The following is a 111,320-nucleotide window of genomic DNA, read 5'->3' as shown; positions in this document are numbered from 1 at the left end:
GTGCTGAATGCCGCCACGCTAGACAACCGCCGGGCGCTGGCGGCCGCCGGAAACCTGTCCGCGACCACCCGCGGAGCGCTGGACAACGGCGGCGGCGCCGTCATGCAAGCCGGGGGCGCGCTGGCGCTGCGCAGCGGCGCAGCGCTGGACATTGCCATCGGTGCCACGCTGCGGGCCGCAACGGTGACGCTCCATGCCACGCAAGGCCTCGCCAACGCCGGCTTCATCACCGCAACCGGCGGCGACACCACCGTGCGTGCGGATGGCCGCATCGACAACAGCGGAAAGATCCACGCCGCCGGCGCGCTGGACATGGCCGACGCCAATGGCGGCGCGCTCGAAGCGCTGGACAACAGCGGCCAGCTGATTGCCGACGGCACGCTTGCGCTGCAGGCGGGCAGCGTGCGCAACCTGGCCGGCGGCTGGGTCCAGGCCGCGAGCGGCAGCTTCATCGATGCCGCCAGTCTCGACAACCAGGGCGCATGGCTGCTGTCCACCCAAGCCGGCGGCGCGGCCAGCCAGGTGCGCGTGGCGGGCGCGCTGCGCAACAGCGGCGTGCTGCAGGCGCAGCAGGACGCCGTGCTTCGCGCCGGCAGCATCGACAACCAGCTCGACGCGGCCCTGCGCGCCGGCGGCAACCTGAGCGCCACGGTCAGCGCCGCCAACGGCTTTCGCAACGCCGGTACGGTGCTGGCCGGCGGCACGCTGGGCATCGCCGCCACGGCCGCCGCGCTGGACAACCTGGCCACAGGCAAGCTGCTGGGCGACCGCCTGGACATCCACGCGGCGAGCCTGAACAACGCAGGCATCGTGCAGGGCGGCAGCGCCGTCGACAGCCAGGTGGCGCTGAGCGGCACGCTCGACAACGCCGGCAGCGGCGTGGTGACGCTGGGCACAGCTGCGGGCACCACGCCGGCCGGCGGCGGCACGCTGTCGGCCACGGCGATCGCCAATGCCGGCGTGCTGCAGTCGCAGGGTGCGCTGACGCTGGCGCTGGGCAGCGGCGGCTTGCGCGGCGCCGGCGAGATCCTGGCGGGCGGCGACCTGAGCCTCGCGGCACGCGGCCCGGACCGCTACGCCGCAGACATCGGCGGCACGCTGCAAAGCGGCGGCGCGCTCCGCGTGAAGGACGCCTCGTCCCTGATCCTCGCCGAAGGCCAAAGCGCCAGCGGCGCCACGGTGGACATCGAGGCCGGCGACCTGGCGCTGCGAAAGAACGCGGTACTGGCCTCCAGCGGCGCCATGACCGTGCATGCCGCCACCTTGGCCATGGCCGGCGACGGCAGCGGCACCGCACGCGTGCTGGCTGCGCAGGATGGCGGCCGCGCCAGCCTGACGGTGGACAGCGCATTGGCCAACAACGGCCTGATCTTCTCGGGCGGCGACCTGGACCTGCTGGCGCCCAGCATCGTCAACGGCACGACGGGCGGCATTGCCGCACTGGGCACCATGACCGCCACCGCATCCGCCGGCGATTTCAGCAATTCCGGCGCGCTCTATGGCGGCACGGCGCTGGTGGCCAACGCGCTGCAGGGAACGCTCACCAACGTGGGCACGCGCACCGCGTACCTGGGCTCGATCGATTCCGACGGTGCGATCACGCTCAACGCCAAGACCTTCGTCAACCAGAGCGGCGTCAATGCCGGCGGCAACCTGAGCATCAACGCCACCGATATCCGCAACGTCGTTGCCGGCGGCGACGACCGGGTCTGGGTGACCAGTCCGCGAAGCACCGTGCAAAACGACTACCAGAAGTGGGACGGCCACAACGGCTATCGCGAACGCTGGAACTACACCGACAGCTGGCAGCAATACCAGCAGTACGCCGGCGGCGTCGCACCGGGCGTGAAGCCCCTGCTGTCGGCCAACGGCATGCTGCGCGCGAGCTTCTCGAACGCCTTCGACAACATCGGCGGCGTCGTCTCGGGCAACGTCGTCGAGCTGGTCGGCACGGGCGCAGGCGCGAGCTTGCGCAACGACGACCTGGCCCTCAATCGCAAGTACTTCCAGAGCCAGTACTTCCACTACATCCACTGGCAGGCGCTGGTGGGCGCCTCGGACACCTACAACGACAGCGGCTGGTACGAAGGCCACTGCGCCAGCGGCGACGATTGCTACACCGGCAACGACACCGTGCGCTCGCAAGCGGACGCGATCGCGCGGGGCAGCTCCCAGGTCGGCGCCGACGTCATGTCCTCGGTCGGCGCGGGCATCTTCGCCCAGACGCTGAAGGCTTCGGGCTTCGCGCTCTACAACAACGGCTCGACCGCGGTGGCGGCCGACGACACCACGATCCAGGCCGCACGCGTGGCCGATGCGCAGCCGGTCCATGTCACGAGGGCCGAGGGTGGCGACGCGCCCGACGCGCAAGGCATCGGCGCGGGCGTCGGCGGCGGTGCGGCGCTGGGCGTCGCCAGCTTCACCGGCGCCGGCTCGGCGACGCCGGCACCGCCGCGCGCCTTCCTGGACGCCAACGCGGCCAACGGCGTCAAGGGCACCTCCTTCGGCGGCATCGACATCACGCTGCCGGGCAACCCCAACGGCTACTTCGTCACCTTGCGAGCGCCGGGCGCCAGGTACCTGGTGGAAAGCAACCCGCTGTACATGGCGGGCAGCGCCTCGGTCGGCTCCGACTACCTGGCCAAGCTCCTGGGCTACAACCCGGACCAGCTGTCGATGCGCCTGGGCGACGCCAGCTACGAGGCCTGGCTGGTCAAGCAGCAGCTCATCAAGCAGACCGGCAACGCGGTGCTGGCGAGCTACGCCAACGCCCCCACGCAGATGCAGGGCCTGATGGAAAGCGCCGCCACGGAAAGCAGCGCGCTCGGCCTGCAATACGGCAAGGCGCTCACACCGGCGCAGCAGGCCGCGCTCAAGCAGGACATCGTCTGGATGGTGCAGACCGAGATCGAGGGCCAGGCGGTGCTGGCGCCGGTGGTCTACCTGTCGCAGAAGACCAAGGCCAACATCACCACCGGCGCAGTGATCTCGGCGCAGGACGCCAAGCTGAGCCTGACATCGCTGACCAATACCGGTGGCACGATCGTCGGGGGCAAGTCGCTGGTGGTCGCGTCGGCCGGCGACATCACGAACCTGTCGGGCCTGATCAAGGGCGGCAACGTGAGCCTGACGTCGGCCGAAGGCAGCATCGTCAACAAGACCGTGAGCAGCGGCAGCGGCAACGACCAGTTCTACAACACGGTGATCGGCAAGACCGCCGGCATCCAGTCGACCGGCACGCTGGCGCTGGACGCCGGCAAGGACATCGCGAACCTCGGCGCCACCATGACGGCCGGCACCGACGCCAGCCTCAAGGCGGGCGGCAACGTCACCTTCGACACGATCGAGAAGAAGACCACCCGCACCACGACGGCCGACTACAAGGTCGACCACGGCAGCGGCGGCACCACGACCACGAAAACCACCGTGGAGCAGATGAAGTCGGGCCTGACCGTCGGCGGCAACCTGGCGATGCAGGCCGGCAACGACATCACGCTGGCCGGCACCGACGCGAAGGTTGGCGGCAATGCCGTGCTCGACGCCGGCAACGATCTCAACATCGTCGCGCGCGAGAACAGCACCGTCACCCACAGCGAGAGCAAGGCCAGCGGCTTCGGCATGAACAACTCGGCGTACGGCACGACGAAGACGACCACCGACAGCACCTCGATCCGCAATGTCGGCAGCAGCCTCTCGGTCGGCGGAGACGCCAGCTTCAGCGCCAGCAACGACATGACGGTGCAAGGCTCGAACCTGGACGTCAAGGGCAGCGGCACGATTGCCGCCACCAACCTCAACGTGCTGGCCGGCCGCAACTACGACGAGACGCGCACCACCACCAAGAACACCGGCGTGCTGCAGGTGGGCGCTGCGCGCAAGGGCGCGTCGGATGCGGACGCGGCCGCCGGCGCCACGTCGGGCCGAGGCCGTGCTTCGGCCGGCGCCGAGGCGTCGGCCGGTGCCTCCGGCCAGGCCAGCGCAGGCCTCGCTTTCAGCTCGACCACCACCACCAGCACCGAAACCACCGACCTGAAGCACGTGGGTTCGCAACTGAGCTTCGGCAAGGACCTGGCGGTGAACGCGTCGAAGGACGTGACCCTGCACGGCTCGAAGATCGATGCCGGCGGCAATGCGACGGTGAACGCGCAGAACGTGCTGCTGCTGGCCGCCCAGGACAAGTCCACCTCCAGCACCACGACCACCACGACCAAGGTCGGCCTGATGGCCAGCACCGACAGCAAGGCCGGCGCCGGTGCCAACGCCAATGCGCAGGCGGCCGGCGGCAAGGGCACGCCGAGCGCCGGCGCGCAGGTCGGCGCGCAAGCCTCGGCCACCAGCGAAAACCACATCGACCTGGTCCAGCGCAGCAAGACCACCACCGACACCCTGGACATCACGCACCAGGGCTCGGCCATCGGCTCGGGCGGCAACCTGACGGTGAACGCCAAGGACAAGCTCGCGCTGGAAGGCTCGAGCATGAAGGCGGGCGGCGACATGCAACTGAGCGCCACCGACATGAGCTTCACTGCCGTCAACGATGTGCACGAGGTGCGCAAGTCGAGCGACACCACCACTGCCGGCCTCTACGTCACGGCCAGCGCCAGCGCGACCGGCAAGGCCAATGCCGACGTGGCACTGGGCGCGCAGGCCGGCGCTTCGGCCGAGGCCTCGGCCGGGGTCGAAGTGGGCCTGTACGGCGCCAACACCAAGACCCAATCCGTCGAGGGCTCGACCACGGCGATCACCTCCGCCTTGCAGTCGGGCGGCAACATCACGCGCACCGCCAGCAACAACATCAGCGACCAGGGCACGCGGATCTCCGGCGGCGGCAGCCTGATCCAGTCGGCCAAGACGATCGACAGCCTGGCGGCGGCGAACACCACCTACAGTTCGTCGGACAGCAGCACGCATACCGCCAAGGTGGGCGGCTACGCGCAGGCCGGGGTGGCCGCCAGCGCGCAAGCGACCGTGGGCCCGGGTGCCAGCCAGCCCACGCGCAAGTCCGGTGGCACCGGCGCCGGGGTGCGCGCCAGCTACGAGTACGGCAATGAGACGGCGAACTCTGCCAGCAGCACTGCGGTGGTCTCGACCATCCACATGGGCGGCAGCGTGAGCAGCACGTCCAGTGGCAAGACCACGATGGAAGGCACGCAGATCGCCGCCGGCAAGGACGTGAGCCTGGCCGCCGCCTCGCTCGACTACAAGGCGGCAGCCAACACCACCCGCGAGAAGAGCTCGAAGACCGACGCCGGCGGCTCGGTCAGCGTGGACATCCTGAACAAGGAGGCCAGTGCCGGTGTCGACTACAGCGGGTCGAAGAGCGAGAGCAGCACAAGCAGCGCCGTCGTTGGCGGCATTGCAGCCGGCGGCAACTTCTCGGTGAAGACCGCCGGCGATGCCCGCTTCGAAGGCACCCACATCGCGGCCGGCGGCGCCGCCAGCGTGGATGCGGGTGGCAATGTGGCGTTCGCGGCGGCCAAGAACACGGCGGATGCGAAAAGCCAGGATGTGGGCGTCGAGGCCGGCGTCACCGTCGGCAAGAAGGGCGGCGGCGGCTCGGCGCAGGTCGGCTACGCGCAATCGAAGAGCAAGCTCGATGAGGACGTGGCCGGCAGCATCGTCAGCGGCAGCGGACCCTTGAGCATCAGGAGCGGGGGCGACGCCACCTTCACCGGAACCACCATTGCCAGCCAGAGCGACGTATCGATCGCGGCCGGCGGCAACGTCGCCTTCGATGCCGCGCGCAAGGTGGAAGAAAGTTCCTCGCTGTCGGTCGGCGTGACCGGCGCCGGCGGCAGCGACACCAAGAAGGTCGGCCGCACGCTGGACGCCGGCACCGGCAAGAAGACCGGTGGCACCCAAGTGCGGCGCAACAATGGCCAGGCCTCGCTGGACGTGGCGTCGACCCATTCCGAAAGCAATACCGCAACCGGCGGCAGCATCACCAGTGGCGGCGGCGCGATCCATATCGCCTCGGGCGGCAACACCACGCTGGAGGGAACGCAGGTGAAGGCCGCCCAGGGCATCGCGGCGGACGTGGGCGGCAGCTTCGTGCAAAAGGATGCGGTGAGCACCTTCAAGTCGACCACCGTGGGCGTTTCGGCGGCCGGCGCTGGCTCCAGCCAGACGCCGGTCAAGAAGCCGGGCGGCGGCACCACGACGCCAACGACGCCGACGACGCCGACGACGGGAACTCCGCCCGCCACCACCCCGGCCACGCCGACAACGCCACCACCACCACCACCACCGGCTGGCCCGCCGAGCACGCCGCCGCCGCCGACGCCCGGCAGCAGCAAGCCGCCGGGAACGCCGCCACCGGCCACGCCGACCACCGGCGCCAGCAAGCCGCCGGCCACGCCGCCGCCGGTCACGCCAACGTCGCCGCCCGGGACCATCGTCACCAAGGACGACGTGCTCAAGCTTGCCAACGGCCAGGGCGGCGCCGGCGTCGGCACCACCAGCGGAACCCAGGGCGCGCACAAGAACGCGCTGACGCAGCAAAAGGGCAGCGGCATCGTCGATGTCTACGTCGACAAGCAGAACAAGACGACCACGCAGTCCACCAAGCTCGACGGCGGCGCGGGCGGCATCGTCATCAACCAGGGCAAGGCGGGCGGCCAGGCGCAGACCATCCAGGCCTCGGTGCCGATCGCGTCGATGCCGGCCGGCGCCAAGCCGCAGGCCAGGACGGCCGACGGCAAGGCCCTGCCGGCCTGGCTCAAGTTCGATGCGGCCACCGGCAAGTTCGAAGGCAAGCCGCCAGCCGACTTCAAGGGCGAACTCAAGGTCAACGTCAGCGTGCCGCAGGCCGACGGAACGACCAGAACGGTGCCCATGAGTTTCACGGGCAAGCAGTGACAATGGCTTTCATGAAGACAGCGAGGCCGTTTCCGTGCAAGACATCCTGATCGTGGATGACGACGCGGCAGTGCGCCAGCGCCTGTCGCGCGTCACGGCCCTGGTGGCGCCGCACGCGCGCAGCGCCACGGCATGCTCGCTGGCCGAGGCGCGCGCCCTGCTGCTGCAGCGCCGCTTCGACCTGGCCCTGCTCGACGTCGGCCTGCCCGACGGCAGCGGCCTCGACCTGCTGCCTTGGATGCAGGTGTATGTCCCCTCGGTGGAAGCCGTGGTGATCTCCAGCCTGGGCGACGACGCCACCGTGCTGCAGGCACTGCGCGGCGGCGCGGTGGGCTACCTGTTGAAGAACGGCAGCGACATCGAACTGCAGTTGTCGCTGGCCAGCCTGCAGCGCGGCGGTGCGCCGATCGACCCGGTGATTGCGCGCCGCATTCTGGCGCTGATGGCGCCGGCGCCCGCGCCGCAAGCCCCGCTTGCCACTAAGATCGGCGCGCCGCCCTTGCAGGCGGCCACCGCCGAACTCAGCGAACGCGAGATGGACGTGCTCCAGCTGGTTGCGCAAGGTCTCAGCAACCGCGAAATCGCCACCAGCCTCAGCCTGTCGATCAATACCGTCGAATGCCACGCCAAGAACATCTACCGCAAGCTGGCGGTGCGCTCGCGCGCCGCAGCGGTCTACAGCGCGCGCACGCAGGGCTTGCTGCCCTGATCCTGCTGCTGGCCGGGCTGCTTCTGTTCGGCGCGCCGGCCAGGGCAAGCGCGCCAGCCCCGGTCTTCGACAGCATCGAGGCGGTGCGCGCCGACTGGCACGCCCAACGCGCGCCGGCCGAAGGCTGGACGCCGGTGCAACTGCCCGACGGCTGGGCGTCCCGGCGCTGGCCCGGCTACGACGGCGTGGTGTGGTATCGCCTGCGCTGGCGGGAACCCGACGACGCAGCCGCCGTCGCGCCGCGCGCCCTGCGCATCACCGACCTCAACATGGCCGGCGCCGTCTACGTCAACGGCGGCGAGATCGCGCGCGACGCGCATCGGGTGGAGCCGCTGTCGCGCAGCTGGAACTTGCCGCGCTACTGGCTGCTGGACAAGCCGCTGCTGCGCCCCGGCGTCAACGAGCTGCTGGTGCGCGTTTCCGGCTTCGCCGACTACCAGCCGGGGCTGGGCCGAGTGCAGCTCGGCGAGCCCGCCGCCCTGCAGGCAGCACACGACAGCGACACACTGGTGCTGCGCTCGCTGCAATGGATGGCGCTGGGCCTGACGCTGGTGATGGGCGTGCTCTACGGCATGTTGTGGCTGTTGCGCCGCAGCGAGGTGAGCTACGGCTGGTTCAGCCTGTTCTCGCTGCTTTGGGTGCCGTATTCCTACAACTACGTCGCGCTCGAAGCCTGGCCCTTTGCCAGCACAGCGGCCTTCCAGCGTGCCAACCACATCGCGATGTTCGCCAGCCTGGTGTGCTTCTTCCTGTTTGCGCTGGCCTTCTGCAATGTCCGGCAGCGCTGGCCGCGCCGGGCTGCGGGCGCCGTGGCCTTGCTGTTCATCGCGCTGGCCTTTGTGCCGCAGCCGATGGTCGCCGGCGCGCGCAATGTCACCGTGATGGCCGCGCTGGCTGTTTACGTCGCGGGCTGCGCCGTCATCGTCTGGCATGCCATCCGCTCGCGCCGGCTCGAGGCCGCGGTGCTCGCGCTGTGCCTGATGATGCCTTTCGCGGCCGGCCTGCACGACACGCTGGTCTTCCTGCAGGTGCTGCCGGGCAGCCGCTACTACTCGACCCTGGCCTCCAGCGCCACGCTGCTGGGCATCTCCTTCGCGCTGACCTGGCGCCTGGTGAAGGGCATGCAGCTCATCGAGAACTTCAATGCCGAACTGCGCCAGCGCGTCGACGACGCCACCCGGCGCCTGGCCGAAGGCCTGCGCCAGCAGCATGCGGCCGAGCTGGTGCAGACGCGCCTGACCGAGCGCCTGAGCCTGGTGCGCGACCTGCACGACGGCCTGGGCCTCACGCTCAGCAGCCACATCAACACCTTGCGCGAGCAGGCGCAGGGCGAGCGCGCCACCGCGCTGTGGGCGCTGGAGGAGGTCAACGACGACCTGCGCCTGATCATCGAAGGCTCTTCCTTCGACGACACCGACGAGATCGCCGAGCGCCTGGTGCCGCTGCGCCACCGCATGACGCGCGTGCTGGAAGCCGGCGACATCGAATGCACCTGGCGGCTGGAAGGGCTGGCCGGCAGCCGCCTGGGCGGACGGCGCAGCCTGGACTTCCTGCGCGTGCTGCAGGAGGCCATGGCCAATGTGCTCAAGCACAGCGGGGCGACCCGGGTCGAGGTGCAGGTCGTGGCCGTGCGGGGCGAGTTGGCCCTGATCGTGCGCGACAACGGGCGGGGCTTTGCGGCGCTATCTGCCCCGGCCGGCGGCATGGGGCTGCCGAGCATGCGGGCGCGCGCCGCCCGGCTCGGCGGCACGCTCGCAATACGCTCCGGCGAGTCCGGCACCACGCTGGAACTGCGCTGCCCGGTGAGCGCCGAGGCGGCGCACGCCTGAAAGGACGTGCACCGCCTTCGCGCGCCGCCTTACTTCTTGCCCTTCTTTGGCGCCTTGGCCTTGACGGCCGCCGAACCGGCCGCGCCCTTGCCACCGCCTTCCTTCTTGAAGACCTCGTAGTACTCGGCCGCCATCTCGCGCAGCGCGCGGCCGATGTTGGCGTAGTCGTATTCGTTGAGGTTGGCCAGCGAGACGCGGCCGGACGCATGATCGGTGCCGAAGCCCTTGCCCGGCAGCAGCACCACGCCGCTGGCCTGGGCGATGCGAAACAGTCCCTCGTTGGGCTTCAGGCGCTTGACCAGCCACTTGCCGAACGCCGCGCCATACATCTGCGTGGCAATGTCCTGCGTGTCCAGCAGGTGGTAGTAGCTCACCGAGTTCGGATCCTGCGGCACCGGCAGCGCCAGCTCGCGGTACAGCGCCGCCTTGCGCCGGTGCACGATGCGCTTCATCGACTGCTTGTAGGCCTCGCGCTCATCCATCAGGCTGAACAGCGAGAACATCACCATCTGCGCCTGCACAGGCGTCGACAAGCCCGCTGTGTGGTTGAGCGCCACGGTGCGGCTGTCGGCCACCAGCCGGTCGATGAACTTGAGTTCGCGCGGCGTGGTGGTGATGGAGCCATAGCGCTCGTCCAGCTGCTTCTTCAGGGGCTCGGGCAGGAAGGAGATCTTCTCGTCCAGCACGTTCTTCTCGTGCGTGGCCACCACGCCCATGCGCCAGCCGGTGGCGCCGAAGTACTTGGAGTACGAATACACCAGGATGGTGTTGTAGGGGCAGATGGCAAAGAGCGACACGAAGTCGTCCGCGAAGGTGCCGTACACGTCATCGGTCAGGATGATGAGGTCGGGGCGCTTTTTCACGATGGCGGCAATCTGCGCCAGCACCTCGTCGCTGAGCTTCACCGAAGGCGGGTTGCTCGGGTTGCACAGGAAGAAGGCCTTCACCTTGGGGTCCAGCAGCTTGTCGAGCTCCTTCTTGCTGAACTGCCAGTTGTTTTCCATCGGCGCGTCGACCTCGACTTCCACCAGCTCGTAGTCGTTCAGGTGCGGGATCTCGATGTAGGGCGTGAAGATCGGCATGCCCAGGGCGATGGTGTCGCCCTTCTTGATGATGTGGTTCTCGCGCAGGCTGTTGAACAGGTAGGTCATGGCGGCGGTGCCGCCTTCCACCGCGTACATGTCGAACTTGCCGGCAAAGGGGTGCTTGCCGATCATTTCCTGGTGGATGTACTTGCCCACGATGATTTCCGACAGGCGCAGCATGCGGTCGGGCACCGGGTAGTTGCAGCCCAGGATGGCCTCGCACATCTCGTAGATGAAGTCGCCGGCCGACAGGCCCAACTGGTCGCGCACATAGGACACGGCCGCGTCGATGAATCGCACGCCCTGCACGCCCTTGTTGCGCGCCACGAAGATCTCGAAGCGCGCCTCGATGCCTTCGCGCTGCGGGAAGCCGCCCACGTCGTCCATGTAGGCAAAGGAGCGCTCGGCCTCGGTCATGGCAAACAGGCCGAACTGGAAGAAGCCGTAGCGCGGCGTCGTGGCCAGGAAGTTCGGGTTGCCGCGGCCGGCGTTGAGCATCGAGCGGTCGCTTTCCTTGGCCACCTGGATCAGCGCGTCCTTCAGTTCGAAGGGGCTCAGGGCCGCCAGTTTTTCGACGTCACGAAAGTCCATGAGAAATCTCCTTTTGCGAAGGGTTGAGCAGGTTCAAGCCAGGGCCACGATCAGCGGGCCGAGCAAGGTCAGCAGCACGTTCGCCAATGCATAGGTGATGGCAAAGGGCACGGTGGGAATCGCGTTCTCCGCCTTGTCCAGCACCTCGCCGAAGGCCGGGTTGGCGCTGCGCGAGCCCGACAGGGCGCCGGCAAAGATGGCCGTGTTCTCGTAGCGCAGCACATAGCGCCCGATCAGCATGGTGATGATCATCGGCACGATGGTCACGACCACGCCCACGCCGAAGATCGTGATGCCATGTTCCTTGATGGTGGTCACCGCCTGCAGGCCCGACTGCAGGCCGACCACCGCGACAAAACCGGCCAGGCCCAGGTCCTTCAGGATCTGCACCGCGCCGGGCGGCATCTCGCCGAAGGTCTGGCGCTTGGCGCGGTACCAGCCGAAGAGGAGGCCTGCCAGCAGCGCGCCGCCGCCCGATCCCAGTGTGAGCGGAATGCCGCCGACCTTCACCACCAGAAGGCCGATCAGAAGGCCCACCACCAGGCCCGCGCCGAGGTAGACGAAGTCGGTCTTGCTGCTCGGGATGATCACCTCGCCGACCGCGCTGGCGACGCGCCGCACGTCATGCTCGGCGCCGTACAGGGTCACCGTGTCGCCGGCCTGCACCACCAGGTCGGGCGTCATCGAAAGCGGCTTGCCCATGCGCTTGAGCTGCACCACGTAGACGCCGTGGCGCACGCCGCCGGCGGTGGCGCCGCGGATCTGCGCCACCGTCTGGCCATCGAGTTCCTTGCGGGTGATGACGACGTCGCGCTTTTGCATGGTGAGCGCCATGCCGTCGACGCCATAGACCTCCTTGCCCAGCAGCGCGGCGCTGGCCACCACCGCGGCGCGGCGCCCCACCACCAGCACGATGTCGTCGGCCTGCAGCGTCAGTTGCGGCGAGACCTCGATGAACTTGCCACCGCGCTTCACGCGCTCGATGGTGACGGGCGGATCGGCCGCTTCCTCGATCTGCGCAACGCTGCGCGCCTTGCCCGCTGCCACGACGTACAGGCGGCCGATCAGGTCGGGTGCCGCGGCCTGCTGGCCTTCGGCCAGCACCTGCACGCCGGCCTGCTGCTTCGCTTCGGCGGCAATGGCGTCGTCACGGATGCTGCGGCCCATCAGCTTGGGCAGGATGTTGACGCACACGATGATGGCGCCGAAGGAGCCGAACACGTAGGTCACGGCATAGCCGATCGCCACGTTGGCCTGCAGGCGCTGCGTCTCGTCGGCGGCCAGGCCCAGCTTGGCGATGGCGTCGCCCGCGGTGCCGATGATGGCGGACTGCGTGAGCCCGCCCGCCGCCACGCCGGCGGCCAGGCCCTTGTCCAGCCCGAACAGCTTGGCCATCACCACCACCGTGGCCAGGCCGCTGGCGGCCATCACCACGGCCAGCAGGATCTCCTTGATCGACTGTTTGCCCAGCGCGTTGAAGAAGCCCGGCCCGCTCTCGTAGCCCACCGCGTAGATGAAGAGGGCGAACAACACGGCCTTCACGCCCGAATCGATCTCGACGCCCACCTGGCTGACGATCACCGCCACCAGCAGCGAACCGGCCACGCCGCCCAATTGGAACTTGCCGAACTTGATCTTGCCGATCAGGTAGCCGAGGGCCAGCGAGAGAAACAGCGCGATCTCGGGCGAGTGCTTGAAGATTCCGTGCAGCCAATCCATGTGTCCTTTCCTTTCTTCGTGCGATTGACGCCGCGGCTCACTGGCTCTGCACGAGGCCGGCGAGCGCGACGATGACGGGCCCCATCAGGGGCAGGATGACGTTGGAGATTGCGTAGGTGATCGTGTAGCCGAGCAGCGGCGTGGTGTTGCCCGCCGCGCTCTGGATGGCGCTGAGCGCCGGCGTGCTGCACTGCTGGCCGGCGATGGCGCCCAGCAGCACCGGGGCTTCGAACTTCAGCAGGAAGTGGCCCACCATCAGCGAGCAGAAGGCCGGCAGCACGGCAATGGCCACGCCCATCAGCGGCAGCGAGACGCCGTACTTGCGCACCAGGTCGAGCGCCTGCGGCCCCGAGGCCAGGCCGACGCAGGCAATGAAGGTGGCCAGGCCAATGTCCTTGAGCAAGGACAGCGCATCGTCGGGCACGCTCAGGCGGCTGGGGTGCCTGGCCTGATACCAGCCGAACACCAGGCCGGTGAGCAGCGCGCCGCCGCCGGTTCCCAGCGACAGCGCGATGCCGCCGAGCTTGACGCTGAACATGCCGATCCACACGCCCAGCACGATGCCGATGGCGGCGAAGGCGATATTGCTCTTGACTGATTTGAGTACCGGCTCGCCCAGAAGTGGCACCGCGGCGGCCAGTTCCGCGGCGGTGCCGAAGAGCTTGAGCTTGTCGCCCAGTTGCAGCTGCAGGTCCGGCAGCAGCGGCATCCGCTGGGCGCCCCGTTCCACGCTGGCCACCAGGACGCTCCCGCCCACCAGCGGCTTGCCGCCGTTGCCGGCCTGCGGCAAGGAGAGCTCGCGAAGCGTCAGGCCCTGAGCCGCTTTGTTGCGCACGACCAGCTCGGCACTTTCCAGCACCAGGCCGAAGGCGCTGGCATCCGCCGATTCGCGCCCCAGGCCGGCGGCCGCCTGCGCCAGCTCGACCAGCGCATGGCGGTGGCCGATGATCAGCAACCGGTCGCCGGTCTGCAGTTGCGTGTCGGGCGCGAAGGCGATCTTCTGGCCGCCGCGGATCAGCCCCTGCACGCTGCCGCTGCCGTGCAGCCGCGCGTCCACGCGCGCCACCATGCCGCCGGCGCGGGCCGTCACTTCATAGACGCGGCCCACCAGCTCGGGCACGGCCGCGGTGGCGCTGGCATCTTCCTCGCGCCCGCCCATGGACTTCCACAGCTTCTCGGCCTCGTCGCGCAGGTTCACCCGCAGGATCAGCGGGAATACCTGGCTGGTGACCACCACGATGGTGATGAGCCCGAAGATGTAGGTGATGGAGTAGGCCGTGACCACGTTGGCCTGCAGCTGCTTGATCTCTTCGGCCGGCAGCGCCAGCTTGGAGATCGCGTCGGTGGCGGTGCCCACCACGGCAGATTCGGTCGCGGCCCCGGCCATGAGGCCCGCGGCCGTGCCCTGGTCCAGCTTCATGAAGTGGGTGGCGGCCAGCACCAGGGCCAGCACCACCACCACCTCGATCAGGCACAAGAGGCCGATGCGCAGGCCCTTGGCATTCAGGTTGGCAAAGAACTGCGGCCCGCCGGCATAGCCCAGGGCAAAGATGAAGAGCATGAAGAACACGTTCTTCACGCTGGGCTCCAGCGTCACGCCGAGTTGGCCGATGAAGAGCGCGGCAATCAGGGTGCCGCAGATGCCGCCCAGCTGGATGGGGCCGAACCTGATTTGTCCGATCGCGTAGCCGATGCACAAGGCCAGGAACAAAGCGATCTCGGGATGTGAACGAAGCACATCCGCAACCCCACTCAGCAGCGTCATATTCTTCGTGTGGCGCTTGAGGCGTCACGTCTTGTTGACAACTGCGGCGCAGTGTAGCTTCGAAGAATTCAGCTTCCGAGAAGTATTTCGCGATCGGCCCTGTGCATCAGCGTGCGAGGGTTGACTTGCCGAACAGGCTTTCGATCAGTTCCACCGCCACCTCGGCAGTCGTGTTGCGCACGTCGAGCGCGGGGTTGAGCTCGACCACGTCGAGCGAACCCAGGCGGCCGGTGTCCGCAATCATTTCCATGCACAGCTGCATCTCGCGGTAGGTGGGCCCGCCGCGCACGCCGGTGCCCACCCCGGGCGCATCGGCCGGGTCCAGGCAGTCGAGGTCGAAGCTCACATGAAGGTGCGTGTTGTCGTCGATGTCGCCCAGCACCTCGGTCATGGTGACGCGCATGCCGTTCTCGTCGATGTGGCGCATGTCGAAGACCTGCAGGCCGAGCTTGCGGATGGCGAGCTTCTCTTGCGCGTCGACGCTGCGGATGCCGATGAAGCGCAGCGCCTTGGCATCCAGCGCGGCCGGCTCGCCGCTCCAGCCGCGCAGCGCCGCCGGGCCATGGCCGAGCAGGCAGGCCACCGGCATGCCGTGCAGGTTGCCGCTGGGGCTGGTGGCCTCGGTGTTGACGTCGGAGTGGGCATCGAGCCAGATCACGCGCAGCTTCTGGCCGCGTGCGCGCGCGTGTCGCGCCACCGCGCTGATCGAGCCGACGGCCAGGCAATGGTCGCCGCCCATCAGCAGCGGCACATGGCCGGCGGCCAGGGCGCCATCGACCGCACCGTACACCGCGCGGTTCCAGGCCACCACTTCATCCAGATGCCGCAAGCCGTTGCTCGGCGGCGCCCAGGGCGTGGCAGGACCCGACAGGTTGCCCGCGTCCACCACGCCGAAGCCGTGCCGCGCCAGGATGGCGGGCAGGTCGGCCACGCGCAGCGCGTCCGGCCCCATGCCGGCGCCGCGAACACTGGCGCCGATGTCGGTGGGGGCGCCGATCAGGTGGATGGTGGGCGTGCTCATGACCATGATTGTGGAACGCGTTCACGGCGAGCGCCACCGTCACGCGCCCTTGGCCTCGCCCACCAGGAAATCGATCAAGAGGGTCTTGACGGGGCTGTCGTCGCCGCTGCGGTACAGGAGGCCCAGCGGCTCGATCGGCGCATCCAGCTGCGCCAGCTTGAGCTCCACCACGGCGCTGCGGTCGACCCGGTCCAGCAGCGTCCGGGGCACCGGCATCACCACGTCCGGCTGGGCCAGCAGGCTGCGCAGCACGTGCGGCGACAAGGTCTGCACGCTGTGCTCGCGTGGCGCCTTCTTCTCGCGAGCCCAGGCGGCGTCGAGCGCCTGGCGCACCGCGAAATGCGGCGGCGGCAGGATCCAGCGCGAATCGACCAGGTCGGACAGGCGCAGGCGCTTGCGCCGCGCCGCCGGATGCCCGGCGCTGGCAATCACCACCATTCGATCGCTGCGCAGGGCAATGAAGCGCTGCCCCGGCTCCAGGTGCGCCGGCTTGCGCAGCAGCACGATGTCGAAGGCGCCGCCCGTCAAGCCGGTGCGCAGGCGCTCGCTGCTGCCTTCCTCGATCACCAGGCGCAGGGCCGGGTGTTGCGCCAGCAGGCGCGGCAGGGCGGGCTGCAGCACGCTGGCCAGGGCGGCATCGAGCGCGCCGATGCGCAGCGGCCGGGCCTCCTGCGCGGCCAGCGCCGCCAGGCCGTCGGTGGCGACGCGCAAGGCGTCGATGGCCATGCGCGCATGGGCGGCCAGCAGGCGCCCGGCCTCGGTGATGCGCATGCCGCGTGCGTGGCGCTCGAACAGGGGCACATCGAGCAGCGCCTCCAGTTCGCGCAGCATCTGGGTGGCTGCCGGCTGGCTCATGTGCACCGCCTCGGCCGCGCGCCGCAAGTTTGCATGCGTGGCCAGGGCGTCCACCAGCCGCAGGTGGCGAAGGCGCAAGCGCGCGAGCAGGCGCTCGTGCAGCGAGAAGGACGAAGAAGGCGGGGCGGGCGCGGCGGAAGAAGCCATCGATAAGGACAGATTATCGGCCGATGGAAATTCGATTGGATCGAAATCGGAGGGATGCCTAAGCTCGACGGCTCCTTTCCTTCCTCGGTTCAACAATGCCCAAGCTTCGCCGCCCCCGCCCCCGCCTGCGCCCAACTGCCTGCCTGCCCGCCGTTCTCGCCCTTTGTGCGCTGGCTGCCAGCGCCCAGGACAAGGCCCCGCCAGTGCCCGCGCCGGTCCAGGCGCAGGCGATGTACCCGCTGATCGCAGAGCGCATCAAGGCGGTCGAGCCCAAGGTGATCGCCTGGCGCCGCGACATCCACCAGCATCCGGAACTCGGCAATCAGGAAAAGCGCACCGCGGCCCTGGTGGCGGCGCACCTGAAGGCGCTCGGCTACGAGGTGCGCGAGGGCGTGGCCGTGACGGGCGTGGTGGCCACGCTCAAGGGCGGCAAGCCCGGCCCGGTGGTGGCCTTGCGCGCCGACATGGACGCGCTGCCGGTGAAGGAGCAGCTGGATCTGCCCTTTGCGTCGAAGGCGCGCGCCACCTGGGCCGGCAAGGAGGTCGACGTGATGCATGCCTGCGGCCATGACGGCCACGTGGCGATCCTGATGGGCGTGGCCGAGGTGCTGGCCTCGATGAAGGACCAGTTGCCGGGCACCGTGAAGCTCATGTTCCAGCCGGCCGAGGAGAAGCTGCCCAACGCCGAGATCGGCGGCGCGCGCCGCATGCTGGCCGAAGGCGCCTTCGACGCACCCAAGCCCGACGTGGTGTTCGGCCTGCATCTGGCCTCGGGCCTGAACACGGGTGAGATCGGCTACAAGGCCGGCCCCATCACCGCCAGTTCCGACACCTTCAAGGTCAGCGTGAAGGGCCGCCAAACGCATGGCTCGATGCCCTGGAGCGGCGTGGACCCGATCGTGCTGGGCTCGCAGATCGTGCTGGGCTTGCAGACCATCGCGAGCCGCCAGGTCAACGTGACCAAGGAACCGTCGGTTCTGAGCGTGGGCACCTTCAACGCCGGCACCCGCTACAACATCATTCCCGACAACGCCGAGATGAGCGGCACCTTGCGCACCTACGACGAGGGCATGCGCGCGTTCATCATGAAGCGCATGGGCGAGACGGCCGAGCACATCGCCCAAAGCGGCGGTGGCACGGCGCACGTGCACTTCGAGGCCGACGGCTATGCGCCGACCATCAACGATGCCAAGCTGACCGAGCAGATGACGCCCAGCCTCAGCCGCATTCCGGGCGCCAAGGCGATGGTGATCCCGAAGGGCACCGGCGGCGAGGACTTCTCCTTCTTCGCGCAGAAGGCGCCGGGGCTGTTCGTGATGATCGGTGCCACGCCCGTGGGGCAGGATGCCCAGAAGGCAGAGCCGAATCATTCGCCGCGTTTCTTTGTGGACGAGGCGAGCCTGGCGGTGGGGGTGCGGACGCTGACGCAGCTCAGCGTGGATTACATGGCGATGGCGTCTTCGTCGAAGTGATTCACGCCGGGTCTTGTGTTGAGAGTCGCAGTACTTGAAGGCCGCGATCCAATGCAATAAAGCGCTTGCACAACAACCATGACGATGGGCTGATTCACCGTGCTCAAGAATTCTGCATCGCTCGCATACATGGGTCAGAAAGTTGTTGCTCAACTGGAGGGCCGCTTCGGAGAAAGCTGTACAGCCGGTTCGGGCCCGATTGCGACGGTTGGGCATCGCGACTTAAGGACCGCGTGTCGTCGGCATACACAACCTTCGATGGCGCACGTTTCGCCATTTTGGCGCGCGTGGCTGCCGTAGATGCCGCCCTTGGCTGTACCGGCGCGCATCAACCAGTCGCCCTTGTAGAAGGACTGGTCACCGAAGGAGGACCCGATCTTCCAGCCGTTCACGTCTTTCAGCCCGCTGGCGAACCACTTGTCCACCTTCTCGTCGCCGTCCTTCATACCGAGCAGAACCGCCGCCTTGTGTTCGAGCGAAAGGTCTTTGAACTCGAAGGTCTTGCCCGCGCCAATCCCTATCCGGGCCATGCGGGCGCGCACCTCCCTGTTTTCGGCGTTCACCGGCACGTACTGAAGCGCAGCGTCCAGGTACTCATAGAAGCTCGTCTTGATGCCGGTGGTGGCGGGCAAGAAATTAATCGTTGGGGCGAGCGGCGGCGCAGGCTTGCCGAGGAAGGCGGACAGGGGCTGGCCCTTGTAGCCCGACTGGACTTGTGCTGCGGATGCCGCTCAAGCCGACCACATCGCTCATGGTTTGAACGCCAGGTGAGAAATCACACCACCCATCGGCAGCCATGGCCACAGCGAAAGCGGCCAGTTGCCGGTGACGACATGTCCCTCATGGAGCGTGGCGCCATCCACTTCGACCTTGATAGGAAACGAACGGTGGGCTCCCACTAACTCAGGACCACGCGACCCTACGAATGCAAGCGCCCCACATCGCCCGCATCCGGCTCTGCGCACCGGTTCAGGATCTCCGCGCGCACGGCGTCGCGCAGCCGGATCGACGCTGACCAGTCGTCACCATCCGGTCGGATCGGGGCACTGACCATCACGTCGATCGGCACGCGGCGTGGGAACCACTGACCGTCGCGCAGCACGGAGCGCGTGCCGCGAATCGTCACCGGCACCACGGGCACTCCGGCCTGCGCTGCCGCAGAGAACGCGCCCGCATGGAACGGTAGCAAGCCTGGGACGCGCCGGAACGTGCCTTCCGGAAAGAACAACATGGCTGTGCCGGCGCAAACGCCGCGCGTCACCCGCGCGACGTCCTCCGCCCCGCGCTGCGAGTCGTCGCGGTCTACAAAAATGGCGCCGAGACCTCGCAAGTACACCCGTGGGATGAACTGTTCCTGGAGCGCTCGCTTGGCGACAAAGCGGAAATGGCGCGGCAGTGCGGCGACCAGGGTGATTCCATCCAGATAACTCGCGTGGTTTGCCACGACCACGCAGGTCGCCTCACGCGGCAAATTTTCGAGTCCCTCAACCGCAAACGGGAGCCCGGACAGACGAAAGAAGAGCCGGGCCGCATGGCGACTCAGCGCCCAGCTCCAGGACGCCTTGGGCAGCACGGCGGCCAGCGCCCACGTGATGGGCGCGAGCAGCCAGAACACCAGCCAGACATACCCAGCGTAAGCCACCGTCGCGCCAAAGCGCCAGGCACGTCGTAGTTGCGGCAGCATCGCCTGCCCAGCAAACCGCGCGATCTGCCGCCACGGCGCCAGCTGCACGGGCGAAGCGCCACCGTTCTCGTACAGTTCGCGGCTGGCCGCGCGACGGATCTTGCCGCTGGATGTCTTCAAGACCGTGTGCGGCGGCACCAGGACCACGTCGTCCGGCGGCGCACCGAGGACACTGACCACGGCGGTGTTGATCTGGCGGCGCAGTTGCGCCTGCACCTCGGGGGACATATTGCGGGTTTCCGCCATGACAACGACCCGTTCACTGCGCGTGCGGGGGTCCGGGCTGCCGAACACGGCAACGCAGCCCGTGCGGATGGAGGGAATCGCGCCGACGACCTCCTCCAGGTCATATGGATACACCTGACGGCCGCCCCGAATGATCACGTCCTTCGCGCGGCCGGTGATATAGACGTCGCCTTGTGCCATGTAGGCGTAGTCGCCCGAGTCCAGCCATTCGCCATCGAACAGTCGATGCGTCTCTTTCGAGTTGCGGAAGTAGCCGCTGGTCGCCGACGGCCCCTTGAATAGCAGACGCCCTTCCTGGCGTTCCGCCACCTCACGTCCCGTCGAGTCGACCAGGCGGACTTCATGGCCCGGCAGCGGCTGGCCGCATGCCACGACCAGCTGCACATCAGACGCGCCGGTCGCCGCGGACAGTGCGCGGCCCGAGCGCGAGAACGCCTGCCGGTCGATGCGGTCCACGATCAGCCCCCGCCCTGGCGGCGGGAAGGTCAGGCCCAGCGCAGTCTCCGCCAGTCCGTACACGGGTGCCAGGGCTTGCGGCCGCAGCCCGTAGCGGACGAAGCGTTGCTGAAATTCCAGCATGGTCGTCGCGCTGACTGGTTCGGCGCCGTTGAATGCAAATCGCCAACTGGAAAGGTCGAGCCCGTCCAGCGTGGCCTCGTCCAGCCTGCGCAGGCACAACTCGTAGGCGAAGTTGGGCCCGCCCGATAGCGTGCCGGAGTGCCGGTGCACGGCCCACAGCCAGCGTTCGGGTCGCGCGAGAAACCTCAGCGGCGACATCGCCACTAGCGGATACGCGTAGTACAGGCTGCCGAGCCACGCCCCGATCAGCCCCATGTCGTGGTACAGCGGCAGCCACGAGACAAAGACGTCTTCGGAACTGACTTGCAGGACCTTCCCCATGGCCCGCAGGTTGGCGAGCAGGTTGGCGTGCGTCAGGACCACTCCCTTGGGACTGCTGGTACTGCCGGAGGTGTACTGCAGCAAAGCGATGTCGCTTGCATGGGCAGTGAAGCGCTCCAAGGAGGCAGTACACGAGGACAGCTCTTCAACGGTACAGACAACGCGCAGCGACGGCACCTGCGACTTGAGCAGCGTCGCCAGCGCCTTGGCCTGCGGTACGGTGATCAGCACCGTGGCCAGCGCGTTGGTGAGGATGCCGACGTGACGCCGCAGATGCTCCTCGATCTGCGCCGCGCCCGCCGGCGGGTAGATCGGTACCGGGATGCCGCCGGCGAGCAGAATGCCGGCGAAGCTGACAAAGTACTCAAGGCTGGTCGGCAGCATGAGCGCCACCGGCTGCCCCGGCTGAAAGCCGCGATCCAGCAGCCCCGCGGCGACGCAAGCGGCGCCCTGCTGCAACTCGGCATACCGTAGGCGCGTCAGTCCGTCGTCGCCGTTGTCGATCACAACGTGCTCGCGCTGCGGATGAGCCCGCACGTGCCAGTCGAGCACCTCCTGCAGGGTCGCCGCCGCGTGCGGCGCTTGCGAGACGCGTTCGGGCACCGGGAGCCGCTGTGCCTGCAGCACCTGCGTTTGGTGTGGGCCACGTGCGGCCAGCAGCGCACGCAGCAGGTCCCGAGGCGCTTCGGCCGTGCTCAGCATCTGCTCCGGCGGGCGCACGCCGAACGCGCGCTCGAGACGCGTCAGCAGCTCCACGCGCGCCAGGCTGTCCAGGCCAAGGTCTTCCTCGAGCGCGCTGTCCAGCGTCACCGGGCCCGTGTCCGCGCGACCTGGGTGGAGTTCGGTCAAGACTTCCCGCACGATCCGCAGTACAGCCTCGTCCGACACTGCGCAAGAAGGCGGGTCTGCGTTCATTGGCTGATTACCTACCGTTGCTGCGTTGGGGGCCCTCGGGTCGAGGCGCCATCAAGGATCTTTTCGCCGGCGAGATCATCCTGCGCCGTTCTCGATGGCCCGGCAAGAAGGAACAGGATGACGGGTTTGAAGGAGGGGTGATCGTCCGCGCGGGTCACTTACGTTGATGTTGACCAGATCTCAAAGCTCAAAGGATTTGATCGGTGGTTCGTTTGCACGGCGCTACCGGACCGCGCTTTGACCGGCGGTACGCACTGGTCGCAAACCTGCGACTGCTGCTCTGTAGCGGGAGCGGTCGTAGACGTCGGCCTCGCGATGGGCTGGACCCGGCCATTTTTGCGATCATTGAGCCCGCACAATGGGATTTGCCAACTCGCGTGACTCTACGTCCGTACTCCCTGCGAAGCTGTCAGGCGACACGACAAACTGGCCCCCCCATATTGCCGCACCATTGGATGCGCTGATGCGGTAGGGACGGAGATCGCTCCCCCACCTTCGCGCAGATCCGCAATGCGGCACCACTGCATACGGCATCTGCTTGGGTGTCACGACGCGTGAAGCGCTGATTCGTATACGAATGGCGGCCGCTGGCGCGCGCCACGGCCTTCCGATTGCGGCCCAGGCATCATGCTGACAACAAAGTCGATGAACGCTCTGACCTTGGCCGGAACGTGGTTCCGACTGGGGTAATAGACGTAAAGAGGGAACGATTCGTCGGGCCAGTCCGTCAGAATCGGCTCCAGCGTGCCCGCACGCAGGTGCGTGTCGATTCCCAAGTCGATCACTTGGGCGATCCCGTAGCCTGCAAGGCAAGCCCCAATCTTGGTCCCTGCATCCGTGACTGTCAGGTTCCCGCTGACGGCAACCTTCACCTTCTCATTGCCGCGCCAGAACTCCCATTCGAAGGGCCTATCGGTAGCCGGGTCGATGGCCTGGATGCATTCATGGCCGTCATCGACCAGATCCTGCGGCGACTTCGGTCGACCGCGTTGCGCCAGGTAAGACGGTGCGGCCACAGTCAGGATCCGCGGACTGTAGAGCCTGCGACAGACCAGGCTTGAAACAGACGGCGGTCCAAACCGTATCGCGAGATCGAATCCGTCGCTCACCAGGTCCGGGAGGTCGTTCCTGGTTTCCAGCTTCAATTGAAGAGCAGGGTGGTCCCTCAGGAACTGGGCCAACTCCGGTGCCAGCACAAGGCGGGCGAACACGGCATCGCACGCCACGCGGAGTGTTCCGTTGACCACCGAGGTCTGGTCCGAGGCGCCGACAGCCGCCTCTTCGATCCCCTGAAGCAACGGCAGCACCTTGGATAGCAGCTCGTGCCCAGCCTCCGTCACTTCAACGTGCCGGCTGGTGCGATGCACGAGCTTCGCGCGCAGACGGTCCTCCAATCGCTGGATAGCGCGACTCACCGCTGGCTGAGTCTTGCCCAGACGCGATGCAGCGCGACCAAAGCTCTTGGATTCGGCTACAGCTGCAAGGGCAAGCAAGCCGCTCACGAGTCCTCCATCGAGGTCTTCCATGATCTATGTGTTCCTGTAATGGCAGCGATAACCGGTTCGCAGTTGCCGAGGGCGGGGGGAGCTTTCACTATACGAGTCCTTCGACTATTCAAGAAAGAAGCAATGACCCAGACCCAAGCCGTCCTCGCCTTGATCGATGACTATTTCAATTTGGCATATGAGCCGAAGAGCCGTGACTTCAACAAGGTCTTCCACCCGAACAGTCTTGTCCAGTGGGTTCAGGAAGGCCAGCTGAACACCCTGTCGTCGCCGGACTATGCCGCGCTCATCAACGGAAGGCCGAGTCCTCAATCGACTGGCGCACTAAGGGACGAGGCGATTCTCTCCATGGAGAACATTTCGGACGTCCTTTCAACGGCAACCGTGAGAGTGCGGATTGGAAAGAAGCTTTTCAACGATCACTTCGTCATGCACAAGGTGGAGGGAGGCTGGCTGATAGCAACCAAGGCGTCCTTCGAAGTGCGCATGTTTGACTGAAGAGCAGAACTGCAGATGCGCAGAGCCAAGGATTTCAAAATTGACGCCAAGAAAACGCCGTCGGCGAGTGGGGACGACGTTGCCGGAAATGCCGGCAGGCCTCAGCGTGCCGGAGCGGGAGAGAACTTCGTCAAGTTCGTCCTCGGAAAGACGACGGTCATCGGCCTTAAGGACGGCTACCTGAACATGGCCACCACGCGCCTTCGGAAGCCTGACGGGCAGCCGTTCGGAAGAGATCTACCGCCATCGATTCCGCTGCCGCACGGCCCGCGCAACATTGGCGCGGCGCGGCGCGGCGCGGCGCGGCTACTGCACCTGCGGCCGCACCATCCTGCACTCCGTCCCCTGCGCCAGCTCATTGCCGGTGTACACCGCATCGGTACGGAACCCATAGTCGGTGCCGTCCCAGCCGACCTTGACCGTCTTCCCATCCACCGGCGCAATCGTGTTCACCACCTGCGGCAACAGCAACTGGTGGTCTTCGCCGCGCATGCGCACCGGCCCCACGACCGAGTCGTACTGCAGGTTCTCCAAAGCAAAGGCCACCTTCACCGTGTCGGTGCTGCCGGCCTTGGTGATGGCGGCGGCCAGAAGGCGCGGCGTCATCTCGATGCGCGGCGCCAGGAAGTCCTTGCCGGTGCGGGTCTTGTAGGCCTTGGCCAATGCGTCGGCCTTGGGCGTGTCAGCCTGGCCCGGATGCCATTCGGCCACCCAAGTGAGCTGCCCCACCTTGGCCTGCGACACTGCCAGCACCGTGCCCGGCACCGAGCCGGCGCTGTGGTTGAAGTAGCGCAGGTTGTAGCCGGCGTCGCCCGCGGCCTTGAGCAGCAGCGTCATGTCCTGGCCCCAGTTGCCGGTGATCACCGAGTCGGCGCCCGACTGCTTGATGTTGGCCACGTAGGGTGCGAAGTCTTTCACCCGCCCGATGGGGTGCAGGGCCTCGCCGACGAACTGGATGTCGGGCCGCGCCAGGCCCACCAGCTGGCGGCCGTACGAGGCCCACTGCTTGCCGTGCGCGTAGTCCTGATTGAGCAGGTAGACCTTCTTGACGTCCGGCGTCTTCTTGATGGTGTTGGCGATCGCCTTCATCTTCATCGCCGTGTTTGCCTCGGTCTGGAAGTGCCAGAAGCTGCAGCTCTTGCCCGTCATGTCGGGGTCGATCGAGGAGTGGTTCAGCACCAGCAGCTCCTTGCCCGGGTTGCGCTGGTTCCAGCGCGACACCGCCTGCACCAGCGCCGCCACCACCGATGAGCCCGAGCCACCGGTGACGATCACGCGCGCGCCCTGGTCGATGGCCGCCTGCAGCGCGCTCTGGCTCTCTTGCGCCGAGAGCTTGCTGTCGAACTGCAGCAGCTGCATCTTCTTGCCGCCCGGCAGGCCGCCGCGCGCATTGATGTCGTCCACCGCGTACTGCGTGTGCAAAAGCATCAACTCGCCCACGTTGGCAAAGGGCCCCGACAGCGGATCGATGTAGGCGATCTTGTAGGTCTCTTGGGCCTGGACGGCGGACACGGCCGTCAGGCCGGCGACGATGGCGAGGGCGAGCGGACGCAGGCGAGCGGACTTCTTCATGGGATGTCTCCAGGCAGGGATGGAAGGGAAGAGAGGAAAGAGCAGGGCCAGAGACTTCAGGCCCCGGCCTCGCGCAGGCCGATCACGCGCCAGGCCAGCACGCACAGCTTGGCAACCAGCTCGTCCTCGGAATAGCGGCCCTCGGGCCGGTACCAGGTATAGAGAAAGCCGGGCAGGCTGCAGGCCGCCAGTGCGGTGATCTTGGTGTCGTCGAAGTCGAGGTCGCCATCGCGGCGCGCCTCTTCCAGCAGGGGGCAGAGCCGGTCGTAGAAGTGGTGCGCCAGCTGCTTCTGCGCCGCCAGGTACTCGGGCCGGTACACCTGCGGCTCGCGGTACGAGAAGAAGGCGCATGGCTGGTTGGCGATGGTGGCGCGGATCAGCCGCTCCATGCCGTCGAGCACCTTGTCGCGCGCGCAGCGCGTGTCCTCGGGTGGAAAGTCCAGCGTGGTGAAACATTCGACCGCGGGCTTCCAGGACAGCGTCTCGAAGATCTCCTGCTTGTCGCGGAAGTAGTAGTAGACGAAAGGCTTGGTCACGCCGAGCGCGCGCACGATCTGCGCCATCGTCGTGTTGGCATAGCCCTGGTCGGCGAACAGCCGGGCTGCGGCTTGCAGGATGCGTTCGCGCTGCACGTCGGTGCCCTGGGTGGCGGTGCGCTGGCGGCCGGTGCCTGCAGGCAAGTGGGCGCGTCGGTCCACGCCGGTGCTGCCTGCTTCGGCTTCGGCAGCCGAAGAGGGTTTGTGCCGTGTCGCGAAAGTTATACCCATGGGTAGGATTGTTGTTGCAACATCCGTCCGTTGGCAAGCCAGCCACCTGCGCGAGCCGCTATCGATAACCCTGAGAGAGTGACGCCATGGAGACACTGAAGAGCCTTCCTGACCGCCCGCAGCAGCCGCTGCACGCGTACCTGCGCGCGCACGCAAGCGAGCGTGGCGCGCACGCGGCCTGCATCTGGTACGGCAGCACGATGAGCTACGCCGAGCTGGACCGCGTCAGCGATGCCTTCGCGGCGCGGCTTCAGGCGATCGGCGTGAAGAAAGGCGACCCGGTGGTGCTCTTTCTCAACAACTGCCCCCAATACCTGGTGGCGCACTACGGCATCCAGAAGATCGGCGCCATCGTCTGCCCCAGCGGCCCGCTCAACAAGGAACACGAGCTGGCCTACCAGGTAGGCGACCTGCAGGCCCGCGTGATCGTGGCCGCATCGCCGCTGCTTCCGGTGGTGGACAAGGTGCGCGAGCAGGTGGCCTCGCTCTCGCATGTGTTCGTCGTGCACTACGCCGACCTGCTGCCCGCATCGCAGGAGAAGCTCAGCATCGATCTTCCGGCCGAATTGCGCGCCGCGCAGCAGGAGCCGCGCATCGTGCCGCCGGGCTGCGAAGACTTCCTTGCCGTGATGCGTGCCGACGCCAAGCCCGCGCCGGTCGCCATCGACATGGACGACGTGGCGCTGATGACCTACACCTCGGGCACCACCGGCCTGCCCAAGGGCGCCATGCTGAGCTTCGGCAATGCGCTGTTCAAGACGCGCGCCGCGGCCGACTGCAATGGCGTCACGCAGAACGACGTGCTCTTGTCCATTGCGCCGCTTTATCACATTGCCGGCATGCTGATGGGCGTCAACGTGCCGGTGCTCGCCGGCGCCACCAGCGTGCTGCTGCATCGCTTCGATCCGCATGCGGTGCCGCAGGCCATTGCCCGCTACGGCGTCACTTGGTGGTACAGCATCGCGCCGATGAACGTGGCGGTGATGCAGCTGCCCGACATCGCCAGTTTCGACCTGTCGAGCCTGCGCCGCAATCCGGTCACCAGCTTCGGCATTGCCTTTACCGAGCCGCTGGCCAAGCAGTGGCAGGGCTTCGCCAGCCACTGCGCGTCCTTCGAGGCGGCCTACGGCCTGTCGGAAACCCATACCTGCGACACCTACACGCCGCATCACGCGCCGCGCTGGGGAACGCAGGGCGTGCCGGTGCCGGGCGTGACCATTCGCATCGTCAACCCCGACACGCAGGCAGAGCTGCCGGTGGGCGAAGTGGGCGAGATCATCCTGAAGAGCGAAGGCTCCTTCAAGGGCTACTGGAACAAGCCCGAGGCCACCGCCGCCACCTTGCGCGACGGCGGCTGGGTGCACACCGGCGACATGGGGAAGGTCGACGCCGACGGCTACCTCAGCTTCATCGGCCGCTTCAAGGAAATGATCAAGGTGTCGGGCTACAGCGTGTTTCCCGAAGAGGTCGAAACCATCCTCATCAAGCATCCTGCGGTGGCGCAGGCCGCGGTCATCGCCCAGCCCGATGCGGAAAAGGGCGAGGTGGTGAAGGCCTTCATCGTGAGAAAGCCCGGCGCGCAGGTCGATGAGCAGGCGCTCATCGCCTGGTCGCGCGAAAACATGGCGCCCTACAAGACACCGCGCGCGGTTCGCTTCATCGACGCGCTGCCCACCACCGGCGCAGGCAAGGTGCTGCGCCGGCTGCTGAAAGACAAGGAATGATGTTCAAGAAGATCCTGATCGCCAACCGCGGCGAGATCGCGGTACGGCTGGCGCGCGCCATGCGCGACTTGGGGCTGGCCAGCGTGGCGGTGCATGCGCGCGACGATGCGGCGGCCCTGCACGTTCAACTGGCCGACGTGGTCGTAGCGCTTGATGCCACCGGTCCCTCGGCCTACCTCGACATCCCCCGCCTGATCGAGATTGCCCGCGCGCAGGGCTGCGACGCGGTGCATCCGGGCTATGGCTTCCTGAGCGAGCGGGCCGATTTCGCGCAGGCCTGCGCCGACGCGGGCCTGGTCTTCATCGGCCCCACGGCCGAACAACTGGCGCTCTTCGGCGACAAGGCGCGCGCCCGCGCGCTGGCCCAGCAATGCGATGTGCCGGTCATGCCGGGCAGCAGCGGCGCCGTGACGCTGGCCGAGGCGCAGGATTTTTTTGCACAGCAGACGGCAGGCGGCGAGCAGGCTGGCGTGATGGTCAAGGCGATTGGCGGTGGTGGCGGGCGCGGCATGCGCGCGGTGCTGCGCGCCGAAGACTTGGCCGAGGCGCACGCGCGCTGCACTTCAGAGGCCAAGGCGGCCTTCGGTGTCGCCGGCGTCTATGTGGAGCGCCTGATGCGCAACGCGCGCCACATCGAGATCCAGGTGCTGGGCGATGGCCAGGCCGTGGCCAGCCTCGGCGAGCGCGAATGCACCTTGCAGCGGCGCTTCCAGAAGCTGGTGGAGATCGCGCCCAGCCCGATGCTGGGCCCCGAATTGAAAGAGCGCATCACCCAGGCGGCACTGCGCATGGCCCAGGCGGTGGGCTACCGCGGCCTGGGCACCTTCGAATTCCTGGTGGACGAAGCATCGCGCAGCCTGCCTTTCGTCTTCATCGAGGCCAACCCGCGCCTGCAGGTCGAGCACACCGTGACCGAGGCGGTGACGGGCCTGGACCTGGTGCAGCTGCAGATTGGTGTGGCAGCGGGCCAGTCGCTGGCGCAATTGGGCATCGAGGCCAACAGGACGGCGGCGCAGCGCGGCTTTGCCATCCAGTGGCGCATCAACGCGGAGACGCTGGATGCCCAAGGCAACGCCCGGCCGGCCAGCGGCGCGTTGTCGCGCTTCGACCTTCCTGCCGGGCCTGGCGTGCGCGTCGACACCCATGGCTATGCCGGCCTGGCGCCTTCGCCGCACTACGACACCCTGTTGGCCAAGCTGATCGTGCACAGCGCCTCGCCGCACTTTGCGGATGCGCTGCGCCGCTCGGCGCGCGCGCTGGAGGAATGCCGAGTCGAAGGCATCGCCAGCAACCTGGCGCTGCTGCGCGCCATCGGCGAGCGGCCCGAGTTTGCGCGCCAGGCGGTGCATACGCGCTTCGTGGAAGAGCATCTCGCGGACCTGCTGGCCGTTGCGCAGAAGTTCGTGCCCAAGCCGGGCCAGCCACCGATCCATGCCCCTGCGACGCTGGCTTCTGCGCAGGAGCAGGACGAAGATCCGAACGCCCCCGTGATCAAGGCGCCCATGGCCGCCAAGCTGGTGCAGTTCGAAGTGGCGGTGGGCGATGTGCTGCCGGCCGGTGCGCAGATCGGGGTGCTCGAGGCCATGAAGATGGAACACCTGCTGCACGCCCCGCTGGCCGGCCGCGTGCTGGCTTTGCTGGCTGCGCCCGGCGACTACCTGGTGGAAGGCCAGTCGCTGGTCAAGCTGGAGCCGGTGGAGGCGCAGGTGGTGCACACGCAAGCCGAGCAGGCGCAAGACCCCGATGCCATTCGCGCCGACCTGCAGCGCGTGATCGACCGCCACGCGCCCACGCTGGACCAGAACCGCCAGGCCGCGGTCGCCAAGCGCCAGGCCCAGGGCGGGCGCACCGCACGCGCCAACGTGGCCGACCTGTGCGACCTGCATGAAGACCCGAACAACTTCAACGAGTACGGGGCCTTGGCCATTGCCGCCCAGACGCGCCGCCGTTCGCTCGAAGACCTGATCGCCAACACACCGGCCGACGGCATGATCACCGGCGTGGGCAACATCAATGGCAAGCAGTTCGGCCCCGAGAAATCGCGTTGCGTGGTCATGGCGTATGACTACACCGTGCTGGCCGGAACGCAGGGCATGCGCAACCACCAGAAGACCGACCGCATGCTGCGCGTGGCGCATCAGCTCGGCTTGCCGGTGGTGCTGTTTGCCGAGGGCGGCGGCGGGCGGCCGGGCGATACCGATATGCCCATCGTGGCGGGGCTGAACAACCATACCTTCAGCCAGTTCGCGGCGCTGTCGGGCAAGGTGCCGGTGGTGGGCATCGTGCATGGGCGCTGCTTTGCCGGCAATGCGGCCCTGCTGGGCTGCGCCGATGTGATCATCGCCACCGAGGCCAGCAATATCGGCATGAGCGGGCCGGCCATGATCGAAGGCGGGGGGCTCGGCAGCTTCGCGCCCGAGCAGATCGGGCCGAGCAGCGTGCAGTCGAAGAACGGTGTGATCGACATCCTGGTGAAGGACGAGCGCGAGGCCGTGGCCACGGCCAAGCAGTACCTCTCGTATTTCCAGGGCGCGGTGAGCGACTGGCAATGCGCCGACCAGCGCCTGTTGCGCCATGCGGTTCCCGAAAACCGCCTGCGCGTGTACGACGTGCGCGCCGCCATGCGCGGCCTGGCGGACAGCGGCTCGGTGCTGGAACTGCGCGCGGGATTCGGCGCCGGCATCATCACCGCGCTGGCGCGCATCGAGGGCAGGCCGGTGGGCATCCTGGCCAACAACCCGCACCACCTGGGTGGCGCCATCGACGTGGCGGCGGCCGACAAGGCGGCGCGCTTCATGCAGCTGTGCAATGCGCACGGCCTGCCCATCGTGTCGCTGTGCGACACGCCGGGCTTCATGGTCGGCCCCGAGATCGAGGCGCAGGCTCAGGTGCGCCACGTGTGCCGCATGTTCATGGTGGCTTCGCATCTGCGCGTGCCCTTCTTCGCGGTGGTGCTGCGCAAGGGCTATGGCCTGGGCGCGCAGGCCATGACGGCCGGCGGCTTCGACGCGCCGGTGTTCACCGTGGCCTGGCCCACCGGCGAATTCGGCGCCATGGGCCTGGAAGGCGCGGTGCGCCTGGGCTACCGCAAGGAACTCGAGGCCGCCAAGGAAGGCGCGGAGCGGGACGCGTTGTTCAAGCAGCTGGTCGCGCAGCAATACGCGGACGGCGAGGCGATCCACATGGCGCAGACGCTCGAGATCGACGCGGTGATCGACCCAGCGCAGACGCGCGCCTGGCTGGTGCGCGGCCTGGCTTCGGCCGCTGGCATGCATGAGGCGGCGACGCCCTATGTCGACACCTGGTGAGTCGCCAGCACGCAACGGCGCATCTTTCAAGTGCGGCGCGCCAACGAAGCCGCCACCAATCTGCACAAGACTTCGCCTGCGCTTTGCGATGCCTTTACACAGGCGCCTCAGCATGAAGGCTCCTATCAACAAAGGAGCTCGTCATGAAACGAATCGCTTTTGCAACGGTTGCCGGCGCCCTGGTCTCGCTGGCCGCACTGGGCGGCGCTGCAGCCGCCAATGCGCAGACCTTCGGACACGTCTCCGTCAACATCGGGCTGCCGACCCCGCCGATCGCCGTGATGCGCCCCGCACCGGTGGTGGTGGCGCCGCATCCGCAGCGCGTCTGGGGCCCGCCGCCGCAGGCCCATGGCCACTACGGGCATCAGGGGCGCTACGGCCACGACCGTGGCGACTACTACCGCCATGGCCGCGGCGATGGCTACTACCGCGACGGCCGCGGCTACTACGCCACCCGCTGGGACCGCGATGGCGACGGCGTGCCGAACCGCCACGACCGGCGCCCGCACAACCCGTACCGCAACTGATTGCCTAGAACAGGCGAAACACCAGGGGCATGAGCAGGGCGGCCAACACCACCTGCAGCCCCAGCGCCAGGCCGGCATAGGCGCCGGCCTGCGCATCCACCTGCAGGGCGCGCGCGGCGCCGATGCCGTGCGAGGCGGTACCCAGCGCAAAGCCGCGCGCCGCGAAGCCTTCAGGGTTGGTCGCCAGCCGCATGGCATCGAACAGGTACTTGCCCGACAGCGCGCCGATCATCCCCGTCAGGACCGCGAACACGGCCGACAGTGCCGGGATGCCGCCGATTTTTTCGGAAATGCCCATGGCCACCGGCGCCGTCACCGACTTGGGCGCCAGCGACAGCACCACGTCATGCGGCAAGCCCACCAGCCAACCGAGCAGCAATGCCGATCCGCTGGCCGCGGCGCCACCCAGCAGCGCGGCCAGCACGATGCGGCCGAAGCGCTCGCGCAGTTCCACCCGGCGTTGCCACAACGGCCAGGCCAGCGCCACCACGGCGGGGCCCAGCAGGAAGTGAATGAACTGCGCGCCGGCGAAGTAGCTGGGGTAATCCACCCCGGTGGCCAGCAGCCCGCTGGCCAGCACCACCACCGACCACAGCACCGGGTTGGCCCAGGGCGCGCCGCCCAGGCGTGCCGAAGTCGCCTGCGCCAGCAGGTAGACCACCAGCGTGGCCGTCAGGCCGAACAGCGGCGAGGCCGAGAGGTAGATCCACAGTTCGACAAAGCGCGGCATGGCGTCAGCCCTTCTTTTTTCCGGTGCCGGCGGGCCGCGGCCACCACAGCACCGCCGCCGTGACCGCGAGGCCGATCCAGGTCGACAGCACGATCACCAGCAGCATGCGGCCACCGTATTGCGCGAGAAGCGCCAGGTGCGTCATCACGCCCACGCCGACCGGAATGAAGAGCAGCGACAGGTGCGCCAGCAGGAAGTTGGCACATTCACCCACCGGCTCGCGCACCAGCGGCCAGCGCAACGCAATCAGGAGAAGAATGAGCCCGAGCACCGGTCCGGGCAACGGCAGGGAGAAGGCGCGCGAAAGCACCTCGCCGATCGACTGGAACACCAGCAGCCAGGCCAGCCCGCGCAAGCCCTGCATCTAGGGCCTGCTCACGCCATTTACGGAGATCGCGTTGGCCCCAATGCGGGCCAACCCGGAGGGAAGGCATGCCAAAGCGGCCAACTCCGCGTTGCACGCCTTGCGTGTGCCGACGCACATGCGGCGTCGTGCGCCTTGATTTGTCTGCTTTGGCATGCCTTCGCGACTCCGTAAATGGCGTGAGCAGGCCCTAAAAACGCGGAAGATCCGGGTGCGGCAGCACGCCGCCGCGCACCAGCTGCTTGCCGTATTCGGCGCAGCGCTGCAGGGTCGGAATCACCTTGCCCGGGTTGAGCATGCCCGCCGGATCGAAGGCGCGCTTGATGCCGAACATCTGTTCGTTCTCTTCAGGACTGAACTGCACGCACATGCTGTTGAGCTTTTCCACGCCGACGCCATGCTCGCCCGACACCGTGCCGCCCATGGCGACGCTGGTCTCCAGGATGTCGGCGCCGAACAGTTCGCAGCGATGCAGCTCGTCGGGATCGTTGGCGTCGAAAAGCACCAGCGGATGCAGGTTGCCGTCGCCCGCATGGAAGACGTTGCAGCAGCGCAAGTTGTACTTTTTCTCCATCTGCTGGATCGCCAGCAGGATGTCGGCCAGGCGCTTGCGCGGAATGGTCGAATCCAGGCACATGTAGTCGGGGCTGATGCGCCCCGAGGCCGGGAAGGCGTTCTTGCGGCCGCTCCAGAACTTCAGGCGCTCGGCCTCGTCCTGGCTCACCGTGAGGGCGGTGGCGCCCGAGCTGCGCAGCACGGCGCTCATGCGGCCGATCTCTTCTTCCACTTCTTCCGGCGTGCCGTCGGATTCGCACAAGAGGATGGCGGCGGCCGACAGGTCGTAGCCGGCGTGCACGAAGTCCTCGACCGCGGCGGTCATGGGCTTGTCCATCATCTCGAGCCCGGCCGGAATGATGCCGGCCGCGATCACCGCCGCCACCGCATCGCCGGCTTTGCGCACATCGTCAAAGCTGGCCATGATGCAGCGCGCCAAGAGCGGCTTGGGCACCAGCTTGACGGTGACCTCGGTGGTGACGGCCAGCATGCCCTCGCTGCCGATGACCAGGGCGAGCAGGTCCAGGCCGGCGCTGTCCAACGCTTCGCTGCCGAATTCGATCGGCTCGCCTTCGGCGGTGAAGCCGCGCACCCGCAGCACGTTGTGCAGCGTCAGGCCGTACTTGAGGCAATGCACACCGCCCGAGTTTTCCGCCACGTTGCCGCCGATGGTGCAGGCGATCTGGCTGGAAGGGTCGGGCGCGTAATACAGGCCATAGGGGGCCGCCGCCTCGCTGATGGCGAGGTTGCGCACGCCGCATTGCACGACCGCGGTGCGGCTCTCCGAGTCGATCTTCCGGATGTTGTTGAACTTGGCCAGCGACAGCGTCACGCCCAGCGCGTGCGGCATGGCGCCGCCGGAGAGCCCGGTGCCGGCGCCGCGTGCCACCACCGGCACGCCCAGGCCATGGCAGGCCTTCAGCACCGCCGCGACCTGCGCCTCGTTCTCGGGCAGGGCCACCACCAGCGGCCGCTGGCGGTAGGCGGTGAGGCCGTCGCACTCATAAGGCACCGTGTCCTCGCGCTGCCACAAGAGGGCATGCGCCGGCAGCACCGCCTGCAACGCGCGCACCACCTGCGCCTGCCGCTCGCTGCGCTGCAGGGCATCGTGTTGCGTGGGCGAGGTGGGCGCGTTCATGGCTTGAAGAGGATCAGTTGACGCGGCGGATCGAGTCGACGTCGATCTCGGGCGAGGCCATGAATTCCTTTTCGACTTCGCCGTGGATCTCGACCTGAACCTTGTCGTCGATCGGCTCGCCGCGCGGGAAGATCTTCTTGTCGATTTCCACGCGGATGGTCCCGGTGCCATCGGAGAACTCGTACTTCTCGGAGCCCACCTTCTTCAGCAACTTGCCGCGCAGCGCCACCTGGTGGTCATCGGTGCCGCTCTTGAGGACTTCGGCCACGCTGGTGAGCTTGACGGTGGAGGGGCCGACGAATTGGGCCAACGCCGCGCCGCTGGCGCCGAGCGAAAGTGCAAGAGAGAGTGCGACGGTCTTCAGAACCTTCATGGGAGCCTTTCCTTGTTTGTTGTTGCCTTGCGCGCATCAACAAACCATCCCGATGCGCACCCGCGCAGGCATGTTAGCGCCATGCCTGCAAGGATGCTGCCCCTGGAGGAGAACTTGCGCCGGGGAATCGGCGTGTCAGCGAATCGAGACCAGATTCAATTCTTCGTCCACCACGAATGCGCCGCCGCTGGCGCCGCCGCGCGAGTTGGCATTGAAGCGCACGACGCGTCGAAGTTCGGGCGAATACCACGCCGATGCGCGGTACCTCGCGGTCTGGTTCTGCGAAGAGGCCATGCTGCTGGTGAATCGGCTGGTGTAGCCGCGGTACTCGATCAGAACGACCGGCATGGCCCGACCTGTGATGACCAAGGTATCCGGGCCGGATACGACGGCCACGATGTCCATATCGACACGGCCCGCGCCGACGTTCCTCGAGTAGCGCTCGGTCCAGGACGCGCCGGCGGTCAAGGACTGCGGCCGCACCCAGCCGCCTGGCGGCATCGCGGTATCGAAGTCACCCGCAATCTGCGATCGGGCCTCGATGAAGGTGCCGTCCGGCTTTTCAAACCACGTGCCGTTGTTGAAGCTGATCCGCTCGCCCTCGGCTTCGAAGAACCTGAAGTTGACGACGCGTTCGGGCCCGCCCATGCGATCGTTCAATCGATATTCAACCAACCGCGTTGTGCCGGTCTTGGCTGGCGGGTGTCCGCCTTGCGCTTCGCCCCGGGATACAGCCGTTGCTTCGCGCGCAGCAGCGGGTGCGAGCCCGGCTGGCGTGGCGCTTGGCGCATCTGCCGCGAGGGTCGTCGTCGCAGTGGATGCGGCTGGCACGGGTTCGGCGCGCTTACCGGGCGTCGATGGCGCGCTCGCAACCGCATGCTTGCCGATGTAGGCCAGATCGACCATGTCCGGCAGCGCTTCAGTGGGCGTGCGCAGAGCCAGCTTGGGCTGTCCAATGACGAAGCCCAGGCCAATCGACATCTCCACATAGCTGGTGCGTTGGGGCAGCACGTCGATGTCCAGCTTCGCTTCAGCCTCCGTCCGGGCCTGGGCGGTGTAGCGTCCCAGCGGCCGATCCACGTAGAAGAAGCCACGTGGCGCGAAGCTGCCGACCACTTGGCCATCCAGGCGCAAGTCGGGCTGGATGGCCGCGCCCATGACGGAGCTGCGATAGAAGAAGATGCGTCCCTGCTCGGGTTCCGGCGGGGGAATGTTGGGCGCGATATCCGCATAGCGTGGGCCGGACGCGCAACCAGTGAGCAATGCAAGCAGGCCAGCGGCCAGCCAAGTGGTGCAACGGATCACATCTCTCCCTTTGAATGTGAAGAGATGTTACGAGGATCGGGCGCTGGCGGAGGGCGCCGCCGCGGTCAGCCGCCCGCCGCCGTCAGCGAAACACCACAGTCCGATGTCCGTTCAGCAGCACCCGGTGCTCGCTGTGCCACTTCACCGCACGCGCCAGCACCTGGCTCTCGGTGTCGCGGCCGCGGGCGGTGAGGTCTTCCACCGTGTCGGTGTGGTCGGCGCGGGCCACGTCCTGCTCGATGATCGGGCCTTCGTCCAGGTCGGCCGTCACGTAGTGGGCGGTGGCGCCGATCAGCTTCACGCCGCGGTCATGCGCCTGGTAGTAAGGCTTGGCGCCCTTGAAGCTGGGCAGGAAGGAGTGGTGGATGTTGATGGCGCGGCCCTGCAGCTTGGTGCACAGGTCGTTGCTCAGCACCTGCATGTAGCGCGCCAGAACCACCAGCTCGGCGCCTTCTTCCTGGATGATCTCGAATTGCTTGGCCTCGGCCTGTGCCTTGGTCGCGCCTGTGACCGGGATGTGGTGGAAGGGCACGTTGTAGCCGGCCGCCAGCTGATAGAACTCGCGGTGGTTCGAGACGATGGCGCGGATGTCGATGGCCAAGAGGCCGCTCTTCCAGCGGAACAGCAGGTCGTTCAGGCAGTGGCCTTCCTTGCTGACCATGATCACCGTCTTCATCGGCTGCTGGGCCGCGTGCAGCTGCCAGTTCATGCCGAAGCCCTGGGCGAATCCCTCCAGGTCGGCCTTGAGCTGGGCCTCGTCGCGGCTCGAGCAGGCGAAGCGCACGCGCATGAAGAACAGGCCCGTGTCATGGTCGTTGTACTGGGCCGCTTCTTCGATGTTGCCGCCGCGCTCGAGCAGAAAGCCGGAAACGGCATGGACGATGCCGGTGCGATCGGGACAGGAAAGGGTAAGGATGTACGCGGGATTCATAGAGCCCGAGATTGTCGCAGGCCCGGGGAATGCCAAAATGCCTTCCCAACTCGCAGGAGATCTCTCGATGGCCTACAACGATCTGCGCATGGACAACCAGTGGTTGCCCTTCACCCCCAACCGTGCCTTCAAGAAGGACCCGCGCGTCTTCGTGGCGGCCGACGGCATGGAATTCACCACGCACGACGGCAAGAAGGTGGTCGACGGCATCTCCTCGCTGTGGTGCGTGGGCGCCGGCCACAACCGCAAGGCCATCAACGAGGCGATCAAGAAGCAGCTCGACACGCTGGACTACGCCACCGCCTTCCAGGCGAGCAACGACAAGGCCTTCCAGGCGGCCGAGATGATCGCCGCCATGGCGCCGGGCGATTTGAACAAGGTGCTGTTCTGCAACTCCGGCAGCGAGGCCGCCGACACCTCGATGAAGGTGGCGTTGGCCTACCACCGTGCGCGCGGCGAGGGCCACCGCACCACCTTCATCGGCCGCGAGAAGGGCTACCACGGCGTGGGCTTCGGCGGCATGTCGGTGGGCGGCATCCCGGGCAACCGCAAGGTCTTCGGCGGCGCCATGCTGCCCAAGGTGGACCACATGCGCTTCATCCACGACCCGGTGAACCACGCGTACATCCACGGCGAAGAGCCGGTCTGGGCTGAAGACCCGCTGGCCGACCTGGAGCAGCGCATCCTGCCGCTGCACGACCCCAGCAACGTGGCGGCCATCATCGTCGAGCCGGTGGCCGGTTCGGCCGGCTGGTATCTGCCGCCCCAGGGCTACCTCGCCAAGCTGCGCGAGATCTGCGACAAGCACGGCATCCTCCTGATCTTCGACGAGGTCATCACCGGCTTCGGCCGCATGGGCACGAACTTCGCCGCGGACTTCTACGGTGTGGTGCCCGACATGCTCAACTTCGCCAAGTGCGTGACCAATGGCGTGATCCCGCTGGGCGGCGTGCTGGTGCGCGACAAGCTCTACGACGCGATGATGAACACCAACGCGCCCGAGCACGTGGTGGAGTTCTTCCACGGCTACACCTACTCGGGCCATCCGGTGGCCTGCGCGGCGGCCATTGCCACGCTCGACCTGTATAAGCAAGAGGGCTTGTTCCAGCGCGCCGGCGAGATGAGCAAGGTGCTGGGCGATGCCTTCCACAGCACCTTCAAGGGCCTGCCGAATGTGATCGGCATCCGCAGCCTGGGCCTGGCGGCAGCGGTGGAGCTGGCGCCCATGGCGGGCCTGCCGGGCAAGCGCGCCTACGACGTCTTCGTGGACTGCTTCCACAAGGGCGCGCTGGTGCGCCCGGCCGGCGATGTGCTGGTGATCGCGCCGCCCTACATCGTGGAGAAGTCGCACATCGACACGCTGGTCAATACGCTGGCGGATTCCATCAGGAAGCACGCCTGAGAAGGCAGCTTTAGCGCGACTTGGCCTTGAAGTCGGCGCAGTAGTCGCGCGGCGGCAGGGCCGGGGTCAGCCACACCGCGTCGTAGACCGCGGGGCCGCCCTCGCGCGGCACGTCGCCGGCCAGCAGGCGCACGGCGCTCGCCACCATGTCGGTGGGCAGATGCTGCGGCACGCCCAGCACCTTCGGGCTGTGGCCCGAACCGCTGACCAGCACCACCGTCTTGCCCGTGGTCCTGGCCTGGATCAGGGTCTGGGCCATGGCCCGGTCGCGCGCGATCTGGATGCGGGTCATGGGGCCGATCTGCGACTCCGGCAGCATGTTGCAGTGGCCGGTGCGCACGGCGTCCTGCTGTGCCTTCAGCGCCTGCGGGCTGAGCTGGGCGTCGAGCGAGACGTCGGCCATTGCATCTTTCATGCGTTCGCGCGGCAGGTTGGCGCCCAGCACCGGCGCGCCGGCGCGCACCGCGGCCATCACCACCGGGCCATAGGCTTGCCAGGGCCAGCCCGCCTCGTTCCAGCGCAGGGCGGTGCGTACCTGCGCATCGCTGGCGGAGACGGGGAGCTGGCGCGTGTCCTGGCCCTGCTCGGCCATCTCGAGGGCCAGGGCGGCCAATTGGCCCTTGGCGGCCAGCGCTTCCACCACCTCGCGCTCGATGCGCTGGTGATCCGGCGCGTCGTGCTGCTCGCCGATCAAGAGGAAATCGGTGGGCAGCAGCAGCTGGATCCGCTGGGCGGTCGGCGGGGGTGGTTCGGGGGGCGGGGTGAGCGAGGCGCAGCCGGCCAACAGGAGGAGGGTGGCTGCGCAGAGGTGCAAGGCGGGAACGGCCATGGGGCCGTACTATGCGCCGCTTTGGCGGGGCCTGTCTTTGCACCCGTGCAAAAAAGAATGGCCGCTCGATGAGCGGCCACTTACTTTCAGGAAAAACCCAGTCAGTGCATGAGCACCGGGTTTTGCGCCAGTTCGGCGTAGCCTTCGAGGGTGGTTTCCACCTCTTCCTCGGTCGGCGTTTTCAGCTGCCAGGCAGCAATCTGCTGCTGGAACAGCTCGGCCCAGGAACCGTCGAGGTAAACCTCCTTGCCGGAGCGCTTGTCGACGATCTCGAAGCCATGGCGGGCCAGCACCGGCAGATCCGGTGTGGTGGGGACCTCGCCCTCGTTCGCCTGCAGGTGCACGACGACGAAGGAGTCGGAGTCATAGAGCATTTGCATGGTGTTGAAAGTTCGGTTGTCGATGCCATTCATGATGCTTAGATAGCAATCAGTGCGCCAGTTTCAAGAGTGACTCACTTTCTGTAGGAAATGTGAACCGGCCACCGTGGTCCGGGGCGCTTCCCGTACTTATTTCATGCTTCAGGGGGCGGATACATCTCGCAGCTGCAGGTCGATCACATCGCCGTCCTGCTGGGTCTGGCGCATGCGGGCCGGCAGCCAGCCCAGTTCGGGCGCCAGCCACAGTTCGAGCTTGTAGTCGTGCTCGCTGCGCATGGCGCGGCTCAAGCGCCGCACCGTGAAATCGCCCGCTGGCACGCCGATCTGCTCGGTGCCCTCTACCACGAAGGTCCAGACACCGGCCTCCCTGGGCCCCACGGTCTGGATGCTGATGCGGCTGCCTTCCGGATAGCGCGCTGCGTCGCCGGCCAGCAAGGCGCCCAGCTGCATCACCACGCTGAGCCGATCTTGCGCACCCGCCAGCAAGGGCACGCTGGGGGCGTTGTTGCTGAACACCACCTTGCTCTCCTCGCGCACCAGGTGCGAGGCGACTTCGCTGCGCCGCGTCTCCGAGAAGCGCCCGGGCGCGATGCCGTTGGCGTCGATGCGGCCCACGCTGGTCTGGCTGCGGATGGTCTTGAACAGCATCCTGAGCGAAAGGCGGGCGTTGTAGTCGCTGCCGTCCTGCAGCCAGACGAGTTCGCCGAACACCCCCTTCCAGGGCTGGACGCCGCGCTGGCCCAGCAGCTCGAAGCCGAGCTTGACCGAGGCATGGACCTGCACCGGCTTGCCGACGCCGGACATGCCGCCGTCGACCACATCGCTTTCCTCCGCCCCGCCTCCCGCTTGGCCATTGCCAGCGCTGGCGTCAGGCGCCCCGGCTTCATTGACCGGCGCGCTTTCGCCAGTGGCGGGCGGCAACTCGGGTGGAGGCGGCGCCGCCTCACGCGCTTGGGTGGCGCTGTCGTCCTGCGCCGCGAGCACCGGCGCAGGCGCCGGACTGGTCTCGACCTTGGGCGGCTGCGCTTTGGGCGCGGCCGCGCGCTTGGGCTTCGGCCGGTCCGCCGCGGGTCGCTTGGGGGGCGATGGTGCCGGGCTTGCCGTGGCGGCAGGTGCCGGTGGCGCAGGCGGCGCCAGAACGATGGTGCGGGTGAGAAAGCGGCTCTCCAGGGGCAGCGCTTGCTCCGTGGGGCCCATCAGCGAGGGCAGCGACAACAGCAGCGCCGCGTGCGCCAGCACCACCAGCAGTGTCACCAGCGCGAGCTGGCGCCAGGCCGGAGTGTGGGGCGAGGCGGTGTGCGTCGGCATCGAGGGGTGGAGGGAAAGAAGGGCCTTCGCTTTGGAAGCCGCGGCAGCCCCAAGGTTCAGTCGGCTGCTCGCTCGGTACACTGCCGCCCGTTCAGCCCCAGTTTAGTCGCGCCTTCCCAATGGGCGGACGCCTGCATTCAGCATCATGAAACTCGCCACCTACAAGGACGGCTCGCGCGACGGCCAATTGGTCGTCGTTTCGCGTGACCTGTCGCTCGCTCACTACGCCACCGGCATCGCGTCGCGCCTGCAGCAGGTGCTGGACGACTGGAGCTTTCTGAGCCCGCAGCTGCAGGACCTGTACGCCGCGCTCAACCAGGGCCGTGCCCGCCACGCCTTTCCTTTCGATCCGCAGCAATGCATGGCGCCGCTGCCGCGCGCCTACCAGTGGGCCGACGGCTCGGCCTACCTGAACCATGTGGAGCTGGTGCGCAAGGCGCGCAACGCCGAGGTGCCGCCAAGCTTCTATACCGACCCCCTGATGTATCAGGGCGGCAGCGACGATCTTTCGGGGCCTTGCGATCCGATCGTGGTGCCCAGCGAGGCCATGGGCATCGACTTCGAGGCCGAGATCGCCGTCATCACCGGCGACGTGAAGATGGGCGCCACGCCGGAACAGGCGCTGGACGGCATCCGCCTGGTGATGCTGGCCAATGACGTCAGCTTGCGCAATCTGATCCCGGCCGAACTGGCCAAGGGCTTCGGCTTTTTCCAGAGCAAGCCGGCCACCGCCTTCAGCCCGGTCGCCGTCACCCTGGACGAGATCGGCGAGGCCTGGCAGAAGGGCCGCCTGCACCTCACTTTGCAAAGCAGCTGGAATGGCCGCAAGGTCGGCATGTGCGACGCCGGCCCGGAAATGACCTTTCATTTCGGCGAGCTGATCGCCCACATCGCCAAGACGCGCAACGTGCGCGCCGGCACCATCGTGGGCAGCGGCACCGTCAGCAACAAGGGCGTGGAGAAAAAGGGCGGCGGCACCGACTGGCCCAAGGGCTACAGCTGCATTGCCGAAAAGCGCTGCATCGAAACCATCCAGGACGGCCAGCCGACCACCGACTTCATGAAGTTCGGCGACACCATCAAGATCGAGATGAAAGGGCTGGACGGCCGCTCGCTCTTTGGGGCGATCGACCAGGAGGTGGTGCAGTTGGGGGCCAAGGCCAAGGCGGCAGCGGCCTCGGCCGGACTCGCCTTGCCAGCCGAGGACGCGGAAGCGCCCTCCGAAGGCTGAGTCCTCGCCAATCAGCTTCCTCGCAGCAGGTCCTTCTGCGTGCGTATCCCCAGCCGCCTGAATGCCCGGTACTGGTGGGTGCGCACGGTGCTCAGCGCGATGCCCAGCTCGCGTGCCGCTTCCTTCGCGGTGCGGCCGGCGCGCAGTTGGGCGATGACCTCGCGCTCGCGCAGGCTCAGGGCCAGCAGGCGCGAGGCAAAGTCGGGCTGCACCGCGACCTGCGCGGCCGCAACGCTGCGGACATGCGCGGCGGTGGTGGCGGCCAGCAGTTCGGCGTGCACCTCGAACACCTTGAAGTCGGCCTGGCCGAATTCCGGCTGCGCCAGGCTGCGGTAGAAGCTCACCGCGGCGCGCTGGCCCATCGGCAGCAACAGCAGCACCGAGGCGCGCTCGCGGATGCCGACGTCGCCATAGCAGGCGGCGCGGTAGGCCGGATCGGCCACTTCTTCGGCGCGCTGATGGCCCATCCACAGTTGCGCGCGCTTGGGTAGCGGGCGGGCGGCCAGCCACACCATGTTCGGATCCAGCAGATCGAAGCGCTGGGCCACGTAGCGCTCGGCCGTGCGCTCGGCCGTGCTGCCATAGCTGCTGGCGGCCGACACGGTTTCGATGCGGCCGCTCGCATCCACCGCGAATACGGTGCAGAAGGTGACCGGCAGCAGGCGCTGCATGGCGCCCAGGTAGCGCATGGCCAGATGCTGCGTGCCGATGCCGGCCAGCAGGTCGATCACGACCGGCGAGGCGAAGGAGGAGGTGGGGGAAGGGGGGAGACGCCAGCGTCGCAAGATCTAGATGCCTAGGGGTATTTACTTCGTACGAAGTTAGGACAACGGCGGCGAGCGCGCATCCGGACAATCCCTTCGCATGACGAACACCAGCGCCCTGATCCCTGCGCCATCGGCCTGCGCCGGCGACGCCGCCAGCGGTCCCTTGGCACCGCAGCTCGATGGCGATGCCCTGCCGCCCGCGGTAGGCGCCTTTGGCTACACCCGCTACGCGCCCTGGCTGCCGCCCCTGGAAGAAGGCGTCATGGAGCCGGGCCGGCACCCGGTCGTGATCGCCGGCGGCGGGCCGGTAGGCATGTCGCTGGCGCTGGGCCTGGCCAACCACGGCGTGCGCAGCGTGATCCTGGAGGCCGACGACACGGTCTGCGTGGGCAGCCGCGCCGCCTGCGTGTCGCGCCGCAGCCTGGAGATCATCGAGCGCCTGGGTGCATTGCCCGATTTCCTGGCCAAAGGCCTGGCCTGGACCGGCGGGCGCAGCTTCTACAAGACCGAGGAGGTGTTCCGCTTCGAGATGCCGCATGACGCGCACCAGAAGCTGCCGCCCATGATCAACCTCGAGCAGTACTACATCGAGCAGTACCTGCTGGAAGCGATCCAAAGGCGCAACGCGGCCCAGCCGGGCCTGATCGACATTCGCTGGGGCACCGAGCTCAGCGGCTTCGACGAGGACGCGCAGGGGCTGACCCTGCAGGCGCGCAACGCCTTGGGCAGCTACGCGCTGCATGCCGCCTGGATGGTGGCCTGCGACGGCGGCCAGAGCTTCGTGCGCAAGTCGCTCGGGCTCAACCTCGAAGGCACCGCCTACGAAGGCCGCTACGTGATCATCGACATCGAGTTGCACAGCAAGCATCCGACCGAGCGACGTGCCTGGTTCGACCCGCCGTGGAACCCCGGCTCCACCGTGCTGATGCATCGCCAGCCGGACGACATCTGGCGCATCGACTACCAGCTGCGCGCCGGCCAGGACAGCGAAGAGGCGCTGCAGCCGGACAACGTGCGCGAGTTCGTCACCCGCCACCTGAAAGCCATCGGCGAAGGCCACCTGCCCTGGAAGACCGTGTGGACCTCGATCTACCGCGCCGGCGCCATGACGCTGCAAAGCTACCGCCACGGCAAGCAAGGCCGCATCCTGTTCGCGGGCAACGCCGCCCACGCCATGCCGATCTTCGGCGTGCGCGGACTCAACTCCGGTTTCGACGATGCCGACAACCTGGCCTGGAAGCTGGCGCTGGTGGCGCGCGGCCTGTCCGACGCGTCCTTGCTCGACAGCTATTCGACAGAGCGCATCGCCGCCTTCCACATCAACGCCGAAAGCGCGATGCGCAGCACCGAGTTCATGTCGCCGCCTTCGCGCGGATTCGATCTGCTGCGAGAGGCGGCGCTGTCGCTGTCGGGGGCGCACCGCGGCATCGCCAGCCTGATCAATCCGCGCCAGACGCAGGCCGTTCACTATGCCGATTCGCCTCTGTCCAGCGAGGGCGGCGATCTGCCTGCCGGCCCGAAACCGGGCGAGGCCATGCCCGAGCAGGCGCTGGATGACGGGCACCTGACGGATCTGATCGGACCCGACTTCACCGTGCTGGTCTTCGATGCGCCGCAGGACGGTGCCGTGAATCTCGCTGCTTGCGCAGCCGACGTCACGCGACTGCTGGCGCGCGGCTTGCCGCTGCGGATGCATGTGTTGACGCTGACGTCCGCCGCGCAAGCTGCCTTCGCCGAACTGGGCGCGCTGCAAGGCGCCATCTACCTGCTGCGCCCAGACGGCCACGTGGCCGCGCGCTGGCGCAGGCCCGCGCCGGGCGTGCTGGCACAGGCGGTCGAACGCGCAGCCTGCCTTTGCCCCATCGTGGAGAACACCCAATGAGCAGCAGCACCCTCGCCCCCGAAGCCCGAGACCGTCTTTACGCGCAATGCGCGCGCGCCATCAGCGAGGCGGGCAGCGAGCGCGAATCGCTTTTCCTCGCGCGCCTGGCCCTGCTCCTGTTCGAGCAGGTCGGCGACGAGGCGCGCTGCCGCGCCGCCCTGGCCGATGCATTGCAAGGACTGCCGATACCATCGCTGTCCGCTTGAGGCCTCGAGGCCGACCACCCGCTTTCGCAATCAAACAAGGAGACTTTCTCGATGGACCGCAGAACACTTCTCGCCAGCCTCGCAGCCACCGGCGCCACCTTGGCCGCGCCGTGGGCGCGCGCGCAAAACGGCAACTACCCCGACCAGGTCATCAAGTGGGTGGTGCCCTATCCGGCGGGCGGCGGCACCGACGTCATTGCGCGCACCCTGGCTGAAGCCATGCGCCAGAGCCTGGGCCAGCAGCTCATCATCGACAACCGGCCCGGCGCTTCCACCAACATCGGCGCCGAGCTGGTGTCGCGCGCCAAGCCGGACGGCTATACGCTGATGTCGGCCGACAACGCCGTGCTGGCCTTCAACGAATACCTGTTCACCAAGCTGCCTTTCAACCCGGCCAAGGACTTCAGCTACATCGGCGCGATCGGCAAGTTCCCGCTGGCGCTGGTGGTCAACCCGGATTTCCCGGCCAAGGACTTCAAGGCCTTCCTGGCCTACGCCAAGGCCAACCCGGGCAAGCTGAACTACGCCTCGCCGGGCAACGGCTCGCCGCATCACCTGGCGATGGAGATGTTCAAGAACCGCACCGGGACCTTCATCACGCACATTCCCTACCGTGGCGCGGCGCCGGCCATGGCCGACGTGATGGGCGGGCAGGTGCCCTGCATGTTCCTGGACCTGGCCTCGGGCCTGCCGATCATGCAGTCGGGCAAGGTGCGCGTGCTGGCGATCGGCTCGGGCCAGCGCTCCAAGCTGCTGCCCAACGTGCCGACCCTGGCCGAGGTGGGCGTGCCCAACAGCGAGGTGTTTGCCTTCCAGGGCATCCTGGGCCCGGCCGGCCTGCCGGCGCCGGTGGTGCAGCGCCTCAACGGCGAACTGAACAAGGCCTTCACCACGCCCGCGGTGCAAAAGCGCTTTGCCGATTTCGGCATGGAGGCCATGCCTGGCTCGCCCGAGCAGTTCTTTGCCTTGGCCCGTGCCGAATCGCAGCGTTGGGGGCCCGTCATCAAGGCGACCGGCGTCAAGCTGGACTGAGAGGCTGAGAGAGCCTCTGAAGGAAAGGCCGCGCTCCGGGACGGGCGGGCGACTACTGCGACGGCAGCTTGCTGGCCGCGTCGCCGGGGGCAGGCTCCTCGCGCAGCAGCCGGCCGCTGTCGTCCCAACTGCGCTCCTGGATCAGGCGGCCCTTGTCGTCGTAGTTCAGCTCGGCCACCATCGTGCCCTGCTCGTTGAAGCGGCAGTGCGTGCCGACCGGCAGCAGCGGCGCACGTGCCGGCGCCAGGAAGCGGCCTTGGGCCGCGCGCTGGCCGTTCTCGTGAAACTCGACGACGTCGGCGACGCGCCGGTCGCCGCTGCCGCTGAAGTTCTGCTTGCTCTTGGGCTGACCGTTGCTGGCGAAGTAGCTGTCGTCGCGCAGCGGCTCGCCGCTGGCATCCCAGCGCTGCTCGCGCAGCAGGGCGCCCCGTTCGGAGTACTCGAGGACGCGCTGGCGCACCGTGCGGCCACGCTCTTGCAGCAGCCACACCGATTCGCGGCGCTTGATGCCGGCCGACGAAAACTGCCGCTCCACGCGCTGGTTGCCGGCGAGCTCTTCTTGCGCGGCCACCTTGCCGTTGTCATAGAGGCTCTCGGCGCGCAGCCGCCTGCCGTGCAGATAGACCAGGCGCGAGCGCAGCACGCCCTTGTCGTCGAACAGTTCCACCGTGGACGCCGCCTTGTCGAAGCCGCACAAGCGCCGGTCTTCCACCACCGGTTGCAGCATCGGCTTGTCGGCGCAGCGCAGAAAAGTGAGCTGGCCCCGCGTGCTGAACTCGGCCACCGCTCGCTCGCCGCCGGGCTCGGTGCGGTAGGCGGCGCGCTTGAGCCTGCCGTCCGGATGGAAGCTGCGCGCCAGGCCGAGCTCCTGCCCGCTGTCGTAGGTGGATTCGCGCAGCAGGCGTCCGCTGGCCGGGTCCTTGCAGCGCAGCACGCCGCTCTTGCCCGCGGTGCTGGCCGGGTTGGCAGGCTGCACTGCCGTGCCGTCGATGTCGCAGATCTGGGGTGGTGGCGGCGGCGCCGCGGCGCGGGCGAGCCCGGCCACCGGGCCCAGGCCCAACATGCAGGCCATCAGGATGCCGGCACCCCAGCTGTTCATGGCAATGTTGCCTTGGCGGTTCTGTCTCAAGTGGCGTAGACGGTGTCCAGCGAGCGGAAGCCCTTCACCTCGATCGGATTGCCGAAGGGATCGCAAAAGAACATGGTCCACTGCTCGCCCGGCTGTCCTTCGAATCGCACCTGCGGCGCCAGCACGAATTCGGTGCGGGCGGCCTGCAGCCGCTCGGCCAGGGCCTTCCATTCATCCAGTTGCAGCGCCAGGCCGAAGTGCGGCATCGGCACCATCACGTTGCCTACCTTGCCGGTTCGGGTGGTGGCAAAGGGCTCGCCCAGGTGCAGCGAAATCTGGTGGCCAAAGAAGTCGAAGTCGACCCAGGTGTCGGTGCTGCGGCCTTCGGCGCAGCCCAGCACGTCGCCGTAGAAACGGCGCGCCTGGTCGAGGTCGCGGACGTGGAAGGCGAGGTGAAAAATGGACATGTGAGTAATCGTGTCGTTTGTCGCGTCATTGTCTACCGATGCGGGCGTTCGCGGATAATCCGGGCGTCATGCAAGCCCTTCGACATCTCCCGCAAATCGGCCGCCTCGTGCTGCTTTGGTTTGCACTGTCGCTGGGCGTGGCGGTGGCATCGCCGCTGGTGAATCCGCAGGACATGGAGCTGGTGTGCTCCAGCGCCGGGGCCATCAAGGTGGTGGTCAAGACCGATGACGGGGCCCGCGAGCTGGGTTCCAGCCACCTGGACTGCCCCTTGTGCGCCATTTCGGCAGCGCCGCCCCCGGCGGCCGACGCGCCGGATTTCGTTCATCCCCTGCCGCTGGGCCGCGCGCTCCAGTCCATTCCCGCGGCCCGCCTGGCCGCCGCGACCGCTGCGCCGCTGCCGGCGCGGGGGCCGCCAGCGCTCGCCTGATCTCCGCCAGCAAGTTCCGCTGCGCCAGCGCCCGCCTCGACGGGTAGGGCGCCGCGGCCCTTTCCCCGAGATTCGGCGCCCAACGCGGGCGCCGGCGAGTGCTCCCCATGAACAGAACCCATCTTTCGCTGGCGCTGGTCGCCGCGTTTCCCGCGCTGGCGATGCGGGCCTGGGCGCAGCCGGCATCGCCTTCCGACGCGCCCGAGCGCAGCAAGTCGCTGGGCGTGGTCACCGTCAGCGGCGGCCAGCCGACCTCGCTGCCGACCCAGATTCCGACCACCATCGAAGGCATCACGCGCGAGGAAATCGACACGCGCATCAATGCCACCGACAGCGAGGACGCCCTCAAGTACCTGCCCAGCCTGCTGGTGCGCAAGCGCTACATCGGCGACTACAACCACGCCATCTTGTCGACCCGGGCCTCGGGCACCGGCAACAGCGCGCGCTCGGCGGTGTACGCGGACGGCATCCTCTTGTCCAACTACCTGGGCAATGGCATCGCCAACGGCAGCAACTATGCGCCGCGCTGGGGCATGGTCACGCCCGAAGAGATCGAGCGGGTCGACGTCATGTACGGTCCCTTCTCCGCCGCCTACCCGGGCAACTCGGCCGGCGCGGTGGTCGACTATGTGACGCGCATGCCGACGCAACTGGAGGCCCACGTATCGGCCGGCTTCTCGTCGCAGCCCTTCTCCCTGTACAACACCAAAGACACCTTCAACGCCTGGCAGACCAGCGCCTCGCTGGGCAGCAAAAGCGGCGACTGGTCCTGGTGGATCGACCTGAACCACACCGACAGCCAGGGGCAGCCGCAGACCTTCACCACGGTCAACAAGGCGTCGGGATCGAAGGGCGTGCCGGTGACCGGCTACGTGCCCGGTCTGGATACCAAGAACAATCCCTGGTACATCCTGGGCACCGGGACCCAGTACCACACGGTGCAAGACCATGCCAAGCTCAAGCTGGCCTACGACTTCTCGCCCACGGTGCGGGCCAGCTACACCCTCGGCTGGTGGCAGAACAGTTCGGAGGGCCGGCCCGAAAGCTATCTGCGCAACGCAGCCGGGCAGCCGGTCTACAGCGGCCCGATCAACATCGAAGGCCGAACATACAGCCTGGGGGCCACCGCCTTCCCGCTCACCAACGACACCCAGACCCACTCCATGCACGGCCTGTCGCTGAAGAGCCGTACGAACGGCACCTGGGATTGGGAGGTGGCGGCCAGCCTGTACGACTACGCCAAGGACCAGCAGCGCGCGCCGACGGTGTCGCTGCCGCTGGCGCAGACCGGCGGCGCCGGCACCCTGCAGGACCAGGACGGCACCGGCTGGAACACCCTGGCCGCCAAGGGCACCTGGCGGCCGCAGGGCGTGGGCGGTGCGCACATCGTCGACTTCGGCGTCGGGCGCGACGCCTACACGCTCGACATCCTCAAGACCCACATCGTCGGCAACTGGCTGGTGGGCCCCGCCGGCAGCCTGGTCAGCGAGGTCGGCGGCCGCACCGAAACCTGGAGCGCCTGGGTGCAGGACGCCTGGGCTTTCGCGCCGAAATGGAAGGCGGTGCTGGGCCTGCGCTGGGAGGACTGGCGCGCCAGCGACGGCTTGAGCGCCACGGCCGGCAGCCGGCTGAGCTACGCCAAGCGCAGCGAGAACGACGTGTCGCCCAAGGCGGCGCTGGCCTACCAGCTCACGCAGGACACCGTGCTCAAGGGCTCGGTGGGGCGCGCGGTGCGCTACCCCACCGTCGGCGAGCTGTATGGCGCGACTTCGGGCGGTGCCCTGTCCTTTGTCAACGACCCCGACCTGAAGGCCGAGAAGTCATGGACCGGCGAGTTGTCGGCCGAGAAGGACTTGGGCAAGGGCCTGGCGCGCGCCACGCTTTTCCACGAGATCACCGAGGACGCGCTCTACACACAGCAGATTCCCGACACCAACCCCGCGGTGTCGCGCGTGCAGAACGTCGACAAGGTGCGCACCAGCGGCCTCGAGCTGGCCTACAGCGGCCAAGACCTATTGGTCCGCGGCGTGGAGTTCGGCGCCAGCCTGACTTTTGCCGATTCGAAGATCGTGGAGAACGCCGCCTTCCCGGCCAGCGTGGGCAAGTGGCAGCCGCGCGTGCCGCGCTGGCGCTCCACTGTCTATGCCACCTGGCGGCCCGATGCACACTGGGCGCTGACGGCCGCGGCCCGCTACAGCGGCCAGCAATACTCGCAGCTCGACAACAGCGACGTCAACGGCGATGCCTATTTCGGCGCCAGCAAGTACTTCGTGGTCGACATGCGCGTGCGCTACCAGATCAACCGCCAGTGGTCGGCGGCCTTCGGCATCGACAACCTCAACAACGACCCGCACTGGAACTTCCACCCCTACCCGCAGCGCACCTACACCGCGCAGCTGCGATTCGATCTTTGACCTCTTTTCAGTTCAGGAGAAACACAGCATGAACGCATCGAAACTTTCCACCCCGTTGCGCGCCCTTGCGGCCTGCATGGCGCTGGCGGCAGCGGGTGCCGCATCCGCCCATGTCACGTTGGCCGAAGGCAGCGCCAGCGCCGGCAGCGACTACGTGGCGGCCTTTCGCGTCGGCCATGCCTGCAAGGGCGCCAAGGCCACCACCGGCATTACCGTGCGCGTGCCGGCCGGCTTTACCGTGCAGACGGCCGAAGCGCGCGAGGGCTGGCGCTTGAACGCCGGCGCCAACGAAGTCAACTGGAAGGCCGTGTCGGCGCAGACGGCGCTGCCGGCCGACGAGAAGGCGCAGTTCATCGTGCGTGGCAAGCTGACCGACAAGCCCGGCACGCTGTGGTTCAAGGTGCTGCAGACCTGCGATGCCGGCAGCGCCGACTGGGCGCAGATTCCGGCCAGCGACGCATCGGCGCCCAAGCCGGACTTCCCGGCGGCGCGCCTGCTGGTGTCGGCGCCGGGCGGCGCGGCAGCGGTCGAAGTGAGCGAGGCCTGGGTGCGGCGCGCCGTGCCGGGCCAGAGCGGCACCGGCGCCTTCATGAAGCTGAAGGCACCCGCCGCCACGCGCCTGGTCGGCGCCTCCACGCCGGTGGCCGGCGTGGCCGAGGTGCACGAGATGAAGATGGAGGGCGACACCATGAAGATGCGCGCGTTGAGCGACGGGCTGCAACTGCCCGCCGGCCAGACGGTGGAGCTCACGCCGGGCGGCTACCACCTGATGCTGACGGACCTGAAGCAGCCCATCGCCGTGGGTTCGACGGTGCCGCTGACCCTGCGCTTCGTCGACGCCAAGGGCGTGGCGAGCGAGCAGAAGCTGCAACTGCCGGTGGCAATCGGCGCACCCGGCGGCGCTGCCCCGGCGCACGGCGGGCATCAGCACAAGCACTGAAGAGAGGGTGCGCGGCCGGGGTATAAGCTCTGGCGGCCCAACACCAACCATCAGCGCGGGGAGACATCCGATGAGCGACAAGCCGTCCTTCTTTTTCGATCAGTTCGTCCCCGGTTTCGACTTCCTGAAGAACCTGGCCACGGGCGCCAGCGCCGGCGGCAACGGTGCCGCCGGCGCGGCAGCCAAGACCGGGCTGCCCGGCATGCCCGGCATGCCGGGCATACCGAGCATCCCCGGCATCTCGAACTGGATCGCGCCCACGCTCAGCGTGGAAGAAGTCGACAAGCGCATCCAGGAGCTGAAGGCGGTGCAGTTCTGGCTCGAACAGAACCTGCATGCGCTGAAGGCCACCATTCAGGCGCTGGAAGTGCAGAAGATGACGCTGTCGACCTTGCAAGGCATGAACCTGCGCATGGAAGACCTGGCCAAGGCCTTCACCGGCGGGGCGGCCAGCATGGCCGCCAACACCACCAAGGCCGAGAAACCGCCGACTGCGCCAAAGCCGGAACCGGCCGGGGAAAAAGCCGCCGACAAAGAAGAGCCTGCTGCCGAACAGGCCCCATCCGAATCGCCGAAGGCTGCAGCTGGCGCGGTCGATCCGATGGCCCTGTGGGGTGCGTTGACCCAGCAGTTCCAGCAGATCGCGACCACGGCGCTGCAAGAGGCCGCGCAGCTCAAGATGCCCAACGTGCTGGCACCCAAGAAAGAGCGCGCGCCGGCCAAGAAGCGCGCGCCCGCGCAGGGCGCCAAAAAGGCCCCTGCGCGCAAGCGGGGCAGCACCACTGCGCGTCAACGTTAAGTGCTGTAATCGGGGGGTGAAGGGGGCTTTCTCCCCCTCTCGGCCTCCCATGAAGCTCTTTCCATCCGGTCATGCCACCCATCCGCAATGGCGGACGGCCGCGGGCCTTGTCCTGGCGCAATTGCGCGCCCAGATGACGCAGCCCGACTACGCATCCGCGCCCACACTCGGCCTGCTCTACATCACCGATCTTCTGGTGCCTGATGCACAGGAGATTCTCGATTTCCTGAGCGCCGAACTGCCCGAAATCACCGACTGGTCCGGCACCGTCGGCATCGGCATCGCGGCCAACAATGCCGAGTACTTCGACGAGCCGGCGCTGGCCGTCATGCTGTGCGAGCTGCCCAGCGACCAGTTCCGCGTGTTCTCCGGCGTGGCGCCGCTGGGCAATGCCGACATGCCGCGCGCGGGCGGACCGAACCAGAACTTCCAGGCCTACACCGCGCTGGTCCACGCCGACCCGGCCACACACGACCTGCCGGACCTGATCGGCGACCTGTCGGCGCGCACCGAAACCGGCTACCTGTTCGGCGGTCTCTCGTCGGGCCGGGGCCCGACGCCGCAGTTCGCGATCGGCGGCAACGGAAACATCAGCGGCCAGGGCGCGGCCAGCGGCGTGTTCTCCGGCGGCTTGTCGGGCGTGGTGTTCGGCCAAGGCGTGCGCCTGGTGTCGCGCGTCACCCAGGGCTGCCAGCCGGTGTCGCCCGAACGCCAGATCACCGAGGCCGACGGCAACCTGCTGCTCACCATCGACGGCGAGCCGGCGCTGGACGTTTTGCTGGCCGACCTGCGCGTTTCGCTCGACGAGCCGCAGCAGGCCATCGAGGCGGTGCGCGCCACGCTGGTCGGCTTGTCCAGCCCTGGCAGCGACGGCTTGCGCCGCACCGGCGACCTGGGCGCCGATGTGCTGGTGCGCCACATCATCGGCCTGGACCCGACGCGCCGCGGCATCGCCATCGCCGATCAGGCCGAGGCGGGCATGCGCATGACCTTCGTGCGACGCAACGCGCAAACTGCGCGGGCCGACCTGATGCGCATCTGCGCCGAGATCCGCGAAGAGCTGGAGCCCGAAGAACAGACGCTGGAAGTGGCCAGCGCCCTGGCGGCCGGCGAAGCCGAAGCCAGCCCGCATCCGGCGCGGCGCATGGCTGGCGCCGTCTACGTGAGCTGCTCGGGCCGTGGCGGGCCGCATTTCGGGGCGCCGGGCGCCGAGATGCAGATCGTGCGCCACGCGCTGGGCGATGTGCCGCTGGTGGGCTTCTTCGCCGCCGGCGAGATCGCGCGGCATCACCTCTACGGCTACACCGGCGTACTGACCGTCTTCGTAAGCGACTGACGGGCGTCGGGCCGCCGCAGTTGGGCAAAGGCCTCGAACTCCCAGCTGCGCATGCCCAGGAGCAGGGTGTAGCCCTCGCGGTCGCGCGCCGCCATCTTCTGATCGGCCTGGTGCTGCTGGGCAAAGTCCTGCGCCACCCGTTGCAGCCGATCCAGAAAGGACGGCGCCAGCGCGCGGCTGATTTCCCCGTGCACCAGCATCAGGCCTTCGCCCGGCGCATCGAAGCCGCCCTTGTAGTAGTCGAGCACCACATGCTCGCGAAAGAAATCCATCACCGGACCGTGGGCGCGCCAGCGGAAGGTCTTGGCGAGCTTCAGGCGGTAGCGGTTCTGCGGCCGCAACTCGATGATGCCGATGCGGTCCAGCTGCACCAGGCAGCCGATGCACTCGGCTTCGGTGATGCGGTAGGCGGCAACGATCTGCTCCAGGGTCCACTGGCTCAGCACGCAGATGGCGCACAAAAGGAGCTTCTTGTCCCTGACAACCGCTCGTTCCTGTTCCTGCGTCAGCTCCTTGAGCAGGGGCTGGGCGTCGGCCACGCGGCGCGCCAGCTCGGCAAAGTCGATCTTCAGGGCGCGGCAGATGGCGTCGACCCGGCTGAGCGGCATGTCGCCCTTGGCCAGCATGCGCTTGACGCTGGATTCGGCCATGTCCAGCGATCGCGCCAAGTCCGCGTAGGTCATGCGGGCGTTCTTGAGCTCGTTCTTGAGGGCCTGGACCAGATCGATGGTGGTGCTCACGTCGCCCGTCTTTCTTGTTGGTTGGTATAGCTGGACAATACCGAAAGTCCTGAATAGTTACCTCGTATCAATTGTTGATGCCTGGTCGAAAGCAGCGGCCTACATTGCGGCGCCTACACCTTCCTGAAGGAGCTGCCCCATGAATGCTTCGATGCCGATCCGATCGCCGCGCCGCCTGGCGCGCCGCGAAGCCTGCCTGATCGGCGCTGCCGTCGTGCTGCTGCTGTTGGCCCTGCTGGCGCCGGACATCACCGGGCCGGGCGCGGGCAGCATGCAGTTTGCGGACACCCGCGCCCTGGCCAGCCTGCCCAACGCGCTGGATGTGCTGAGCAACCTGCCCTTTCTTGTGCTGGGCCTGATCGGACTGCACCGGCTGCACGGCCTGGAGCATGCCCATGAGCACGGGCACGAGGGGGCGGCCACAGGCTTGGCGCACGACGAGTTGCCGGTCAACGCCCTGGACTGTGCCTGGCTGTTCTTTGCCGGCCTGGTGCTGGTGGCGGCCGGCTCGGCCTTCTATCACCTGCAGCCCGACGACGTGCTTCGCCTGGCCGGCGACCGTGCTGCCATGGCGGTGGCCTTTGCCGGCGTGCTGGGCCTGGCGGTGTGCGACCGCGTGAGCCAGCGCGCCGGTTGGCCGGCGGCCTGCATTGCACTGACGGCCGGCTTGCTTGCGGTGGCCGTCTTTCATGAGACCGGCAATGTGACGCCCTGGGCGGTGGTGCAATTCGGTGGCATCGCGCTGGTGCTCGGCATGGCACTGCTGCGGCCGCTCTGCGACGGCACGCGGTCCATGCAACTCAAGCTGGGCTGGATCATCGCGGCCTACGCGCTCGCCAAGCTCTTCGAGATGGCCGATGGCGCGGTGTTCGAAGCGACCCAGCACCTGATCTCGGGCCACTCGCTCAAGCATCTGGTAGCAGCCCTGGCCGCGATCCCGGTGCTGCGCGCCGTGCGCGCTCTGCAAGAGCGTCCCCTCGTGCACAATGCGCCGGCGGCTGCCGTCACAGCTTGATACAAGCGAGCCGGCCTCGTTCCCGTGCGCGGCACCTGGGTGCCGCTTCTTTCCCTGGACCGCAACAAGAAGAGGGCATCGCCTTGAACACGCTTGCCAGCACCACGTCTTCCGCTGCCAGCCCGCCGCCGGCTGCGCATTCCAACCAGTTTGCGCTGCTGGGCCAGCGCCGCTTCGCGCCCTTCTTCTGGACGCAGTTCGCCGGGGCGGCCAACGACAACCTGTTCAAGTTCGCCTTCACCGTGATGGTGACCTACCAGCTGCAGCTGGACTGGATGCCGCCGGCCATGGCGGGCTTGGTGATCGGTGCACTGTTCATCCTGCCCTTTCTGCTGTTCTCGGCCACTGCCGGCCAGATCGCCGACAAGTACGACAAGACGCGCGTCATCCGCTTTGTGAAAAGCCTGGAGATCGCGATCATGCTGATCGCCGTCTGGGGTTTTTTGCGCGCCGATGCGGTGGTGTTGCTGGCCTGCGTGTTCCTGATGGGCCTGCATTCCACGCTGTTCGGGCCGGTCAAGTTCGCCTACCTGCCGCAAGTGCTTGATTCGCACGAGCTCACCGGCGGCAACGGCATGGTCGAGATGGGCACCTTCGTGGCCATCCTGCTGGGCCAGGTGGCGGGCGGACTGCTGGTGGCCATGCCGCAGATCGGCCATGAAGCGGTGGCCATCGCCTGCGTTCTGCTGGCGCTGGTCGGGCGTGCTGTGTCGCAGGCCATTCCGGCCACCTCGGCCACCGATGCCGGCCTCAAGATCAACTGGAACCCGATCAGCGAAACCTGGCGCAACCTGAAGCTGGCGCACGGCAATGTGGTGGTGTTCCGCTCGCTCCTTGGCATCTCCTGGATGTGGTTCTTCGGCGCCGTATTCCTGGCCCAGTTTCCAAGCTTCGCCAAGGAGGTGCTGCATGGCGACGAGCAGGTGGCCTCGTTGCTGCTGGTGGTGTTCTCGGTCGGCATCGGCATCGGCTCGCTCCTGTGCGAAACCTTGAGCCGCCGCCAGGTGGAGATCGGCCTGGTGCCGCTGGGTGCCATCGGTATGAGCGTGTTCGCGGTCGACCTGTACTTTGGCTCGCGCGGCCTGCCGGATTCGCCCACCATGGGCCTGGCCGCTTTCCTGGCGCAACCGGCGCACTGGCGGGTGATGGCCGACCTGGGTCTGCTGTCGCTGTTCGCCGGCCTGTACAGCGTGCCGATGTATGCCCTGATCCAGCTGCGCAGCCAGCCCACGCACCGGGCGCGAATCATCGCCGCCAACAACATCCTGAATGCCCTCTTCATGATCGGCAGCTCGGTGATCGCCGGCGCGCTCCTCGCGGCGGGCTTCAGCATTCCGCAGGTGTTCCTTTTCACCGGCATTGCCAACGCGGTGGTGGCGCTCTATATCTTCCTTCTGGTGCCGGAATACCTGCTGCGTTTCGTGGCCTGGGTGCTGTCGCGCCTGGTCTACCGCTTCAAGGTGCGTGGCGACGAACACATTCCGGACACCGGCGCGGCGCTGCTGGTGTGCAACCACGTGAGCTTTGTCGACGCCGTGCTGCTGATGGCGGCCAGCCCGCGGCCGATCCGCTTCCTCATGGATCACCGGATCTTCCGCGTGCCGGTGCTGGGCTGGCTGTTCAAGCTGGCCAAGGCGATTCCGATTGCGCCGCAAAAGGACGATGCACAGGCGTACGAGCGTGCTTTCGAGCAGGCCGCCCAGGTGCTGCGCGATGGCGATCTGCTGGGCATCTTCCCCGAAGGCGCCATCACCCGCGACGGCCAGCTGCAGCCCTTCAAGGGCGGGGTGAAGAAGATCCTCGATGCGGCCCAGGCCGAAGGGCTGGCCGTGCCGGTGGTGCCGATGGCGCTGACCAATCTGTGGGGCTCCTTCTTCAGCCGCGTCGAAGTGCAAGGCGGCGAGAACGTGGCCATGGTGCGGCCCTTCCGCCGCGGCATCTGGAGCCGGGTCGGCCTGCGCGTCGGCCACGCCATGCCGCAGGCCGAAGCACAGCCCGATGCCTTGCACCGGCGCGTGGGCGAGCTGCTGAACGCGGGTTGACGGCGCGATGGGAGACATGCGCGACGCATTCTGGCGCGCCATCTACAGCCTGCCGGAAGGCTTCTGGCAGCACGTCACCTGGCTGGGCGACAGTGGCCTGCTGCTACCGGCCGCATTGTTGATCGCGATGTGGCTCGCCTCGGCGCGCCGCACCTGGCCCGCGGCCTGGGCCTGGACCCTGATCTTCGGCGCCGCCAGCCTGATGGTGCTGGTATCCAAGCTGGCCTTCCTGGGCTGGGGCATCGGCAGCGCCCGCCTGAACTTCACCGGCATCAGCGGCCACACGATGCTGTCGGCCGCCGTCTGGCCGGTGGCACTGTGGCTGGTGGCTTCGCGTGCAAGCCATCCGCTGCGGGTGGCGCTGGTCATCGTCGGCTGGCTGTTGGCTGCGGGCATCGGTGTCTCGCGGCTGGCGCTGTTTGCGCATTCCTGGTCGGAAGTGGCGATCGGTTTTCTGCTGGGAGCCGCTGCCAGCGCCGCCTTTCTGGCCATGCAACACCGCATGCCGCATCCGAAGCTGCGTGCCTCGATGGTGGTGCTCAGCCTGCTGCTGCCGCTGGTCTACCAGCAACCGGGCAATGCCGCGCCGACCCAGGGCCTGCTCGAACGCGCGGCGGTTCGGCTGGCCGGCATCGAGCGGCCCTTCACGCGCGACGATCTGCTGGGGCGCTGAGCCAAGAGGCGTCTTGAAGTATGGAATGCCGATACTTCGAGGCCTTGTTGGTGGCACTTGGCTGTTCTGGTGATGCCATGGCTTCAACGCGGCGTCGATCATTCGTCTCCCCTTGATCACCTTGCGAGGAGCTTCGAATGCAGTCTTGCCATCGTCAGCCGAGGAGCCGCTCATGAGTCGCCCTGGCAGTTTCAATCTCGCCCCGGACAACGCGGTCGGCGCCACGCCTTCACGCTGGCGCCATCTGCTTGCACCCATCGTGCCGCAGCTGGTACTGGCCGTGCTGGCGGCCATCCTGGCCGGGCTCTACCTCTTTCCCATGCAGTAAGCAAAGAACCGCAAGACACCTCATGAGCAAATCCCTAAGACTTTCCGAGAAGTGGTTTCGCCGCGGCCTCTGGCTGGTGGCGCTGATATTCGCGGGCTTCCTGATCGGCCTGGGCAGCGCCATCGTGGGTGACCTGCCGCGGGTGGAGCAGCCGCTGGCGCTGGAAGACTTCATGGACCGAGGCGCTGCCGACCCCTTGCGCCAGACGATCAACCAGACCGAGGAGGCGCGCAAGGCAGCCCAAAGCGAGCTGGAACAAACCGAACTGCGCCTGGATGCGGCCCGTCAGGCCAACCGCAACGCACGCGAGACCTTTTCCAACTGGCTGTCGACGCGCCACGCGACCCAGCTGCCGGACCAGGATGCGGAACTGATCGCACGCACCAAATCGCTCGACGCGCTGAAGGCGGCCGAGGACGAGGCGCAGAAGAAGGTGCAGGCGCAGCGGCAGCGCGCCCTCGATGCGCGGCAGGCCCAAGCGAGGGCGCGCGAACAGCTGTCGACCCTGACGCGCGAAGCCGGCGAGAGGCTGCAAAAGGAATCGCGTCGTGTGGAGCTGCGCGTCTTTGCCTACCGCCTGGCCCTCACCTTGCCACTTCTGGTGCTGGCCGCCTGGCTTTTTGTGAAGAAGCGCAAGAGCACCTACTGGCCCTTTGTCTGGGGCTTCATCTTCTTTGCGCTGTTCGCCTTTTTCGTCGAGCTGGTGCCCTACCTTCCCAGCTACGGCGGCTATGTGCGCTACCTGGTGGGCATCGTGCTCACGGTGTTGGCGGGCCGTTACGCCATCCTGGCGCTCAACCGCTACCTGGCCCGCCAGAAGCTGGCCGAACAGCAGCCCGACCAGGTGCGGCGCGAAGAACTCAGCTACGACACCGCATTGGCGCGGCTGGCCAAAACCGTCTGCCCCGGCTGCGAGCGCCCGGTGGATCTGAAGAACACCGAGATCGACTTCTGTCCGCATTGCGGCATCGGCCTGTTCGACCACTGCGGCAAGTGCGATGCGCGCAAGAGCGCGTTCTCGAAGTTCTGCCATGCGTGCGGGACGGTGGCGCATGGGGTGCCGAACGAGCCCGTGCCGGGCTGAGTCGCACTTGCACTTGCGGCGCTAGGGCCTGTTCACACTACTTACGGAGTCGCGAAACAGGTCCTAGACCTTTGCGCCGTCAGTTGTATTCGCCAAAGCCGATCGATGTGTTCAACATGGGCACCGAATCCGCTTGAATTTCTTGACCATGACGGATGCGTCTGAAGGCGAAACGAGGCCCGCCATCCTCGTCACCGGCGCCACCGGCTTCATCGGCCGTGCGCTGATGGCGCAACTGCAGCGCGAGAGGCGCCGGCTGATTGCACTGTCGCGCGATGGCCGGCAGGCGCGCGCCATGTTTGGCCCCGATGTGTGGGTGGTGGAAAGCCTGGACGCCATTCCATCCGAGACGCGCATCGACGCCATGGTCCATCTGGCTGGAGCGCGGGTGCTGGGCCTGCCATGGACGGCTGCGCGCCGGCGCACGCTGCTGGACAGCCGGGTCGGCGTGACACAGGCGCTGCTCGATCTGATGCGCCGCCTGGCGCAGCCGCCGCGGGTACTGGTTGGCGCGTCGGCCGTCGGCTACTACGGGGCCACGCCGCAGTCCTCGTCTTCCGAGCCGCTGGACGAGACGGCATCGCCGCAGGCCGGCCAGTTTCAATCCGCGCTGTGCAGCGCGATCGAGCACGAGGCGCAGCGCGCCGAAGCCCTCGGCGTGCGCGTCGTGCGGCTGCGATTCGGCGTGGTGTTCGGGCGGGGCGACGGCGCCTATCCCATGCTGGCACTGGGCGCCCGCCTGGGCCTGGGTGCCGTGCTCGGCAGCGGGCGGCAGCCGGCGCCGTGGGTGCATGTGGATGACGCCGTCGGCCTCATCCGCTTTGCCTTGGCGAACGATGGCTTGCGCGGTCCGGTGAACGCCGTCGCGCCCGACACGCCATCCCAGGAGCGGCTGGCCAAGGCCATGGCGGCCTCGTTTGGACGCGGCCAATGGCTGCGCCTGCCAGCCGCGCCCTTGCGTTGGCTGGCCGGCGAGATGGCCGACCTGCTGCTCGCGGGGCAGGTCGTGGCGCCGCGTGCGGCACTGGCGGCCGGCTATGTCTTCCAGCATCCGCGGCTGGAGCCCGCGCTAGGCGAGCTGGCGCGCGGCGGCCAGAGCGGCGGCTAGACCCCGCGCGCCCGATCGGCCTTGAACTGCGCGCGAAACTGGCTGAAGGTGCCGGCGTCCAGCACCTCGCGGATCTCGCGCATCAGGTTCAGGTAGTAGTGCAGGTTGTGCACGGTGGTCAGCATCGGGCCCAGCATCTCGCCGCAGCGGTCCAGGTGATGCAGGTAGGCGCGCGAGAAGCCCTCGCGTCCGCCGTCGTTCCACGGCACGCCGCCGGCGCCGGCGCAGGCATGGCAGGTGCAGCTGGGGTCGATGGGCTGCGGGTCGCTCTTGTGGCGCGCATTGCGCATCTTCAGGTCGCCGTAGCGGGTGAAGAGGGTGCCGTTGCGCGCGTTGCGCGTGGGCATCACGCAGTCGAACATGTCGACGCCGTCGGCCACGCCCTGCACCAGGTCCTCCGGCGTGCCCACGCCCATCAGGTAGCGCGGCTTGTTGGCCGGCAGGCGATGTGGCGTGTGCGCCATGATGCGCAGCATCTCGTCCTTGGGCTCGCCCACGCTGACGCCGCCGATCGCGTAGCCGGGGAAGTCCAGCTCGACCAGCTGCGCCAGCGATTCCTCGCGCAGCTTCTCGAACATGCCGCCCTGGACGATGCCGAACAGCGCGTTGGGATTGGACAAGCGGGCGAACTCGGCCTGGCAGCGCTTGGCCCAGCGCAGGCTCAACTCCATCGAGCTGCGTGCCTGCGCCTCGGTCGTGAGCTTGCCGTTGGTGTCGTAGGGCGTGCACTCGTCGAACTGCATGACGATGTCGCTATTCAGGATCGTCTGGATCTGCATCGACACCTCGGGCGTCAGGAACAGCTTGTCGCCATTCACCGGCGAGGCGAACTTGACGCCTTCCTCGCTGATCTTGCGCATCGCGCCCAGGCTCCAGACCTGGAAGCCGCCCGAGTCCGTGAGGATGGGCTTGCTCCACTTTTCGAACTGGTGCAGCCCGCCAAAGCTGGCCATCACGTCCAGGCCGGGGCGCATCCACAGGTGGAAGGTGTTGCCCAGGATGATCTGCGCGCCCATCTCCTCCAGGCTGCGCGGCATCACGCCCTTGACGGTGCCGTAGGTGCCCACCGGCATGAAGATCGGCGTCTGCACCACGCCGTGGTTGAGCGTCAGCGTGGCGCGGCGCGCGTGGCTCGCGGGGTCGGTGGCGAGGAGTTGGAAGTTCAGCATGTCGTGTCGTCGTCTTTCTGGCGCGCGAGCAGCATCGCGTCGCCGTAGCTGAAGAATCGGTAGCGCTGGGCGATGGCGTGCGCATAGAGCGCCACCACGCGCTCGTACCCGGCAAAGGCGCTCACCAGCATCATCAAGGTGCTCTTGGGCAGATGGAAGTTGGTCACCAGCAGGTCGACATGACGGAACTGGAAGCCCGGCGTGATGAAGATGCGGGTGTCGCCGCACGCCTGGCCGCTGCTGGCCCAGGATTCGAGCGTGCGCACCGTGGTCGTGCCGACCGCCACCACGCGCCCGCCACGCGCCTTGCACGCGGCGATGGCTTGCTGCGTGGCCAGCGGCACTTCGTAGCGCTCGGCATGCATGGCGTGCTCGGCGATGTTCTCGGTCTTCACCGGCTGGAAGGTGCCGGCGCCGACGTGCAGCGTGACATTGGCGCGCGCGATGCCGCGTGCGTCCATCTCGGCCAGCAGCGCCTGGTCGAAGTGCAGCGCGGCAGTGGGTGCCGCCACGGCGCCGGGCACGCGGGCAAACACCGTCTGGTAGCGGCGCTCGTCTTCCTGCGAATCGGTATGGGTGATGTAGGGCGGCAGCGGCACGTGGCCGCAGCGGGCCATCAGTGCGTACGGATCCTCGTTCGCATCGCTCTCGAAAGCAAAACGGAACAGGGCGCCGTCCTCGTCGGGCCAGCGCCCGAGCAGGGTGGCGCGAAAGCCGCCGACCATCTGCAGCGTGGTTCCGACAGGCGGCTTCTTGCTCACCTTCATGTGGGCCACCACCTCCGGCCCTTGCAAGACGCGCTCGACCAGCAACTCGAGCTTGCCGCCGGTCGGCTTCTCGCCGAACAGCCGCGCTTTCACCACCTGGGTGTCGTTGAACACCAGCAGATCGCCGGCGCGCAGCAGGGAAGGCAGGCTGCTGAAGATGCGGTCCACAGGCGCGGGACCGGTGCCGTCGAGCAGGCGCGAGGCACTGCGCTCGGGCGCGGGATGCTGTGCCACCAGTTCGGGCGGCAGCGAAAAATCGAAATCGGAAAGCGTGAAACTGCGCATGTTCTTGAGGGCCGGACGGGCCCGTGCCAAGGTTGGCATGGGAAGAAAAACAAAAGCGCCCCGAGCGGGGCGGGCAGAATTGTCCCATGCCCGCCGACTCCCAGCCCGCATCGCGCGAAAAGCCCTCGCCAGCCGCCGCTCCAGCAGCGCCCGGCGCCGGCCTGAGCGCGGTGCAGCGCGCGCTGCGCAAACTGGGCCTGGTGCGCGACATCGACTTCGCCCTCTACTTGCCGATGCGCTACGAGGACGAGACGCGCGTCGTGCGCCTTTCGGACGTGCGCGACGGCGAGATGGCGCAGATCGAAGTGGCGGTCACGTCGAACGAAGTGGTCTTTCGCCCGCGCCGCCAACTGATCGTGACGGTGGATGACGGCAGCGACACCTGCCAGTTGCGCTTCTTCAATTTCTATCCCTCGCAGCAAAAGCAGTTGGCGGTGGGCGCGCGGGTGCGGGTGCGCGGCGAAGTGCGGGGTGGTTTCCTGGGCCGCACGATGATGCATCCCACCGTCAAGGCGGCGGGAACGGAGCTGCCCGAGGCGCTGACGCCGGTCTATTCCACCATCGCGGGCCTGGCCCAGCCGGCGCTGCGGCGCGAGGTGCGCTCCGGCCTGGCGCGCGCGCGGCTGGATGAAACCCTGCCGGCCGCGTCCGACTGGCAGCCGGCCTGGGACCTGCGCCGGTCGCTGAACTTCCTGCACTACCCGGCGCCGGACGTCGCCATGGCCACGCTGGAAGACCACAGCCATCCGGCCTGGCAGCGCATCAAGGCCGAGGAGTTGCTGGCGCAGCAGTTGTCGCAAATGCAGGCGCGCAACGAGCGGGCTGCGCAGCGGGCACCGGTTCTGGCGCGCGAGGCCGGCAAGGAATCCCTGGCCGAACAATTGCTGGCCGTGCTGCCATTCGCCCTGACCGGTGCCCAGCGCCGGGTGGGGGAAGAGATCGGCCGCGACCTCGCGCGCGAGGTGCCCATGCACCGACTGCTGCAAGGCGATGTCGGCTCTGGCAAGACGGTGGTGGCGGCGCTGGCGGCGGCGCTTTGCATCGACGCGGGGCACCAATGCGCGCTGATGGCGCCCACCGAGATCCTGGCCTCGCAGCATTTCGGCAAGCTGGTCGATTGGCTGGATCCTTTGTTGCGCAGCCGCGGCCTGCGCGTGGCCTGGCTCACCGGAAGCCAGAAGAAAAAGGAACGCGACGAAATGTCGGCCGCGGTGGAAAGCGGCGAAGCGGCGCTGGTCATCGGCACCCATGCCGTGATCTCGGAAAAAGTGCGCTTCAAGAAGCTGGCGCTGGCCATCATCGACGAGCAGCACCGCTTCGGCGTCGCCCAGCGCCTGGCCCTGCGTGGCAAGGCGGACGCAGGCCTGGAGCCGCATCTCCTGATGATGAGCGCCACCCCGATCCCGCGCACCCTGGCGATGAGCTACTACGCCGACCTGGACGTCTCCACCCTGGACGAGCTGCCGCCCGGCCGCACGCCGGTGGTGACCAAGCTGGTGGCGGACCACCGGCGCGATGAGGTCGTCGAACGCATCCAGGCCCAGCTCCAGCAAGGCCGCCAGGTCTATTGGGTCTGCCCGTTGATCGAGGAAAGCGAGGCGGTCGACCTGCGCAACGCCACCACCACCCGCGACGAGCTGGCCGATGCGCTGGGCGAGGCGGTCGGTGTCGGCCTCTTGCATTCGCGCATGCCCACGGCCGAGAAGCAGTCGGTGATGGCCGAGTTCAGCGCCGGCCGTCTGCATGTGCTGGTGAGCACCACGGTGATCGAGGTGGGCGTGGACGTGCCCAACGCCTCGCTGATGGTGATCGAGCACGCCGAGCGCTTCGGCCTGTCGCAACTGCACCAGTTGCGCGGCCGGGTGGGTCGCGGCGCCGCGGCCTCGGCCTGCGTGCTGCTCTATTCGGCCAACGAGGGCGGCCGCGTCGGCGAAGCGGCGCGCGCCCGGCTGCGCGCCATGGCCGAGACCAGCGACGGCTTCGAGATCGCGCGGCGCGACCTGGAGATCCGCGGGCCCGGCGAATTCCTCGGCGCGCGCCAGTCCGGCGCGCCGCTGCTGCGCTTTGCCGACCTGGCCACCGACACGCACTTGCTGGACTGGGCGCGCGAGCTGGCGCCGCGCATGCTGGCCGAGCATCCGCAGCTGGCGCAGCGCCATATCGACCGGTGGCTGGGCACGCGCGCGGAGTACCTCAAGGCCTGATTTCCCCGTCGGTCATCGTGGCTGCGCATAATTGACGCAAGCTATGACCCTGACGGAACTCAAATACATCGTTGCAGTGGCGCGCGAGCGGCATTTCGGCAAGGCAGCGGAAGCCTGCTTCGTATCCCAGCCCACACTGTCGGTGGCGATCAAGAAGCTCGAGGACGAGCTGGAGGTCAAGCTGTTCGAGCGCAGCGCCGGCGAAGTGACCGTCACGCCGCTGGGCGAGCAGATCGTGCAGCAGGCGCAAAGCGTGCTCGACCAGGCCGCCAGCATCAAGGAGATCGCCAAGCGCGGCAAGGACCCGCTGGCCGGCCCGCTCAAGCTGGGCGTGATCTACACCATCGGCCCCTACCTGCTGCCCGACCTGGTGCGCCAGAACATCGCGCGCACGCCGCAGATGCCGCTGATGCTGCAAGAGAACTTCACCGCCAAGCTTTTGGACATGCTGCGCGCCGGCGAGATCGACTGCGCCATCATGGCCGAGCCGTTCCCGGACGCCGGCCTGGCGATCGCCCAGCTGTACGACGAGCCCTTCATGGCGGCGCTGCCCACCCATCATGCGCTGGCGCAGCGCGAATCCGTGACTTCCGACGAGTTGAAGAACGAGACCATGCTGCTCCTGGGCACCGGTCACTGCTTTCGCGACCACGTGCTGGAGGTGTGCCCCGAGTTCGCCCGCTTTTCCAGCAATGCGGAAGGTATCCGCAAGAGCTTCGAGGGCTCGTCGCTGGAGACCATCAAGCACATGGTGGCCTCGGGCATGGGCGTGACCCTGGTGCCGCGCCTGTCGGTGCCGCAAGAGGCGCTCAAGGCCAAGCCCAAGAGCCGGCGCGAGCCCGAGGCCATGGTGCGCTACCTGCCGGTGCGCGATGCCGAAGGGCGCGAGCCGCCGATGCGCCGCGTGGTGCTGGCGTGGCGCCGCAGCTTCACCCGCTACGAGGCCATCGCCGCCTTGCGCAATGCCATCTACGCTTGCGAGCTGCCGGGTGTGCAGCGCCTGTCATGAGCGATGAGCGCATGGCAGGTTTGCATCCATCGCGCTCATAGCCTGAATCTGTTGCGAATGCCTGCCGGCGCTTCTAAAGTTCCCGGTCCGTCAACAACAAATCACTGAAGAAGGATCGCCTCTCCATGGCCAAAGCTCCCAAGAAAACTCCCAAGAATTCGAAATCCGTTGCGAAGTCGCCCGCGTCTTCTGCCGGCAAGGTGCCGGTGAAGGGCGGCGCGCGAGTGGCCGAAGAATCCGGCGGCCGCAACGCGCCGATGATCAACATCGGCATCGAGCGCCAGGACCGCGCCGCCATCGCCGAGGGTCTGTCGCGCGTGCTGGCCGACACCTACACGCTGTACCTGACCACGCACAACTTCCACTGGAACGTGACCGGTCCGCACTTCAATTCGCTGCATGCCATGTTCATGGGGCAGTACACCGAACTGTGGGGCGCCACCGACGTGATCGCCGAGCGCATTCGCGCGCTGGGCCACTACGCGCCGGGCTCGTACGCCGAGTTCAGCAAGATTGCCACCGTGCCCGACGTGCCGCAGCACCCACCCAAGGCGATGGAGATGGTGCGCGTGCTGGTCAAGGGCCACGAGACGGTGTCGCGCATCGCACGTGAATTCATCCCGGTGGCCCAAGAGGCCGGCGACGATCCGACGGCCGACATGCTGACGGCGCGCTGCACGGTGCACGACCAGACTGCCTGGATGCTGCGTTCGCTTCTGGAGGAGTGATGTCCCTTCCGATGCCGGCGGCGGCCGCGCGCGAGTCCGCATCGTCATCGCCCCCGCCGCCCGCCGCACCTGCGCGCGGGCGCCTCGCGGCCTATCTCGACCTGATCCGCTGGAACCGGCCCGCCGGCTGGCTGCTGCTGCTGTGGCCCACGCTGGGTGCACTGTGGTTCGCGGCCGAGGGCTGGCCGGGCTGGCATCTGCTGGCCGTGTTCGTGCTGGGCACCATCCTCATGCGCAGCGCCGGCTGCTGCGTCAATGACGTGGCCGATCGGGACTTCGACCGCCACGTCAAGCGAACGGCCGCGCGCCCGGTGACCAGCGGCGAGGTCTCGGTGCGCGAGGCGCTGCTGCTGGGCGCGGCGTTGGCGCTGGCGGCTTTCGGCCTGGTGCTGACCACCAACCGGGTGACGGTGCTGTGGTCCTTCGCGGCGCTGGGCGTGACCCTGTTCTATCCCTTTGCCAAGCGCTTCTTCGCCATCCCGCAGGCGGTGTTGGGCATTGCCTTCAGCTTCGGCATCCCGATGGCCTTTGCGGCGGTGCGCGGGGAGGTGCCGGGCCTGGCCTGGCTGCTCTTGGCCGGCAACCTGTTCTGGGTGCTGGCCTACGACACCGAATACGCGATGGTCGATCGTGACGACGACCTGAAGATCGGCATGAAGACCTCCGCCATCACCTTCGGCCGCTTCGACGTGGCGGCGGTGATGGCCAGCTATCTCATCTTTCTGGCGGTATGGGGAGGGGCCGGCGCCGGCCACTCCCTGGGTGCGGTTTTCTATGTGGGCATTGCCGCGGCGCTGGCGCAGGCCGCCTGGCATTGGCGGCTGATCCGCGAGCGCACACGCGAAGGCTGTTTCAAGGCCTTCCGCCTGAACCACTGGCTGGGCTTCACGGTGTTTGCCGGCGTGGTGGCCGGCTACGCGCTGCGCTGAACAGGCCCTAGGCCCGGCCGAATTCCTCGGCCAGTTCGCCGGCGCGCTTCTGGGCCGCGCGGATCGCCGCCTTGAAGCTGGCCTTGACCCCCGCGGCGTCCATCGTGGTGATGGCTGCATGGGTGGTGCCCCCCTTGGAGGTGACCCGCTCGCGCAGCACCGTCGGCGACTCGCTGGCGCTGGCCGCCAGGGCCGTGGCGCCGGTGAAGGTTCCCACCGCCAGCCGGTGCGCCTGCTCGGGTGCCAGGCCCATTTCGACGCCTGCCTCCGCCATGGCCTCCAGGAAATAGAAGACGTAGGCGGGGCCGGAGCCGGAGACGGCCGTCACCGCGTCCAGGTCCTGCTCGGCATTCAGCCAGAGCAATTGGCCGGTGGGTGTCAACAGCTGCGCCACCAGTGTGCGGTCGGCGCCGCTGGCGGCGTCGCGGGCAAACAGGCCCGTCATGCCTTGGCCGACCAGCGCCGGGGTGTTGGGCATTGCGCGCACCACGCGTTCGGTGCCGACCCACTGGGCAATGCTGCCCGACGGAATGCCGGCCGCCACGCTCAGGTGCAACGCGTGGCCGGCGAAAGGCGCCACCGAGTGGGCCGCGTCGGCAAAAGTCTGCGGCTTGACGGCCCAGATCACGACGGCGCAGCGCTTGAGGGCCTCGGAGGCCGCCGCGTTCGCCCGGATGCCGAACTCCTGGAGCAACCTGTCCCGCGCCGGCTCGAAAGGCTCCACCACCTCGAAGTTGGCGGCGGGCACGCCTTGGCGGATGAGGCCGCCGATGATGGCGCTGGCCATGTTTCCCCCGCCGATGAAGGCGAGGGCGGGGAGGGCGGTCGCAGTGGCGCTGGGTGTAGCGGTGGTCATGGTCTTGCTGCGGCTCTATATATAGAAAGAGGGTGCCGGCTGCGCCGGTGGGAGGCCGGGAATTGTCGCTCGCCGCTCGGCCTGTCCGGGGCCATGCGGAAATCGCGTTGCATAGGGGTTGACGAGCATATGAAGCCGTGCCACAATCTATGGCTTCGCTTTGAAAAAGGCGGAGCTTTCAGCCCAATCGGCTTTGCGTTTCGAGTGGTTCGAGACGTGGACGACGGGCCCAAGACTGACTGAGTTCGGTTGTCGGCGCCAAGGTGCAATGCCTTTGCCGGGGATCGTGATCAGTACAAGTTGGGAACTAAGACAAATGATCCAAACTGAATCCAGGCTCGAAGTGGCCGACAACACGGGCGCGAAATCCGTCCTGTGTATCAAGGTGCTTGGCGGCTCCAAGCGTCGCTACGCAAGCGTTGGCGACATCATCAAGGTGAGCATCAAGGAAGCCGCTCCGCGTGGTCGCGTCAAGAAGGGCGAGATCTACAGTGCAGTGGTGGTTCGCACCGCCAAGGGCATCCGTCGCGCCGATGGTTCGCTCGTGAAGTTCGACGGCAATGCCGCCGTTCTGCTCAATGCCAAGCTCGAGCCCATCGGCACGCGCATCTTTGGACCGGTTACGCGCGAACTGCGTACCGAGAAGTTCATGAAGATCGTGTCGCTGGCCCCCGAAGTTCTCTAAGGACACAACGCCATGAACAAGATTCGCACAGGCGACCAGGTCATCGTGTTGGCCGGACGCGACAAGGGCAAGCGCGGCACCGTCACGCTGCGCTCGGACGACTCGCACGTCGTCATCGACGGCATCAACCTCGTCAAGAAGCACACCAAGCCGAACCCCATGAAGGGTACGACCGGTGGCATCGTCGAGAAGGCCATGCCGATTCACCAATCCAATGTGGCGATCTTCAATGCCGCGACCGGCAAGGCTGATCGCGTGGGCATCAAGGTCACGGACGGAAAGCGCGTGCGCGTCTTCAAGTCCAGCGGCGAAGAAATCAAGGCCGCTTAAGAGGTACGCACATGGCACGACTCCAACAAACCTACCGCGAAAAGATCGCCAAGGACCTGACCGAGAAGTTCGGCTACAAGTCCCCGATGCAGGTCCCGCGCCTGACCAAGATCACGCTCAACATGGGCGTGGGTGAGGCTGTGGCCGACAAGAAGGTGCTCGAGAACGCCGTCGCCGATCTGACCAAGATCGCCGGCCAGAAGCCCGTCGTCACCAAGTCGAAGAAGGCGATCGCCGGCTTCAAGATCCGTGAGCAACAGCCCATCGGCTGCATGGTGACCCTGCGCGGCGTGCAGATGTATGAGTTCCTGGACCGTTTCGTCACCGTGGCCCTGCCGCGTGTGCGTGACTTCCGTGGTATCTCGGGCCGTGCCTTCGACGGCCGCGGCAACTACAACATCGGCGTCAAAGAACAGATCATCTTCCCCGAAATCGAATACGACAAGGTGGATGCTCTGCGTGGTCTGAACATCAGCATCACCACGACGGCCAAGACCGATGAAGAAGCCAAGGCGCTGCTCGCCGGCTTCCGTTTCCCCTTCAAGAACTGAGGTGACCTGTGGCTAAAGTAGCTTTGATCCAGCGCGAACTCAAGCGCGACAAACTGGTCGCCAAGTACGCCGCGAAACACGCGGAATTGAAGGCCATCGCCAACGACGCGAAGAAGAGCGACGAAGAGCGCGCAGTTGCCCGCCTGGCCCTGCAGAAGCTCCCGCGCAACGCCAACCCGACGCGTCAGCGCAACCGTTGCGAAATCACCGGTCGTCCGCGCGGCACCTTCCGTCAATTCGGTCTGGCCCGCGCCAAGATTCGCGAGCTGGCTTTCGCAGGCGACATCCCCGGTGTCACCAAGGCCAGCTGGTAAGCCAGGCAGGAGCAATAAACATGAGCATGAGTGATCCCATTGCCGACCTGCTGACGCGTATCCGTAACGCGCAGATGGTGGCGAAGCCCACTGTGTCGGTCCCGTCTTCCAAGGTGAAGATCGCGATCGCGCAGGTCCTGAAGGACGAAGGCTATATCGACGGTTTCCAGGTCAAGACCGAAGCCGGCAAGAGCGAACTCGAAATCGCCTTGAAGTACTACGCCGGTCGCCCGGTCATCGAGCGCATCGAGCGCGTCAGCCGTCCTGGCCTGCGCGTCTACAAGGGCAGCGCTGCGATCCCGCACGTGCAGAACGGCCTGGGTGTTGCCATCGTGACCACGCCCCAGGGCGTGATGACCGATCGCAAGGCACGCGCCAACGGCGTTGGCGGCGAAGTGCTTTGCTACGTCGCCTGATCGAGGAGCAACAAGAATGTCCCGAGTAGGAAAATCGCCGGTCGCCATCCCGCAAGGCGTGGATGTGTCGATCAAGGAAGACCAGATCAGCGTCAAGGGCGCTGGCGGCACGCTGTCGCTGGCCCGCAATGCGCTGGTCACGGTCAAGAACGAAGACGGCAAGCTGAACTTCGCACCCGCCAATGATTCGCGTGAAGCCAACGCGATGAGCGGCACGGTGCGCCAGCTGGTCAACAACATGGTGGTCGGTGTGACCAAGGGCTTCGAGAAGAAGCTCAACCTGGTTGGCGTGGGCTTCAAGGCCGCGGCCCAGGGCGCCAAGCTCAACCTCGCGGTGGGCTTCTCGCATCCGGTCGACATCGCCATGCCGCAAGGCATCACGGTCGCTACGCCGACCCCGACCGAAATCGTGATCAAGGGTGCCGACCGTCAAAAGGTTGGCCAAGTGGCCGCTGAGATCCGCGCTGTTCGTCCGCCCGAGCCTTACAAGGGCAAGGGAATCCGTTATTCGGACGAGAAGATCGTGATCAAAGAGACCAAGAAGAAGTAAGGGGCAGCAAAATGATGTTGACCAAGAAAGAACAGCGTCTTCGCCGCGCTCGCCAGACCCGCATTCGCATCGCGAAGCAGGGCATCGCCCGTCTGACGGTGAACCGTACCAACCTGCACATCTACGCCACCGTCATCTCCGGCGACGGCTCGAAGGTGCTGGCTGTTGCTTCCACCGCCGAAGCCGAAGTGCGCACCTCGCTGGGCGCTTCGGGCAAGGGTGGCAACACCGCCGCGGCCACGCTGATCGGCAAGCGCATCGCTGAAAAGGCGAAGGCTGCCGGCGTCGAGAAGGTCGCCTTCGACCGCGCTGGTTTCGCCTATCACGGCCGCGTCAAGGCGCTGGCCGACGCAGCCCGCGAAGCCGGCCTGCAGTTCTAACCGGACACGAGTAATCAAGATGGCAAAGATTCAGGCAAGAACGCAGAGCGAAGGCCCCGAGGACGGTCTGCGCGAGAAGATGATCGCGATCAACCGCGTGACCAAGGTGGTCAAGGGTGGTCGTATCCTCGGTTTCGCCGCACTGACGGTGGTGGGTGATGGCGACGGCCGCGTCGGCATGGGCAAGGGCAAGTCCAAGGAAGTGCCTGCTGCCGTGCAGAAGGCCATGGAAGAAGCCCGTCGCAACCTGTTCAAGGGCGCGATCAAGAACGGCACGCTGCACCACGAAGTGCACGGTCACCACGGTGCTTCGAAGGTCGTGATGTACCCGGCCCCCAAGGGTACCGGCATCATCGCCGGCGGCCCGATGCGCGCCGTGTTCGAAGTGATGGGCATCACCGACGTCGTGGCCAAGAGCCATGGCTCGTCGAACCCCTACAACATGGTTCGCGCCACGCTGAACGGCCTGCGCAACGCGACGACGGCTTCCGAAGTCGCTGCCAAGCGCGGCCTGACGGTCGAGCAGCTGTTCGCCTAAGGACATCGACATGACGCAACAACAAACCGTCAAGGTCCAATTGGTCAAGAGCCCGATTGGCACCAAGCAATCGCATCGCGCCACCGTGCGCGGCCTGGGCCTGCGCAAGCTCAACTCCGTGTCGGAGCTGCAGGACACGCCCGCTGTGCGCGGCATGATCAACAAGATCAGCTACCTGGTCAAAGTGCTCTAAAAAGAGCTGCTGAGAGAGACGTTTATGGAACTCAATGGCATCAAGGCGGCAGATGGCGCCAAGCACGCGAAGCGTCGCGTCGGCCGCGGCATCGGCTCCGGCCTCGGCAAGACCGCTGGACGCGGTCACAAGGGTCAGAAGTCGCGTTCGGGCGGCTTCCACAAGGTGGGCTTCGAAGGCGGTCAAATGCCGCTGCAGCGCCGCCTGCCCAAGCGCGGCTTCAAGTCGCAGACGCTGAAGTACAACGCGGAAGTCACCCTGGCCGCTCTCGAGCAGCTGGGCCTGGCCGAAGTCGACGTCCTGGCGCTGAAGCAAGCCGGCCTCGTGGGCCAGCTGGCCAAGGTGGTCAAGATCATCAAGTCGGGTGAGCTCACCAAGTCCGTCAAGTTGACGGGCGTCGGTGCGACCGCCGGCGCCAAGGCTGCGATCGAAGCAGCCGGCGGCAGCGTCGCTTAACCAAAGGCTGAAGGCACTTCGTGGCAACTAACGCGGCAACGCTCGCAAAGACAGGCAAGTTCGGCGACCTGCGTCGTCGGCTCGTGTTTTTGCTGCTCGCCCTCGTGGTCTATCGGATCGGTGCGCACATTCCTGTGCCTGGCATCAACCCGGACCAGCTGGCACAGCTGTTCCAGGGCCAGCAGGGCGGCATCCTGAGCCTGTTCAACATGTTCTCGGGCGGAGCGCTGTCGCGCTTCACCGTGTTCGCGTTGGGCATCATGCCGTACATCTCCGCGTCGATCATCATGCAGTTGATGACCTACGTGCTTCCGACCTTCGAGCAATTGAAGAAGGAAGGCGAGGCGGGCCGCCGCAAGATCACCCAGTACACGCGCTACGGCGCGCTGGGCCTGGCGCTGTTCCAGTCCTTCAGCATCGCGGTGGCGCTGGAATCGTCCGCTGGCCTGGTGATCGCGCCCGGCTTCGGCTTCCGCATCACGGCCATGGTCAGCCTGACGGCCGGCTCGATGTTCCTGATGTGGCTGGGTGAGCAGATCACCGAGCGTGGCCTGGGCAACGGCATCTCGATCCTGATCTTCGCGGGTATCGCGGCGGGTCTGCCGAGCGCCATCGGCGGCCTGGCTTCGCTGGTCACCACCGGTGCCATGAACCCGATCATCGCGCTGTTCATCGTCGCGGTCGTCGTGCTCGTCACCTACTTCGTGGTGTTCGTCGAGCGCGGCCAGCGCAAGATCCTGGTGAACTATGCGCGTCGTCAGGTGGGCAACAAGGTGTATGGCGGCCAGTCGTCGCACCTGCCGCTGAAGCTGAACATGGCCGGCGTGATCCCGCCGATCTTCGCCTCGTCGATCATCTTGCTGCCGGCAACGGTGGTGGGCTGGTTCTCCGCCGGCGACAGCGGCTGGGCCTGGATCAAGGACATCGCCAGCGCTCTGCGTCCGGGCGAGCCGATCTACGTGCTTCTGTACGCGGCGGCCATCGTGTTCTTCTGCTTCTTCTATACGGCGTTGGTCTTCAACAGCCGCGAGACGGCAGACAACCTGAAGAAGAGCGGTGCCTTCATTCCTGGCATTCGCCCGGGTGACCAGACCGCCCGGTATATCGACAAGATTCTGGTTCGCCTCACGTTGGCGGGCGCGGTGTACATCACCTTCGTCTGCCTGCTGCCGGAGTTCCTGATTCTGAAATACAACGTGCCGTTCTACTTCGGTGGGACTTCACTGCTGATCATCGTGGTGGTCACGATGGACTTCATGGCCCAGGTGCAGAACTACATGATGTCCCAGCAATACGAATCGCTGCTCAAGAAGGCCAGTTTCAAGACCTCCTGATTGAGCAGTCAGCCCACAAGACGTAGAGAGATTTAGGAGTACCAAATGAGAGTTTCGGCTTCGGTCAAGACCATCTGCCGCAATTGCAAGATCATTCGCCGCAAGGGTGTCGTGCGCGTGATCTGTTCCGACCCGCGCCACAAGCAGCGCCAGGGTTGATTCGACAAGAAGAGATTTAGAGGACGCACATGGCACGTATTGCTGGCATCAACATTCCGCCGCACAAGCACGCTGAGATCGGCCTGACCGCCATCTTCGGCATCGGGCGCACCCGCGCTCGCCAGATCTGCGAAGCGACCGGTATCGACTACGCGAAGAAGATCAAGGACCTGACGGACGCCGATCTCGAGAAGATCCGCGACCAGATCGCCCAGTTCACGATCGAAGGCGACCTGCGCCGCGAGACGACGATGAACATCAAGCGCTTGATGGACATCGGCTGCTATCGCGGCTTCCGCCACCGCCGCGGCCTGCCAATGCGCGGCCAGCGCACGCGCACCAACGCCCGCACCCGCAAGGGCCCGCGCAAGGCTGCGCAGTCCCTGAAGAAGTAAGGATAGATAAGCATGGCTAAAGCTCCTGCCAATAACGCAGCACAGCGCGTTCGCAAGAAGGTCCGCAAGAACGTCGCGGACGGCATCGCGCACGTGCACGCCTCGTTCAACAACACCATCATCACGATCACCGATCGCCAGGGCAACGCCCTGTCGTGGGCTTCGTCGGGTGGCCAAGGCTTCAAGGGCTCGCGCAAGTCGACGCCTTTCGCAGCCCAGGTCGCTTCGGAAGTCGCCGGTCGCGCTGCCGTGGAACAAGGCATCAAGAACCTGGACGTCGAGATCAAGGGCCCCGGCCCCGGTCGCGAATCGTCGGTGCGCGCCCTGGCCGCACTCGGCATCCGCATCAACTCGATTTCCGACGTGACGCCGGTGCCGCACAACGGCTGCCGTCCGCAGAAGCGCCGTCGCATCTAAGCGTCCGGCCTTCGGCGCAGCCTGCGGCAAAAACGCAGTCTGCGCATTTGTTTTTTTGTTGTTTCGACAAAAGCCCACCGCCGTCCGCACGCCGCTGACGGCTCCCGCAGAGCCCAAACCCTGCGGCAGATGACGCAAAGGAAGATCTCGTGGCACGTTACCTCGGCCCCAAGGCCAAACTCTCCCGCCGTGAAGGCACCGACCTGTTCCTGAAGAGCGCCCGCCGCTCGATCCAGGACAAGGCCAAGTTCGACTCCAAGCCCGGCCAGCACGGCCGCACCTCGGGTCAGCGCACCTCCGACTTCGGCCTGCAGCTGCGCGAAAAGCAGAAGGTCAAGCGCATGTACGGCGTGCTCGAAAAGCAGTTCCGCCGCTACTTCGAGGAAGCTGACCGCCGCCGTGGCAACACCGGCGCCAACCTGCTGTTCCTGCTCGAGTCGCGCCTGGACAACGTGGTCTACCGCATGGGCTTCGGCTCGACCCGCGCCGAAGCGCGCCAGCTGGTGTCGCACAAGGCGATCACCGTGAACGGCCAATCGGTCAACATCCCGTCGTACCTGGTCAAGGCCGGCGACGTGATCGCCGTGCGCGAGAAGTCGAAGAAGCAGAACCGCGTGCTCGAGGCGCTGCAACTGGCTGCCCAGGTCGGCATGCCCGCCTGGGTCGACGTGAACGCCGACAAGGCTGAAGGCGTCTTCAAGAAGACCCCCGATCGCGACGAATTCGCCGCCGACATCAACGAATCGCTGATCGTCGAACTGTATTCGCGTTAACGGATGAGAACGTGCCGCCGACGGCGGCCCGCTCTTCGATTTTTTTGTACTCGCCGGAAGCTCCGGCGGGCACTTCACCAGCCTTACCGGTGTAACGAGCCGGGGGTATTGAGAGGAAGTCTGCATGCAAACCACCCTGCTGAAACCCAAGACCATCCAGGTCGAGCAACTGGCGCCCAACAAGGCCAAGGTCACGCTCGAGCCCTTCGAGCGCGGCTACGGCCACACGCTCGGCAACGCGCTGCGCCGCGTTCTGCTTTCGTCGATGGTTGGATATTCGGCGACCGAAGTGACCATTGCCGGCGTTCTGCACGAGTACTCGTCGATCGACGGCGTCCAGGAAGACGTGGTCAATATCCTGTTGAACCTCAAGGGCGTGGTGTTCAAGCTCCACAACCGCGATGAAGTCACGCTGAGCCTGCGCAAGGATGGCGAAGGCCCGGTGACGGCCTCCGACATCCAGACCCCGCACGACGTGGAGATCATCAACCCTGATCACGTCATCGCGCACCTGTCGCAAGGCGGCAAGCTCGACATGCAGATCAAGGTCGAGAAGGGCCGCGGCTACGTGCCCGGCACGATGCGTCGTTATGCCGACGAGCCGACCAAGTCGATTGGCCGCATCGTTCTGGACGCTTCGTTCTCGCCCGTCAAGCGCGTGAGCTACACGGTCGAAAGCGCCCGTGTGGAACAACGTACCGACCTGGACAAGCTGCTGGTCGAGATCGAGACCAATGGTGCCATCACTGCCGAAGACGCAGTGCGCGCCTCGGCCAAGATCCTGGTCGAGCAGCTCGCCGTGTTCGCGCAGCTGGAAGGCGGCGAACTGGCTGCCTTCGACCAGCCCGCGCCGCGCAGCGCCCAGCAGTTCGACCCGATCCTGCTGCGCCCTGTGGACGAGCTCGAACTGACGGTGCGTTCGGCCAACTGCCTGAAGGCCGAAAACATCTACTACATCGGTGACCTGATTCAGCGCACCGAGAACGAGCTGCTCAAGACCCCGAACCTGGGTCGCAAGTCGCTCAACGAAATCAAGGAAGTGCTGGCCTCGCGCGGCCTGACCTTGGGTATGAAGCTCGAAAGCTGGCCCCCGGCCGGCCTCGACAAGCGTTAATTTCTTAAGCGTTCATTGCGCAAAGGGCAGTACCTGATACGGCTGCCTTTATTAAAAACCTCGAAAGGAAAGAATCATGCGTCACGGTCACGGCCTTCGCAAACTCAACCGCACCAGCTCGCACCGCCTGGCGATGCTGCAGAACATGATGAACTCGCTGATCGCTCACGAGGCCATCAAGACCACGGTGCCCAAGGCCAAGGAACTGCGCCGCGTCATCGAGCCGATGATCACGCTGGCCAAGAAGCCCACCGTTGCCAACAAGCGCCTGGCTTTTGACCGCCTGCGCGACCGCGACTCGGTCGTGAAGCTGTTCAACGAACTCGGCCCGCGTTATCAGACGCGTCCGGGCGGCTACACCCGCATCCTGAAGATGGGTTTCCGCGTGGGCGACAACGCGCCCATGGCGCTGGTCGAACTGGTCGATCGCCCTGAAATTTCTGAAGCTGCCGACGAGCAAGCAGCTGCGGAATAAGCTATAATTCAGACTTGCCGCGCGATGGAGCAGCCTGGTAGCTCGTTGGGCTCATAACCCAAAGGTCGCAAGTTCAAATCTTGCTCGCGCAACCAATTCGAAACGCCCACTTTTTCAAGTGGGCGTTTTTTTTCGTGCCCATTTTTCGCGCCATTGTTCGCACCTACCTTTCGCACATTCGCGCCGTGTCATGCAAATCGTCGTCAACGAAGAACTCAAAGCCTATATCGATCCATTGAGCGCCGAGGAATATGAGGCGCTGGAGCGCAGCATCCTGGCCGAGGGATGCCGCGATGCCCTGGTGCTCTGGGGCGAACTGCTGGTCGACGGCCACAACCGCTACGACATCTGCCAGAAGCACGGCCTGCCGTTCCAGACCCTGCAGAGCCAGCGCTTCCAGAGCATGGAGGACGTGCACCTCTGGATGATCGACCAGCACCTGGGCCGGCGCAGCGTTTCGGACTACCAGCGTGGCGTGCTGGCCTTGCGCAAGCGTGAAATCGTGGCGCAGCGACGCGCTCGCCAGCAGGAGGCTGCCGCGGCGCAAAGCGGCGCAGCAACGATGGGCGCCGAAACTCCGCCCTGGGAGGCGGATGCCGGCGACTCAATCGGCGCGAGCCCGGCGGCGTCGACCGTCCGCACGGAAGCCGATCCACTCAGCAGCCGCGAGGACATCGCCCGTGCCGCACGCCTGCGTAGCAGCCAGGTGCAACTGATCGAAAAGATCCACACCCAGGCCGCGCCCGAAGTGGTGGCTGCGCTGAAGTCGGGCGCCATTTCCCTCAGCGCGGCAGCGGCCGTCGCCACCTTGTCGGAAGAAGAGCAGAAGGCCGCGGCTGGCGCCGGCGAACTCAAGCAGGCCGCCAAGCGCGTGCGTGAAGCCAAGCGCAAGCCGCGCGAAGGCACCGCGCCGGCGCCGCAGGACGCTGCAGGCGAAGGCGCTGCTGGCGACACCGATGAGGTGCAGGCCTTGCGCAAGCGCGTAGCTGAGCTGAGCGCGGAGAACGACGGCTTGCGCAAGCAGGTCGCCAACCTGCTCGGTCAACTCATGAAGTCTTCGCCGTCGGCTCCTGCGCAAGCTGACGCAGCTTGAAGCGCTGCAGCTTGCCGGTCTCGGTACGCGGCAGGCTCGCGACGAATTCGATGGACCGCGGGTACTTGAAGGGCGCGATGCTGGCTTTCACGTGGTCCTGCAGCGCCTTCACCATGGCGGCGTCGCCGACCTGATCAGGCTTGAGCACGCAGTAGGCCTTCACGATCATTCCGCGCTCTTCATGAGGTGCGCCGACCACGCCGCACTCGGCCACGGCCGGGTGCCTGAGCAACGCGTCCTCGACCTCCGGCCCGCCCACGTTGTAGCCGGCGGTGATGATCATGTCGTCGTCGCGCGCCTGGTAGAAGAAGTAGCCGTCCTCGTCCTGCATGAAGGCATCGCCCGGGTAGTTCCAGCCCTTCTTCACGTAGTTCTGCTGGCGCGCATCCTCGAGGTAGCGGCAGCCGGTAGGCCCGATCACCGCGAGCTTGCCGATGCTGCCGCGCGGCAGCTCGTTGCCTTGGTCGTCCACCACGCGCGCGCTGTAGCCCGGCACCACCTTGCCAATGGCGCCGCGCCGCACATCCTTGCCCGCCGAGGAAATGAAGATGTGGAACATCTCGGTGGCGCCGATGCCGTCGATCATCTCCAGGCCGGTGGCCTCCTTCCACAACTGCCGCGTCGCGTCCGGCAGGCCTTCGCCGGCGCTCACCGTCTTGCGCAGGCTGGGCACGCCCAGCTGCTTGGCAAAGGGCGCCATCTGTCGATAGAAGGTGGGCGCTGTGAAGCAGACGGTGGCGCCCACCTCGTTGATGGCGCGCACCATCGATTCCGGCGTGTAGGACGCGCCGGGCAGCCACACGCAAGCGCCTGCCCACATCGGAAAGATCAAGAGCCCGCCCAGCCCGAAGGTGAAGGCCAGGGGTGGCGAGCCCAGCACCACGTCGTCGCTGCCGATCTGCAGCACGTGGCGCGGCCAGGCCTCGCAGGCCGCCATCACGTCGCGATGGCTGTGCACCGGGGCCTTGGGCTTGCCGGTGGTGCCGGAGGTGAAGGCCATCAAGGCGATGTCGTCGGCCCGGCTGTTTGCCGGCGCGGCCTCGCCGCGCTTGCGGGCCGCCAAGGCTTCCAGCGAACCCGGGGCCTGCGGCGCGTTGAAGCAGAGCACCGTCCGCAGGGCGGCGCCGGCCGGCGTGGCCCGCGCCGCTTCGAGCTCGTCCAGCAGCCGGGCATCGCACAGCGCGGCCACCGGTTGCGCCTTTTCCAGGATGTCGCCCAGCTCCCGCGCGCGCAGCAAGGGCATGGTCGCCAGCGCCACCATGCCGGCCTTCACCACGCCCAGCCAGGCCAGCGCCATCTCGACCGAGTTGCCGCCGCGCAGCAGCACGCGGTTGCCGGGCACCAAGGCCAGGTCTTCCGTGAGGACCTGAGCGATGCGATCGATTTCCTGTTGCGCCTGCCGGTAGCTCAGCGTGCGATCGGGCGAGCGCAGCATGGGCCGATCGCCGTGGCCCGCGGCTTCAGCCCGGGCCAGCAGGGTATCGACCAGGTTGAGCGCGTCGGGAAAAACGCTGCCTGGCAGCCCCTCATAGCGAAACTGCGGCCACTGCTCGCGAGGAGGCAGTCGGTCGGGGACGAAGCGATCGATCAAGTCGTTCATGCACTCTCCTTTTGAGGGCGGCTGTCCGGGCTGGTTGCACGCCGGCATCCAGCGATTCACGAATAAATAGTTTACACCTGAAGCATATGTCGTCGGTGGTGGCTTGGAAATGGTTGGTTGACGGTTGCATTCAGCCCTGGCAAAAATCGCCTCCATGCAAAGCTTGATACCGAAGATCGAGTCCCAGCTTGCGACGCTGCCAGTGCCCATCGCCCTGGAACTGCCCGACGGGCGCCGCGTTGCCGCCAAGCCGGGTTCCCGGGTCACCCTGGCTTTTTCGGAATGGTCGGCGCTGGCCAAGCTGGCGGCGCGCCAGATCGGTGCCATCGGCGAGGCATACGTCGAAGGCCGCGTGCAGATCCAGGGCGCCATGCGCGACCTGACCGATGCCGCCGTCGGCCTGTTGCCTGGCAACCCGGCCCTGACCCAGACCGGCTGGTGGGCAGATGGACTGCGGCGCGCCAAGTCGCGCGGATCGCATTCGCTGCGCAAGGACGCCCAGCAGATCCAGTTTCACTACGACGTCTCGGACGATTTCTACGCCCTGTGGCTCGACCCGCGGCGCGTCTATTCCTGTGCCTACTTCCGCGATGCCGCCCTCGACCTGGCCCAGGCGCAAGAGGCCAAGCTCGACCACATCTGCAAGAAGCTGCAGCTCAAGGCCGGCGAGCGCTACCTGGACGTCGGCTCGGGCTGGGGCGCCCTGCTGCTGTGGGCGGCCGAGCACTATGGCGTCGAGGCCACCGGAATCACGCTGTCGAAGAACCAGCACGCCTACGTGCAGGGCTTGATCGAAGAGCGCGGCCTTGGCGGCCGGGTCCGCGTCGAGCTGCTCGACTATCGCGAACTGAAGCCGGAGCAGCCCTTCCACAAGATCTCGTCGGTCGGCATGTTCGAGCACGTGGGCCGCGCCAACATGCCGGCCTACTTCCGCCAGATCCACGATCTGCTGGCACCCGGCGGGCTGGTGATGAATCACGGGATCACCTCCGGCCAGCTCGACTACCAGCAGCTGGGTGCCGGCATGGGCGACTTCATCGAGAAATACATCTTCCCCGGTGGCGAGCTGCTGCACGTGACCCATGTGCTGCGCGAGACCGCCGCCGCCGGCCTGGAGATGGTCGATGCCGAGAACCTGCGCCCGCACTATGCCCGCACCCTGTGGGCCTGGTCCGATGCATTGGAATCGCAACTGGACGAGGCGCGCGCGGTGCTCAGGAAGAGCACCGGCGAAGAAGAGCGTGCCGAGCGCGTGCTGCGTGCCTATCGCCTCTATCTGGCCGGCTCGGCCATGTGCTTCGAGCAAGGCTGGATTTCGCTGCACCAGATGCTGGCCACGAGGCCGGACGGCGAAGTGGGAAGCGGCGCGATCCGCGGCGCGCAATCGGAGTACCCTTTCACGCGAGACTACATCTACAGGTGAGGTAAAGAGATGCTCTACCGTTTCAAATCCCAGTCGACCGCGGACTTCGTGATGATGGAGGGCAACGCGCGTCAGCTCCTGGACATCATCGGCAAGAGCTCGAGCAAGGGCATCATTACCGTCGAAGAGATGCCCGCCGCCATCGGCGCACTGGAAAACGCGCTGAGCCAGGACGCCGCGGCCAACCGCCACAACCGCGATCCCTTTGCTGCCGAGGACCATGCGGACGAAGCCGAGCGCCAGCACATCGGCTTGCATCAGCGCGCGTCGCCGCTGCTTCACATGCTCAAGCGCTCCCTTGCCGAAGGGAAGGACGTGATCTGGGGCGCCAAGTAGCGGCCGCTCTCAATCGACCTTGGCGCCCGAGGCCTTCACGACCTGCGCCCATTTCTTGTGTTCGCTGTCGATCAGCCTGGCGAAATCCGCCGGGCTGTTGCCGCTGGGCATGGCGCCCTGGGCCACCAGCTTTTCCTTGATGGCGGGCGTGCCCAGCGACTTCGCCACCTCTTGCTGGATGCGGCTCACCACATCCGGCGGCGTGCCGGCCGGGGCCAGCAGGCCGAACCATGAACTGGCCTCGTAGCCCTTGAGCGAGGGGCCGCCGGCCTCCTCGACGGTGGGCACGTCCGGCAGCGCCGGCGAGCGCTGCGCGCTGGTCACGGCCAGTGGCTTCAGTTTGCCCGCCTTGATCTGCTGCATGGAGGAGGGCAGGTTGTCGAACATGACGTCCGTGTTGCCGGCCACCAGGTCCAGCAAGGCCGGACCCGAGCCGCGGTAGGGAATGTGCGTCATGAAGCTGCCGCTCATGGTCTTGAACAGCTCGCCCGCCAGGTGGATCGAGGTGCCGCTGCCGCTGGAGGCCATGCTCAGCTTGCCGGGGTGCGACTTGGCGTAGGCGATGAAGTCCTGCACGTTGTTGATCTTCAGTTCCCTGGCCTTGTCGGCGTTCATCTCCATCACGTTCGGGACGGCGGCCACCAGCGTGATCGGCACGAAGTCCTTGATCGGGTCGTAGGGCAGCTTCGGGTACAGCGCGCGGTTGATGCCGTGCGTGCCTACGGTGCCCATCAGCAGCGTGTAGCCATCGCCCGGCGACCTGGCGACGATCTCGGCGCCCACGTTGCCGCCAGCGCCGGCGCGGTTGTCCACGATGAACTGCTGGCCGAAGGCCTTGGACAGTTCAGGCGCCACCGCCCGCGCCAGGATGTCGGTGGTGCCGCCGGGTGCAAAGGGCACCACGATGCGCACGGGCTTGCTGGGCCAGGCGCCCTGGGCTGCGGCCGGGCCGGCGGCGAGCAGCAGGGCGGCCGCGGAGGTGGCCAGCAATGTGCGTCGATGGAACTGGGAAATCTTCTTCATGTGTGACTCCGGGAAGGAAAAAATTTGGCCATGGAATCGGCTGTTTTACGAGCGAAGGATGCCATCCGTTCGGGTAGTAACCCCGTGCCCCTGCTCAGCCGTCCGCCTTCTGCACCGAAGCAATGAGCTTGTCGAGCATGGCGCTCAGCTGCGCGCGTTCTTGCGCCGTGATGCCCTCGAAGAGCTGCGCCTCGCGCTCGCGCGCACGGGCGTGGGCGATGGCGTAGAGCGCCTTGCCCGCTGCACTCAGGTAAAGCCGGCTGCATCGCTGATCGGTCGGATCGTCGTGGCGCTGCAGCCGCTTGGCGCGCTGCAGGCCGGCCAGGGCGCGGCTCACCGCCATCTTGTCGAGGCCGCTGCGCTCTGCCACCTGGCTGGCGTTGCAGCCCGGCTGCGCGCCAACCAGCGCCATCACCCGCCATTCGTTCAGCGAGAGCTGGTGTTCCCGGCCCACGCGCTGCGCAAAGGGGCGGGCCGTCAGGTTGACGACGCGCACCAGCTTGAAAAAGAGCAGATCACCGTCGGGCACGCGCCATCAACCCAGCAGGCGGCGGACTGCGTCAGCGATCCGCGGCGCGTCGATTCGCGACTGCGCCTCCAGCACCGGCGAATAGCCCACCGGGATGCGCGGCGCGCCCAGCCGAGCCACCTTGCAGCCGGTGGCCTCGGCGGCCGTGGCGGCAATCTCGGCGCCGAAGCCGGCCGTCTGCACCGCTTCGTGCACCACCAGCAGGCGGCCGGTGCGCGCGCACGACTGCAGCACCATCTCGCGGTCCCAGGGCCACAGCGTGCGCAGGTCGATCAGGTCGACCGCGATGCCCTCTGCCGCCAGCGTCTCGCAAGCCTGCCGGCAGACGTGCACCTGCCGGCTCCAGCTCACCAGCGTGAGGGCGTCGCCTGCGCGCAGGCGCCGTGCCTGGCCGAGGCGCGCCGTCTCGCCGGCATCGACCTCGCCGCGCAGTCCCCACAAGGTCTTGTGCTCGATGTAGGCCACCGGGTCGCCGCAGCGCATGGCCGCGCGCAGCAGGCTGAAGTTGTCCTGCGGGGTCGACGGGCAGACCACCACCAGCCCCGGCAGATGCGCGAACCAGGCCTCCAGCGACTGCGAATGCTGCGCCGCCGACGCATCCCAGATGCCGCCCGGCATGCGCGCCACCAGCGGCACACGGCCCTGGCCGCCGAACATGAAGCGGTTCTTTGCCGCCTGGTTCACCAGCTCGTCCATGCCGCACAGGGCAAAGTCGACCACCCGCATCTCGACCACCGGGCGCAGGCCGGCCAGCGCCATGCCGACGCCGGCGCCCATGATCGCGGCCTCGCTGATCGGCGTGTCGATCACGCGCTGGGCGCCAAAGCGCGCCTGCAGGCCCTGATACTGGCCGAAGATGCCGCCGCGGCCGACGTCCTCGCCGAGCACGACCACGCGCGAATCGACTTCCATCTCGCGCAGGATGGCCAGCTGCGCCGCCTGCGCGTAGCTCATGTCCTTGACCTCGCCGAAGGCGAAGCGGCCGGCGCCCGGCTGCTGCATCGTCAGGTCCATTGGCCGGCCCCCGTGTCCTGCACATCTCTGAAGGCATCCGCCGGCTGCGGCCAAGGCGCCGCATCGGCCACCGCCAGCGCGGCCTCGACCTCGGCCTGCGCTTCGGACTCGATGGCATCCAGCGTCGATGCCGGCGTGCCGTCCTGCAGCAGGCGCGCGCGGGCGCGGGCGATCGGATCGGTATCCAGCGCCGCCTCCAGCTCGCGCACATCGCGGTAGGCTGCCACGTCCACCGATACATGGCCCTTCACGCGGTAGGTCAGGGCGTGCAGCAGGCGCGGGCCTTGGCCACCCCGCACCTGCGCCACCAGCCCGGCCGCTGCCGCGTGCACCGCGAACACGTCGTTGCCGTCGACCTGCACGGCGGCGATGTCCAGCGCCTGCGCCCGCACCGACGCACCGTCTCCGGCCGTCATCGGGCCACTGGCGGTGGTGGCGCTCCAGCGGTTGTCTTCGCAGACGAAGAGCACCGGCAGCTGGTACACGCGGGCCCAGTTGAGCGCTTCCAGGAATGGGCCACGGTTGATCGCGCCGTCGCCGAAGAAGCAGGCGGTGATCGCATCGCGCTGCTGGATCTTCTGCGCATGCGCCGCGCCCACCGCGATCGGCAGGCCGGCGGCCACCACGCCATTGGCGCCCAGCATGCCGACCGAGAAATCGGCAATGTGCATGGAGCCGCCCTTGCCGCCGTTGAAGCCGGTGGCCTTGCCGAACAACTCGCACATCATGCGGGTGAGGTCGGCGCCCTTGGCCAGCGTATGGCCGTGGCCGCGGTGGGTGGAGGTGAGGTAGTCGCTGGCGCGCAGGTGGGCGCAGACGCCGGCCGGCACCGCCTCCTGGCCGGTCGACAGGTGCAGCGGCCCGCGCACCTTGGCGCTGGCGCCCGCCTGCTGGCCATAGGCGCTCACGCCGCCCTGGCTGGCGGCTTCTGCCGCGTTTTCAAAGGCGCGGATGCGCAGCATCATGAGGTACAGCGCGAGTGGCTGCCCCGGTGTTGAATGAGTAGAAAGCCTTGGGTCCATCTTGGTTCCAGCGCGCATCATGGCTGCGCTTCGCCAGAAATCGTATCGATCGTGACCATCCAGGTATGTGAGGGCTAACCCGGCCAGCGGCCGGCCGCTGCGAACTTAGGGCTGCAGCTCGTCCTGCTGCCAGCGCTTGAGGCGCCGGTACAAGGTGCCGCGCGACACTTGCAGCTGGCGCGCGGCCTGCGCAATGTTGCCGCCGTGCGCGGCCAGCGTCTCTTCGATCAGCTTGCGGCTGTGGCCCTGCAGGCTGCCGTCCGCGGCAGTTGCGAAGTCTGCGGCGGCGGGCTCGATGGGGGACTTGGCATCGGCGAGCGGTTTCGCCGTGTCCTCCACTGCGGCGCCGATTGCGACGGCATGCCGGAAATCGAGGCCGTCCCGCGCCTGCAGCCGGGCCCGTAGCCAGACGCCCAGGCCACTGGCCAGGCGCACCGGCCGCGCGGCCTCGTGCCCGGTCATGCGCAGCAGTGCGGCAAGACTCAGGCCGAACAACTGCTGCACGTCGCGCGCGCCGGCTTCCGGCAGGGGCCCGATCAGGCGTGCGCCCGCCGCGTTGAGCCATTGCACCTGGCCGTTGGCCGCAACGCCGGCCAGCGCCTCCAGCGGCGTGCCCAGCAGGGCGGGGCTGGCCTGGAAGCGCAGCAGCAGTTGGTCGGGCGATTGCGCCTGCAGCAGGCGGTTTTCGATGCTGGTGGCATAAAGCGCCACCACCTCGGCCGCGTCGAAGCCGAACTGGCGCGACTCCACGGTGATGTCCAGCACGGCGGCCAGCCGCCCATGCACGTCGCGGATCGGCGCCGCGGCGCAGCGCATCTCGCGCAGGATCTCGAAGTAGTGCTCGGCCCCATCGACCGTGACCGCCTGCCCCGTGCTGGCCACGATGCCCGGCGCGGTGGTGCCGACCACGCCTTCGGCGATGTTCACGCCGATGCGCGCTGTCTTGCAAAGGATGGGCTGCTGCGCCGCCATCGGGTTGTGGGTGGCGTGCACGATCACGCCCTGCGCATCGGTCAGCAGCACGCGCGAGTCGGTGCCGGCGAGCGAGCTTTCCATGCTTTGCAACTCGGCGCGCGCCGCTTCGAGCAGTTCGCGGTTGCGGTTCAAGGTGGCGTGCAGCCGGCTGGACGTGACGGGATCGAAAGCCACCACGCGCTGCCGGTCGCCGTGCGCGCGGGCGCAGCGCATCCACGACTGCAGCACCGCTTCGCCCACCAGCCCCGAGGGTCGCACGCCTTCTTCGAAGAACTGCTGCCGCGCCAGCGCCACGCGCTCGGCGCGCGTGCGCGAAAAGAACAGCTCACGCAAGGCGCCGGCGGTGCCGGGCTTCGAGGGCAAGGACATGGCGAGGTCTCCGCTCGTGGGGCCGTCGAATCTGTTCCGCAATGGAACAGTCGCGCGCTAGGGAAATCCCGAGGGTGAACAAAGGGGACGGGCAAACCATTCTTCATGCACAACGACACAGGAGACAGCACGATGAACACGCTCCCAACCGCGCTCGCGCTCGGTGCCTTGCTGTGCCTGGCCGCGGCGCCCGTAGCCGCCCAGGGCAACAAGGGCACTGCCGAACATATCAAGGCTGTCACCGCGAAGGTCGACGGCACTTTCATCAAGGCCAACAGCGCCAGGACGCCGGATTGGCCAAGCTACGGCCTGGACTACGCCGAGACGCGCTTTTCCAGGCTGGACCAGATCAACACCGGCAACGTGAAGGAACTGGGCCTGGCCTGGTCCTACAACCTGGAGTCGACGCGCGGGGTGGAGGCCACGCCACTGGTGGTGGACGGGATCATGTACGTCACCGGCTCCTGGAGCGTGGTGCACGCCATCGATGTGCGCACCGGCAAGAAGATCTGGAGCTACGACCCCAAGGTCGACAAGTCCAAGGGCTTCAAGGGCTGCTGCGACGTGGTCAACCGCGGCGTGGCGCTCTACCAGGGGAAGGTCTACGTCGGCGCCTACGACGGACGCCTGATCGCGCTCGACGCCGCCACCGGCCAGGTGGCATGGGAGAAGGACACCATCATCGACCACAAGTGGGCCTACACCATCACCGGCGCGCCGCGCGTCTACAAGGGCAAGGTGATCATCGGCAACGGCGGCGCCGAGTACGGCGTGCGCGGCTACATCACCGCCTATGACGCCGCCACCGGCGAGCAGAAGTGGCGCTGGTTCACCGTGCCGGGCGATCCTTCCAAGCCTTTCGAGGACGCATCGATGGCCAAGGCCGCCAAGACCTGGGACCCCAGCGGCAAGTACTGGGAGGCGGGCGGCGGCGGCACCGCCTGGGACACGCTGGCCTTCGACCCCGAGCTCAATCTCTTGTACGTCGGCACCGGCAACGGCTCACCCTGGGCGCGCAGCAAGCGCAGCCCGAAGGGAGGCGACAACCTGTACCTCGCGTCCATCGTCGCGCTCAACCCCGACACCGGCAAGTACGTCTGGCACTACCAGGAGACACCGGGCGACAACTGGGACTACACCTCGACGCAGCCGATGATCCTGGCCGACCTGAAGATCGGCGGCAAGCCGCGCAAGGTGATCCTGCATGCGCCGAAGAACGGCTTCTTCTTCGTCATCGACCGCAGCAACGGCAAATTCATCTCGGCGAAGAATTTCGTCGACGTGAACTGGGCCACGGGCTATGACACGAACGGCCGCCCGATCGAGGTGGCGGCGGCGCGCGAGGGCACCAAGCCCGGCGACAGCATCCCCGGCCCCTTCGGCGCGCACAACTGGCATTCGATGTCCTTCAATCCGCAGACCGGCCTGGCCTACTTGCCGGCGCAGAACATCCCGGCCAACCTGATGGACGACAAGGACTGGAAGTTCAACGAGAACGCGCCGGCCCGCCCGCATGCGGCGCTGGGCTGGAACACCGCCATGTTCATCAACGCCGAGCCACCCAAGAGCAAGCCCTTCGGCCGCCTGATCGCCTGGGACCCGGTGGCGCAGAAGCAGGCGTGGGCGGTGGAGCACGTCTCGCCCTGGAACGGCGGCACGCTCACCACGGCCGGCAACCTGGTGTTCCAGGGCACGGCCGACGGCCGCCTGGTGGCCTACAACGCCAAGAGCGGCGACAAGCTGTGGGAGAGCGCCACCGGCACTGGCGTGGTGGCGGCGCCCGCCACCTACATGGTGGACGGCAAGCAGTACCTGTCGATCGCCGTGGGCTGGGGCGGCGTCTACGGCCTGGCCATGCGCGCCACCGAACGGCAGGGGCCGGGCACGGTCTACACCTTCGTCGTCGGCGGCAAGGCGCCCGCGCCCGAGTTCGTGCAGTACCGCATGGACAAGTTGCTGCAAGGCGTGAAGTACGACCCGGCCAAGGTGCAGGAAGGCACGCTGCTGTACGTGAGCAACTGCGTCTTCTGCCATGGCGTGCCGGGCGTGGACCGCGGCGGCAACATCCCGAACCTGGGCTACATGAACGCCGCCTTCATCGAGAACCTGGACAAGTCGCTCTTCAAGGGCGCGGCCATGGAGCGTGGCATGCCCGACTTCACGGGCAAGCTGACGGCTGAGGACGTGGAGAAGATCAAGGCCTTCATCCAGGGCACAGCCGATGCCATCCGGCCGAAGTGAGAGCCTCCCGGCTTTTCACTTCGCTTTGCTGCGTGTAATTCGCCACCTCCCGAGGAGGGGACCTCACCTGCGGCCCGGCGAAGCCGGTTCCGCGGTGTGGGGCTGGTGAAGTTCAAGGTGTCAGAGGGATAGTCCCTAGGCCGACGGGCGGGCGGCCGGGACATAGTTCGATCCCCGAACTAACTCGGGGCCAGAACCAACCAGATCCCAGGAGACCCGCACCATGAAGCTCTCTCACACCCTGTCCGCGCTGGCCATCGGCCTCACCGCGCTGGGCGCATCCGCGCAGACCGTGGTCGGCGTGAGCTGGTCCAACTTCCAGGAAGAGCGCTGGAAGACGGATGAGGCGGCGATCAAGGCCCAGCTCGAGAAGCTGGGCGCCAAGTACATCAGCGCCGACGCCGGCGGCTCGCCCGAGAAGCAGCTGGCCGACATCGACGGCCTCATGTCCAAGGGCGCGAAGGCGCTGATCGTGCTGGCCATGGACAAGGACGCCATCCTGCCGGCCGTGACCAAGGCCACGCGGCAGAAGGTGCCGGTGGTGGCGTATGACCGGCTGATCGAGGCGCCCGGCGTCTTCTACATCACCTTCGACAACGTCGAGGTCGGCCGCATGCAGGCGCGCGAGGTGTTCAAGCTGGCCCCCAAGGGCAACTACGTGTTCATCAAGGGCTCGCCGACCGACCCCAATGCCAATTTCCTGCGCGCCGGCGCGCAGGAGGTGGTGGACGCGGCGGTGAAGAAGGGCGACATCAAGATCGTCGGCGACGAGTACACCGACGGCTGGAAGCCCGAGGTGGCGCAAAAGAACATGGAGCAGATCCTCACCAAGAACGCCAACAAGGTCGACGCCGTGGTGGCGGCCAACGACGGCACCGCCGGCGGCGTGGTGGCGGCGCTCTCGGCCAAGGGCATCCGCGGCATCCCGGTGTCGGGGCAGGACGCCGACTTCGCCGCGCTGAACCGGGTGGCGCTCGGCACGCAGACCGTGTCGGTGTGGAAGGATTCGCGCGAACTGGGCAAGGAAGCCGCCAGTGCCGCCGTGGCGCTGGCCGCCGGAAAGCCGGTGGAGAACGCCGCGCCCTGGGCCGGCGGCGAAAAGAAGATCTCGCTCAGCTCCCGCCTGCTGAAGCCCGTGCCGATCACCAAGGACAACCTCGACACGGTGGTGCAGGCCGGATGGATCAAGAAGGCCGAGCTGTGCAAGGGCGTGGCCGCCGACAAGGCCCCCTCCGCCTGCAAGTAGAGCTCGCCCACGGCGAGCAGGGAGTCCACTCGAATGAATCAAACCTTGCCGATGTGGCGGCGGGTCGGCATCGACCTGCGCCTCTTGCTGATGTGCGCGCTGCTGGCGGTGCTGGGCATCAGCTTCCACATCCTCTCGGGAGGCGTGTTCCTCTCGCCCGAGAACCTCTACAACGTGGCGCAGCAGACGGCGGTGGTGGGCATCGTTTCCACCGTGATGGTGCTGGTCATCGTGGCGCGCCACATCGACCTGTCGGTGGGCTCGGTGATGGGCTTCATCGGCGTGCTGATCGCCTACCTGCAGTACACCTCGGGCTGGTCCTGGCCGGCGGCCTGCCTGGCCGGGCTGGCGGTGGCGCTCTTGGTGTCGATCTACCAGGGCTGGCTGACGGCGAGCCTGGGCGTGCCGTCCTTCGTGGTCACGCTGGGCGGCCTGATGTCCTTTCGCGGCGCCGCCTTCCTGGTGGCCGACGGCAAGACGCAGCCGGTGAACGACGAGTTCTTCCAGCGCCTGGGCGGCGGCTACGACGGCGGCATCGGCACCACCTGGACCTGGCTGCTGGCCGCGCTGGTCGCCGTGGTACTGGTGGCGCGCATGCTGCAGCGGCGCCGCGCGCGCCAGCGCCACGGCATGCCGATCGAGCCGCTATGGCTCGAGCTCTTCCTGGTGGCGGTGCCGATCGTGGTGGTCTTCGCCTTTGCCGCCGTGATGAACAACTACCGCATTCCCTCCAAGGAGGAGGCGCAGGGGCTGCCGATCCCGGTGCTGATCTGGGCCGTGGTGGCCATCGTTCTTTCCTTCCTGGTGCACCGCACGCGCTTCGGCCGCTATGTGTTCGCCATGGGCGGCAACCCGGATGCGGCGGCGCTGGTGGGCATTCCGGTCAAGCGCGTCACTTTGCTCTTGTTCGCGCTGCTGGCGGTGCTGGTCACGGTGGCCGCCATCGTGTCGATTGCGCGGCTGAACGCCGGCACCAATTCGCTGGGCAGCGGCATGGAGCTGTACGTGATCGCCGCGGCGGTGATCGGCGGCACCGCGCTGGCGGGCGGCAGCGGCTCCATCTTCGGCTCGGTGCTGGGCGCCCTGATCATGCAGTCGCTGGACAGCGGCATGCTGCTCTTGGACGTGCCGATCGGCCAGCGCATGGTGATCATCGGCCAGGTGCTGATCGCAGCGGTGGTGTTCGATGTCTTGTACCGGCGCAAGTTTGGAGAGAACTGACATGACGACACCTCTTGTCGAACTGCGCGACATCCACAAGTCCTTCGGCGGCATCAAGGCGGTGGACGGCGTGTCCGTCAACCTGCATGCGGGCGAGGTGGTGGCCTTGCTGGGTCACAACGGCGCCGGCAAGTCCACCTTGATGAAGATGCTGGCCGGCGCCTATCCCATCGACGCCGGCGACACCGTGATCGCCGGCGAGAAGGTGCACATCCGCACGCCCGCCGAGGCCCAGGCCCAGGGCATCGAGACCATCTACCAGACCCTCGCCCTGGCCGACAACCTCGACTCGGTGGCCAACCTCTTCCTCGGCCGCGAGAAGATGACACCCTGGCGCACCCTGGACGACCATTTCATGGAAGTGCAGGCGCGAAAGGTGTTCCAGCGCCTGAACAAGAACTTCACCAACATCCGCGTGCCGGTGCGGCGCCTGTCGGGCGGGCAGCGGCAGGTGGTGGCGATCTCGCGGGCGCTGTACTTCAACGCCCGCATCCTGATCATGGACGAACCCTGCGCGGCGCTGGGCCCGGAAGAAACGGCGATGGTGGGCGACCTGGTCAAGCAGCTCAAGGCCGACGGCGTCGGCATCTTCCTCATCACGCACGACATGCCCGACGTGTTCGGCCTGTCCGACCGGCTGGCGGTGATGAAGACCGGCAAGCTGGTCGGCACCTACCGCACCGCCGACGTGACCGAGGACGAGGTGCTGGGAATGATCATTGCGGGCAAGCGGCCCGAGGGCAAGCCCGAGACGATTCGCGCCAGCGGATGATGAACGCATTTTTCCGATGACCACCACCGGCGACCAGCAACTGGTCAAGCGCATCAACCGCAGCGTGCTGCTGCGCTTGCTGCGATCGCGCCCCGGGCTGTCGCGGGCCCGGCTGGCGCAGGAAAGCGGGCTCACCAAATCCACCGTGAGCCTCTTGGTGCGCGAACTGCTGGACGACGGCTGGCTTTCCGAATCGGGCGCCCCCGTGCCGGGCGACGGCCTGGGCCGGCCTTCCACGCCGCTGGTCATCAACGTCGGCGTGCGCGCGCTGGTCGGCATCGAGATCGCGGTGGAAGTGGTGCGCGTGGCCGCTGTCTCCTTGCAGGGCGAGCTGCTCCATTCGGCCAGCGAGCCGCTGGCCGACAGCCAGCCGGCCGCCGCTTGCCGGCAGGCCGCGGCCCTGGTGGCGCAGGCCCATGCGCGCCTGGCGCCGCGCGGGCTGGCGCTGGCTGGCATCGGGGTCGGCGTGCCGGGCGCGGTGGACGATGCCAGCGGGCTGGTGCGCTTCGCGCCGAACCTTGGCTGGCGCAATGTGGATCTGCTGCCGCTGCTCACCGAAGCGCTGGCGGCGGCCGGCGTGCCACCGGTGCCGATCCAGCTGCAGAACGAGGCCGATGCCGCGGCCCTGGGCGAGTACGAGTTCGCGCCCGGTGGCGAGAGCGAAGACCCGCTGATCTTCGTCAACTGCGACGTCGGCGTGGGCGCTGGCATCGTGCTGAACGATCGCCTCTTCGTCGGCGCGCAGGGCATGGCCGGCGAGATCGGCCACACCATCCTGCAGGTGGACGGCCCACGCTGTTCCTGCGGGCGGCGCGGCTGCGCCGAGGCTTTCTTCGGCTCGCACGTGCTGGGCCGCCCTGGCGCCGACCTGGGCCGGGCCGCGGCCTTGTTGGGCGTGCTCTTGCAGAACTTGTGGGTGACCTTCAATCCGCGCGTGATCGTGGTGGGCGGCGACAGCTGCGCCGCCCACCCCCAACTGCTGGAGCAGGCGCTGGACGCTGTGGAAAATTTCGCCGACGCTGCCGGCATGCCGGCGCCGCAACTGCGCGCCGCCCGCTACGGCGCGCTGGCGCCGGCGGTGGGCGCGGCGGCCTTCGTGCTGCACGAGTACCTGCGTCCCATGCACCCCGGCGCCAGCGCGCGGCGCGCGCAGCAGGCGCAAAAAAGCCGCCGGACCCAAAAGGCCTCGGCGGCTTGATTGAAAAAAGGCGCGATCAGTCGGCGTACTGGCCGGCCGCCTTGATGACGGGGCCGAAGCGGGCGATTTCGCCCTGCACGAACTTCTTGTGTTCGGCCGGCTCGAGCCGCTTGTCGTTGGCCACCACCGCACCCAGGCCTTCTTCCTTCTTGATGAAGTCCGGATCCTTCAGCGCCACCTTGAGCGCGTCGTTGATCTTCTTGAGCACCGGCGCCGGCGTGCCCTTGGGCGCGTACAGGCCGTGCCAGATGGTGACCTGGAAGCCCTTCAGGCCCGACTCGTCCAGGGTCGGGATGTCCTTCAGCGCCGGCGTCGTCAGGCGCTTGAGCGTGGTCACGGCGTAGGGCTTGACCTTCTTGGCCTCGATCTGGCTCGTGGTGTTGGTGGTCTGGTCGCACAAGAGGTCGATCTGGCCGCCGATCAGGTCGGCGATGGCCGGCGCCGTGCCCTTGTAAGGCACGGTGGTCATTTCGGCCTTGAGCTCGCTCTGGAACAGGAGGCCGCACAGATGCGAGGCCGAGCCGATGCCGGCGTTGCCCAGGTTGACCTTGCCGGCGTTCTTGCCGATCCAGTCGCGCAGTTCCTTGAAGTTGTTGGCTTCCAGCGTGGGCTTGCCGATGATGGTCATGGGCACGTCGTTGATCATGCCCAGGTACTCGAAGTCGGTCTCGACGTTGTAGGTCAGCTTGCGGTAGAGCACCGGGGTGGTGGCCATGGCCACGTGCGTCACCAGCAGGGTGTAGCCGTCGGGCTTGGCGCGCGCCACCTTGGCGATGCCGATGGTGGCGCCGGCGCCGGCGGCGTTGTCAACGACGACGCTCACGCCGTCCAGGGGCTTGCGCAGGGCTTCGGCCAAGTCGCGCGCCACGCGGTCGGTCGGGCCGCCGGCGGCAAAGGGCACCACGATGGTGATCGGCTTCCCGTCCGGGAAATTCTGCGCCTGGGCGCCAAACGTGGCGGCCGCGATGGCCGCGAGGGTAAGCAGCTTCTTCATGATGTCTCCGTTACAAATGAAACTGGCGCGATCTTATCGGGTGGCGGGTGCGTCTCGAAATAGCGAATGCCCTTAAGACTGCGTAGGCGCAAGCAGCGCCTAAAGATGGCCGCGCGGGCGCCAACAGTGGGTACGATAGTCAGGCCGCCCGGCCCGCCTTCCCTTTCCCGGGCGAAAGGAGACGCCCATGCCAAGCCGATCGAACGGCCCCGCGGCCGATATGGAGAAGGTGCGTACCCTGGCGCTTGTTGGCGCCTCCGCCTCCGGCAAAACCACGCTTGCCGAAGCGCTGCTGCAGAGCGCGGGCGCCATCGGCGCCGTGGGCAGCGTGGAGCGCGGCAGCACCGTGAGCGATCACGATCCCATCGAAAGGCGAATGCAGCATTCGCTCAATGCGGCGGTGATGCATCTGACGCACGCCGGCACGCGCATCCACTTCATCGACACGCCCGGCAGCGCCGACTTCCTGGGCCAGAGCCTGCCCGCGCTGGAAGCGGTGGAGACCGCGGCGGTGGTGATCAACGCCGCCAACGGCATCGAACCGATGGCCGTGCGCATGATGGAGTACGCGGCCACGCGCCGACTGGCCCGGCTGGTCATCGTCAACAAGATCGACGCGCAGGGCGTGTCGCTGGCCAACCTGCTGGGCGAGATCCAGGCGGCCTTCGGCCGCGAATGCCTGCCGCTCAACCTGCCGGCAGACGGCGGTACGCGCGTGGTGGATTGCTTCTTCAACCGCGAAGGCGACTCCGACCTCGGCCCCGTGGATGCGGCGCACCGCGCGCTGGTCGAGCAGGTGGTGGAGGTCGATGCGGGTTTCGTCGACCGCTATCTCAACGAGGGCGACGTCGACCCGGCCGAACTGCATGCGCCGCTGGAGCAGGCGCTGCGCGAGGCGCACCTGGTTCCGGTGTGCTTCGTCTCGACGCGTTCCGGTGCCGGCCTGGCCGAACTGCTGGACGTGATCGTCAAGCTGCTGCCCGACCCCACCGAGGCCAACCCGCCCCAGTTCCTGCTGGGCGAAGGCGAGGCCGCGCGCCCGATGACGGTGGCGCCGGACCCGTCCAAACACGTGCTGGCCCATGTGTTCAAGGTGACGGTCGATCCCTACGTGGGCAAGCTGGGCATCTTCCGGGTGCACCAGGGCACCTTGCAGCGCGACAGCCAGTTGTGCATCGGCAGCAGCCGCAAGCCCTTCAAGGTGGGCACCCTCTTCATGCTGCAGGGCAAGGACCATGTGCCGGTGGCGCGCGTGCTGCCGGGCGACATCGCGGCGGTGGCCAAGGTGGACGAGCTGGATTTCGACGCGGTGCTGCACGACGCCGGCGAGGACGAGCACGTGCACCTGGCGCCGCTCAACTTCCCCGTGCCGGTGCATGGCCTGGCGATCGAGCCCAAGCGCCACGGCGACGAGCAGCGCATGTGGGAGATATTGGGCAAGCTGGTCGACGAAGACCCCTGCCTGCGACTGGAGCATGCGGTGGCCACCAACGAGACCATCGTCTACGGCCTGGGCGAGCTGCACCTGCGCGTGTTGCTGGAGCGGCTGCGCGAGGTCTACAAGTTCGAGGTCAATACCCGGCCGCCGCGCATCGCCTACCGCGAGACGGTGACGGCGCCGGCCGAGGGCCACTGCCGCCACAAGAAACAGACCGGCGGTGCCGGCCAGTTCGGCGAGGTGTTCCTGCGCATCGAGCCGCTGGCGCGCGGGGCCGGCTTCGAGTTTGTCGACCAGGTGCGCGGCGGCGCCATCCCGGGCCAGTACATCCCGGCGGTCGAGAAGGGCGTGCGCGAGGTGCTGGAGCACGGCGCCATCGCCGGCTACCCGGTGGTGGACGTGCGCGTGATCGTGTACGACGGCAAGCACCACAGCGTGGACAGCAAGGACATCGCCTTCGCCACTGCCGGCCGCAAGGCCTTTGTCGCGGCGATCCAGGCGGCGCGGCCGATCGTGTTGGAGCCGGTGGTGCGCATCGACATCGAGGCGCCCGAGCAGGCGATCGGCGACATCACCGGCGACCTGTCGAGCCGGCGCGGCATGGTCAGCGGCACCAGCAGTGGCGCGGCCGGCAGCGGCGTGATCCGCGGCCAGGTGCCGCTGTCGGAGCTGTCGGGCTACCAGTCGCGCCTGAACGCCCTGACCAGCGGCCAGGGGCGCTACACCATGGAGCTGTCGCACTACGAAGCGGTGCCGCCGACGGTGCAGCAGAACCTGATGGGGCAGCACAAGCAGCGCGACGAGGAGTGAGCGAACGAGCGCACGATCGCTCGCTTCACCGGACTAGCTTCCCGTGGCGTTCGTTGCAAGCCAGCTTTGCAGCGTGGTCGTGCCGATCCGCGCGCCGGGGCCCGGCGTCAGCGATGCATCATCCAGGCGGGTGCCGAAGTACAGGGCGTCATCGTCCCTGACGACTTCGCGCGGATCGCGGCTGGCTCGAAGCGCGAGGCGCATCAATTCGTCGAGGCCGAGGGACTCGGGGCCGGCGATCTCGCAGGTGCCGTTGCGCGGCGCCTCGGTGGCAATCCTGGAAAGCGCCTCGGCAACGTCGGCAGCGGCCATGGGTTGCAGGCGCGCCGAAGAGACGCGCACGGTCTGGCCCTGGCTGCTCACATGGGCGATGGACGACAGGAACTCGAAGAACTGCGTGGCGCGGACGATCGTGTAGGGCACCGCGGATTCCTTGATGAGGGCTTCCTGCGCGACCTTGGCCCGGAAATAGCCGCTTTCGGGAAGCCGCTCCGAGCCCACCACCGACAGTGCCACATGATGGCGTACGCCCGCGGCGAGTTCGGCGGCCAGCAGGTTCTGGGTCGACGCCCGGAAGAACTGCATCACCGCCCCGTCCTCGAAGGAAGGCGAATTGCTCACGTCGATCACGACCTCGGCGCCAGCCAGGGCCTGGGCCAAGCCCTCTCCAGTCACGGCGTTGACGCCCGTGGAAGGCGATGCCGCCGTCACCTGGTGCCCCGCCTGCGCGAGCAGGGCCGCGAGTTTCTTGCCGATGAGGCCGCTGCCTCCGATGATCACTGCTTTCATGTCAGATCCTTTGCTGCGCCGGGGAAGTTGAGGGGACGGCGCCGGTTTGCACCTCCCCACATCACAAGACGGTTGGCGCGGGCCACTTGTGACGAGCCTGCTCATCTTTTTACGCGCTGCGCGCACGCTTGTCGCGCTTGCCCGCTTGACCTAGAGTGGACTCGAGCATTTCCAATGACTTGGCCGGGTCGTCCGGCGCACCCACAAGCCAAGGAAAGTCGATCATCATGAGTTCCATCGCAACAAGCCGGCACAACAAATCGCTCATCGAGGGTGTCCACGCCGAACTGGCCAAGGGCAACGGCCAGCCTTTCGTCGACCTGCTTGCAGAGCACGCCACCTGGACCATCCAGGGCTGCACGGCCTGGTCGCGCCGCTACGTCGGCAAGGCGGCCATCCGCGACGAGCTGCTCACGCCGCTGTTCGCGCAGTTCGAGGGGCGCTACCGCAGCACCGCGCAGCACGTCATTGCAGAGGACGACCGGGTGGTCGTGCAATGCCAGGGCCAGGTGGCCACCCGCCGCGGCCAGCGCTACGACAACCAGTACTGCTACATCTACCGGCTCGAAGGCGGCCGCGTGGTCGAGCTCACCGAGTACCTGGACACGGCCCTCGTCGACGCGGTGCTGGCGCCGCCCGAGAAGAAGACATCGGCCGATGTCCTCTGACGGCGCTTCTCTTCGCATCGGTGAACTGGCCGCGCGCACCGGCCGGTCGGTGCACGCCATCCGCTGGTACGAAAGCCAGGGCCTGGTGCCGGGCGTGGCCCGAGACGCAGGCGGCCGGCGTGTCTACGATGAGCGGCATGTGGCTTGGCTCGACCTGATGGCCCGTCTGCGCGCCACCGGCATGCCGATCGCGGAAATGCGCGAATACACGGCGCTGGTGATGCAGGGCAGCCGCTCCCTGCGCCAGCGGCGCGAACTGCTCCAAGCGCATCGCCGGCGCGTGGAGGCGTCCATGGCGGAAATGAAGCGTTCGCTGGAACTGGTCGACGCGAAGATCGACTTCTACGACGCCTGGATGCACAGCGGGCAACGGCCGCCGCTGGTGGCGGTTGTCGACGCGGCGGCGAGCGCGCCGCGCAAGGCCCGGCGCGGGCTTGCCTAGTTGGCTAGCTGCGAGGCTTGGCGGCCTTGGGCTTGCGCTTCTTTGGCGTCGCCGCACCTTTGCGCAGCACCGCCTCCCTGGCCAGGCGCGCCCAGGCAGCGGCCTCGTCGCGGTCCTCGAAGACTTCGGCCGGCGCCTCGTAGTACGACGTGGCCATGGTCTTGCCCTGGCGGGTGTACTCGAAGGGCGGCAGCCGCTTGGCGTCGAACTGCGGGCGCGAGACGTCGTCGGTCTTCAGGTACAGGCGGTCGCCGCTCACCAGCGCGAACATGCGCTCCTCGTGGTAGATGCCGTAGCCGCCGAACATGCGCCGCACCGAGATGCGGCCGAAGCGCTCGAAGACCTCATGCAGTTCGTCGGAAAATTCGCTCATGACTCGTCGATCTCGCTTCAGCCTTCCAGGTTCTCGTGATGCGCGCTGGCGCCGCGCTTCCAGTAGGCGGCGGCGCGGATGGCGTGCCGGTCATGGCCCTTGTCCTCGACCAGGATGCGGCGCAGGGTCGCCATGGTAGCGGCCTCGCCGGCGCACCAGGCATAGCCTTCGCCAGCGGCCGGCAGCGCCAGGGCGCGCACCGCGTCGATCAAGGCGGCGTCGCTGTCCACCCATTGGATCTGGGCATTGGCCCGGGTAGCGAACTCGCGCCGGTCGGCCGGGGCCACCTGCAGCAGCACGATGGCGCGCGCACCTTCAGGCAGTTCTTCGAGCCGGCGCGAAACGGCGGGCAGGGCGGTGTCGTCGCCCACCAGCAGGTGCCAGTCGTAGTCCAGGGGAATGATGAAGGAGCCGCGCGGGCCGCCGATGGTGGCGCGTTGGCCGGGCTGGGCGGCCCCTGCCCATTGCGCGGCCGGGCCGTCGCCGTGCAACGCGAATTCGATGGTCAGCGCCTGCGCCGCGGCGTCGTATTTGCGCGGGGTGTAGTCGCGCATCACCGGGCCGGCCTCGTCGCCGCCATCGAGGAACAGCTTGATGTGGTCGTCGAAGGAGGCACTGACAAAGCCGTCCAGGGCATCGCCACCCAGCGTGATGCTTCGGTAGTTGGGGCTGGGCGATTCGACGCGCAGCACTTTCAGGTCGCGGCGCCGGGTTTCATGGCGCACACGCTGGACGCGTCGGGCACCGGAAGACTCTTCTGCCATTCGAGATGCTTTCGATTGGTTGATAATGTCCTCTATCATGCGCAAATCAATTGATATTGTCAACCATGGGGGCGGGCTGCCGGAAAGCGGCGTGCTCGAGCTGATCCATGCCGTCATGCACCGCTACCGCTCGCAGCAGTACCGCGCCTTGCGCGGCGGGCCGCACGGCGATGTCACGCACATGGACAGCAAGGTGCTGGCCTACTTCGGCCGCAACCCGGGCGCCACGCAAAGCGATCTGGCGCAGCACAGCGGGCGCGACAAGGCGCAATTGGCGCGCCTCATCAAGGGCCTGCGCGAGCGCGGGCTGCTGGCCGCCGAGGTGGACGAGGCAGACCGCCGCAACGTCCGCCTGTCATTGACGCCCGAGGGCAGCGCGATCCAGCGCAGCCTGCAGCGGCAGGCCCGGCGCTTGAGCGACCAGGCGGTGGCCGGCTTCAGCGAGCAGGAGCGTGCCCAGCTGGCCGCCTTGCTCGAGCGGGTGAATGACAACCTGCAGCGGGGTGATTGAGGGCGCGCCTCTTGATGCGGCGGCGCGGGCCCTGGTTCATGACGGCGGACGGTGGGGTGGGGCCGGCTGAACTGCTGTCGCCTGCGGCGCGGCGCTGCGCTCCCTGGCCTTGGCGTTGTCGAGCCAGTCATCGGTCTCGATCCTGCTGAAAATGAAGATCAGCGCCACGGACGCGGTGGAGAAAGCCGCCAGCCCGATGTTGCCGTCGCTCACCAGGAAGGAGGCCGCCGGCGCGGCGCTGGTACAGATCATGGTGGCCGCCGCCATGCCGGTGTAGTGCATGGCGCACACGGCCACTCCCATCACTGCGGCCGCGATGAACTGGTGCGCCAGCTCCGTGAGGTTGAAGGCCAGCCACAGCGCCGTCGCTGCCGCGCCGATGGCGATCGCGACGGAGGCGGCCACGATGACCAGGTCGAAATTCATGCTGGCACGCATGTTCATGGCGAACATGCCGATGTAGTGCATCACGCACACGCCGATGCCCGCCAGCAGGCTGCCGGCCAGCCAGCTGCCACGCGTGAAGCGCCTGCCACCGGCCAGGTACAGACCGCTGCCCGAGATGACGATCGCGGCGACCAGCGACAGGGCTGTCAGCGGCACGTCGTAGGCGATCGACACGGGCAGCCTGTAGGCCGCCATGCCGATGAAGTGCATGGACCAGATGCCGATGCCGCCCAGCGCCACCGCGCCACAGGCCAACATGGACAGATCGAGCGTACCGTCCTTGCGCACCATCTTTTGGGCGCACAGCAGGGCCAGCAGCGAGCCGAAGAAAGAGATCACATACGAAAGCGCGACGGTGCCGGCTTCGTAGTCCGGAGGCAGCAACTGGCCGACGATGGGATCCATGGCGTTCCTTCCGTTGGCCGATTGTTGCCGGCACCGCGGTCAGTGTGCACGCGCCAACGAAAGGGTTCGTTGCAAAATGTCTACGACGCGCCGGGTGCCATCTTCAGCGCTTGCAAAGGCCCAGCACCAGTTCCTGCTCGGTGCAGGCGCCCGTGCGCGGGGGCACGGCCTGATCGGCGACCGAGGCGCGCCTGGCGCCCTGGCCGGCAATGCAACTGCGCAGCCGCTTTTCCATCGGCGCGTAGTAGCGCCAGTCCCGGCCGAGCGGCGGCAGTTCCAGCTTCACCTGCTTCCACTTGGGATGACCGTTGGCCTGCAGCTTGTCGAAATTGACGCACAGCGACTCGGCGAAGCGATTCAGGCTGCTCACCGTCGACTGCAAGCCGTAGTCGTAGGTCACCAGGTAGGCCTTGACCGTGAGCGTGGGCACGTCGGCCGCGAGCCAGTTGGCATAGCTGCTGGCGCGGATGGCCGCCGGAAAGTAGGTCTTGCGCGCCCGCGCCGTCTCGAGAGCGCCTTCGTCGAGCTTGAGGATCTTGATGAACTTGCGGGCGTCCGCCTGCATGTCCGAAAACAGCTTGGCCGGCTGCCCGGCCACGATGATGGCGACGTCGATGGTCTTCTCGACCGTGAGCTGTGTCAGCGCTTCCTCGTTGCTGAGGTAGCGCGCATTCTCGGCCGGCATCGGCTCGCCGAACATGAGCTGGTAGAGCGTGCGCGAGGTGAGGGCGGTGCCGCTGCCGATGGGCCCGACGCCGATCTTCTTGTTCCTGATCTCGTGGATCGCGTTGAGCGGCGAATCCGCCCGGGCGACGAAATAGATCTCCTCGTCGTACAGCGGCATGATGAGTCGAAGCGGGCGGATGATCTTGCCGGCTTCGGCATTGCCGGCCTTTGCCTCGTCGAGGAAGGCCTGGAACACATCGGACTGCACCAGCGCGAGCTTGACGCCCGGCTCGAAGCGCATCCGCCGGATGTTCTCGGCCGAGCCCTTGGACTCCATCACCTCCAGGCCGATGCCGGCCGGCTCGGCCACCCACTTGGCCAGGTCGCGGCCGATCTGGATGTAGGTGCCGGCCTTGGAGGCCGTGACGATCTTGTATTGCTGCGTCGCGGGCGCGGCCGGTGCCTTGGGCGGTGCGGCGGCACAGGTGCAGACCAGCGTGAGCGTCGACACAAAGCCCGTCAGGATCGAGCGGATCGTCATGGTGGCTCCTTGGGATGGTTCTTCAGCGGTTGGGGCACAGCGCCATGGCGGCCAGGGCTTCGTGGCAGGCGTCGGGCGGCGCGGGTGTGTCGGCAGCTGCAGGCACCGACGCTGTCGCTGGCGCTGGCGCTGGCACTGGCTCAGGTAAAGGCGCATCTGCAGGTACAGGCGCGGGTACGGGTGCGGGTGCAGGTGCAGGAGCTGGAGCTGGAGCAGGAGCTGGAGCTGGAGCTGGAGCTGGAGCTGGAGCTGCCGCTGGAGCTGCCGCTGGTGCTGGTGCTGGTGCTGGTTCGCCCGTTGCCTGGGCGCGCACGGTCTCGCCCTGGCGTGCCCGGTAAAGGTCGTGCGCCAACACCAGAGCCACTCCCGCCAGCACCACTGCCGCGATGCCGGCGCCAATGCGGCGGCCGCGCGCGGCGATGCGGTCGGGGCCGCGCCCAGGCGGCGCGCCATCCCTGGCGCGAGCCGGCTGCACCAGGCGATCGCCCAGGGATGCCGGACGGCTCGCCACGGGGTCGAGTTCGGCGTCGAGCTGATCCTGGCCGCAGAAGCGGCAAAAGCGGTCCCCTCCCTGCAGCAACTGGCCGCAGCGCATGCACGGCATCTGGAACGCGGTGTCCGTGAAATCGGTCGGGTTCTCCATGTCTTGCAACGTGGATGCTGCGCCCGTCCCGGGGCGCGCCGCTCATTCTGGACCCGTTTGGGCACGCCTCCAATCGACGCGGGCCTCGCCGGCCGCGTTCAAGGCGCGCTGCCTGCCTTCAGCGGATACCCTGCCTCCCGCCACGCCTTCATGCCGCCGTCCAGTGCGACGGCATGTTGAAAGCCCATGTCGCGCAAGGTGGCAGTGGCCAGCGTGGAGATGTAGCCCAGCTCGCAACAGGCCAGGATGCGGCGGGTCGGGTCCGGCAGGTCCTGGTTGACGCGCAGTTCCAGCTGCCCGCGCGGCAGCAGAAGGGCGCCGGGCACATGGCCTTTTTCGTAGGCATCGCGCTCGCGCACGTCCAGCACGATGAGGTCGTCTTCGGCCGCCTCCACCCGCGCCTTGAGCTCGGCCAGCGACATGAAGGGCACGCTGGCCGAGGCCTGCGCCAGCAGCGCCGCCACTGTCTTGCCGCCGCTCATGTTGGTGCGCAACGCCTCGGTGATGTGGGTCGGCATCGTGAGGTTGAGCTGGCGCATCATTTCGACGAACTCGCCGCGCTCGCGCTTTTGCAGGCGCGGGTTGGTGGCCAGCTCGTCGCCGATGGTGGAATGGCTGCGGCCCTTGTAGTCGTGGGCCGGGTACACCTTGAGCGCGGGGTCCAGTTTCAGCAGCCGGTTGAACAGGCTGTCGAACAGCGCCTCCGGGTCGCCGCTGGGCAGGTCGGTGCGGCCGGTGCCGCCGATCAGCAGGGTGTCGCCGGTGAACACCCGGTCGTCCACCCGCAGGCACATCGAGTCGGCCGTGTGGCCCGGCGTGTGCAGCACCGACAGGCGCAGCTTGCCCAGCACCACCATTTCGCCGTCGGCCAGGCGCATGTCGACAAAGGGCGCCGGGCTTTGGCGATGCATGATGACCGGCACCTCGAGCCGGCGCGCCAGCTCCTTGGTCGCCGAGAAGTGATCGGCGTGCGTGTGGGTGTCGATCAGGTAGCGGATGCGAACGCCCTCGCGCGCCGCCAAGGCCAGGTAGTGGTCGATCTGGCTGAGTTCCGGATCGATCAGCGCGGCGGCGCAGGTGGCGCTGCAGCCCACCAGGTACGACTGGCAACCGCCGGTCGCAATCTGCTCGAAGATCATGACGCGTCCGGCGGCGTTGCTGCGATCAGCTGGGCTGCTTCACCACCCGCAGATAGGGCTTGGGCGACTTCCAGCCATCGGGGAAGAGCTTCTTCGCATCGTCGTCGCTGACCGAGCCGGCAATGATCACGTCTTCGCCCTTCTGCCAGTTCACCGGCGTCGCGACCTTGTGCTTGGCGGTGAGCTGCATCGAGTCGAGCACCCGCAGGATCTCGTCGAAGTTGCGGCCGGTGGTCATCGGGTAGGTCAGCATCAGCTTGATGCGCTTGTCCGGGCCGATGATGAACACCGAGCGCACCGTGGCATTGGTGGCGGCGGTGCGGCCTTCGGAGGTGCCCGGCTCGTCGGCCGGCAGCATGTTGTAGAGCTTGGCCACCTGCAGATCGGTGTCGCCGATCATCGGGTAGTTGGGCAGGTAGCCCTGCGTTTCCTCGATGTCCTTGGCCCAGCGGTCGTGCGCGTCGACCGGGTCGACGCTCAAGCCGATCAGCTTGCAGTTGCGCTTGGTGAATTCGGGCTCGATCTTCGCCATGTAGCCCAGCTCGGTGGTGCACACCGGCGTGAAATCCTTGGGGTGGGAAAACAAGATCGCCCAGCCGTCGCCGATCCAGTCGTGGAACTTGATCGGGCCCTGGGTGGTGTTGGCCGTGAAGTCCGGGGATAGGTCGTTGATGCGCAGTGACATGGTCGCTCCTGGGTTGGCGTCATATGCAAAGAACCTGCGGTTGTTGCCGTCGCGCGCGGCGCGTGCAGGACCAAATGGAAGTACACCACTTTCGCAAAGTCGACACAAGAAGCAGTGGCTACGCGAAGGGCAGGACCTTCAGGTCGAACACGCGTTCGACGAGCCACACCGACGCCAGCAGGGCCGCCGCGGCCGAGCCGCCACGCAGCAGCACAGGCGCGTACTGGCGCCAATTTCGCATGGCCAACAGCGCGCCCAGGGCCATGAAGACCACGGCGAGCTGCCCGGCTTCCACGCCCAGGTTGAACTGGAGCAGCGCAATGGCGAAATTGCGCGCCGGCAGCGCGAGCTCGGCGAGGGCGCCGGCAAAGCCAAAGCCGTGAATCAGGCCAAACAGGAAGGCGAAGAGTTGGCGCCGGCCGCGCAGCAAACCGGGGTAGAGGTTGTCGAGCGCGGCAAGCACGATGGTGGCCGCAATGGCCGGCTCGATGACGCGCGGCGACATGTTCACGAGATGCAGGCCCGCCAACGCCAGTGTCAGCGAATGCGCGATGGTGAACATGGTGACGATGCCCAGCATGGGCCACACGGCTTCGCGCCAGTCCGGCACGGGTTCCCAGCGGCCCCGGTCCTTGCGGCGCAGCACCGAGGGCAATAGCAGGCTGATGAGAAACAGGATGTGGTCGTAGCCGATCAGGATGTGATGCACGCCGTCGCGAAACAGGCTGCGCTGGGACGCCGGCGGCGCTGCGTCGGGCCAGCTCAGCGTGACCGGGCCGCCGGATGGATCCAGTGAACGGACCTGAAGAAGACCGTTTCTGTCGACGCGCAGCAGCCCGCGATGGGTCGGATCGACTTCGCGCAGCAAGCCATAGTCGATCTCGACGCCTTCAGCGAGCGCGCACTGCTGCGCCTCGAGCTGGAACACCAGATAGGCGCCGTCGACGCGATCGTCCACCGCAGGCGGGCTCGTCTGTGCCAAGGCGCAGCGCCCTTGCTGCAGGCGAAGGCGCGCCAGCGCATAGGCGCGGATGTCGTCCATCCGCTCGCGCACCTCGCCCCATGTCAGTTGGCGATCGCCGTTGCGATCGAGCTCGAGCACGGTGTCGAGGTCGCGCAGCGCGATGTCCCAGCGCAGCGCCAGCGCATCGCCTTTCACCTGCAGCAGAAGGTAGGCATCGCTGGCCTTGTGCGCGTGTGCCGTGCCCGGTCCGGCCGCTCCCGCGGCCAGCAGCCCACCCAGCACGCATGCACCGAGCCACTGCAGGAGCCGCGCACGCAGACCCGGCGCCTCAAAGAGAAGGAATGGCGTCGATCCGGGCATCGGAAAGACCTATCTTGAGTGCCAGCGCCCTGGCTTCGCGCAGGGCCTCGGCGTCGCGGGCGGCAAAGGCTGCCCGGGACAAGAGCAGCAGATCGAAGGGCTCGCGTTGCAACAGGACGTTGGTGCGCGCCAGCTCCACTGCGCGTCTGGCATCGCCCTGCACGTCGAGCGCGAACACGGCCGCCTCGCGCGCATGCAGCGCCGCCGTGCCGGGACGAAGCGCCGCGGCGTCCAGGCGCGAGTGCAGTTCGCGCGCCAGTGCCGAACCGACGGGCTCTGCGCCGGTGCGCCGTTCGGCGATGGCCAGGCGCAACAGGACGGCGTCGCTGCGCTGCGCCTTGTCGAGCAGTGGCGGGACCTCGGCCGGGCGTTCCTGCTGCAGCAGGAAATCGCCGTAGGCCAGCAGCAGGTAGCCTGACGACTCCGCCTGCGCCTGCGCCTGCGCCTGCGCCAGCGCCAGCGCTTGCCTGTAGGCGGCTTCGGCCGCGGCCGGGCGTCCGGCCAGTTCTTCGACTTCGGCGAGGCTGGTGAGGATCCATTGGCGCGGTGCCGCCTGTTGCGGGCCTTGCAGCGCCTGTTCGGCCAAGAGGCCGCGCAAGGCTTCGCGTGCCATGCCGTGCTCGCCGCGCAGCCCGGCGTTCTCTGCCTGGCACGCCACGCCGTAGGGCGCCGGGCCGTAGCGCCCCACGGCGCGGCAGGCGGCGTCCGATTCGGCATAGCGCCCGCGTACCCGCAAGATGGTGGCGAGGGTCAGCCAGGCCTGCGCGTTGCCGGGCTGGCGGGCCAGCGCCGCCTCCAGGTCGGCTTCGGCGCCGTCGAAGTCATGCAGGAACTGGGCAACCGTCGCGCGCATCAGCAGCACGGCAACCGGCGTCTCGGCGGCGGCACGCGCATTCCAGGCCTGCAAGGCGCCCATGGCATGGCCGGCAAAGCGCGCATCGCCTTGCTCGCGCGCGAGCGCCAGGTAGGCCTGCGCGGCGGCCGTGGCGCTGGCCTCGTCGCCCGGGCGCTGCGCCAGCTGGCGGCGCAGCCTGCGTTCCTCGCGCGGCCAGGCGGCGAGGACGGGCAGTGTCTCCACCACAGCGCTGTCGCCGGACGGCACGCGCGGCGCCGCGCCGGCTGGCGTTGAGCACGCCGGCGCAAGCAGCACGAGCGCCAGCCAGGACACGACGATGGCAGGCATGACGGCCGCTACTGCGTCGTCGTCGGCATGGATTCCGTCGCGTCCGATCTCGGCGGCGGATCGAAGGCCGACACATCGGCCGGCTCGGAGCCCGAATCCGGCGCGCCCTCGATCATGGCCTTCACGAACGCCATCATCTTGTCGAGTGGGTCGCCCTGGGCCGGCGGCTCGGTTGCCACCGGCATCGGGTCGCCGCCGCCGCCGCCTCCTCCTCCGCCGCAACCGGCAACCAGGACCGCCATCACCAGCGCAAGGCTGGCGCCAAGGATCTTTTGCTTCATGGCGCTCTCCTCATTGCGCGCCTGGCAGCGGCAGGTTCAGGTAGGGAAAGGCGTCCGGGAACTGCGCCGGGCTTTGCAAGGTGCCGTCGGTCAGCGCCGCCGCGCCCGCCGGCGCATCGGAGGGCTTGCAGCCCACTTGCAGCGCATCGGCGGCGCCGGTCGCCACGCACAGCGCGCCCATCGCGACGCGCAGTTCGGCGTCGACCACGTCGTCGCCGGGCCGGCGGCCATTCGGAAAGCCCGCGTTGTCGCCACCCAGCACGCCCAGATTGCTCTGCCCGGCCTTCGGCGTGGGCGCAATGCTGGTGTTCAGGCGAAGCATCTCCGACGGCTTCACGTTGGCCGGCTGGTTGACGCCGGCAACGCCGGTCAGGAAGGCCGCCACCAGGTCGGTTCGCGGAAAGTTCGTCGGCGCAACCGCGCTGGGGAACAGCGTCTGGATCAGCGCCGGCAGCGTGGGGTTGGTCACGTAGTCCGCAAACTGCCCGTCGTCCTTCGGCTTGGCGCTGTTGAACCGGTCCTTGTCCTTCAGGCCGATGACCACCTCGTTGACCAGCGGCATGCCCAGGCGTGAGACCTGCGCCCACGGGCCACCGTTGAGCGTCGCGGTGCCGTGCCCCCGCTTGGGCGGGCTGGCGATCAGGCGGGCCTGGCGCAGGCTGGCGCTGGTCCAGCCGCCGATGATGGGGCTGCCACCGGTCACGCAGGCGATCGGGACTTCCAGCGCGAGCGTGGTGACGTTGCGGCCGGCGAGCTCATCGGGGTTGGCGTCCAACGCGCCCAGCGGGTTGAGGTTGATCAGGTCGAACACCTTGCCCAGCGCGATGCTGAACGAGTCCTTGCGCTGGCCGACAAACACCCGCCCGGGCGTGCCGCAGCCTGGAATGTTCACCGCGTAGATGTGCTGGTTGGCGTAGGCCGCGTAACCGTTCGGGCCGAAGGTCTTGTTGCCGATGTAGTCGGTCGGTTTGTCGAACACGGTGCCGCCGCCCACCATCGAGACTGCATCGACCCGGCCGCGCCGCCGCTCGCCGCGCACCATGTCGATCGTGTAGGTCTCGCGCACATTGCTGGTCGCCTGATTCGGCGCCGAGATGCCGCCGGCCTGCACCAGCGGAATCGAGACCTGCTTGCCGGAGATCGGCAACTGGATGTCGCGCAGCTGGTTGTCGAAGCGAAAGCGGAAGCTGATGTTCTCGATCGCGTCGCCGTCGGTGTCGAGGTGAAACTCGTACAGCGCGTCCGGATCCAGGGTGTAGTAGTTCGGCCCGCCGTAGGGGCCCTGGTCGGGCTGGTAGTTGGCGATCAGCGTCAGGTAGTCCTGGCGGCCCGGCTCGTAGCTGCGGAACATGTAGAAGTCGGTGGCGTCCACTTTGGGCATCGCGGTGATGGAGGGCGCCTCGCGGTGGCTGGAGGCCAGCGCACCGGCGGCCGCGACCGCGCAGCTGGCAAGCACGCCGAGCTGCAGAACATGGGGCTTGGGACGGAGTTTCATCAGCATCACCTCAAGAGTTCGGTGGGAGGAGGAAGGCCCTGCGAGGCGAACGCCGATGCCCGCCTCTGCCAGCGAATACGCAGCCGTTCCGGCGTTGGATTCAAGAAATTGCCGCCCGGCTTGCGAGTCTTTGAATCCGCGCGGGCGCCGTGGCCGTATTGATTTGCAACAGTCGCGGCCCGCGACCCAGTCCGGCAAACCTGCGCGGCAGCCGGGCGCGCGGCTGGCCGTGACGCATGACCGACCTTGGACCACAATCCGCCCATGAGCGCATCCAGCCCCGACGCCGAGCTCATGGCCTTGCTCGATCGCGTGGGCCAGCGCGACGAGACGGCGCTGCGCCTGCTCTACGAGCGCACCGCGCCGCGGCTGCTGGGCCTGGCGATGCGCATCCTGCGCCAGCGCGAGTGGGCCGAAGACGCGCTGCAGGAGTCCTTTCTCACCATCTGGCGCCTGGCGGGCGACTACCGCGCGTCGCTCAGCCCGCCGCTTGCGTGGATGGGCCTGATCGTTCGCAGCCGCTCGCTCGACGCGCTGCGAAGGCAGTCGGCCGAGCGCACGCTGCGCGTGCAGTTGCCAAACGACGAATCGATGCTGGAGGCTTTGGCATCCGACGCGGCCGATCCGCTCGACGCCGCGGATGCCAGCGAACAGGCGCGCGCCCTGCAACACTGTTTGGGCGAGCTCGAAGGCCGGCAGCGCGAGGTGCTCAGCCTGGCCTATCTGCGCGATCTGAGCCATGGCGAACTGGCGCAGCAGCTCGCGCTGCCGCTGGGCACCGTGAAGACCTGGATCCGGCGCGCGCTGGAAAAGCTGCGCAACTGCATGAAGCAGTTCGCCTGAGGCGAGGCAGCAGGGGCGCCGCATGAACCTCGCCGACAACCCCCGACTGCTCGACCTGCTGGCCGCGAGCCACGCGCTCGGAACCTTGCGCGGTGGCGCGCGCCGGCGCTTCGAGTCGCTGGCGCGCGAGCAGCCATCGGTGCGCGCCGCGGCGCTGGTGTGGCAGGGGCGGCTTGCCGGCATGGCCGAACTGCAGCCGAGCCTGGAGCCCGATCCCGCCGTGTGGACGCGCATCCGCAATCTCGTCGAGGGCGAGCAGCAACGCTCGGCCATGGCGCGGCGGCGTGCGCTGACGCCTCCTGCCGAGGCGCCCCAAGGCGGCTGGCTGCGCAGCCTTGTGCTGTGGCGCAGCGCGGCGCTGGCGGGTGCGCTCGCCACCGTGTTGGCGGTGGTGGTCGGCGTTCAATTGGCGCAGCGCCTGGGCCAGGCGCCGGCGGTTCAGTACGTGGCGGTGCTGGCGGATGAGCAGTCCAGGCCCTCGATGCTGGTCACCTTCGACCCGAACAATCGGCAGCTGGTGCTGCAACGCGTGGGCGACTACCGGGAGGGCGAGGACAAGTCTCTGCAGCTGTGGGCGCTGCCTCCCGGCGGCGCCGCGCCGCGCTCGCTCGGCGTGATGGACAAGGCCCCGGCGCTCAAGCTCACGGCAGTGGAGGCGCAAGTACGCGATGTGCCGGCGTTGGCGATCAGCCTCGAACCCCGGGGCGGCGTGCCCAGCGAGGGCGGGCCGACGGGGCCGGTGCTGTTCAAGGGCGCGCTGGTCGAAAAGACGCTGTGAGTCGTACGCCCATTGGCCCAAGAACAGCTACTTGTAGCTGCGCGCGTCCTCGATCACCTTGCCGTCGTTGGGCAGGCTGCCGGGCGCCACGATCTGCACGTCGCCGCGCAGCTTGGTCACCTCGCGAATCGCTTCGGCCACGCGCTCGGCCAGGCCCGCCGGCGTGCTGTCTGCGCACTCGAGCTTGAGCGTCATGCGGTCGTCCGCCATCTCGCCTTCCACCACCAGGCGCGCGCGCAGCACTTCGGGAAAGCGCCGCACGATCTGCGCCACCTGGCCCGGGTGCACGAACATGCCGCGCACCTTGGTGGTCTGGTCGGCGCGGCCCATCCAGCCCTTGATGCGCTGGTTGGTGCGGCCGGTGGGACAGTGGCCGGGCAGCAGCGCGGACAGGTCGCCGGTGCCGAAGCGCACCAGCGGGTAGTCCATGTTGAAGGTG

General features: G+C 67.4%; 104 protein-coding genes and 1 tRNA gene (2 of these 105 only partly in view). 60 read left to right on the top strand and 45 right to left on the bottom strand.

What is annotated here, in order from left to right; translation table 11 throughout:
• The 3 genes in view from ACIPRI_RS17660 to ACIPRI_RS17650 are tightly spaced (at most 34 nt apart) and all read left to right on the top strand, a layout consistent with a single transcriptional unit that may run on beyond the window.
• Nucleotides 1-6,858 carry the 3' portion of a two-partner secretion domain-containing protein gene (locus ACIPRI_RS17660; RefSeq protein WP_446622762.1) on the top strand. Its footprint begins 1,998 nt before the window's first position, so only the last 6,858 of its 8,856 coding nucleotides appear in the window; its start codon lies off the left edge, out of view; its stop codon occupies nt 6,856-6,858.
• Between the two features lie 34 nt (nt 6,859-6,892).
• Nucleotides 6,893-7,567 carry a LuxR C-terminal-related transcriptional regulator gene (locus ACIPRI_RS17655; RefSeq protein ID WP_446622761.1) on the top strand — a complete coding sequence of 225 codons (675 nt, stop codon included), beginning with the start codon at nt 6,893-6,895 and terminating at the stop codon, nt 7,565-7,567.
• Entirely contained in the window at nt 7,477-9,396 is a 1,920-nt protein-coding gene (locus ACIPRI_RS17650) for a 7TM diverse intracellular signaling domain-containing protein (RefSeq protein WP_446622760.1), read from the top strand. The genes ACIPRI_RS17655 and ACIPRI_RS17650 overlap by 91 nt, the downstream gene beginning before the upstream one ends.
• A gap of 29 nt (nt 9,397-9,425) precedes the next feature.
• On the opposite strand, the gene ACIPRI_RS17645 is transcribed toward ACIPRI_RS17650, so the two are convergent.
• From ACIPRI_RS17645 to ACIPRI_RS17625, 5 genes are all read right to left on the bottom strand, one after another.
• On the bottom strand, nt 9,426-11,072 hold the full coding sequence (locus ACIPRI_RS17645; RefSeq protein ID WP_446622759.1) for a bifunctional aspartate transaminase/aspartate 4-decarboxylase: 1,647 nt from the start codon (nt 11,070-11,072) through the stop codon (nt 9,426-9,428).
• A gap of 33 nt (nt 11,073-11,105) precedes the next feature.
• Complete coding sequence (gene aspT / locus ACIPRI_RS17640) at nt 11,106-12,791, bottom strand: aspartate-alanine antiporter (protein ID WP_446622758.1); 1,686 nt, start codon at nt 12,789-12,791, stop codon at nt 11,106-11,108.
• Nucleotides 12,792-12,828: 37 nt separating this feature from the next.
• Nucleotides 12,829-14,556, bottom strand: coding sequence for an aspartate-alanine antiporter (gene aspT / locus ACIPRI_RS17635; RefSeq protein ID WP_446622757.1), 1,728 nt, complete (start codon nt 14,554-14,556; stop codon nt 12,829-12,831).
• A gap of 106 nt (nt 14,557-14,662) precedes the next feature.
• Nucleotides 14,663-15,577, bottom strand: coding sequence for an arginase (rocF, locus tag ACIPRI_RS17630; protein ID WP_446622756.1), 915 nt, complete (start codon nt 15,575-15,577; stop codon nt 14,663-14,665).
• A gap of 39 nt (nt 15,578-15,616) precedes the next feature.
• Entirely contained in the window at nt 15,617-16,579 is a 963-nt protein-coding gene (locus ACIPRI_RS17625; RefSeq protein ID WP_446622755.1) for a LysR family transcriptional regulator, read from the bottom strand.
• Nucleotides 16,580-16,674: 95 nt separating this feature from the next.
• Here ACIPRI_RS17625 and ACIPRI_RS17620 point away from each other — a divergent pair, with 95 nt between their 5' ends.
• Nucleotides 16,675-18,051 carry an amidohydrolase gene (locus ACIPRI_RS17620; protein WP_446622754.1) on the top strand — a complete coding sequence of 459 codons (1,377 nt, stop codon included), beginning with the start codon at nt 16,675-16,677 and terminating at the stop codon, nt 18,049-18,051.
• Between the two features lie 149 nt (nt 18,052-18,200).
• On the opposite strand, the gene ACIPRI_RS17615 is transcribed toward ACIPRI_RS17620, so the two are convergent.
• The 3 genes from ACIPRI_RS17615 to ACIPRI_RS17605 all read right to left on the bottom strand — a co-directional run bounded on the left by ACIPRI_RS17615 (nt 18,201) and on the right by ACIPRI_RS17605 (nt 23,322).
• The gene (locus ACIPRI_RS17615) at nt 18,201-18,683 is read right to left on the bottom strand and encodes a hypothetical protein (protein ID WP_446622753.1); all 483 of its coding nucleotides are present in this window, start codon (nt 18,681-18,683) and stop codon (nt 18,201-18,203) included.
• Nucleotides 18,684-18,970: 287 nt separating this feature from the next.
• Nucleotides 18,971-21,796, bottom strand: a complete 2,826-nt coding sequence (locus ACIPRI_RS17610; protein ID WP_446622752.1) for an AMP-binding protein — start codon at nt 21,794-21,796, stop codon at nt 18,971-18,973.
• A gap of 545 nt (nt 21,797-22,341) precedes the next feature.
• Nucleotides 22,342-23,322: a LysR family transcriptional regulator gene (locus ACIPRI_RS17605; protein WP_446622751.1), complete on the bottom strand. Its 981-nt coding sequence runs from the start codon at nt 23,320-23,322 to the stop codon at nt 22,342-22,344.
• Nucleotides 23,323-23,424: 102 nt separating this feature from the next.
• Between ACIPRI_RS17605 and ACIPRI_RS17600 the strand changes: the two genes are divergently transcribed.
• Entirely contained in the window at nt 23,425-23,799 is a 375-nt protein-coding gene (locus tag ACIPRI_RS17600) for a nuclear transport factor 2 family protein (protein ID WP_446622750.1), read from the top strand.
• 306 nt (nt 23,800-24,105) lie between these two features.
• Here the strand turns inward: ACIPRI_RS17600 and ACIPRI_RS17595 are convergent, their stop codons facing one another.
• Both ACIPRI_RS17595 and ACIPRI_RS17590 read right to left on the bottom strand, forming a co-directional pair.
• Entirely contained in the window at nt 24,106-25,371 is a 1,266-nt protein-coding gene (locus ACIPRI_RS17595) for a branched-chain amino acid ABC transporter substrate-binding protein (protein ID WP_446622749.1), read from the bottom strand.
• Nucleotides 25,372-25,427: 56 nt separating this feature from the next.
• Nucleotides 25,428-26,138: a TetR/AcrR family transcriptional regulator gene (locus ACIPRI_RS17590; protein ID WP_446622748.1), complete on the bottom strand. Its 711-nt coding sequence runs from the start codon at nt 26,136-26,138 to the stop codon at nt 25,428-25,430.
• 95 nt (nt 26,139-26,233) lie between these two features.
• Here ACIPRI_RS17590 and ACIPRI_RS17585 point away from each other — a divergent pair, with 95 nt between their 5' ends.
• The 3 genes from ACIPRI_RS17585 to ACIPRI_RS17575 all read left to right on the top strand — a co-directional run bounded on the left by ACIPRI_RS17585 (nt 26,234) and on the right by ACIPRI_RS17575 (nt 31,697).
• A complete protein-coding gene (locus ACIPRI_RS17585; RefSeq protein ID WP_446622787.1) occupies nt 26,234-27,862 on the top strand; it encodes an AMP-binding protein in 1,629 nt (542 codons plus the stop codon).
• Nucleotides 27,862-31,170, top strand: coding sequence for a carboxyl transferase domain-containing protein (locus ACIPRI_RS17580; protein WP_446622786.1), 3,309 nt, complete (start codon nt 27,862-27,864; stop codon nt 31,168-31,170). Before ACIPRI_RS17585 ends, ACIPRI_RS17580 begins: the two co-directional genes overlap by 1 nt.
• Before the next feature lie 143 nt (nt 31,171-31,313).
• Nucleotides 31,314-31,697 (top strand): YXWGXW repeat-containing protein, encoded by a 384-nt coding sequence (locus ACIPRI_RS17575; RefSeq protein WP_446622747.1) that lies wholly within the window; start codon nt 31,314-31,316, stop codon nt 31,695-31,697.
• Between the two features lie 4 nt (nt 31,698-31,701).
• On the opposite strand, the gene ACIPRI_RS17570 is transcribed toward ACIPRI_RS17575, so the two are convergent.
• The 6 genes from ACIPRI_RS17570 to purU all read right to left on the bottom strand — a co-directional run bounded on the left by ACIPRI_RS17570 (nt 31,702) and on the right by purU (nt 37,093).
• Nucleotides 31,702-32,427 carry an LrgB family protein gene (locus ACIPRI_RS17570; protein WP_446622746.1) on the bottom strand — a complete coding sequence of 242 codons (726 nt, stop codon included), beginning with the start codon at nt 32,425-32,427 and terminating at the stop codon, nt 31,702-31,704.
• 4 nt (nt 32,428-32,431) lie between these two features.
• Nucleotides 32,432-32,791 carry a CidA/LrgA family protein gene (locus ACIPRI_RS17565; RefSeq protein ID WP_446622745.1) on the bottom strand — a complete coding sequence of 120 codons (360 nt, stop codon included), beginning with the start codon at nt 32,789-32,791 and terminating at the stop codon, nt 32,432-32,434.
• A 190-nt stretch (nt 32,792-32,981) separates the two neighbouring features.
• Nucleotides 32,982-34,484 (bottom strand): FAD-linked oxidase C-terminal domain-containing protein, encoded by a 1,503-nt coding sequence (locus ACIPRI_RS17560; RefSeq protein WP_446622744.1) that lies wholly within the window; start codon nt 34,482-34,484, stop codon nt 32,982-32,984.
• A 13-nt stretch (nt 34,485-34,497) separates the two neighbouring features.
• Nucleotides 34,498-34,857, bottom strand: coding sequence for a YgiW/YdeI family stress tolerance OB fold protein (locus ACIPRI_RS17555; protein WP_446622743.1), 360 nt, complete (start codon nt 34,855-34,857; stop codon nt 34,498-34,500).
• Between the two features lie 135 nt (nt 34,858-34,992).
• The gene (locus tag ACIPRI_RS17550; protein ID WP_446622742.1) at nt 34,993-36,162 is read right to left on the bottom strand and encodes a DUF2846 domain-containing protein; all 1,170 of its coding nucleotides are present in this window, start codon (nt 36,160-36,162) and stop codon (nt 34,993-34,995) included.
• An 82-nt stretch (nt 36,163-36,244) separates the two neighbouring features.
• The gene (gene purU, locus ACIPRI_RS17545; RefSeq protein ID WP_446622741.1) at nt 36,245-37,093 is read right to left on the bottom strand and encodes a formyltetrahydrofolate deformylase; all 849 of its coding nucleotides are present in this window, start codon (nt 37,091-37,093) and stop codon (nt 36,245-36,247) included.
• A 67-nt stretch (nt 37,094-37,160) separates the two neighbouring features.
• Between purU and ACIPRI_RS17540 the strand changes: the two genes are divergently transcribed.
• Nucleotides 37,161-38,495, top strand: a complete 1,335-nt coding sequence (locus ACIPRI_RS17540; protein ID WP_446622785.1) for an aminotransferase class III-fold pyridoxal phosphate-dependent enzyme — start codon at nt 37,161-37,163, stop codon at nt 38,493-38,495.
• Nucleotides 38,496-38,505: 10 nt separating this feature from the next.
• Here the strand turns inward: ACIPRI_RS17540 and ACIPRI_RS17535 are convergent, their stop codons facing one another.
• The 3 genes from ACIPRI_RS17535 to ACIPRI_RS17525 all read right to left on the bottom strand — a co-directional run bounded on the left by ACIPRI_RS17535 (nt 38,506) and on the right by ACIPRI_RS17525 (nt 41,012).
• A complete protein-coding gene (locus tag ACIPRI_RS17535; RefSeq protein ID WP_446622740.1) occupies nt 38,506-39,324 on the bottom strand; it encodes a ChaN family lipoprotein in 819 nt (272 codons plus the stop codon).
• A gap of 101 nt (nt 39,325-39,425) precedes the next feature.
• Nucleotides 39,426-39,704: a BTH_I0359 family protein gene (locus tag ACIPRI_RS17530; protein ID WP_446622784.1), complete on the bottom strand. Its 279-nt coding sequence runs from the start codon at nt 39,702-39,704 to the stop codon at nt 39,426-39,428.
• Between the two features lie 141 nt (nt 39,705-39,845).
• On the bottom strand, nt 39,846-41,012 hold the full coding sequence (locus tag ACIPRI_RS17525; protein WP_446622739.1) for a DUF3108 domain-containing protein: 1,167 nt from the start codon (nt 41,010-41,012) through the stop codon (nt 39,846-39,848).
• Nucleotides 41,013-41,157: 145 nt separating this feature from the next.
• Here ACIPRI_RS17525 and ACIPRI_RS17520 point away from each other — a divergent pair, with 145 nt between their 5' ends.
• On the top strand, nt 41,158-42,243 hold the full coding sequence (locus ACIPRI_RS17520) for a fumarylacetoacetate hydrolase family protein (protein ID WP_446622738.1): 1,086 nt from the start codon (nt 41,158-41,160) through the stop codon (nt 42,241-42,243).
• Nucleotides 42,244-42,254: 11 nt separating this feature from the next.
• Here ACIPRI_RS17520 and ACIPRI_RS17515 read toward each other — a convergent pair whose 3' ends face one another.
• Entirely contained in the window at nt 42,255-43,028 is a 774-nt protein-coding gene (locus ACIPRI_RS17515) for a helix-turn-helix transcriptional regulator (RefSeq protein WP_446622737.1), read from the bottom strand.
• Between the two features lie 79 nt (nt 43,029-43,107).
• On the opposite strand from ACIPRI_RS17515, the gene ACIPRI_RS17510 reads away from it, so the two are divergent.
• From ACIPRI_RS17510 to ACIPRI_RS17500, 3 genes are read left to right on the top strand one after another with little or no spacing between them, the layout of a single operon-like run.
• Complete coding sequence (locus ACIPRI_RS17510; RefSeq protein ID WP_446622736.1) at nt 43,108-44,892, top strand: FAD-dependent monooxygenase; 1,785 nt, start codon at nt 43,108-43,110, stop codon at nt 44,890-44,892.
• Entirely contained in the window at nt 44,889-45,098 is a 210-nt protein-coding gene (locus tag ACIPRI_RS17505) for a hypothetical protein (protein WP_446622735.1), read from the top strand. The genes ACIPRI_RS17510 and ACIPRI_RS17505 overlap by 4 nt, the downstream gene beginning before the upstream one ends.
• 51 nt (nt 45,099-45,149) lie before the next feature.
• Entirely contained in the window at nt 45,150-46,130 is a 981-nt protein-coding gene (locus tag ACIPRI_RS17500) for a Bug family tripartite tricarboxylate transporter substrate binding protein (protein ID WP_446622734.1), read from the top strand.
• A gap of 52 nt (nt 46,131-46,182) precedes the next feature.
• Here the strand turns inward: ACIPRI_RS17500 and ACIPRI_RS17495 are convergent, their stop codons facing one another.
• Together ACIPRI_RS17495 and ACIPRI_RS17490 are read right to left on the bottom strand one after the other, a co-directional pair.
• Nucleotides 46,183-47,229, bottom strand: a complete 1,047-nt coding sequence (locus ACIPRI_RS17495) for a toxin-antitoxin system YwqK family antitoxin (RefSeq protein WP_446622733.1) — start codon at nt 47,227-47,229, stop codon at nt 46,183-46,185.
• A 26-nt stretch (nt 47,230-47,255) separates the two neighbouring features.
• On the bottom strand, nt 47,256-47,666 hold the full coding sequence (locus ACIPRI_RS17490) for a VOC family protein (protein WP_446622732.1): 411 nt from the start codon (nt 47,664-47,666) through the stop codon (nt 47,256-47,258).
• Nucleotides 47,667-47,734: 68 nt separating this feature from the next.
• On the opposite strand from ACIPRI_RS17490, the gene ACIPRI_RS17485 reads away from it, so the two are divergent.
• From ACIPRI_RS17485 to ACIPRI_RS17465, 5 genes are all read left to right on the top strand, one after another.
• Nucleotides 47,735-48,094, top strand: a complete 360-nt coding sequence (locus tag ACIPRI_RS17485; protein ID WP_446622731.1) for a hypothetical protein — start codon at nt 47,735-47,737, stop codon at nt 48,092-48,094.
• A 107-nt stretch (nt 48,095-48,201) separates the two neighbouring features.
• Complete coding sequence (locus ACIPRI_RS17480) at nt 48,202-50,508, top strand: TonB-dependent receptor (RefSeq protein WP_446622730.1); 2,307 nt, start codon at nt 48,202-48,204, stop codon at nt 50,506-50,508.
• Nucleotides 50,509-50,536: 28 nt separating this feature from the next.
• Entirely contained in the window at nt 50,537-51,448 is a 912-nt protein-coding gene (locus tag ACIPRI_RS17475; protein WP_446622729.1) for a copper chaperone PCu(A)C, read from the top strand.
• Between the two features lie 70 nt (nt 51,449-51,518).
• Nucleotides 51,519-52,247, top strand: coding sequence for a PhaM family polyhydroxyalkanoate granule multifunctional regulatory protein (locus ACIPRI_RS17470; protein WP_446622728.1), 729 nt, complete (start codon nt 51,519-51,521; stop codon nt 52,245-52,247).
• A gap of 49 nt (nt 52,248-52,296) precedes the next feature.
• A complete protein-coding gene (locus ACIPRI_RS17465; RefSeq protein ID WP_446622727.1) occupies nt 52,297-53,583 on the top strand; it encodes an FIST signal transduction protein in 1,287 nt (428 codons plus the stop codon).
• Here ACIPRI_RS17465 and ACIPRI_RS17460 read toward each other — a convergent pair.
• On the bottom strand, nt 53,547-54,323 hold the full coding sequence (locus tag ACIPRI_RS17460) for a helix-turn-helix domain-containing protein (RefSeq protein ID WP_446622726.1): 777 nt from the start codon (nt 54,321-54,323) through the stop codon (nt 53,547-53,549). The two genes, ACIPRI_RS17465 and ACIPRI_RS17460, sit on opposite strands and share 37 nt — an antisense overlap.
• Before the next feature lie 139 nt (nt 54,324-54,462).
• Between ACIPRI_RS17460 and ACIPRI_RS17455 the strand changes: the two genes are divergently transcribed.
• From ACIPRI_RS17455 to ACIPRI_RS17430, 6 genes are all read left to right on the top strand, one after another.
• Nucleotides 54,463-55,338, top strand: coding sequence for a hypothetical protein (locus tag ACIPRI_RS17455; RefSeq protein ID WP_446622725.1), 876 nt, complete (start codon nt 54,463-54,465; stop codon nt 55,336-55,338).
• Nucleotides 55,339-55,421: 83 nt separating this feature from the next.
• The gene (locus tag ACIPRI_RS17450) at nt 55,422-57,380 is read left to right on the top strand and encodes an MFS transporter (RefSeq protein ID WP_446622724.1); all 1,959 of its coding nucleotides are present in this window, start codon (nt 55,422-55,424) and stop codon (nt 57,378-57,380) included.
• Between the two features lie 16 nt (nt 57,381-57,396).
• A complete protein-coding gene (locus tag ACIPRI_RS17445) occupies nt 57,397-58,053 on the top strand; it encodes a phosphatase PAP2 family protein (RefSeq protein WP_446622723.1) in 657 nt (218 codons plus the stop codon).
• Between the two features lie 172 nt (nt 58,054-58,225).
• Nucleotides 58,226-58,381, top strand: a complete 156-nt coding sequence (locus ACIPRI_RS17440; RefSeq protein WP_446622722.1) for a hypothetical protein — start codon at nt 58,226-58,228, stop codon at nt 58,379-58,381.
• Nucleotides 58,382-58,403: 22 nt separating this feature from the next.
• On the top strand, nt 58,404-59,465 hold the full coding sequence (locus ACIPRI_RS17435; protein WP_446622721.1) for a serine endopeptidase: 1,062 nt from the start codon (nt 58,404-58,406) through the stop codon (nt 59,463-59,465).
• A gap of 148 nt (nt 59,466-59,613) precedes the next feature.
• Nucleotides 59,614-60,573 carry a TIGR01777 family oxidoreductase gene (locus ACIPRI_RS17430; protein WP_446622720.1) on the top strand — a complete coding sequence of 320 codons (960 nt, stop codon included), beginning with the start codon at nt 59,614-59,616 and terminating at the stop codon, nt 60,571-60,573.
• On the opposite strand, the gene tgt is transcribed toward ACIPRI_RS17430, so the two are convergent.
• The gene (tgt, locus tag ACIPRI_RS17425) at nt 60,570-61,742 is read right to left on the bottom strand and encodes a tRNA guanosine(34) transglycosylase Tgt (RefSeq protein ID WP_446622719.1); all 1,173 of its coding nucleotides are present in this window, start codon (nt 61,740-61,742) and stop codon (nt 60,570-60,572) included. The two genes, ACIPRI_RS17430 and tgt, sit on opposite strands and share 4 nt — an antisense overlap.
• Complete coding sequence (queA, locus tag ACIPRI_RS17420) at nt 61,736-62,794, bottom strand: tRNA preQ1(34) S-adenosylmethionine ribosyltransferase-isomerase QueA (RefSeq protein WP_446622718.1); 1,059 nt, start codon at nt 62,792-62,794, stop codon at nt 61,736-61,738. The genes tgt and queA overlap by 7 nt, the downstream gene beginning before the upstream one ends.
• Nucleotides 62,795-62,880: 86 nt before the next feature.
• On the opposite strand from queA, the gene recG reads away from it, so the two are divergent.
• From recG to ubiA, 4 genes are all read left to right on the top strand, one after another.
• Nucleotides 62,881-64,998: an ATP-dependent DNA helicase RecG gene (recG, locus tag ACIPRI_RS17415; RefSeq protein ID WP_446622717.1), complete on the top strand. Its 2,118-nt coding sequence runs from the start codon at nt 62,881-62,883 to the stop codon at nt 64,996-64,998.
• Nucleotides 64,999-65,041: 43 nt separating this feature from the next.
• Nucleotides 65,042-66,007: a LysR substrate-binding domain-containing protein gene (locus ACIPRI_RS17410; RefSeq protein WP_446622716.1), complete on the top strand. Its 966-nt coding sequence runs from the start codon at nt 65,042-65,044 to the stop codon at nt 66,005-66,007.
• Nucleotides 66,008-66,132: 125 nt separating this feature from the next.
• The gene (locus ACIPRI_RS17405; RefSeq protein WP_446622715.1) at nt 66,133-66,735 is read left to right on the top strand and encodes a Dps family protein; all 603 of its coding nucleotides are present in this window, start codon (nt 66,133-66,135) and stop codon (nt 66,733-66,735) included.
• The gene (gene ubiA, locus ACIPRI_RS17400) at nt 66,735-67,664 is read left to right on the top strand and encodes a 4-hydroxybenzoate octaprenyltransferase (RefSeq protein ID WP_446622714.1); all 930 of its coding nucleotides are present in this window, start codon (nt 66,735-66,737) and stop codon (nt 67,662-67,664) included. The genes ACIPRI_RS17405 and ubiA overlap by 1 nt, the downstream gene beginning before the upstream one ends.
• A gap of 7 nt (nt 67,665-67,671) precedes the next feature.
• On the opposite strand, the gene proC is transcribed toward ubiA, so the two are convergent.
• Complete coding sequence (proC, locus tag ACIPRI_RS17395) at nt 67,672-68,520, bottom strand: pyrroline-5-carboxylate reductase (RefSeq protein ID WP_446622713.1); 849 nt, start codon at nt 68,518-68,520, stop codon at nt 67,672-67,674.
• A gap of 316 nt (nt 68,521-68,836) precedes the next feature.
• On the opposite strand from proC, the gene rplN reads away from it, so the two are divergent.
• The 19 genes from rplN to ACIPRI_RS17300 all read left to right on the top strand — a co-directional run bounded on the left by rplN (nt 68,837) and on the right by ACIPRI_RS17300 (nt 78,693).
• Complete coding sequence (gene rplN / locus ACIPRI_RS17390; protein ID WP_093382552.1) at nt 68,837-69,205, top strand: 50S ribosomal protein L14; 369 nt, start codon at nt 68,837-68,839, stop codon at nt 69,203-69,205.
• Nucleotides 69,206-69,217: 12 nt separating this feature from the next.
• A complete protein-coding gene (gene rplX, locus ACIPRI_RS17385; protein ID WP_446622712.1) occupies nt 69,218-69,535 on the top strand; it encodes a 50S ribosomal protein L24 in 318 nt (105 codons plus the stop codon).
• An 11-nt stretch (nt 69,536-69,546) separates the two neighbouring features.
• Nucleotides 69,547-70,086 carry a 50S ribosomal protein L5 gene (rplE, locus tag ACIPRI_RS17380; RefSeq protein ID WP_446622711.1) on the top strand — a complete coding sequence of 180 codons (540 nt, stop codon included), beginning with the start codon at nt 69,547-69,549 and terminating at the stop codon, nt 70,084-70,086.
• An 8-nt stretch (nt 70,087-70,094) separates the two neighbouring features.
• Nucleotides 70,095-70,400, top strand: a complete 306-nt coding sequence (gene rpsN / locus ACIPRI_RS17375) for a 30S ribosomal protein S14 (RefSeq protein WP_446622710.1) — start codon at nt 70,095-70,097, stop codon at nt 70,398-70,400.
• Between the two features lie 20 nt (nt 70,401-70,420).
• Complete coding sequence (gene rpsH / locus ACIPRI_RS17370) at nt 70,421-70,816, top strand: 30S ribosomal protein S8 (RefSeq protein ID WP_446622709.1); 396 nt, start codon at nt 70,421-70,423, stop codon at nt 70,814-70,816.
• Between the two features lie 16 nt (nt 70,817-70,832).
• Entirely contained in the window at nt 70,833-71,366 is a 534-nt protein-coding gene (rplF, locus tag ACIPRI_RS17365) for a 50S ribosomal protein L6 (RefSeq protein WP_446622708.1), read from the top strand.
• Between the two features lie 14 nt (nt 71,367-71,380).
• Complete coding sequence (rplR, locus tag ACIPRI_RS17360; RefSeq protein ID WP_446622783.1) at nt 71,381-71,746, top strand: 50S ribosomal protein L18; 366 nt, start codon at nt 71,381-71,383, stop codon at nt 71,744-71,746.
• Between the two features lie 19 nt (nt 71,747-71,765).
• Entirely contained in the window at nt 71,766-72,284 is a 519-nt protein-coding gene (rpsE, locus tag ACIPRI_RS17355) for a 30S ribosomal protein S5 (protein ID WP_446622707.1), read from the top strand.
• Between the two features lie 10 nt (nt 72,285-72,294).
• Nucleotides 72,295-72,477 carry a 50S ribosomal protein L30 gene (gene rpmD, locus ACIPRI_RS17350; RefSeq protein WP_130366860.1) on the top strand — a complete coding sequence of 61 codons (183 nt, stop codon included), beginning with the start codon at nt 72,295-72,297 and terminating at the stop codon, nt 72,475-72,477.
• 24 nt (nt 72,478-72,501) lie between these two features.
• Complete coding sequence (rplO, locus tag ACIPRI_RS17345) at nt 72,502-72,933, top strand: 50S ribosomal protein L15 (protein WP_446622706.1); 432 nt, start codon at nt 72,502-72,504, stop codon at nt 72,931-72,933.
• A gap of 20 nt (nt 72,934-72,953) precedes the next feature.
• On the top strand, nt 72,954-74,267 hold the full coding sequence (secY, locus tag ACIPRI_RS17340) for a preprotein translocase subunit SecY (protein WP_446622705.1): 1,314 nt from the start codon (nt 72,954-72,956) through the stop codon (nt 74,265-74,267).
• Nucleotides 74,268-74,312: 45 nt separating this feature from the next.
• Nucleotides 74,313-74,426 carry a 50S ribosomal protein L36 gene (rpmJ, locus tag ACIPRI_RS17335; protein ID WP_068641696.1) on the top strand — a complete coding sequence of 38 codons (114 nt, stop codon included), beginning with the start codon at nt 74,313-74,315 and terminating at the stop codon, nt 74,424-74,426.
• 29 nt (nt 74,427-74,455) lie between these two features.
• Nucleotides 74,456-74,821 (top strand): 30S ribosomal protein S13, encoded by a 366-nt coding sequence (rpsM, locus tag ACIPRI_RS17330; protein ID WP_093382577.1) that lies wholly within the window; start codon nt 74,456-74,458, stop codon nt 74,819-74,821.
• 12 nt (nt 74,822-74,833) lie between these two features.
• Nucleotides 74,834-75,238 carry a 30S ribosomal protein S11 gene (rpsK, locus tag ACIPRI_RS17325; protein ID WP_068641693.1) on the top strand — a complete coding sequence of 135 codons (405 nt, stop codon included), beginning with the start codon at nt 74,834-74,836 and terminating at the stop codon, nt 75,236-75,238.
• Between the two features lie 149 nt (nt 75,239-75,387).
• The gene (rpsD, locus tag ACIPRI_RS17320; protein ID WP_446622704.1) at nt 75,388-76,011 is read left to right on the top strand and encodes a 30S ribosomal protein S4; all 624 of its coding nucleotides are present in this window, start codon (nt 75,388-75,390) and stop codon (nt 76,009-76,011) included.
• 124 nt (nt 76,012-76,135) lie between these two features.
• Nucleotides 76,136-77,125 carry a DNA-directed RNA polymerase subunit alpha gene (locus ACIPRI_RS17315; RefSeq protein ID WP_446622703.1) on the top strand — a complete coding sequence of 330 codons (990 nt, stop codon included), beginning with the start codon at nt 76,136-76,138 and terminating at the stop codon, nt 77,123-77,125.
• Between the two features lie 76 nt (nt 77,126-77,201).
• Nucleotides 77,202-77,600, top strand: a complete 399-nt coding sequence (gene rplQ / locus ACIPRI_RS17310; RefSeq protein ID WP_446622702.1) for a 50S ribosomal protein L17 — start codon at nt 77,202-77,204, stop codon at nt 77,598-77,600.
• A gap of 18 nt (nt 77,601-77,618) precedes the next feature.
• Nucleotides 77,619-77,695, top strand: a tRNA-Met gene (locus tag ACIPRI_RS17305).
• A gap of 95 nt (nt 77,696-77,790) precedes the next feature.
• On the top strand, nt 77,791-78,693 hold the full coding sequence (locus ACIPRI_RS17300) for a plasmid replication/partition related protein (protein ID WP_446622701.1): 903 nt from the start codon (nt 77,791-77,793) through the stop codon (nt 78,691-78,693).
• Here ACIPRI_RS17300 and ACIPRI_RS17295 read toward each other — a convergent pair.
• Complete coding sequence (locus ACIPRI_RS17295; protein ID WP_446622700.1) at nt 78,647-80,293, bottom strand: AMP-binding protein; 1,647 nt, start codon at nt 80,291-80,293, stop codon at nt 78,647-78,649. The two genes, ACIPRI_RS17300 and ACIPRI_RS17295, sit on opposite strands and share 47 nt — an antisense overlap.
• A gap of 154 nt (nt 80,294-80,447) precedes the next feature.
• Between ACIPRI_RS17295 and ACIPRI_RS17290 the strand changes: the two genes are divergently transcribed.
• Together ACIPRI_RS17290 and ACIPRI_RS17285 are read left to right on the top strand one after the other, a co-directional pair.
• Complete coding sequence (locus ACIPRI_RS17290; protein WP_446622699.1) at nt 80,448-81,716, top strand: class I SAM-dependent methyltransferase; 1,269 nt, start codon at nt 80,448-80,450, stop codon at nt 81,714-81,716.
• 9 nt (nt 81,717-81,725) lie between these two features.
• Nucleotides 81,726-82,052, top strand: coding sequence for a DUF1840 domain-containing protein (locus tag ACIPRI_RS17285; protein WP_446622698.1), 327 nt, complete (start codon nt 81,726-81,728; stop codon nt 82,050-82,052).
• Between the two features lie 9 nt (nt 82,053-82,061).
• Here the strand turns inward: ACIPRI_RS17285 and ACIPRI_RS17280 are convergent, their stop codons facing one another.
• The 5 genes from ACIPRI_RS17280 to ACIPRI_RS17260 form a co-directional block, all read right to left on the bottom strand.
• Nucleotides 82,062-83,075, bottom strand: a complete 1,014-nt coding sequence (locus ACIPRI_RS17280) for a Bug family tripartite tricarboxylate transporter substrate binding protein (protein ID WP_446622697.1) — start codon at nt 83,073-83,075, stop codon at nt 82,062-82,064.
• Nucleotides 83,076-83,169: 94 nt separating this feature from the next.
• Complete coding sequence (locus ACIPRI_RS17275) at nt 83,170-83,604, bottom strand: MarR family winged helix-turn-helix transcriptional regulator (RefSeq protein ID WP_446622696.1); 435 nt, start codon at nt 83,602-83,604, stop codon at nt 83,170-83,172.
• Nucleotides 83,605-83,610: 6 nt separating this feature from the next.
• Nucleotides 83,611-84,618, bottom strand: coding sequence for an alpha-ketoacid dehydrogenase subunit beta (locus ACIPRI_RS17270; RefSeq protein WP_446622695.1), 1,008 nt, complete (start codon nt 84,616-84,618; stop codon nt 83,611-83,613).
• A complete protein-coding gene (locus tag ACIPRI_RS17265; protein ID WP_446622782.1) occupies nt 84,609-85,580 on the bottom strand; it encodes a thiamine pyrophosphate-dependent dehydrogenase E1 component subunit alpha in 972 nt (323 codons plus the stop codon). The genes ACIPRI_RS17270 and ACIPRI_RS17265 overlap by 10 nt, the downstream gene beginning before the upstream one ends.
• 165 nt (nt 85,581-85,745) lie before the next feature.
• Nucleotides 85,746-86,984: a helix-turn-helix domain-containing protein gene (locus ACIPRI_RS17260; protein ID WP_446622694.1), complete on the bottom strand. Its 1,239-nt coding sequence runs from the start codon at nt 86,982-86,984 to the stop codon at nt 85,746-85,748.
• 132 nt (nt 86,985-87,116) lie between these two features.
• Between ACIPRI_RS17260 and ACIPRI_RS17255 the strand changes: the two genes are divergently transcribed.
• The 5 genes from ACIPRI_RS17255 to ACIPRI_RS17235 all read left to right on the top strand — a co-directional run bounded on the left by ACIPRI_RS17255 (nt 87,117) and on the right by ACIPRI_RS17235 (nt 93,662).
• A complete protein-coding gene (locus ACIPRI_RS17255) occupies nt 87,117-89,225 on the top strand; it encodes a PQQ-dependent dehydrogenase, methanol/ethanol family (RefSeq protein WP_446622693.1) in 2,109 nt (702 codons plus the stop codon).
• Nucleotides 89,226-89,448: 223 nt separating this feature from the next.
• Nucleotides 89,449-90,471, top strand: coding sequence for a D-xylose ABC transporter substrate-binding protein (gene xylF, locus ACIPRI_RS17250; RefSeq protein ID WP_446622692.1), 1,023 nt, complete (start codon nt 89,449-89,451; stop codon nt 90,469-90,471).
• A gap of 33 nt (nt 90,472-90,504) precedes the next feature.
• Nucleotides 90,505-91,692 carry a sugar ABC transporter permease gene (locus tag ACIPRI_RS17245; RefSeq protein ID WP_446622691.1) on the top strand — a complete coding sequence of 396 codons (1,188 nt, stop codon included), beginning with the start codon at nt 90,505-90,507 and terminating at the stop codon, nt 91,690-91,692.
• Nucleotide 91,693: 1 nt separating this feature from the next.
• A complete protein-coding gene (locus ACIPRI_RS17240) occupies nt 91,694-92,464 on the top strand; it encodes an ATP-binding cassette domain-containing protein (protein WP_446622690.1) in 771 nt (256 codons plus the stop codon).
• 16 nt (nt 92,465-92,480) lie between these two features.
• A complete protein-coding gene (locus ACIPRI_RS17235) occupies nt 92,481-93,662 on the top strand; it encodes an ROK family transcriptional regulator (RefSeq protein WP_446622689.1) in 1,182 nt (393 codons plus the stop codon).
• A 16-nt stretch (nt 93,663-93,678) separates the two neighbouring features.
• Here ACIPRI_RS17235 and ACIPRI_RS17230 read toward each other — a convergent pair whose 3' ends face one another.
• On the bottom strand, nt 93,679-94,656 hold the full coding sequence (locus ACIPRI_RS17230; protein ID WP_446622688.1) for a tripartite tricarboxylate transporter substrate-binding protein: 978 nt from the start codon (nt 94,654-94,656) through the stop codon (nt 93,679-93,681).
• 187 nt (nt 94,657-94,843) lie between these two features.
• On the opposite strand from ACIPRI_RS17230, the gene fusA reads away from it, so the two are divergent.
• The gene (fusA, locus tag ACIPRI_RS17225; protein WP_446622687.1) at nt 94,844-96,904 is read left to right on the top strand and encodes an elongation factor G; all 2,061 of its coding nucleotides are present in this window, start codon (nt 94,844-94,846) and stop codon (nt 96,902-96,904) included.
• Nucleotides 96,905-96,937: 33 nt separating this feature from the next.
• On the opposite strand, the gene ACIPRI_RS17220 is transcribed toward fusA, so the two are convergent.
• Nucleotides 96,938-97,693 (bottom strand): SDR family oxidoreductase, encoded by a 756-nt coding sequence (locus ACIPRI_RS17220; protein ID WP_446622686.1) that lies wholly within the window; start codon nt 97,691-97,693, stop codon nt 96,938-96,940.
• Nucleotides 97,694-97,920: 227 nt separating this feature from the next.
• Here ACIPRI_RS17220 and ACIPRI_RS17215 point away from each other — a divergent pair, with 227 nt between their 5' ends.
• Nucleotides 97,921-98,361 carry a nuclear transport factor 2 family protein gene (locus ACIPRI_RS17215; RefSeq protein ID WP_446622685.1) on the top strand — a complete coding sequence of 147 codons (441 nt, stop codon included), beginning with the start codon at nt 97,921-97,923 and terminating at the stop codon, nt 98,359-98,361.
• The gene (locus ACIPRI_RS17210) at nt 98,351-98,803 is read left to right on the top strand and encodes a MerR family transcriptional regulator (protein ID WP_446622684.1); all 453 of its coding nucleotides are present in this window, start codon (nt 98,351-98,353) and stop codon (nt 98,801-98,803) included. Before ACIPRI_RS17215 ends, ACIPRI_RS17210 begins: the two co-directional genes overlap by 11 nt.
• Before the next feature lie 4 nt (nt 98,804-98,807).
• Here ACIPRI_RS17210 and ACIPRI_RS17205 read toward each other — a convergent pair whose 3' ends face one another.
• Together ACIPRI_RS17205 and ACIPRI_RS17200 are read right to left on the bottom strand one after the other, a co-directional pair.
• Nucleotides 98,808-99,176, bottom strand: a complete 369-nt coding sequence (locus ACIPRI_RS17205) for a TfoX/Sxy family protein (protein ID WP_446622683.1) — start codon at nt 99,174-99,176, stop codon at nt 98,808-98,810.
• A 17-nt stretch (nt 99,177-99,193) separates the two neighbouring features.
• Nucleotides 99,194-99,940 (bottom strand): siderophore-interacting protein, encoded by a 747-nt coding sequence (locus ACIPRI_RS17200; protein WP_446622682.1) that lies wholly within the window; start codon nt 99,938-99,940, stop codon nt 99,194-99,196.
• A gap of 37 nt (nt 99,941-99,977) precedes the next feature.
• Between ACIPRI_RS17200 and ACIPRI_RS17195 the strand changes: the two genes are divergently transcribed.
• Entirely contained in the window at nt 99,978-100,451 is a 474-nt protein-coding gene (locus ACIPRI_RS17195) for a MarR family winged helix-turn-helix transcriptional regulator (RefSeq protein WP_446622681.1), read from the top strand.
• Between the two features lie 36 nt (nt 100,452-100,487).
• Here the strand turns inward: ACIPRI_RS17195 and ACIPRI_RS17190 are convergent, their stop codons facing one another.
• The 8 genes from ACIPRI_RS17190 to ACIPRI_RS17155 form a co-directional block, all read right to left on the bottom strand.
• On the bottom strand, nt 100,488-101,303 hold the full coding sequence (locus ACIPRI_RS17190; protein WP_446622680.1) for an MHYT domain-containing protein: 816 nt from the start codon (nt 101,301-101,303) through the stop codon (nt 100,488-100,490).
• 103 nt (nt 101,304-101,406) lie between these two features.
• Nucleotides 101,407-102,510 carry a TAXI family TRAP transporter solute-binding subunit gene (locus tag ACIPRI_RS17185; RefSeq protein ID WP_446622679.1) on the bottom strand — a complete coding sequence of 368 codons (1,104 nt, stop codon included), beginning with the start codon at nt 102,508-102,510 and terminating at the stop codon, nt 101,407-101,409.
• A gap of 741 nt (nt 102,511-103,251) precedes the next feature.
• A complete protein-coding gene (locus tag ACIPRI_RS17180) occupies nt 103,252-104,292 on the bottom strand; it encodes an MBL fold metallo-hydrolase (protein ID WP_446622678.1) in 1,041 nt (346 codons plus the stop codon).
• A gap of 25 nt (nt 104,293-104,317) precedes the next feature.
• Nucleotides 104,318-104,977: a peroxiredoxin gene (locus ACIPRI_RS17175; protein WP_446622677.1), complete on the bottom strand. Its 660-nt coding sequence runs from the start codon at nt 104,975-104,977 to the stop codon at nt 104,318-104,320.
• 118 nt (nt 104,978-105,095) lie between these two features.
• A complete protein-coding gene (locus tag ACIPRI_RS17170; RefSeq protein ID WP_446622676.1) occupies nt 105,096-106,301 on the bottom strand; it encodes a HupE/UreJ family protein in 1,206 nt (401 codons plus the stop codon).
• Entirely contained in the window at nt 106,270-107,484 is a 1,215-nt protein-coding gene (locus ACIPRI_RS17165) for a tetratricopeptide repeat protein (RefSeq protein WP_446622675.1), read from the bottom strand. Before ACIPRI_RS17165 ends, ACIPRI_RS17170 begins: the two co-directional genes overlap by 32 nt.
• An 8-nt stretch (nt 107,485-107,492) precedes the next feature.
• On the bottom strand, nt 107,493-107,765 hold the full coding sequence (locus ACIPRI_RS17160) for a hypothetical protein (protein ID WP_446622674.1): 273 nt from the start codon (nt 107,763-107,765) through the stop codon (nt 107,493-107,495).
• Between the two features lie 10 nt (nt 107,766-107,775).
• On the bottom strand, nt 107,776-109,260 hold the full coding sequence (locus ACIPRI_RS17155) for a DUF4331 domain-containing protein (RefSeq protein ID WP_446622673.1): 1,485 nt from the start codon (nt 109,258-109,260) through the stop codon (nt 107,776-107,778).
• Between the two features lie 264 nt (nt 109,261-109,524).
• Between ACIPRI_RS17155 and ACIPRI_RS17150 the strand changes: the two genes are divergently transcribed.
• Both ACIPRI_RS17150 and ACIPRI_RS17145 read left to right on the top strand, forming a co-directional pair.
• Complete coding sequence (locus ACIPRI_RS17150) at nt 109,525-110,103, top strand: RNA polymerase sigma factor (protein ID WP_446622672.1); 579 nt, start codon at nt 109,525-109,527, stop codon at nt 110,101-110,103.
• 22 nt (nt 110,104-110,125) lie between these two features.
• Nucleotides 110,126-110,881, top strand: coding sequence for an anti-sigma factor (locus ACIPRI_RS17145; protein WP_446622671.1), 756 nt, complete (start codon nt 110,126-110,128; stop codon nt 110,879-110,881).
• Nucleotides 110,882-110,908: 27 nt separating this feature from the next.
• Here the strand turns inward: ACIPRI_RS17145 and ACIPRI_RS17140 are convergent, their stop codons facing one another.
• A protein-coding gene (locus ACIPRI_RS17140; RefSeq protein ID WP_446622781.1) for a phenylacetate--CoA ligase family protein crosses the window boundary here: on the bottom strand, nt 110,909-111,320 show its end. The gene runs 845 nt beyond the window's last position; the window shows 412 of its 1,257 coding nt (coding positions 846-1,257); the start codon falls outside the window, past its right edge; its stop codon occupies nt 110,909-110,911.

This window comes from Variovorax sp. LARHSF232, from assembly GCF_052871435.1.
This window is presented reverse-complemented; position numbering and strand designations above follow the sequence as displayed.

What these genes read in the sequence shown, in the direction of transcription:
- ACIPRI_RS17650 (WP_446622760.1), top strand. Translation starts at nt 7,477, where the DNA reads ATGCCACGCCAAGAACATCTACCGCAAGCTGGCGGTGCGCTCGCGCGC.
- ACIPRI_RS17645 (WP_446622759.1), bottom strand. Translation starts at nt 11,072, where the DNA reads ATGGACTTTCGTGACGTCGAAAAACTGGCGGCCCTGAGCCCCTTCGAA.
- aspT (WP_446622758.1), bottom strand. Translation starts at nt 12,791, where the DNA reads ATGGATTGGCTGCACGGAATCTTCAAGCACTCGCCCGAGATCGCGCTG.
- aspT (WP_446622757.1), bottom strand. Translation starts at nt 14,556, where the DNA reads ATGACGCTGCTGAGTGGGGTTGCGGATGTGCTTCGTTCACATCCCGAG.
- rocF (WP_446622756.1), bottom strand. Translation starts at nt 15,577, where the DNA reads ATGAGCACGCCCACCATCCACCTGATCGGCGCCCCCACCGACATCGGC.
- ACIPRI_RS17625 (WP_446622755.1), bottom strand. Translation starts at nt 16,579, where the DNA reads ATGGCTTCTTCCGCCGCGCCCGCCCCGCCTTCTTCGTCCTTCTCGCTG.
- ACIPRI_RS17620 (WP_446622754.1), top strand. Translation starts at nt 16,675, where the DNA reads ATGCCCAAGCTTCGCCGCCCCCGCCCCCGCCTGCGCCCAACTGCCTGC.
- ACIPRI_RS17610 (WP_446622752.1), bottom strand. Translation starts at nt 21,796, where the DNA reads ATGAACGCAGACCCGCCTTCTTGCGCAGTGTCGGACGAGGCTGTACTG.
- ACIPRI_RS17605 (WP_446622751.1), bottom strand. Translation starts at nt 23,322, where the DNA reads ATGGAAGACCTCGATGGAGGACTCGTGAGCGGCTTGCTTGCCCTTGCA.
- ACIPRI_RS17600 (WP_446622750.1), top strand. Translation starts at nt 23,425, where the DNA reads ATGACCCAGACCCAAGCCGTCCTCGCCTTGATCGATGACTATTTCAAT.
- ACIPRI_RS17595 (WP_446622749.1), bottom strand. Translation starts at nt 25,371, where the DNA reads ATGAAGAAGTCCGCTCGCCTGCGTCCGCTCGCCCTCGCCATCGTCGCC.
- ACIPRI_RS17590 (WP_446622748.1), bottom strand. Translation starts at nt 26,138, where the DNA reads ATGGGTATAACTTTCGCGACACGGCACAAACCCTCTTCGGCTGCCGAA.
- ACIPRI_RS17580 (WP_446622786.1), top strand. Translation starts at nt 27,862, where the DNA reads ATGTTCAAGAAGATCCTGATCGCCAACCGCGGCGAGATCGCGGTACGG.
- ACIPRI_RS17575 (WP_446622747.1), top strand. Translation starts at nt 31,314, where the DNA reads ATGAAACGAATCGCTTTTGCAACGGTTGCCGGCGCCCTGGTCTCGCTG.
- ACIPRI_RS17570 (WP_446622746.1), bottom strand. Translation starts at nt 32,427, where the DNA reads ATGCCGCGCTTTGTCGAACTGTGGATCTACCTCTCGGCCTCGCCGCTG.
- ACIPRI_RS17565 (WP_446622745.1), bottom strand. Translation starts at nt 32,791, where the DNA reads ATGCAGGGCTTGCGCGGGCTGGCCTGGCTGCTGGTGTTCCAGTCGATC.
- ACIPRI_RS17560 (WP_446622744.1), bottom strand. Translation starts at nt 34,484, where the DNA reads ATGAACGCGCCCACCTCGCCCACGCAACACGATGCCCTGCAGCGCAGC.
- ACIPRI_RS17555 (WP_446622743.1), bottom strand. Translation starts at nt 34,857, where the DNA reads ATGAAGGTTCTGAAGACCGTCGCACTCTCTCTTGCACTTTCGCTCGGC.
- purU (WP_446622741.1), bottom strand. Translation starts at nt 37,093, where the DNA reads ATGAATCCCGCGTACATCCTTACCCTTTCCTGTCCCGATCGCACCGGC.
- ACIPRI_RS17540 (WP_446622785.1), top strand. Translation starts at nt 37,161, where the DNA reads ATGGCCTACAACGATCTGCGCATGGACAACCAGTGGTTGCCCTTCACC.
- ACIPRI_RS17535 (WP_446622740.1), bottom strand. Translation starts at nt 39,324, where the DNA reads ATGGCCGTTCCCGCCTTGCACCTCTGCGCAGCCACCCTCCTCCTGTTG.
- ACIPRI_RS17530 (WP_446622784.1), bottom strand. Translation starts at nt 39,704, where the DNA reads ATGCAAATGCTCTATGACTCCGACTCCTTCGTCGTCGTGCACCTGCAG.
- ACIPRI_RS17525 (WP_446622739.1), bottom strand. Translation starts at nt 41,012, where the DNA reads ATGCCGACGCACACCGCCTCGCCCCACACTCCGGCCTGGCGCCAGCTC.
- ACIPRI_RS17520 (WP_446622738.1), top strand. Translation starts at nt 41,158, where the DNA reads ATGAAACTCGCCACCTACAAGGACGGCTCGCGCGACGGCCAATTGGTC.
- ACIPRI_RS17510 (WP_446622736.1), top strand. Translation starts at nt 43,108, where the DNA reads ATGACGAACACCAGCGCCCTGATCCCTGCGCCATCGGCCTGCGCCGGC.
- ACIPRI_RS17505 (WP_446622735.1), top strand. Translation starts at nt 44,889, where the DNA reads ATGAGCAGCAGCACCCTCGCCCCCGAAGCCCGAGACCGTCTTTACGCG.
- ACIPRI_RS17500 (WP_446622734.1), top strand. Translation starts at nt 45,150, where the DNA reads ATGGACCGCAGAACACTTCTCGCCAGCCTCGCAGCCACCGGCGCCACC.
- ACIPRI_RS17495 (WP_446622733.1), bottom strand. Translation starts at nt 47,229, where the DNA reads ATGAACAGCTGGGGTGCCGGCATCCTGATGGCCTGCATGTTGGGCCTG.
- ACIPRI_RS17490 (WP_446622732.1), bottom strand. Translation starts at nt 47,666, where the DNA reads ATGTCCATTTTTCACCTCGCCTTCCACGTCCGCGACCTCGACCAGGCG.
- ACIPRI_RS17485 (WP_446622731.1), top strand. Translation starts at nt 47,735, where the DNA reads ATGCAAGCCCTTCGACATCTCCCGCAAATCGGCCGCCTCGTGCTGCTT.
- ACIPRI_RS17480 (WP_446622730.1), top strand. Translation starts at nt 48,202, where the DNA reads ATGAACAGAACCCATCTTTCGCTGGCGCTGGTCGCCGCGTTTCCCGCG.
- ACIPRI_RS17475 (WP_446622729.1), top strand. Translation starts at nt 50,537, where the DNA reads ATGAACGCATCGAAACTTTCCACCCCGTTGCGCGCCCTTGCGGCCTGC.
- ACIPRI_RS17470 (WP_446622728.1), top strand. Translation starts at nt 51,519, where the DNA reads ATGAGCGACAAGCCGTCCTTCTTTTTCGATCAGTTCGTCCCCGGTTTC.
- ACIPRI_RS17465 (WP_446622727.1), top strand. Translation starts at nt 52,297, where the DNA reads ATGAAGCTCTTTCCATCCGGTCATGCCACCCATCCGCAATGGCGGACG.
- ACIPRI_RS17455 (WP_446622725.1), top strand. Translation starts at nt 54,463, where the DNA reads ATGAATGCTTCGATGCCGATCCGATCGCCGCGCCGCCTGGCGCGCCGC.
- ACIPRI_RS17445 (WP_446622723.1), top strand. Translation starts at nt 57,397, where the DNA reads ATGCGCGACGCATTCTGGCGCGCCATCTACAGCCTGCCGGAAGGCTTC.
- ACIPRI_RS17440 (WP_446622722.1), top strand. Translation starts at nt 58,226, where the DNA reads ATGAGTCGCCCTGGCAGTTTCAATCTCGCCCCGGACAACGCGGTCGGC.
- ACIPRI_RS17435 (WP_446622721.1), top strand. Translation starts at nt 58,404, where the DNA reads ATGAGCAAATCCCTAAGACTTTCCGAGAAGTGGTTTCGCCGCGGCCTC.
- ACIPRI_RS17430 (WP_446622720.1), top strand. Translation starts at nt 59,614, where the DNA reads ATGACGGATGCGTCTGAAGGCGAAACGAGGCCCGCCATCCTCGTCACC.
- tgt (WP_446622719.1), bottom strand. Translation starts at nt 61,742, where the DNA reads ATGCTGAACTTCCAACTCCTCGCCACCGACCCCGCGAGCCACGCGCGC.
- queA (WP_446622718.1), bottom strand. Translation starts at nt 62,794, where the DNA reads ATGCGCAGTTTCACGCTTTCCGATTTCGATTTTTCGCTGCCGCCCGAA.
- recG (WP_446622717.1), top strand. Translation starts at nt 62,881, where the DNA reads ATGCCCGCCGACTCCCAGCCCGCATCGCGCGAAAAGCCCTCGCCAGCC.
- ACIPRI_RS17410 (WP_446622716.1), top strand. Translation starts at nt 65,042, where the DNA reads ATGACCCTGACGGAACTCAAATACATCGTTGCAGTGGCGCGCGAGCGG.
- ACIPRI_RS17405 (WP_446622715.1), top strand. Translation starts at nt 66,133, where the DNA reads ATGGCCAAAGCTCCCAAGAAAACTCCCAAGAATTCGAAATCCGTTGCG.
- ubiA (WP_446622714.1), top strand. Translation starts at nt 66,735, where the DNA reads ATGTCCCTTCCGATGCCGGCGGCGGCCGCGCGCGAGTCCGCATCGTCA.
- proC (WP_446622713.1), bottom strand. Translation starts at nt 68,520, where the DNA reads ATGACCACCGCTACACCCAGCGCCACTGCGACCGCCCTCCCCGCCCTC.
- rplN (WP_093382552.1), top strand. Translation starts at nt 68,837, where the DNA reads ATGATCCAAACTGAATCCAGGCTCGAAGTGGCCGACAACACGGGCGCG.
- rplX (WP_446622712.1), top strand. Translation starts at nt 69,218, where the DNA reads ATGAACAAGATTCGCACAGGCGACCAGGTCATCGTGTTGGCCGGACGC.
- rplE (WP_446622711.1), top strand. Translation starts at nt 69,547, where the DNA reads ATGGCACGACTCCAACAAACCTACCGCGAAAAGATCGCCAAGGACCTG.
- rpsH (WP_446622709.1), top strand. Translation starts at nt 70,421, where the DNA reads ATGAGCATGAGTGATCCCATTGCCGACCTGCTGACGCGTATCCGTAAC.
- rplF (WP_446622708.1), top strand. Translation starts at nt 70,833, where the DNA reads ATGTCCCGAGTAGGAAAATCGCCGGTCGCCATCCCGCAAGGCGTGGAT.
- rplR (WP_446622783.1), top strand. Translation starts at nt 71,381, where the DNA reads ATGTTGACCAAGAAAGAACAGCGTCTTCGCCGCGCTCGCCAGACCCGC.
- rpsE (WP_446622707.1), top strand. Translation starts at nt 71,766, where the DNA reads ATGGCAAAGATTCAGGCAAGAACGCAGAGCGAAGGCCCCGAGGACGGT.
- rpmD (WP_130366860.1), top strand. Translation starts at nt 72,295, where the DNA reads ATGACGCAACAACAAACCGTCAAGGTCCAATTGGTCAAGAGCCCGATT.
- rplO (WP_446622706.1), top strand. Translation starts at nt 72,502, where the DNA reads ATGGAACTCAATGGCATCAAGGCGGCAGATGGCGCCAAGCACGCGAAG.
- rpmJ (WP_068641696.1), top strand. Translation starts at nt 74,313, where the DNA reads ATGAGAGTTTCGGCTTCGGTCAAGACCATCTGCCGCAATTGCAAGATC.
- rpsM (WP_093382577.1), top strand. Translation starts at nt 74,456, where the DNA reads ATGGCACGTATTGCTGGCATCAACATTCCGCCGCACAAGCACGCTGAG.
- rpsK (WP_068641693.1), top strand. Translation starts at nt 74,834, where the DNA reads ATGGCTAAAGCTCCTGCCAATAACGCAGCACAGCGCGTTCGCAAGAAG.
- ACIPRI_RS17315 (WP_446622703.1), top strand. Translation starts at nt 76,136, where the DNA reads ATGCAAACCACCCTGCTGAAACCCAAGACCATCCAGGTCGAGCAACTG.
- rplQ (WP_446622702.1), top strand. Translation starts at nt 77,202, where the DNA reads ATGCGTCACGGTCACGGCCTTCGCAAACTCAACCGCACCAGCTCGCAC.
- ACIPRI_RS17300 (WP_446622701.1), top strand. Translation starts at nt 77,791, where the DNA reads ATGCAAATCGTCGTCAACGAAGAACTCAAAGCCTATATCGATCCATTG.
- ACIPRI_RS17295 (WP_446622700.1), bottom strand. Translation starts at nt 80,293, where the DNA reads ATGAACGACTTGATCGATCGCTTCGTCCCCGACCGACTGCCTCCTCGC.
- ACIPRI_RS17290 (WP_446622699.1), top strand. Translation starts at nt 80,448, where the DNA reads ATGCAAAGCTTGATACCGAAGATCGAGTCCCAGCTTGCGACGCTGCCA.
- ACIPRI_RS17285 (WP_446622698.1), top strand. Translation starts at nt 81,726, where the DNA reads ATGCTCTACCGTTTCAAATCCCAGTCGACCGCGGACTTCGTGATGATG.
- ACIPRI_RS17280 (WP_446622697.1), bottom strand. Translation starts at nt 83,075, where the DNA reads ATGAAGAAGATTTCCCAGTTCCATCGACGCACATTGCTGGCCACCTCC.
- ACIPRI_RS17270 (WP_446622695.1), bottom strand. Translation starts at nt 84,618, where the DNA reads ATGGACCTGACGATGCAGCAGCCGGGCGCCGGCCGCTTCGCCTTCGGC.
- ACIPRI_RS17265 (WP_446622782.1), bottom strand. Translation starts at nt 85,580, where the DNA reads ATGCTGCGCATCCGCGCCTTTGAAAACGCGGCAGAAGCCGCCAGCCAG.
- ACIPRI_RS17260 (WP_446622694.1), bottom strand. Translation starts at nt 86,984, where the DNA reads ATGTCCTTGCCCTCGAAGCCCGGCACCGCCGGCGCCTTGCGTGAGCTG.
- ACIPRI_RS17255 (WP_446622693.1), top strand. Translation starts at nt 87,117, where the DNA reads ATGAACACGCTCCCAACCGCGCTCGCGCTCGGTGCCTTGCTGTGCCTG.
- xylF (WP_446622692.1), top strand. Translation starts at nt 89,449, where the DNA reads ATGAAGCTCTCTCACACCCTGTCCGCGCTGGCCATCGGCCTCACCGCG.
- ACIPRI_RS17245 (WP_446622691.1), top strand. Translation starts at nt 90,505, where the DNA reads ATGAATCAAACCTTGCCGATGTGGCGGCGGGTCGGCATCGACCTGCGC.
- ACIPRI_RS17240 (WP_446622690.1), top strand. Translation starts at nt 91,694, where the DNA reads ATGACGACACCTCTTGTCGAACTGCGCGACATCCACAAGTCCTTCGGC.
- ACIPRI_RS17235 (WP_446622689.1), top strand. Translation starts at nt 92,481, where the DNA reads ATGACCACCACCGGCGACCAGCAACTGGTCAAGCGCATCAACCGCAGC.
- ACIPRI_RS17230 (WP_446622688.1), bottom strand. Translation starts at nt 94,656, where the DNA reads ATGAAGAAGCTGCTTACCCTCGCGGCCATCGCGGCCGCCACGTTTGGC.
- fusA (WP_446622687.1), top strand. Translation starts at nt 94,844, where the DNA reads ATGCCAAGCCGATCGAACGGCCCCGCGGCCGATATGGAGAAGGTGCGT.
- ACIPRI_RS17220 (WP_446622686.1), bottom strand. Translation starts at nt 97,693, where the DNA reads ATGAAAGCAGTGATCATCGGAGGCAGCGGCCTCATCGGCAAGAAACTC.
- ACIPRI_RS17215 (WP_446622685.1), top strand. Translation starts at nt 97,921, where the DNA reads ATGAGTTCCATCGCAACAAGCCGGCACAACAAATCGCTCATCGAGGGT.
- ACIPRI_RS17210 (WP_446622684.1), top strand. Translation starts at nt 98,351, where the DNA reads ATGTCCTCTGACGGCGCTTCTCTTCGCATCGGTGAACTGGCCGCGCGC.
- ACIPRI_RS17205 (WP_446622683.1), bottom strand. Translation starts at nt 99,176, where the DNA reads ATGAGCGAATTTTCCGACGAACTGCATGAGGTCTTCGAGCGCTTCGGC.
- ACIPRI_RS17200 (WP_446622682.1), bottom strand. Translation starts at nt 99,940, where the DNA reads ATGGCAGAAGAGTCTTCCGGTGCCCGACGCGTCCAGCGTGTGCGCCAT.
- ACIPRI_RS17195 (WP_446622681.1), top strand. Translation starts at nt 99,978, where the DNA reads ATGCGCAAATCAATTGATATTGTCAACCATGGGGGCGGGCTGCCGGAA.
- ACIPRI_RS17190 (WP_446622680.1), bottom strand. Translation starts at nt 101,303, where the DNA reads ATGGATCCCATCGTCGGCCAGTTGCTGCCTCCGGACTACGAAGCCGGC.
- ACIPRI_RS17185 (WP_446622679.1), bottom strand. Translation starts at nt 102,510, where the DNA reads ATGACGATCCGCTCGATCCTGACGGGCTTTGTGTCGACGCTCACGCTG.
- ACIPRI_RS17180 (WP_446622678.1), bottom strand. Translation starts at nt 104,292, where the DNA reads ATGATCTTCGAGCAGATTGCGACCGGCGGTTGCCAGTCGTACCTGGTG.
- ACIPRI_RS17175 (WP_446622677.1), bottom strand. Translation starts at nt 104,977, where the DNA reads ATGTCACTGCGCATCAACGACCTATCCCCGGACTTCACGGCCAACACC.
- ACIPRI_RS17170 (WP_446622676.1), bottom strand. Translation starts at nt 106,301, where the DNA reads ATGCCCGGATCGACGCCATTCCTTCTCTTTGAGGCGCCGGGTCTGCGT.
- ACIPRI_RS17165 (WP_446622675.1), bottom strand. Translation starts at nt 107,484, where the DNA reads ATGCCTGCCATCGTCGTGTCCTGGCTGGCGCTCGTGCTGCTTGCGCCG.
- ACIPRI_RS17160 (WP_446622674.1), bottom strand. Translation starts at nt 107,765, where the DNA reads ATGAAGCAAAAGATCCTTGGCGCCAGCCTTGCGCTGGTGATGGCGGTC.
- ACIPRI_RS17155 (WP_446622673.1), bottom strand. Translation starts at nt 109,260, where the DNA reads ATGAAACTCCGTCCCAAGCCCCATGTTCTGCAGCTCGGCGTGCTTGCC.
- ACIPRI_RS17150 (WP_446622672.1), top strand. Translation starts at nt 109,525, where the DNA reads ATGAGCGCATCCAGCCCCGACGCCGAGCTCATGGCCTTGCTCGATCGC.
- ACIPRI_RS17145 (WP_446622671.1), top strand. Translation starts at nt 110,126, where the DNA reads ATGAACCTCGCCGACAACCCCCGACTGCTCGACCTGCTGGCCGCGAGC.